This is a genomic window from Pandoraea pnomenusa (assembly GCF_040391475.1).
Lineage (GTDB): Bacteria > Pseudomonadota > Gammaproteobacteria > Burkholderiales > Burkholderiaceae > Pandoraea > Pandoraea pnomenusa_C.
This window is the reverse complement of the sequence record NZ_JBEBXS010000015.1, coordinates 1-115343: the sequence shown is the minus strand read 5'-3', so window position 1 is coordinate 115343 and position 115343 is coordinate 1. Positions and strand designations below refer to the sequence as shown.

The window sequence follows — 115343 nt, the reverse complement described above, 5'->3', positions numbered from 1 at the left end:
TACAGCCAGAACGGCGTGCGCATCGATGTCGAGACGGACGACGACAGCATCGGCGGCCACTTCCTGCACCTGCTGCACGGCCGGAAGCCGTCGGACAAGTGGGTGCGCGCGATGCATACGTCGCTGATCCTGTACGCCGAGCACGAATTCAACGCGTCGACCTTCACGGCGCGCGTAATCGCGGGCACGGGCTCGGACATGCACTCGGCGATCACCGGCGCGATCGGTGCACTGCGCGGTCCGAAGCATGGCGGCGCCAACGAAGTGGCGTTCGAAGTGCAGAAGCGCTACGACTCGCCGGATGAGGCCGAAGCCGATATCCGCAAGCGCGTCGAGAACAAGGAAGTGATCATCGGCTTCGGCCACCCGGTCTACACCGTGAGCGATCCGCGCAACAAGGTCATCAAGGAAGTCGCGCACGAGCTTTCGAAAGACCAGCAGAACACGGCCATGTACGACATTGCCGAGCGTCTCGAATCGGTCATGTGGGACGTCAAGAAGATGTTCCCGAACCTCGACTGGTTCAGCGCCGTGAGCTATCACATGATGGGCGTGCCGACCGCGATGTTCACGCCGCTGTTCGTGATCGCCCGCACTTCGGGCTGGAGCGCGCACATCATCGAACAGCGCATCGACAACAAGATCATCCGTCCGAGTGCGAACTACACCGGTCCGGAAGACCAGAAGTTCGTGCCGATCGAAAAGCGCTAAGCACGTTTGCGCCGGACACGTTGTCCGGACGCCCCGGGGCGGCAGCAGGATCGCCGCCGCCCCGGCATCGAGGCATCGCCACGCCGCAACATCGTGCGATCGCTTGCCGAGAACAGAATCACCGCAACACGCCGGGCCGACACCTCCCTCACATGATGAATACCGAATACCGTAAATCCCTGCCCGGGACATCGCTCGATTACTTCGACGCGCGCGCCGCCGTCGAGGCCATTGCGCCGGGCGCCTACGACACGCTGCCCTATACGTCGCGCGTGCTGGCCGAGAACCTCGTGCGCCGCTGCGATCCGGCGACATTGACCGAGTCGCTCAGGCAACTGATCGAGCGGCGTCGCGACCTCGATTTCCCGTGGTTCCCCGCACGCGTGGTGTGTCACGACATTCTTGGCCAGACCGCGCTGGTCGATCTCGCGGGCTTGCGCGACGCGATCGCGGCGCAGGGCGGCGACCCGGCACTCGTGAATCCGGTGGTGCCGACGCAACTGGTCGTCGATCACTCGCTGGCAGTGGAGTGCGGCGGGTTCGATCCGGACGCGTTCGCGAAGAACCGCGCCATCGAGGACCGTCGTAACGAAGACCGCTTCGATTTCATCAACTGGACGAAGAAGGCGTTTCGCAACGTCGACGTGATTCCGCCGGGTAACGGCATTCTTCACCAGATCAACCTGGAGCGCATGAGCCCGGTGGTTCAGGTGACGGACGGCGTGGCCTATCCCGACACGCTCGTGGGCACCGATTCGCACACGCCGATGGTCGATGCGCTGGGCGTGATCGCCATCGGCGTTGGCGGCCTCGAAGCGGAGAGCGTGATGCTCGGGCGCGCGTCGTGGATGCGCCTGCCCGATATCGTCGGCGTGGAACTCACGGGCAAGCCGCAGCCGGGCATCACGGCGACGGATATCGTCCTGGCGCTGACCGAGTTCCTGCGCAAGGAAAAGGTCGTGTCGGCGTACCTCGAGTTCTATGGAGAAGGCGCCGCGAACCTCACGCTCGGCGACCGGGCCACGATCGCGAACATGGCGCCGGAGTTCGGCGCCACGGCGGCGATGTTCTACATCGACGCGCAAACCATCAAGTACCTGAAGCTCACGGGCCGCGACGACGCGCTCGTCTCCCTGGTCGAGACCTATGCGAAGCAGACCGGCCTGTGGGCCGACAGCCTCGCGCATGCGCAGTACGAACGCGTGCTGACGTTCGACCTCTCGAGCGTGGTGCGCAACATTGCCGGCCCATCGAATCCGCACAAGCGTGTGCCGACGAGCGAGCTGGCCGCGCGCGGCATCAGCGGCAAGGTCGAGAACGAACCGGGCCTGATGCCCGACGGCGCGGTCATCATCGCCGCCATCACCAGCTGCACCAACACCAACAACCCCCGCAACATGATTGCGGCGGGTCTGTTCGCGCGCAACGCCAACCGTGCGGGCCTCGTGCGCAAGCCGTGGGTCAAGAGTTCGCTCGCACCCGGCTCGAAGGCCGTCACGCTCTATCTGGAAGCCGCCGGTCTGCTGCCGGAACTCGAGGCGCTGGGCTTCGGTGTGGTCGCCTACGCCTGCACGTCGTGCAACGGCATGTCGGGCGCGCTCGATCCGGTGATCCAGCAAGAGGTCGTGAGTCGTGACCTGTATGCCACGGCAGTCCTCTCGGGCAACCGCAACTTCGACGGTCGTATTCACCCCTATGCGAAGCAGGCGTTCCTCGCCTCGCCGCCGCTGGTCGTGGCGTATGCCATTGCCGGGACGATCCGCTTCGACATCGAGAAAGACGTGCTGGGCGTGGACGCCGACGGCAAGCCGGTGCGACTGGCAGACCTCTGGCCGAGCGACGAAGAAATCGACACGATCATCGCCAGCAGCGTCAAGCCGGAGCAGTTCCGTCGCGTGTACGAGCCGATGTTTGCCGCGTCGGTCGAGCAGGGAGAACGCGCCGAGCCGTTGTACGACTGGCGCGAGATGAGCACCTACATTCGTCGTCCGCCGTACTGGGAGGGGGCGCTTGCCGGTGAGCGTGCGCTGCGTGGCATGCGTGCGCTGGCGGTGCTGGGCGACAACATCACGACCGATCACCTCTCGCCGTCGAACGCGATCATGGCCGACAGCGCCGCGGGCGAATACCTCGCAAAAATGGGGCTGCCGGAAGAAGACTTCAACTCCTATGCGACGCACCGTGGTGACCATCTGACCGCACAGCGCGCCACGTTCGCCAACCCGACGCTCAAGAACGAGATGGTCGTGGTCGACGGGCAGGTCAAGGCGGGTTCGCTCGCGCGTATCGAGCCGGAAGGCAAGATCACGCGCATGTGGGAAGCGATCGAGACGTACATGGCGCGCAAGCAGCCGCTGATCGTGATCGCCGGCGCCGACTACGGCCAGGGGTCGTCGCGCGACTGGGCGGCCAAGGGCGTGCGTCTGGCGGGCACCGAGGCGATCGTCGCCGAAGGCTTCGAGCGCATCCACCGTACCAACCTCGTGGGCATGGGCGTGTTGCCGCTCGAATTCAAGCCGGGCACCAACCGCAAGACGCTCGGCATCGATGGCAGCGAAACGTTCGATGTGATCGGTGAGCGCACGCCGCGCGCCGAGCTCACGCTGGTCATCCATCGTCGCAATGGCGAACGCGTGGATGTGCCCGTGACCTGCCGTCTCGATACGGCCGAGGAAGTGTCGATCTATGAGGCGGGCGGGGTGCTGCAGCGCTTCGCGCAGGACTTTCTGGAATCGTCGCAAGCGGCGGCCTGAGGAGACACGTGATGGCGCATCAGCCACAGATTCGCATTCCCGCCACGTACATGCGTGGCGGTACCAGCAAGGGCGTTTTCTTCCGCCTGCAGGACCTGCCCGCTGCCGCACAGGTGCCGGGCGCGGCGCGCGACGCGCTGCTCATGCGTGTGATCGGCAGCCCCGACCCGTACGGCAAGCAGATCGACGGCATGGGCGGGGCCACGTCGAGCACGAGCAAGACGGTCATCATCGCCAGGAGCGAGCGACCCGGTCACGATGTGGACTACCTGTTCGGTCAGGTGTCGATTGATTCGAAGTTCGTCGACTGGAGCGGCAACTGCGGCAATCTGTCGGCGGCCGTCGGCCCGTTCGCGATCAGTGGTGGACTGGTGGACCCGGCACGGGTGCCGCGCGACGGCGTGGCCGTCGTGCGCATCTGGCAGGCCAACATCGGCAAGACCATCGTTGCGCACGTGCCGATGACCGACGGTGCCGTGCAGGAGACGGGGGATTTCGAACTCGATGGCGTGACGTTCCCGGCCGCCGAAGTACAACTGGAATTCCTCGATCCGGCCGCCGAAGAAGAGGGTGACGGCGGTGGCGGTGCCATGTTCCCCACGGGCCATCTCATCGATGACCTCGACGTGCCCGGCGTGGGCACGTTCCGGGCGACGATGATCAATGCGGGCATTCCGACCATCTTCCTCAACGCCGAGGACATCGGCTACAAGGGCACGGAATTGCAGGACGCGATCAACGGCGACCCGAAGGCGCTGGCCATGTTCGAGACGATCCGTGCGCACGGGGCGATCCGCATGGGGTTGATCAAGGATGTCTCCGAGGCCGCGACGCGTCAGCACACGCCGAAGGTGGCGTTCGTGGCGAAGCCGGCGAGCTACACGGCGTCGAGCGGCAAGGCCGTGAATGCGGGTGACATCGACCTGCTGGTGCGCGCGCTGTCGATGGGCAAGCTGCATCATGCGATGATGGGCACGGCGGCCGTGTGCATCGGCGCGGCGGCAGCGATCCCGGGCACGCTCGTGAATCTGGCGGCGGGCGGCGGGGCGCGCAATGCCGTACGCTTCGGTCATCCGTCGGGCACGCTGCGCGTGGGCGCCGAGGCGCAGGAAGCGGGGGGTGAGTGGACGGTCACCAAGGCCATCATGAGCCGCAGCGCCCGTGTGCTGATGGAGGGCTGGGTGCGCATTCCGGGCGATGCCTTCTGAGGGTGTGATCGTGTGACGACGTAGTGCCTTTTTGACGGAGGCAGGCAATGAGTTCAGGAATCTCGAATGTGCGTCCCGCGCCCGACAAGGTTCTCGCGGACATTGTCGACTACGTCCTCACCTATGAGATCCGCAGCGATCTCGCCTTCGAAACCGCGCGCAACTGCCTGATCGACACGCTCGGGTGCGGTTTCGAGGCGCTCTCCTATCCCGCATGTACGAAACTGCTCGGCCCCATCGTGCCGGGCACGGTCGTGCCGCACGGTGCCAGGGTGCCCGGCACGCCTTACCAGCTCGATCCGGTGCAGGCGGCGTTCAGCCTCGGGGCGATGATCCGCTGGCTCGACTTCAACGACACGTGGCTCGCGGCGGAGTGGGGGCATCCGTCGGATAACCTCGGCGGCATTCTGATGACCGCCGACTGGTTGTCGCGCACCGCCGTGGCCCAAGGGCAACCGCCGCTGACGATGCGCCACGTGCTGGCGTCCATGATCAAGGCGCACGAGATCCAGGGCTGCCTGGCGCTGGAGAATTCCTTCAATCAGGTGGGGCTCGATCACGTGGTGCTGGTGAAAGTGGCGTCGACGGCGGTCGTGGGCGAAATGCTCGGGCTGTCGCGTGACGAACTCATCAATGCGCTCTCGCTTGCATTTGTCGATGGGCAGAGTCTGCGCACCTACCGTCATGCGCCGAATACCGGCAGCCGCAAATCCTGGGCGGCGGGCGACGCGACCAGTCGCGCGGTGCGTCTCGCGTTGATGGCGCGCACGGGGGAGATGGGCTATCCGTCAGTTCTCAGTGCGAAGACATGGGGCTTCTACGACGTGTTGTTCAAGGGCAAGCCGTTCGCATTCCAGCGCCCGTACGAGTCGTACGTGATGGAGAACGTGCTCTTCAAGATCTCGTTCCCGGCGGAGTTTCACGCGCAGACGGCGGCCGAAGCGGCCATGACGTTGCACGGCAAGTTGCAGGCCATGGGGCGGCGCGCCGAAGACATTCGTTCGGTGAAAATTCGCACGCACGCAGCGGCGATTCGTATCATCGACAAGCAGGGACCGCTCGCCAATCCGGCGGACCGCGACCACTGCATTCAGTACATGGTGGCCGTGCCGCTTCTGTTCGGACGCCTGACCGCGAACGACTACGAAGACTCGGTCGCTGCCGACCCGCGCATCGACGCCTTGCGCGCGAAAATCGTTTGCGAGGAAGCCCCGCAGTTCACGCACGACTATCACGATCCTGACAAGCGTTCGATTGCCAACGGGCTGACCGTCACCCTTGCCGATGGCACGGTGCTCGACGAGGTCCTCGTCGAATACCCCATCGGCCACAAGCGCCGACGTGCGGAAGGGATTCCGTTACTGGTGGAGAAATTCAGGACGAACCTGGCGCGCCGTTTCGCCGCGCGGGCACAGGCACGCATCCTCGATGTCGCGCTCGATCAGCAGCGCCTCGAAGCGATGCCGGTGCATCAGTTCGTCGATCTGATGGTGTGATGGCACGCCGGCGACGCGACAGTCGCGTCGCCGCGCCGCAGGTTCAGCGCTTGTGCGTGTAGCGCAGGCGAGTCATCTGCTCGGCGCTGTCGGTGAGCAGTCCGGCGGCGTCGGCGATGGCCTTTTCCAGCGTGGTCGGACCGAACGTCAGCGAGAAGCATCCCGAGAACACACGCGACAGACTGTCGAGCGCGCTGCGGTCGATGGCGCCAGAGAGCAGCGAGGCCGTTGCCCCCGCCTTGATGGCGACTTGCGCGGCGATCATGGGCGTCTTGCCCGAGAGCGTCTGGCCGTCGCTGCGGCCTTCACCAGTGATGAGCCAGTCTGCACCGTCCACCGCCTGCGGCAGGCCGACGCGCTCGGCGACCACCTCCGCGCCCGAGCGGAACTGGGCCCCCAGCAGATGCAGTGCAAAGCCCAACCCGCCTGCCGCACCCGCACCGGCGCGGCTCGCGGCTTCGTTGGCGTTGAATGCGCGATGCGCATGCCCGGCGAAATGGGCGATGGCGCGGTCGAGCGGTTCGACCTGCGTTTCACCCACCCCCTTCTGCGGTCCGAAGATGGCCGTGGCGCCCTGAGCGCCGTTGAGCGGGTTGTTGACGTCGGACATGGCGATGAGTTCGCAGTCCTTCAGACGTGCATCGAGCCCGTTGAGATCGATCGATGCCACGCGATGCAGCGCCGCAGGCACCGGTTGCACGACTTCGCCGGCTTCGTCGAGCAAGCGGGCGCCGAGCCCGACGAGCAAGCCCGCGCCGCCGTCGTTCGTGCTGCTCCCGCCCAGGCCGATGAGAACGCGGCGCGCACCGGTATCGAGCAGGGCGCGCAGCAACTCGCCGAGACCGACCGTGGAACGCTCGGCCACAGGCGTCTGCATGCCGACCGGATCGGTGATGCTCACCACGTTGGCGCTTTCCAGTACGCCAGTGCCGTCGGGCATGACACCGTACTCGGCCGTGACCGATGCCTGACCGGCGCCGCGCACCGACAGCGGTACGCGGCGTCCGCCGGCGGAGAGCAGGGCGTCGAGCGTGCCTTCGCCGCCGTCGGCCATCGGGCGCAGGCGCAGATCCGCCTGCGGCAGCACGCGGGCGATGCCGGCGGCGATGGCGCGCGCTACTTCCGGCGCACTCAGCGAACCTTTGAACGAATCGGGGGCGATGACGATGATCGGGGCTTGCGCATTGCTGGACATGGAAATCGGGACAGTCGCAAAAAGTTGAAACGGTTGGCAGGATGCACGCGCGCCGCGTGAGCGACATTGGGCCCGCTGTTGTTATCGCTTATGGCGTACCGGCCGGACGTTTTGTCCAGGGCCCGGTGGGCGGGATCGCGCTTCGGCTCGCGGCAGGATGTGCGCGAGGCGGCGCGGCGCAGTGTGACAGAAACCGCCAATATACGCGATTCGGGCTGGCGCGCATTGCGCGAATTGCCATGCTATGAATAACACGAGTAAGATGAGCGCCAACCGGCGGTGCGTGGTACGAAACATTGGCGCACGGTCGGTCCAGGATTCGAACAGTACCAACGACCATAACGGCGCGAGCCGCGGCCTGACACGGATGCATCAAGACATCGTGGCCGCAGCCATCGGGGCGCCGGGACCAGATATCAGGTTGTCGCCGTGACCCGGCCTGTCCACCCGCCCACGAGGGCCGGCGAGGGGCGGGGTGTGCGCGACGACCCTTTGCAAAGCGTGGAGCGGGGCATGAACCGGGGAATGGACAGGATTTCCGGCACGACGCGCATGATGCGGTGCCGGGCCGCCGGGGCAGTCGGCGTAGTGGGCCTGACGCTCGTCGCGCTGCTGGCCGGCTGCGCGCAGACCGAACCGGTCGTGGCGAAGGACGAGCCACCCGTCGGGAGCGTCGCCGACGTTGCACCGGAAAATGTAAAAGTCGAGACGTTGCCGGCCTATCGCGATACCGTGGAAGACGCACGCAACAACGGTGCCGTCTGGCAGGGCGCGTCCCGAAAGACCTTTGCGAGCGTGAGCGCCTGCACGGCGCGGTTGTGGAAGAAGCAATTGCCCTACGCGCGTCTGCAACGCACCAAGGTCGGTGCCGGCCAGACCCTTCAACTGTCGTCGGTCGACGATGGCATTCTCGCGATTCTCGATCTTTCGCCGCACAAGCCGGGCAGCGAAGGCTCGCTCTATCTCGGCTCGACCGGCCCGCAGTCGCTGGCCGACGCCGTGCGCCAGTGCCTCTGAACGCCTGACGCGCGCTCGCTGTCGGGCGACCTGCTGCCGGTCCGCTGACCGGCGCCTCTGTCACAGGGGTGTCACTACAGCGTCATACAACGGCGGGGTATCATGACGGCGAACGTGCGGCCGCTCTGGCCGCACGAAGGCTTCTACTGCGTGCGTGCCGATGTCCCATACCGAATCCGCCGAATCCGTCGACGTCTCCGAAGGGGCTGCCGCCCCGGGCGATGCGGCGCAGACGTCACTGAACCCGCGTCAGCAGGCGCTTTTCGATGCGGTTCGCCGCGACGGCTTCCTGACGGTCGACGAACTGGCGGTGCGCTTCGACGTCACGCCGCAAACGATCCGTCGCGACATCAACTTCCTGGCCGAGCGCAAATGGGTGCGTCGCTATCACGGCGGCGTCGGACTGCCCGGTGGCGCGGAAAACGAAGCCTACGACGCGCGCCAGACGCAACTGGCCGACGAGAAGCGCCGGATCGCCATGCGCCTCGCGGAACAGATCCCCGACCACGCATCGCTGTTCATCAACCTCGGCACCACGACCGAAGCGGTCGCCCGCGCACTGTCGCGCCATCGGGGCCTGCGCGTCATCACCAATAACCTGCACGTGGCGGCCATGATGAGCAGCTACGCCGACGCCGAGGTCATCATCACCGGCGGCGTGGTGCGCGCCCGCGATCAAGGCGTGACCGGCGAAGCCACACTCGACTTCATTCGCCAGTTCAAGGTCGATTTCGGCATCGTGGGGATTTCCGCCATCGACGCCGACGGCACGTTGCGCGACTTCGACTACCGCGAAGTGCGGGTAGCGGAGGCCATCATCGCGCATTCCCGGACGGTTTTTCTGGCTGCCGACCACAGCAAGTTCGGCCGCCCGGCGCTGGTCCGGCTGGGACACCTTTCTCAGGTCGACGCTCTCTTCACTGACCGTCCGGTGCCGCCGGGCATGGCGGATGTCATCGCGGAAGCGGGCACGCTGGTACACGTCGCAGACTGAATCGCCCCGATCTTCCCGTGCGCAAATTCGCACATCGATCGCGTGACATGTGTGAATTCGAAACTCATATGGCGTGTTCTGTTAGAATTCGAAGATCTATGTTCGATAACGAACCTTTTTGGCGTCGAATTCGAACATTTTTGAACATTCGCGAGCTTTCCCTGATTTGACGCCCATCACCGGGAGTGACGACGTGCAGACACCCGTACCATCGCCATCGGACAACCTTCTCGCCCCCTACGACATGTTGGTCGTGGGCGGGGGGATCAACGGCACGGGGATTGCCCGCGACGCCGCCGGCCGAGGACTGCGTGTGCTGCTCGTCGAGCAGGACGATCTTGCTTCGCATACGTCGTCGGCGAGTACGAAGCTGATTCACGGCGGCCTGCGCTATCTCGAGTATTACGAATTCGGTCTGGTGCGCAAGGCGCTGCAAGAGCGCGAGGTGTTGCTGCGTGCGGCACCGCACATCATGTGGCCGCTGCGCTTTGTCATGCCGCACATGCCGAACCTGCGTCCGGCATGGCTGATTCGCGCAGGCCTGTTTCTCTACGATCACCTCGCGCGGCGCGAAATCCTGCCGGGCTCACGCGGCATCGACCTGCGCCAGCATCCCGCCGGCGCGCCGCTGCGGCGCGACCTCACGCGTGGCTTCGTCTATTCCGACGGCTGGGTGCAGGACGCCCGCCTGGTGGTACTCAACGCGCAGGACGCTGCCGAGCGCGGCGCGACAATCCTCACACGCACGCGACTGATCGGCGCCGAGCGTGGCGATCACATGTGGACCGCCCAGCTCGAAACGCCCGAAGGAACGCATCAGACGGTACGCGCGCGTGCCATCGTCAACGCGGCGGGGCCGTGGGTGGGTCATCTGCTCGGTGACGTGCTTCGCCAGAACGCCACGCATCGGGTGCGGATGGTCAAGGGCAGCCACATCGTCACGCGCAAGCTGTTCGATCACGATCACGCGTACATCTTCCAGAACCCCGACAAGCGCATCATCTTCGCGATTCCTTACGAACGCGATTTCACGCTGATCGGCACGACCGATATCGAGTACCACGGCGACCCGGCACAGGTCGCAATCAACGACGACGAAATCAACTACCTGTGCAAGTCCGCGAGCGAATACTTCACCAAAGCGATTGCGCCGGCAGACGTCGTCTGGACTTACGCCGGCGTGCGGCCGTTGATGGAAGAGGAGGTCGAGAATCCGTCGGCCGTCACGCGCGACTACAAGCTCGAACTCGACGCCCCGTCCAGGCGTGCGCCGTTGCTGTCGGTGTTCGGCGGCAAGATCACGACGTACCGCCGTCTCGCGGAAGAAGCCATGTCGATGCTGCATGGCCCGCTGGGTTTTACGCACGGCGACTGGACTGCGGGTGCGCCGCTGCCCGGCGGTGACATGGCCGAGCCGGATGCCGGGGCATACGAGACATCGCTGCGCGCGCAATGTCCGTGGCTGCCGCAAGCGCTTGCGCATCGGTATGCCCGCACGTACGGTACACGCACGCATGTGCTGGTAGGCGATGCCGATTCGATCGACGGTCTGGGACAACGCATCTGCGGCGATCTCTATGAGGCAGAGCTACGGTATCTCGTGCAGTACGAATGGGCGCGCACCGCGCAGGACGTATTGTGGCGCCGTACCAAGCTCGGGCTGCATGTCGGCGCCGACGGCGAGGCGAGCGTGCAGCAATGGTTCGTGCAATACATGGAAATGGCCGCCTGAGTGCCATAGACAAGTCAGGAGACAACTGCAATGTCGGGAGGAGCGTACATCCTCGCGTTCGATCAGGGCACGACCAGCTCGCGAGCGCTGTTGTTCGATGGTGACGGTCGGGTCGTATCGACCGCGCAGAAAGAGTTTCATCAGATCTATCCGCACCCGGGCTGGGTCGAGCACGACCCGCTCGAGATATGGGCAACGCAGGCTGGTGTGGCGGCCGAAGCGCTGACGCATGCGGGCGTGGGTGGCGTCGACATCGCCGCCATCGGCATTACCAATCAGCGCGAGACCACCATCGTGTGGGACCGTCGCACGGGCGAGCCCGTGTACAACGCCATCGTCTGGCAGGATCGCCGCACCGCAGACTTCTGTGACCGGTTGCGTGCCGATGGCCACGAAGGACTCATCGCCAGCCACACCGGCTTGCGCATCGATGCCTACTTCTCCGGCAGCAAGGTTCGCTGGATCCTCGACAATGTCGAGGGCGCGCGGGCTGCCGCAGACGCCGGTCATCTCGCCTTCGGGACCGTCGACAGTTGGCTCGTGTGGCATCTCACGGGCGGCAAGCTGCATGTAACGGACGTGTCGAACGCGTCGCGCACGCTGCTGTTCAACATCCACACCCTCGATTGGGACGACGAACTGCTTGCGCTGTTCGACGTACCTCGCAGCATGCTGCCGGAGGTGCGTTCGTCGAGCGAGATCTACGGCCACACGGCCACGCCGCTGTTCTCGGCTGCCGTCCCCATCGCCGGTATCGCCGGCGATCAGCAGGCGGCGCTCTTCGGGCAGATGTGTCTTTCGCCGGGCATGGTGAAGAACACCTACGGCACCGGCTGTTTCATGGTGATGAACACCGGCGACAAGCCGCAGGTGTCGAGCCACAACCTCCTCACGACCGTGGCATGGAAGATCGGCAATCGGGTCGACTACGCGCTCGAAGGCAGCATCTTCATCGGCGGCGCCGTCGTGCAGTGGCTGCGCGACGGGCTGGGCATCATCCGGCACTCGCGCGATGTCGAAGCCCTGGCCACGAGCGTGCCCGATGCCGATGGCGTGGTACTCGTTCCTGCATTCGCAGGACTTGGCGCACCGCATTGGCAGCCGCACGCACGCGGCACGCTGTTTGGCGCGACGCGCGGTACGACGGCAGCGCACATCGCCCGCGCGGCGCTCGACAGCATCGCCTTCCAGACACTCGATGTGTTGCGTGCCATGGAAGCGGATGCCGGCATGCACGTGTCCGAGTTGCGTGTCGACGGTGGCGCGGCCGCCAACGACTTGCTGATGCAATGGCAGGCCGATCTGCTGGGGGCGGGCGTCGTGCGCCCGGAAGTCATCGAGACGACGGCTGCCGGGGCGGCGTATCTTGCCGGACTCGCGGTGGGCTTCTGGCCGGATATCGACACGTTGCAGCGTCAGTGGCAGTTGCAGCGACGCTTCTCGCGAACGCTGTCGGAAGCCGAAATCGATCGCGCGGTCGGTCGTTGGCAGCGCGCGGTGCGCGCGGCGAAGTTCTGGGCGGACGACGCCTGAGCGGTGTCGGATGCGGCGCGAGGCCCGCGACTGAAGCGACCTGACGAGGGGGGCTTCAGCGCAGGGCCCGGCCGGGCGCGACGTGACGGCGATCGCCGGCGGCGTCGTGGCGACGGTGCCGCCAGCTCGCGCAACGCTCGCGCGGATGCTGTCGGGCCGATTTGGCCGGGCTGGCCGGAGCCAGTGACCGGGCGCAGGGACTCAGGGCGCAAGGCCCGGTGCGGCGCATTTGCATGATGCCCTCCCTGACAGTGATTCCACCTTCCATCGTTTGACCCGAATCCTTCACTGGTGCAATCCGTCCACGCTCAGGGGGCTCCCGGCGAAGGATAGGCATCGGGCGTGCCGGGGCCATGTGGCGTGCATGGCTTGATTCCCGAGACAGTCGGCTCAGCGAAGAGACTTCTCCGAGCGCGGACGGCTTGCCCTCTCACTTATGCGAGAAGCATGCCAATCGATGCAACCCATTGAATCAATTGAAGGATTTATCGTTCGAAACGGGATATTCAGAGAATTGAGAGGAAAAACGTTTCAGGATTGAAAGCGATCGGACGGGGCGGTGGGGAAATGTTGCCGAGCGCGAACGCGCGGGAGGCGACAGAAGATAATACGTACCGGTGACGGCAATTTAGGCAATGGACTTGACAGTCAATCCCGGCGGGCGTTTGCGCCGTCGGGCATCGACTTATGCAAAGGGTTATCAACAGTTGCTGTGGATATCCTTGCCCGTGCACCGGTGTACGGCCTCCGCGATCCGATGGCGGAGGCCGCACAGGGAAAGGGATCTCAGGCGGCCGGCTTCTTGCCGATGGTGAAGGCGATCTCGCCGACACCTGCCACACCCGCGCTCACCTTGTCGCCCGGTTCGAGCGGGCCGACGCCGGCAGGCGTGCCGGTGAAAATCAGATCGCCTGCGGCCAGCTTCACGCTGCGCGAGATTTCGGCGATGAGATCGGGCACCGACCAGATCAGTTCATTGAGGTCGCCGGTCTGGCGATTCTCGCCGTTCACATCCAGCCACACGCGGCCTTCCTTCGGATGCCCGATGTCCGCCACGGCGTGCAGCGGGCCGCAGGGCGCCGACGCGTCGAACGCCTTGCCCCAGTCCCACGGACGGCGCGTGTCCTTGGCTTGCTGCTGCAAGTCGCGGCGCGTCAGGTCGACACCGACGCCGTAACCCCAGACCAGCGAGAGCGCCTGACTGGCGTCGACATTCTCACCGTCGGCGCCAATCGCCACGACCAGCTCGATCTCGTGATGCAGCTCGCTCGTGAGCGGCGGGTAGGGCAGCGTGCCTTCGGCGGGGACAACGGCGTCTGCGGGCTTCATGAAGAAAAACGGCGGCTCGCGATCCGGATTGCTGCCCATTTCGCGGGCGTGGGCGGCGTAGTTGCGGCCCACGCAGAACACGCGACGTACAGGGAAACGGGCATCGCTGCCTGCCACGGCGACCGACGCCTGGGGCGGCGCCGAAATAACGAATTGGCTCATGAGAAGACTCTCGGCGGGTAAGACAAAAAAGCGCACAAAAACGAACAAAGCGCCGGTGCCGCCATCGGGCGACACCGCGATAAGACGCGATTACTTGGCAAAGACCTGCGACATGTCCGCGAACGCCTTGAACTCCAGCGCGTTGCCGGCCGGATCGTAGAAGAACAGCGTGGCTTGCTCGCCGACTTGTCCGGCAAAGCGAATGTGCGGTTCGATCACGAAGCGGGTGCCCGCCGCGCGCAGCCGGTCGGCGAGCGCGTGCCATGCGGGCATGTCAAGGATAACGCCGAAATGCGGGACAGGGACTTCGTCGCCGTCGACGGGGTTGGTCATGCGTTTGCCCGCTTCGTCAGGCGCGAGGTGCGCAACCAGTTGGTGGCCGAAGAAATCGAAATCGATCCAGTGATCCGAGCTGCGGCCTTCGGCGCAGCCCATGACACCGCCATAGAAGCGGCGCGCGGCCTCGAGGTCGTCGACGGGGAAGGCCAGATGAAAGAGTGGCGTTGCCATGAATAACTCCAATGCCATGTGGGGTTGAGAGGACTCGAATACGCCGCATGCTCGGCATGACGGCGTCCGCGATGGTTTTGGGGTAAATTCTATCCATCGATAAAAATAATCAAAAACGAATAATTCGGCGGCTCAGGCACAAAATTTTTGATAGATGATCCGATACCTCAAAACCTTCGTCACGGCAGCCGAAACCGCTTCGTTCTCGGCGGCGGGGGCGCGCCTCGGGCTGACGCAGTCGGCCGTCAGCGCGCAGATCCAGCGTCTGGAAGACGACCTCGGTGTACAACTGTTCGAACGCACGGGACGCGCCGTGTCGCTTTCCGACGATGGCCGCCGCCTCCTCGCGCAGGCGCAGGGCGTGATCGCGGGCTATCAGGCCATGCGCGGCGAAGCGGGCGCACGCGACGCGCAGGCGGCGCTGGCCCCGATTCATGTCGGGGCGATTCTCACGGTGCAACTGGGGTTGCTGCCGGGCGCCGTGCAGCGCTGGACGGCGCTCGGCCCGATGCCGCACCTGAATATCGTGCCTGGCATGTCGGTGCAGTTGCTTGCCCAGCTCGACGCCAAGGAACTCGATCTGGCGGTCATGATCCGGCCACGCATCGGCGTGCCGGCCGACATGAAGTGGCTCACGTTGATGCAGGAGCCGTACGTGGCAATTGCGCCCAAGGGCACGCGCGGGACAGTGGCCGAGTGGGCGGCTTCGCTGCCGTTCGTGCGCTACAACCGCCGCTCGTATGGCGGCGATCTCGTCGAGCGCTATCTGCGACGTCACCGGCTGTGGGTGCGCGAAGGTGTCGAGCTGGACGAACCGGAAGTCATCCTTCGCATGGTGCGCGCACGGCTCGGCTGGTCGATTGTGCCCGCCACGCTCATCGGTCTTCCCCTTGAGGCGAACGCATCGAAGACGGCGAAGAGCGGCGTGCAGGTGCTGCCGCTCGGCGGCGCGCCGCTCGTGCGTGAGCTGGGCGTGCTTGTGCGTCAGTCGGCGCTCAAGCGGGCACCGGTCGCCACGTTGATGAAGTGTCTTAGCGAGGCGGCGGACGCTGCACGCTCGCAGGCGTCGCCGGGATAGGGCGTGGCGTCGCAGACGTTGCAGGCGCACTGTCGCCATCGCCCGGCAACGTTTCCGTGGCCGGGATCGCTGCGCCGCCCAGCGCTTGCCACAGCGCAGCGGTGTCCGCGAGGCGGGCACCTTGCGCGTCGAGCCGGGCGCGGGTGGCGTCGAGGGCTTGGCGTTGCGCGTCGAGCAGCGCGAGGTGGCTGATGCCGCCTGCGCGATACCGATCGCTTGCAATCCGGTAGGCGGCCTCGGCGCGTTGTGCGGCGTCGGCGCGTGCGGCGAGGGTACCGGCGTCGGCATCGAGCGCGCGCATGGCATCGGCGACCTGTGCGAGGCCGAGCAACACCGTGTCCTGATACGACGCCAGCGCGGCGTCGTAGGCCGCGACCGCCGAGCGGCGTTGCGCGCGCAACTCGCCGCCGCGAAAGAGCGGCTGCAGCAGGTTCATGCCGATATTCCAGATATTGATGCCGTTGCCGAGATCCGCGGTGCGCATGCGCTGCGTGCCGAAGCTGCCGGAAAGCGTGAACTGCGGATAGAGATTGGCGGTGGCCACGCCGACGTCGGCGCTGGCCTTGTGCAGCAGCGCTTCCGACGCGCGAATGTCGGGGCGCCGCTGGGCCAGCGTCGAAGGCAGCGAGACGGGCACCGATTGCGGCAACTGGAGCGTCGACAGATCGATGACGGGCGATGTGAACGCGCCGGGGGGCTGTCCGATCCACCGGGCGAGTTGATGGTCGTACTGGGCGATCTGCAAGCGCAGCGCCGGCAACTGCGCCTCGGTCTGGGCCACGAGCGCGGCCTGGTTCTGCACGTCGAGCACGGCCACACCGCCCGCGCGTTCGCGGGCTTGCGTGATGTCGAGCTGGGCGCGTTGTGCGGCGAGCATGCCTTCGAGCGCGGCGCGTTGGGCGCGGGCGCTGGCCTGACGCAATGCCGCAGTCACCACGTTGCCCGCAAGCGACAGCCGGGCGGCCTCGAGTTCGAAGCGCTGGTAGTCGACTTGTGCGGCAAGACCTTCCAGTGCGCGACGATTGCCGCCGAACACGTCGAGCGTGTACGAGATATCCACGCTGGCGTTGTACAGCGTGAATGGCCCGGGACTCGGCACGCTGGTAATGCCGAACGACGCCAGATCGACCTGCTCGCGCGTGCCCGAAAGCTTCAGGTCCGCCGACGGCAGCAGACGCGCCCCCGCCTGCGCGCGATAGTCTTCCTGGGCTTGTCGCAGCTTCGCTTCGGCTTGCCGCAATGTCGGGCTGTCCGCGAGCGCCTGGGCGACGAGCGCGTCCAGCGCGGGTGAACCGAAGCGTGTCCACCATTGGGCGGGGACATCGACATCGGGCACAAAGGTTTGCGCGGCGCCTTGCGGCGTGCCCACGTCCCCCGCTGCAACGGTGTCCGACGGCTGGCCGCCACTCGTGTATTGGCCGACTGTCGGTGCGGTCGGTGTCTGGAAGTCGGGGCCGACTGCGCAGGCGGCCAGCGTCGCACTCAATGCCATGAGGCACGCCCGGGCGAACGGGCGGCGCAGAGAGTGCAATGACGGACGAGGTTCGACGCGCATGATGGCCTCAGTCGAGCGTTCGTTTGTAGAACTTCACGGCCACGGCCATCAGCACGGCGGAGAACACGAGCAGCGGCCACAGGTCGTGCCAGGCGTCGCCCCAGCCGTTGCCCTTGAGCAGAATGCCGCGAATGAGCCGGTTGAAGTACGTGAGCGGCAGCAGGTTGCCGATCGCCTGCGCCCAGGCGGGCATGCCGCCGAACGGGAACATGAACCCCGAGAGCAGCATGTTCGGCAGGAAGTAGAACACCGTGAGTTGCATGGCCTGCAACTGGTTCTGCGCGAACGACGAGAGCGCGATACCGACGGTCAGGTTCGCTGCGATAAAGACCAGCGCCGAGAGGTAGATGGCGATCACGCTGCCTTCGAAGGGCACGTGAAATACGAAGCGTGCGGCGATCAGGATGATCGTCGCCTGAATCAATCCGATGGCGATGTACGGCACGATCTTGCCGGTCATGACTTCGATCGGCAGTACCGGCGTGGCGAGCAGGTTTTCCATCGTGCCGCGTTCGCGCTCTCGCACGATGGCCAGCCCCGTCATCATGGCGAGCGTCATGGTCAGGATCACGCCCATGAGGCCCGGAATGATGTTGTATTGCGTAATGCCTTCGGCGTTGTACATGCGGTGCACCTGCACGTCGAACGCACTTTGTCCGCCGGCCAGCGAGGCGAGCGGCCCGGTCAGGTCCTTCTGTTCGACCGACTGCGCAATGGCCGGCAGCGCACCCAGCGCCGAGGCCATCGCCATCGGGTCGGTGGCGTCGGCTTCGATGAGCACCGCCGGGCGCTCGCCGCGCAGCAGACGGCGCGTGAAGTCGGCCGGAATGTTGAGCACGAACAGCACGCGGCCTTGCGCGAGTGCGGTGCGTCCGGCGTCTTCGCTATCGAGTGTCTCCGTGAAGCGGAAGTACTCGGAATGCTCCATCGCGGCCACGAAGCTGCGCGTGAACTCGCTGTGATCCTGAATGAGCGCGGCGGTGGGCATGTGCTTCGGATCGGTGTTGATGGCGAAGCCGAAGAGGGTGAGTTGCACGAGCGGCACGCCCACGATCATCGCAAACGTCACGCGATCGCGTCGCAGTTGCAGGAACTCCTTGCACACGATGCTCCACCATCGGGCGATGGAGAACCCCAGTGGCGCACTCATGCGCCCTCTCCGAAGTTGTCCTTGGCGTGGCTCATCAGATAGATGAAGACGTCTTCGAGACTCGTATCGATGGGCGCAACCGTCAGCCGGCGCTCGTCGGCGATGCGATGCAGCAGTTGTCCCAACGCCTCGCCGTCCTGTCCGCTCACGTGCAGCGCGCTGCCGAACGCCACCGTCTGGGCGACGGCGGGTTGTTCGCGCAACTCGCGGGCGAGATCGACGAGATTCTCGCCGTGTACCGTCCACGTCGACAGATGCTGGCTCTCGATGACTTCGGCGGCGGTGCCTTGCGCGAGCAATTCGCCGTAGGAGATGTAGGCGAGCTTGTGGCAGCGCTCGGCTTCGTCCATGTAATGGGTGCTGACGAGCACCGAGATGCCGCGTGCGGCGAGTTCGTGCAGTTCTTCCCAGAAGTCGCGCCGGGCGGTCGGGTCGACGCCGGCCGTCGGTTCGTCGAGCAGCAGCACCTGTGGCTCGTGCAGCATGCAGGCGGCGAGCGCGAGACGCTGCTTCCACCCGCCCGAGAGCGAACCGGTCAGCTGTTTGGCCCGCGCCTTGAGACCCAGCCCTTCGATGGCACGATCGACCGCCTCGCGACGGTTCTGCATGCCGTACACGCGGGCCACGAAATCGAGATTCTCGCGAATCGTCAGATCTTCCCAGTACGAAAAGCGCTGCGTCATGTAGCCGACATGCCGCTTGATCTGCGCGCTCTCGCGCACGATGTCGAAGCCGAGGCACGTGCCACTGCCCGCGTCCGGGGTGAGCAGGCCGCACATCATCCGGATGCAGGTCGTCTTGCCGCTGCCGTTCGGGCCGAGAAAGCCGAAGATCTCGCCGCGCCGCACCTGAAGCGACACGTCCTTCACGACGTGCTTGTCGCCGAAATGCTTGTTCAGGCCGCTCACGTCGATGGCCAGCGCGCTATCTCCCGAACTATCTCCCGAGCTATCTCCCGAGCCACCGCCGTCCCGGCGATTGGCCGACGGTGCGACGCCGGATGTCGTCTGGCCGCTCATCGACGACTCACCTGGACCGGCTGCCCCGGGTTGAGTTTCGCGGCGTCTGCCGGCGCGGGGTGGGCTTCGATCATGAACACGAGCTTGTCGCGCGTGTCGTTGCTGTAGATGACCGGGGGCGTGTACTCGGCCTGATTGGAGACGAACGTGATGCGGGCGTCGACACCGGCACCGCACCCGTCGCACGCGATGTGCACCGCTTGTCCGGCCTGCAGTTCGCCCAACGTCGACTGCGACACGAAGAATCGCACCTTGATGTTGCCGGGCGGTAGCAGCCGCACGACGGGGCTGCCCGCAGGTACCCATTCGCCGACGCGGAACATCGTGTCGAAGACGCGTCCGGCGGCGCCCGCCACGGGGTGCTTCTGCGCGAGTTGCCAGTCGGCTTGCGCGAGCGACGCGCGTGCGACATCGACTTGTGCGGCCTGCGCCTGACGTTGCGCATCCCGGCCGGGCAGACGCGCCACGGCAAGACTGCTTTGCAACTCCTGCACGTGTGCGGTGGTACTTCGGGCGTCGGCGCGGCTGGCCTCGAGCTGCTCGCGCGAAATGCCCCCGGCCGCGTATTGCGCCTGGTCGCGGTCGAACTGGGCGACCGACTTGTCGCGTGCGGCGATGGCTTGCTTCAGTTGCGCGTCGGAGACGGCAATCTCGTCCGGGCGCTTGCCTGTCTGGAGGTCACGCAATTGGGCCTGCGCGCTGGCGAGCGATTCGCGCGCGTGCGCCTGATTGGCCAGTTCGTAGGTCGATTCGAGGTCGAAGAGGGCATCGCCGGTCTTCACCTGCTGGCCGCGCGTGACGGACAGCGTTTGCAAGGTGCCGGCCTGCGACGAGGCGACGTTGACGAACTCGCCTTCGACGTAGCCTTGCCACGGCTTGGGGCCACGGTCGCCGCAGCCCGCAAGCAGTGCAAGCGCGGCGAGCGTGATGAGTGCCTTCAGGGTCGTGAGGGCCCGGTGAGGGATCGGGGGAATCGCGTTGGGGCTCGGGTTAGTGCACATGCGGGGTATGGCCGGCATGACGCGCCTCGTGCGTAGCGGTTGTCCGCTGCCACCTTAGCGCAAAAGCGTCGGGTGCGGCAATCGGCGGCGTTGGCCTGCGGCGACACGTCACAGCCGGCCGCGTCCTTGCCACAGGCGTGGCTCGGGCCTCCAGGCACCTTCCGCCCCGTGGGGGCATCCATGCGCACTGGGGGACTCTCTGCTATTGTGCGCACATGTCCGGCGGCGCACGGGGCGCGCGAGCGGTAGCGGCGCAGCGTACCGGACCTCATGCAAGGAGCTTGATTGATATGTCTCACGACACGTTCGACGAACACGACTGGAAGCGATTCCTCAAACACATCGGCGAAGATCCGGACCGCCCCGGCCTTCACGAAACGCCGGCCCGCGTGCAGAAAGCATGGCGTCAATGGACCGCTGGCTACGATCAGGACCCGGCCGAGGTCCTCAAGGTCTTCGAAGACGGTGCCGAGCAATACAACGAACTGATCGTCGTGCGCGGTATCCCTGTCTACAGCCATTGCGAGCATCACCTCGCGCCGTTCTTCGGCAAGGCGACCATCGGCTATCTGCCCAACGGCAAGATCGTCGGGTTGTCCAAGCTCACGCGTCTGGTCGACTGCTTCGCGCGCCGCCTGCAAGTGCAGGAGCGTCTGACGACCCAGGTTGCCGAGGCGCTCATGACGCACCTCCAGCCCAAGGCCGTGGGCGTGGTCGTGTCGTGCCGTCACATGTGCATGGAAAGCCGCGGCATTCGCACCGCCGGCGAAGAGACGGTGACGTCGGCCATGCTCGGCGAGCTGCAGCCGAATCTGGCCCTGCGCACGGAGTTTCTCGCGCTCGCCCGCGACAAGTAATCGCACCTTCGCGCGGCGCCGCTTGCTGGCGAGCCGCAACAAAAAAGCGCCGACGGGAATCTCCCGCCGGCGCTTTTTTCATGAGGGGACGCAGCCGTCGCGCGAACCCCGTCGGACTTGCCGCCCGCATTACCGCCCGTATTACCGCCCGTAGCGGGCCACGATAGTCGAGCCGTTGAGCGTGTGACCGGCGAGGGCGACGGCCAGCCCGGCAGCATCGAGTCCCGGCGGCAGGCGGCCCGGTTCGAGATCGGTCGCCGTCACGGTAATGATGTAGTGATGCGGCGAATCGCCGACCGGCGGACAGGCACCGCGATAGGCCATGGCGCCACTCACGTTCTTGCCGACGGTGATGCCGTCGCCGGTTTCATTGCCTGCACCTGCAGCCAGCGACGTGACGCTTGCCGGAATGTTGTACGCCACCCAGTGCACGACGCCGCCACCCTTGGCCCCGTCAGGGTCCTTCATGGTGATGACCACGCTGCGCGTGGCTTGCGGCAGGTTCTTCCACGCAATGGGCGGGCTCTCGTTCTTGCCGCCGCAATCGCCCAACCCGGCATGGACAGCGGGCAGCAGGCCGTTGTCGGCGAACGCGCTCGACGACACGCTCATGCCCTCGGCGTGCGCGACGCTTGCCGCAAAGGTCATGGCGAGGGCCGCCAATGCAGAAGATGAAAGCCGATTCATGAGCATGCCTCCTATTTGGCAGATGCAATGATGAGTTTGAATGGTAGTGCAAGCAGCGCCGTGCCCGCCACACCCGCGCACCACAGTGCGACGAACCAACCCCAGCGCACCATCGTCAACCGCCAGCCGACGCGCGGTGCGAGCCGCTCGCGTTGACGGCGAACGCCGGGACGTACCAGATCAGTGATAGTGCGCATCGTGAGCCACCTTGCCGCGAAAGACCCAGTACGCCAGCATCGTGTAGGCGAGGATCACAGGAATGATGAAGGCCGCGCCCCACATCGTGAACGACAGGCTCGAGTGCGGTGCGGCGGCGTCCCACAGCGTGATGCCCGGCAGAATCGCATACGGGTACGCGCTGACGAGCAGCCCGCTGTAGCCGAGGAATACAAGACCGATGGCGAGCCAGAATGGCGTGGCGTCGTGCGCGCGGTGCAGCACGCGACGCATGACGAATGCGACGCCTGCCACGAGGAACGGCACCGGCAGACAACGCCAGAACCATTCGCCGCCGAACCAGCGCTCCGCGACCAGCGGCACGCGCAGCGGGGTCCACAGCGAGACGATGGCCATGGTTGCCACCAGTGCGAGCGTCAGCGGCCAGGCGAGCACGCGCAGCCGACGTTGCAGATCGCCCTCCGTCTTGCCGATCAGCCAGCATGTGCCGAGCAACGCATAGGTCACGAGCAGGCCCAGCCCGGTGAACAGGTTGAACGCGGTGACCCACGCGAAAGCATCGCCCGCGAACTGCCCGTTCTCCACCGGAATGCCGGAGAGATAAGCGCCGAGCGCCACGCCCTGGAAGAACGTTGCGCCGGCGGAGCCGCCAATGAACGCGAGATCCCACCACTGACGCGTACGGCGTGACTTGCCGCGAATCTCGAAAGCGACGCCGCGGAAAATCAGACACACGAGCATGAGCACGAGCGGCAGATACAGTGCGGAGAGCAGCACCGAATAGACCATCGGGAACGCTGCCAGCAGGCCCGCGCCGCCAAGCACGAGCCATGTTTCGTTGCCGTCCCACACGGGGGCGACGGAGTTCATCATCGTGTCGCGCTCGCGCGCGTCGGGGAAGAACGGGAAGAGGATGCCGATGCCGAGGTCGAAGCCGTCGAGCACCACGTAGAGAAACAGGCCGAGCGCGATGATGGCGGCCCAGGCGATGGTCAGGTCCATGAGTAAGTCTCGCTAAGGTCGATGTCAGTCGATGGGGGCGCGCGGCGATCAGCGCGCATGCGCCGTGTCGGTGTCCAGTCGCCCCGACAATCCGGAGAGTGCGGGTGCCGCCGGTACGGCCTGCGGCAGATGCGCGCCGTCTCCGGGCAACACCGGGCCGCCGCGCAGAATCTTCAGCAGGTAATAGACGCCGGTGCCGAACACGAGGAAGTACGCGATCACCAGCACGAACAGCGAGACCTGGACTTGCTGTGCGCTCACCGGCGACATTGCGTGCGCGGTGCGCATCACGCCGTACACGATCCAGGGCTGGCGTCCGGCTTCGGTGGTGACCCAGCCCGCGAGCAACGCGATGAATCCGGTCGGCGAGAGCAGGAGCATCGTGCGGGCGAAGCCGCGCGAGGTGAACAGCGTGCCGCGGCGGCGCATCCACAAGGCCGCAATGGCGGCGGCGATCATCGCCATGCCGAGACCGACCATTACGCGGAAACTCCAGAACACGAGCGGCACGTTGGGGCGTTGGTCTTTCGGAAATTCCTTCAGGCCACGAATTTCGCCGTCCCAGCTGTGCGTGAGGATCAGGCTGCCCAGATGCGGGATTTCGAGCGCGTAGCGCGTGGTCTCGGCGTCCATGTCGGGCCAGCCGAAGAGATTCAGCGGCGTGCCGCCGGACTTCGTCTCCCAGAGTCCCTCCATCGCGGCGAGCTTCGCGGGTTGATGTTCGCGCGTGTTCAACCCGTGCAAATCGCCGACGAAGGCCTGCAGCGGTGCGAAGATCAGCAACAGCCACATCGCCATCGAGAACATGGTCTTGACGGCCGGGTCGCGGCGTCCGCGCAACAGATGCCATGCCCCGGTGCCGGCCACCACGAGCGCCGCGACCACGAACGCGGCAATGCTCATATGGGCGAGACGATAGGGGAAGGACGGGTTGAAGATTACATCCCACCACGAGAGCACGACCACGCGGCCATCGACGATCTCGAAGCCCTGCGGCGTTTGCATCCAGCTATTCGAGGCAAGAATCCAGAACGTCGAGATCAGCGTGCCGATGGCGACACAGAGCGTGGCGGCGAAGTGCGCACGAGGGCTCACGCGATTCCAGCCGAACAGCATGATCCCGAGGAAGCCGGCTTCGAGGAAGAATGCCGTCATCACTTCGTAGGTCAGCAGCGGTCCGGTGACTGCGCCGGCGAAGCTCGAGAAGCCCGACCAGTTCGTGCCGAACTGATACGCCATCACAACGCCCGAGACCACGCCCATGCCGAAACACACGGCGAACGCCTTCGACCAGAAGCGGCAAAGGTCGAGATAGTGTTGCTGGCGGGTCTTCAGCCAAAGGCCTTCGAGAACGGCAATGAAACTCGCCAAGCCGATGGAGAGTGCGGGAAAGATGATGTGGAACGAGATCGTGAACGCGAATTGCAGGCGGGCGAGGTCGAGAGCATCCGGAAAGGAAGGCATGGCAGTCATGTTGTGCCCTATGTATGGAAATAAACCCTGTTTTGTATGTTATTCATAATCGAAAAACACCACGTGTTTGTGTGCATATTAGGGAATTGTGTAATGCAATACGCGTGACAAGTCGTCGCACGCGGCGCATTGACGCGCCGTTGCTCCAGATGCTGCTCTGTATTACTTGTATGTTTTTTAAGGAGTTTATGTCCGTAGCTGGTGCGACGTCATGTCACGCACGGGCAGGGGCACGGTGCGGCCTGTCAACTGAGCAGACCGGCGCCGATGTTGATCGACAGGCCCAGCACGGCCAGATTGAAGAAGAACGAGAGGATCGCTTGCGCGAGGGTGGCGCGTCGCATGCGGCGCGATTTCAGCGAGACGTCGGCGGTTTGCGAGGCCACCGCGATGGTGAACGAGAAGTACAGGAAATCCCAGTAGTCCGGATCGCAATCGCGGTCGGGCCAGCCGAGCGCGTAGGGCGTTTCGGTGTCGGTGAAGTACAGGCGCGCGTAATGCAGCGTGTAGATCGTCGGCACCAGGAACCAGCCGGCGATGAGTGTGGCGGCGGCGAACAGTACGTGTTCGGAGGTGTGATGCGAGCCGCCGGACTTGGCGCTCGCGAGAATGTGAATGATCGCCACCACGCTGGCGATGGCCGACAGACTGACCACGGTAAGCACAAGGGCGCCGCTCTGATCCTCCTGCTCGGCGAAGCGCTCGATGCTGCGCTTGGGCGAGGTCACCATCATCGTCCAGATCATCGCGAGATACGACCACGCGAGTGCGTTCCAGCCGATCAACATACGCGTCACCGGGCTGAATTCGCCGCTCACCGCCACCTGGACGAAGAGCCCGACGATGATGCCGATGGCAATGGCGATCAGCAAACGCGGGTGGAAGCGCACCAGATGCGGAAAGAGCTTGGCGTTCATGGAGGCGAGTGGGAAGCGAGCCGTGGACGTTTCGATTATCCACGATCGCCGGGCGCGGTTGGCATTCCGGCGCACGTTAATGGTGCGCCGCCGCATCGCGATGCGGCACGGTGCCCGTTGCCGAATCACGACGTCGGCCGGAATCGGCCCTTCCGTCACTTGGCGAGGTAAGGGCGGCGCCCGCGCGACTTGCCGCCGAAAGACGCCAAACCCACGTGTGCTGGACATGCGGTGTGTTTTTGCCCGATGCGTGCGCGTGCATGGCACGCCAATTGCTAACGATTGCATAAGGCCAAAGGCGGCCGAGTGAAGACAAGCGAACTTTCTGCACCGCATGCATGACCCGTGCAAGACACGGGGAATTCGGGGCAACGGCGTCCCGAAGCCATAGACCTGTTCACAGGCTTACGGCTTCGGGACGCTTTTTTTCGGCAAACGAACACGAGGGTATCCATGAGCACGCTCACGCAATCGTTGAAAAGTGGCAACTGGCGCGCGCTGGTTGCGTGTTTTCTCTACTTCGACACCGGCTTCACCGTCTGGGTGATGCTCGGTCCGCTGGCGCCGTTCATCGGCCGCGACATCGCCATGACGCCTGCGCAAACGGGCTTCCTGGTGGCGGTGCCGGTGCTCGGCGCTGCGATTCTGCGCGTCACGCTGGGCAATCTGTATCAGGCCTACGATGGACGGAAGATTGCGTTGATGGGACTCGTGCTCTCCGCGATTCCGTCGGTGGTGCTGCTGCTCGTGCCGGGCACGCCGTCGTACACGCTGCTGCTCGTGCTGGGGGTGTTCCTCGGCATCGGAGGCGCCAGCTTCGCCGTGGCCCTGCCGATGGCGGGCAGCAACTATCCGCCCAAGGTGCAGGGGCTGGTGCTCGGGCTGGCCGCCGCCGGTAACGTCGGTGCGGTGCTCGACGGCTTCATGTTTCCGGGCCTGGCGGAGCACTTCGGCTGGGCGCGTGCCGCAGGCGCCGCACTGCCGCTGCTCGCCCTGGCGGCGCTCGCGCTGGTGTTCTGGGCGAAGGATCAGGGGGTGAAGTCGGGTAGCGCCCCGCGTGCGTTCACGAGCTTCGTCATCACGGTGTTCGGTCTGATTGCACTCGTGCTGTGCGTGCACGCCGGGGCGTTCGGCGAGGGCAAGGCCGGTGTGTTGCTGTTGCCGGTGCTTGGCGCGCTGCTTGCCATCGCCGTGCTGCCGCGCCACTACCGTGGCGTGCTGGCCGAGCGCGATACGTGGGTCATCATGCTGGTCTACAGCATCACGTTCGGCGGGTTCGTCGGCATGTCCTCCTACGTCACCACGCTGCTCATCTCGCTGTATGGCATGCCGCGTATCGAGGCGGGTCTCTTCATGTCGCTGCTCGCATTCCTCGGCGCGCTGGTGCGCCCCATCGGCGGCCTCGTTGCCGACCGGATTTCGGGCGTGCGCGCGCTCGTACTGCTGCTCGCGGCCATTTCCGTCATCGACTTCGTGTTCGCCGCGTGGATGCCGCCGCAAGGGGCCGGTATCGCACTGCTGGTGCTCGTCTATCTGTGCTTCGGCCTTGGCAACGGCGCGACCTTCCAGCTGGTGCCGCAACGCTGGCAAGGCAAGACGGGCCTCATGTCGGGCATCATCGGCGCGGCGGGTGGCATCGGCGGCTTCTATCTGCCGGTGATCATGGGCATCGCGAAGGAATCGACGGGCAGCTATCAGATGGGCTTCGCCACGTTTGGCGGCCTGGCGGCGCTGGCGTTCGTGCTGGTCGTGGCGCTGCGCACCCACTGGATGTCGTGGGCGTTGCCGAAGGAAGTGGCCGGCGGTGCCGTGCTCGCGGGCGGTGTGGCGCACGTCGAGTAAGTGCGTTGCCGTGCGGCGGTGATTTGAATTGCCGGGGACGCATCGCATAGACTGTCGGGCAAGATCGAATTCCCGCAGGAGCCAACATGCGACTGGGCGTCCCCAGCCTCTCGGCGTTGCAGGCCTTTGAGGCCAGCGCCCGTCACCAGAACTTCGCGCAGGCTGCACAAGAGCTGGCGCTCACCCACGGCGCGGTGTGCAAACGTGTGGGTGAGCTGGAAAAGCATTTGGGTGTGGCACTGTTCGAGCGCGTGAAGCAGCGGCTCGTCCTGACGTCGGCCGGCGCGGAGTACGCCAAGCGGATTCGCGTGCACCTCGACCAGATTCGCCGCGACACGCTCGACGTGGTGCAGCAGGGCCGGGAGACGGAGCTTGAGATTGCTGTCGGCGTGACGTTTGCCGCGCAGTGGCTGATCCCCCGGCTCGATGATTTCTACGCCAGCACGCGCGACGTTCGGCTGCATATTCTCGGTCGCGACCAGCCGGTGTTCTTCGACGACTCCGCGTTCGACGCCACGATCTACTTCAGCACCCGCCTGTGGCCCGGCATGCCCGGTACCGCACTCATTACCGACGACACGCTGACGCTGGTCGCGGCCCCCCGTCTGCTCGACGGCGAGCCTTCGCTGTCACTGGACCGGATCGCCGCATTGTCCTGGATTTGCCCGCGCGATCTGCCGCGCGTGTGGGACGACTGGCTTGCTTCGCTGGGCACGACGCAAGCGTCCGAGATCCGCCCGCAGCGCAGTCCGCAACGCTACGACATGTTCATCATGGCGATCAACGCGGCCGTCGCGGGGCTCGGTGTGGCCGTGTTGCCGCGCGTGTTGATCGAGCGCGAACTCGCCAGCGGTGCGTTGGTGCAGGCTCATGCGCACACGCTCGCCAATCCGCAGACGATCTACTTCTCCTACCCGGCGCAACGCGCTGACTGGGCGCCGTTGCGTCAGTTCGATGCGTGGCTGCGTCAGGCCGTCGAGCGCTATCGTGCCGAGCGCGCCGAGGGCGCCGAGGGCGCCATCAACTCGGGGCACTCGCGCAGTACCTGCTCGTAAAGGCCCTGATAACCGAGCCACGCGACGTAGTCCGAACCCAGCAGGCGGAACACTTCGCGGGCTTCGGCGTCGGAGAGCACTTCGAGCGGTCCCGCCGCTTCGGCAAGCAACTGGACTTGCGCGCAGCGTTCCATCGCGAGGAAGCGATACGCTGCCGCATCGACCGACGAGCCGACCGTCAGCAATCCGTGATTCAGCAACACGGCGGCGCGCTTGTGGCCCAGCGCCTGGGCGATGCGGCGCCCTTCGTCGGCGCCGAGGACGAGCACGTCGCCGCGAAACAGCACGTGGTCGTCGTAGAAGAGGCACGCTTCCTGATTGATCGGTGCGAGCGCGCGCGTGCGGGCCGAGAAGGCGCGTCCGTGGGTCGTGTGGGTGTGGGCGGCCGCCGTCACATGGGGCAGGGTGGCGTGGATGCCGGCATGGATGGCCATTGCGGCGGCGTTGACCGGGCCGTCGCCATGATGCAGGCCGCCCGCCTCGTCGACCAGAATCAGGTCGTCCGGATGAATCGACGAGAAGTGCTGCGCGTAACGATTGACCCAGAAACGGTCATGGAACTCGGGATCGCGCACGGTGATGTGACCGGCGATGCCTTCGGCCAGCCCGAAGCGCGCGAAGATCCGGAAGGCGACGGCAAGGCGAAGCTTGCGGTCGGCGCGTTCGTCCTCGACGTTCACGAAAACGGTTGGCTTGGGCAACGGTGCGCCCAGTGGCGTGGGAATGGCAAAGGCGTCGTGCGGCTGGGTCATGGGGCGCTCCGTCGTGGGGGGACGCCGTGCTCTCGCTGCCCCGGCAGGGCGGGGCGCGGTGCATCGGCAGGCAGCGCATTGTCCCCGGACGGGGCGGTACCGTCCATCGACGAAAAGTCACTGGTCATGCACTGGCGGCACCGCGAGGGGCGGGGGGGCGAGGGGCGCCGCCCGCCTGCCCCATGCCGCGATCACTCACCCTGACGGAACAATCCGTTGAGTGTCGCGCCGCTCGCGGCGCCATCGAAACCGTCGAAGCGGCCTTCGGCAAGCGCCTGCGCGGCGTGCATGAAGCCCCCCCAGGCCGAGCGCGCCAGCGCGCCACCCACACTTACGCGGCGCACGCCCAGCTCGGCGAGGTCCTGCAACGTGAGCGGCGACGTTGCGCCCACGAGCACGTTGACCGGTTTCGGCGCGACCGCAGCCACGACCATGCGAATCTGCTCGGCCGACACGATGCCGGGCGCGTACAGGCAATCGGCACCGGCCTCGGCATAGGCTTGCAGGCGCGCGATGGTGTCGTCGAGATCGGGCACGCCTGCGAAGAAATTCTCGGCACGCCCGATGAGCAATGTGTCGCCGCCGGTCTCGTCGATCGCGCGCCGCGCGGCCTTCATGCGCGCCACGGCTTCGTCGATCGGGAACAGCGGCGCGTTGACGTCGCCCGTCGAGTCCTCGATGGACAGCCCGGCCACGCCTGTCGTCACGGCCATCTTGACGCTTTGCGCCACTTCGTCGAGCGTGCGTCCGAAACCGCTCTCGAAGTCGGCGTTCACGGGCAGGTCGGTCGCCTCGACGAGCGAGCGCAGATGCGTGAGCACGATGTCGCGCGTCACGCCGTTATCGGGACGGCCCGTCGACCACGCAAACCCCGAGCTGGTCGACGCAATCGCCTTGAAGCCGGCGTGCTCGAGATAACGGGCGCTGCCGGCGTCCCAGGGATTGGGAATGACAAAGCAGCCGGCAAGATGGAGTTCGCGGAACGCGGCGCGTTTTTCGGCAGTGCTGCGTGGCATGGTTCGTCTCCTTTGGATCGGCGCAGCCAGCGTTGTGCTGCACACGAGATGCACGATCATCGCGGTTTTGCGGCGGGCTCGCAAGGCAGGCGGTTGGCACGCCACGGCAAACACCGACCAGTGGCCGGTTTTCGTAAATTGCCCCGAAACCGGGCACTCCGGTGTGTCTTGTAATTTGCGGTAACACCTTTTTACGGCAACGGGGGAATAAGCGCGCTTCAATTGACGTTATGCCATCATCAGCCCAGGCGTTTTCAGGATCTTCGAAGTGAACTCACTGCCCCCTTCCGTTGCTTCCGTGTCCGCGCGCAAATCCGGTGTCGGCCTGTACGAAGACGAGAAGTACACGCGTGTCGCCATGCTGCTGCATTGGGCGGTGGCGTTACTCATGCTTGGCAACGTGGCCATCGGTCAGACGATCGCGTTGCTCTCCGACGCCACGCTCGAAAAGATCGACGTGCGCTTCTGGATCGATCTGCACAAGTCCATCGGCATCACCGTGTTGGGTCTGGCGATCCTGCGCATTCTCTGGCGCGCGACGCACCGGCCGCCGCCGCTTTCGCAAGTCTTTGCGTCGTGGGAGCGGACTGCGGCGCATGTCGTGCATTGGCTGCTCTACGTACTGATCTTTGCGTTGCCGCTGTCGGGTTGGGCGCATGACTCGGCGTGGGTGGCGGCGTCGACGCATCCGCTAACGCTGTTCGGCGTCGTGCCGTTTCCGCGCATGGGGTTCCTGATGGCGATGACCGACGCGAGCAAGGATTACTGGCACGACGTGCTCGGCAACGTGCATACCTACTGCGCCTACGCGCTGTATGCGCTGCTGGCGCTGCACATCGGCGGCGCGCTCAAGCATCAGTGGATCGACCGCCATTCCGTCATTGGCAGGATGCTGCCGTGAGCGCGCGCGTGCCGATCGATCTGGCGGCCGACACGACGACGGATACGACAGATACGACGGATACGACGCGTCTCGACGCGGCCCGCGCGCAGCATTCGCCGCGTATTACCCGGCCGCCCACGCCGCTCGCCAGTTGGCTCGTGCACGCCGGGGTCGCCACGTTGTGGTGCGTGCTGTTTGCGCAGGCGTTCTTTCTCAAGGGGGTGTTCGCCTGGGGAACGGGGGTGGCTTACGTGGTGTACGACACGTTGCTGCTGGCGTTCGTGTTCTGTCAGGCGTGGCGACTGATGCGACCGGAACCGGAGGCCGTCGGCAGCGATCAGGATGCCGCCACCTTGCCGTTGACGCTGGGCGTCGTCGTGGCGTCACACAACGAAGCGGCGGCGCTGCCCGTCACGCTGCGTGCGCTCATGGGCGGGCGCCGGGTGCCCGATGCCATCGTCATTGCCGACGACGGCTCGCGCGACGGCACGGCCGCATTGCTCACCGGCCATTACGGGCTGATGGACCCGGGCGTCGGCGGCCTCAGTGCGCCGAGTCCGACATATCCGAACCTGCGCTGGCTGCGCGTGCCGCATGGCGGCAAGGCGCGTGCGCTGAACGCCGCGCTGGTCGGCATGACGACCGACATCGTGATGACCGTTGATGCCGACACGTTGCTCGACGTCGGCGCATGCGCGGCCATGCACGACGCGTTTGCGCGACGCCCGCAACTGGTTGCGGCGACCGGCGTGCTCACGCCGGTGTGCGGCACCACGGCGAGCGGGCGTGTCCTGCAGTTCTTCCAGACCTACGAATACATTCGCAACTTCATCTCGCGCTTTGCGTGGATGCGCGCCGACGGGTTGCTGCTGATCTCCGGCGCTTTCGCGTGTTTCCGGCGTGACGCGGTACTCGCCGTGGGCGGCTTCGATCCGGCGTGTCTGGTCGAAGACTATGAGTTGATCCATCGACTGCGCCGGTACTCGGCCACGCACGCGCTGGACTGGGATGTGCGCGTGATCGGCGGCGCACAGGCGGTGACCGATGCGCCCGGCACACTGACCAGCTTCCTGCGTCAGCGTCGCCGCTGGTTCGCCGGCTTCCTCCAAACGCAGTACTGGTATCGCGACATGGTCGGCAATGGACGCTATGGCAATTTGGGGCGGCTGATGTTGCCGGTGAAGGCATTCGACACGCTCCAGCCGATCTACGGACTCACGGCGTTCGCGCTGCTCGTGACGTTCGTCTGCGAGGGCCATTACGGCGTGGTGCTGCCGGTCTCGGGCATCATTCTCGGCAAGATCGCCATCGATCTCGGCTTTCATCTCTGGTCGGTGCAGGCTTACCGCCGCTGGACAGGGCAGCGTACCGGCACGAGCTTCGGGCTGGCGTTCGTGGCGGCGGTGCTGGAGCCGTTTTCGTTCCAGTTGATGCGGCATACGGGGGCGGCGCTCGGGTGGGGGCACTTCCTCACCGGACGCCAACGTTGGGGCGTTCAGGTGCGACGCGGTATCCTGTCGGGCGAACGCGGGTCGGATGTGTCCCGCGACAGGTAATTACCGGCAGTTTTTTCCGTGCTTTTCCCGATGACTGGATCTTTCAAACGATGGGACCGCCTGGCCGCGATGGCCGCGCTGGGTGCCATGCTCTGTACCGTGTTGGGCGTGACGGGGTGTACGACGCCCGTGCGCAAGCCGTCCGGTCCCGATTACGCTGCGATGGGCGGTGCGGCCGAGGTGCGCGGCGACTGGGACACCGCGCGGCGCGACTTCGGACAGGCCGTGCTGGTGGCCGATCAATCGGGCTGGCCGGCGTCGCAACGCGCGGCCATGCACTACGACTACGGTCGAGCGTTGGGCGTGACGTGTTTCTACGCCGAAGCCGAACGCGAATTGAGCCTGGCGTATGACCTCGATATCCTGACGAACCGCTACCGGTATCCCGCGCTCATCGAACTGGCGCGGCTCGCGCTGGCGCAACGGCAGTTCGTGCAATCGGCCAAATACTTCAATCGCGCCCTGGGTTCGCTCGATCGCATGGACGCCGCGCGCAAGGCGCCGTTCGCCTACGTGGAACTGCTCGAAGATTACGCGCTGGCGCTGGGCGGGGCGGACGATGCAAAGAGCGCGACACGCATCATCGATCGCGCGGCGAAGGTGCGAGCGAGCCTGGACGCTGCGGACCAGCGACAGGCCACATCGCGTACCCCTTACGGCACGCATTGCGGACAACTGGCTGCAGAGGTGTCGCAATGAACCATCTGCGTGTCGGTCTGCCGAGCGCGGGCGAATTCGACGAAATCATCGACGTGCGCACGCCGCTCGAATTCGATGACGACCATATTCCGGGCGCCATCAACGTACCGGTCTTGAGTAACGAAGAGCGCGTCATCGTCGGCACGATGTACAAGCAGGTCTCGCCGTTCGATGCCTCTCGCGTGGGCGCTGCGATGGTCTCGCGCAACATCGCCCAGGCGCTCGATACCACGTTCGCCGAGCGGCCGCGCAACTGGCGTCCGCTCATCTATTGCTGGCGTGGCGGCACGCGCTCGGCCTCGATGACGCTCATGATGAACATGATTGGCTGGCGGGCGCGACAACTCGAAGGCGGGTACAAGACTTATCGGCGCGATGTCGTGGCGTCGCTCGAGGCGCTGCCGCCGACGCTCGACTACGTTGTGCTTTCGGGCCACACCGGCAGCGGCAAGACACGCCTGCTGCACGCGCTGGCCGACGTCGGGGCGCAGACGCTCGATCTCGAGGGACTGGCGAGCCATCGCGGCTCGCTGCTGGGCGCCGTGCCCGACCGGCCGCAGCCGTCGCAGAAGTCGTTCGACACGGCGCTGATCGGCGCGCTGCGCAGCTTCGACCCGAAGCGGCCTGTATTCGTGGAGGCGGAGAGCCGCAGGATCGGGCTGATCTCGCTGCCCGAATCGCTGATGACCTCGCTGCGAGGTACCGCGACGTGTGTCGAGGTGAAAGTCTCGCGCGACGAGCGCGTGGATCTGTTGATGCAGGAGTACGGGCATCTGCTTGCGCAGCCGGACTACTTCCGAGGCCAATTGCTGCGTCTGGTACCGCTGCACGGGCGCGCCGTCATCGATCAATGGCTTTCGCTGCTCGACGACGGGCAACAGCGCGCGCTCTCGGAAGCGCTCATCACGAAGCACTACGACCCGGCGTATTCGCGCAGCTCGCGCAAGATGCTGCAGGGGATGGCGAAGGCCGTGCCGTTCGAATTCCATCCCGGTGCGCAAGACCTGCGCGCACAGGCGCAGGCCTTGCTGACACTTACTTCACCGGCAGGCAGATCCGGGTCTGCAGTTGCGCCGGCGGCGTCGAGCGCGGATCGTTGAGGTACTGCTCGAACATCGGGAAGTCGGCAGGTTCCAGCCCGCTGTTCGGCAGCCATTCCGAGAAGAGCCATTGATACGGCTGGCTCATCTCGTTGTACGGCCCGGTGTAGGTCAGCACGGCGCAACGCCCGGCCGGAATCTCGAAACGCTCCAGATCGTCGCTCACCTTGGCGTCGGCGGGCACAGAGACGCCCGCCATCGAGCGTAACCGGTCGGTCGGCACCTGTTCCGGGTCGTCGAAGTACACGCCGTAGCCGATGGCGTCCGGTTGTGCCAGCCCGTGGGCGGCGGCCAGCATGAAAGCGCGCACGAACACCGGGCCGATGCCCTGATAGTCGCCGCTGTGGCGCAGCACGGCGAGCGTGGTGGCGGGGAAAGACTCGACAGCAATCGGATACATGGTCAGCTCCTGAGGATCGATGGGTCCGGAGCGGGTGTCGCGGTAGCGTCCCGGCGGCATGCCGAAAAACGCCCCGAAAGCCCGGTTGAACGTGGCGTCCGACGCATAGCCGGCCCGCGACGCCACAACACGCATCGAATCCTCCGAATCCGCCAACGCAATCGCCGCACGATGCATGCGAATACGCTGCACCGTGTTATTCACCGTCTCACCGAGGAGGGCACGGTAGATCCGGTGAAAGTGATACGGCGACAGGCACGCCAGTTCGGCCAGATGGTAGAGATCGGGCGTGCTGTCCGGATGGCCGGCGAGCCAGCGCAGCACGGGCTCCATCCGTTGGGCGTAGCGAAGTCGGGTCTCGGGTTTCATTTGCGCTCCTTGGCCGCCAATGTATCGGCGCACGCTTTGCCGATTTTGCGATGTTGGGCTGACACCGAGCGCGTAGCATACCTAATTGCCGAACATTCCCTTGCGAATGATGGCGTGAACGCCCCAGTTGCCGTTCACGACCTGCGTGACGCCGAAATCCACCGAGATCGACAGGATGGCCGTGGCTTCGTCTTCGGTCAGGCGCTTGACCTGCATGAGGAAGCGGCGCGCCTTGAGGAAGGCGTCGCGCAGCGCGCTGTCCAGCGTCGACTTCATGTAGATCTGGCTCTGCGCCTTCTGGCCCAGCTCGGCGAGATGGTTGGGTGAGCTGAAGCCGTGGATGATCCACTCCGTGGGCGTTTCGACCAGCGGATAGGTCAGATCGGCATAGGGGGCCGTGACGTCGATGGCTGCCTTCTTGTGAAGTATCAACTGGATGTTGCCCGTGAGCGAGCATTCGATCGCGGTACCGCCGAGTTCTGCGTCGCCTTGCGAGGCGTGCGGATCGCCGATGGAGAGCAGGGCACCCGGCACGGCGACCTTGAGGAACACGCTGGCGCCGCGCGTGACGCGCCAGTTGTCGAGATTGCCCGCGTAACTCGACGGCGGGATCGAGTCGATCAGGCCGTCCTGCGCGGGCGCCACGGCCAGCACGCCGAAATGGGGGCGCAGCGGGATTTCGACGTTTTTCAGCGTCCGGAAATTCTTGGTGATGCGCGAGTGATCCACGGGCACGCCCGGGTAGTCGATGGTCGGATGAACCACGCCGAACGGATCCTGTTGCGGTGTCCAGCGGAAGCTGTAGAGGGCGCGCGCCACGTCGGCACCGTCATGACAATCGATCTCGAAGACGGTCACGACCTCGCGCTCACGCGGGAGCGTGAGCATGTCCTGATAGTGAAAGCCCCACCACGTCGAGGCATGGCTGCCGAACGCCTTGCCCGCGTGATCAGGATTCGCGCTGGGCCTCGGCTGCAGATCCAGAATCCGGATTTCCAGCACATCGCCGGGCATGGCGTCTTCGACGGCGATGGGACCGGTGCAGATGTGCACGCCGAAGCCTTCGCCCGCACCGCGTCCGTACACCGACGCATCCATCGGCCCGGCGCCGCGGCGGTCAATGTTCTTCTGCGTCGGCGTCCAGTGAAACACGCTCTCCGCACCCGGGTCGCCTTGCACCATGCGCGCCCAGTCGTCGGTGGCGTGTTGCGTGAGCGTCTCGATGGTCACCGTATCGCCGGAGGCGACCGTCAGCACGGGCGGCAGGTCGTGGCTGAGATAGCCCCAATGCACCGTGTCGCAGGTGGCGCGCAGGTAGTGATGCTGCCCGCCGTCGTGGGGCAGGGCGCGGTACGGATCGACGTCACCGGGCGACGCGACAGCGGCGCCGTCGTGCTCGTCGTGATGCTCGTGCGGTAGCCGTAGCCCGACATGGGCGGCAGCCCGTCCGGTGAGACCGGCGGGCACGTCGGGGTGTCCGCGCGAGATACGCGAGCGCTCCGGCAGGGCTCGCGCGCGCATCGCCTGATCGCGGCTGGCCTTCGGCGAGAGACCGAAGCGCTCGCGAAACGCCTGACTGAAATAGGACGGATCGTTGAAGCCCCACCGGTAGCAGATGTCGGACACCGACAACTGGTCGTAGGCGGGATTCTGCAAATCGGCATGGCAGCGCTGCAAACGGCTTTGCCGCAAATACGACGAGAAACTGTGCCCCGAGCCTTCGAAGAGCTTGCGTAGATATCGATCCGACACATGCTCGTCCCTGGCGATGGCGCACAGCGAGAGATCGGGCTCGGCGAGTCGCGCCTGAATCCGATGGCAAATGCGTGCGAAGGCGATGGCGCGTGAGGTCGAGACGCCCGACGCCGCCGGTGGTTTCGCGGCGGCCAGCGCCGATGCAAGGCATTCGAGAATCACGTTTTCGACGGGCTCGAGCGCGTGCGGATCGGCGTCCTGCATCGAGTCGAGTTGCGCGGCGAGCGCGCCGAGCAGACTGCCGAACAACGGGGCAACACTCGCCGGCAGCTTGCATGTGCGCACCGGTGGTGCACTGCCCAGCCGCGGCGCGATCAACGCGTGTCGCACATGCACCGACACCAGACGAAACGGTGTCGTGGCGACGAGTTCGGCACTGTCGTTGCCCGGAATGCAGGCAATGTCGCCTGCCACGAGCCGTTCGCCTTCCGGGGTGCCGGGGCCCGATAGCCCGGCTTCCCCGTCGAGCAGCATGAGCAGCAGGAAGCCCCGCTCACCGCCCGCCTTGGCGCAGACGACTTGCGGCGTCGACGAAATCACGGAGAGTTCGATGCCGCCCGGCGTGCGATGCGTGAGCAACGTGCCGTGCAGCGGTTGCCCGGGCGTTGGCGAGCGGAAGTGCAGGCGTGCGTCGAGCAGCCTTGCCTGCCAGGCCGGCCCGCGCTGGTCGTGGGCATAGGACTCGGTGGAGAAGTGCGCGCGATCCAAAACCCGGCCTCCTTCGAAATGACGGCAACGCCACCCGGCGGTGCGCCGGGCGGCGTCTCAAGGCGTCAATAGTGCGGTGGTGTCAGCCGATGTGCAACTGCCCTCGCATGGCGGCGACGAAAACGAAACCGACGAAAGTGCCCACGATGGCAAAGATGCCGCCGAGCACGTTCGGCGCCGGAATCGGGGCGCGCACGCTCGTGTAGAGCACACCCGTCACCAGCCCGACAGCCGCGGCCTGCAACTCGGTCGCGCCCAGAGTGAGTTCGATCATGGCAGTCTCCTCACGACGATCTGACGGAACCGGCGCCGAGCGACCGCTCCGAGGGCGGGCGTCCGAACGTCACCGAACGTCGCCACGCGTTCACGATCAGGTAGCCCGCATACGTGAAGATGATGGCGAAGATGCCGCCGAGCACGTTCGGCGCGGGAATGGGCAGGTTGAGCCAGGAGTAGAGCGTTCCCGTCACCAACCCGACGATCAGGGCGACAAGCTCGTTGCGCCCGATATAGACGTATTGCATGGAAGGTCTCCAGTAGACGCGTGCGGCACGGTGGCGACGTTAGCGGGCGACAGCGCGACAGCGCAATGCAACGCCCCCCGCACCGCCCGCGAACTCACGACTTCGACGATTTGGGCGGGAACATGCTGCGTGGCATGGTGCAGTGCACCCCCTGCGTGCCGTCGACCACTTGCGTCACGCCGAAGTCGGCAGCCACGCTCATGAGCGAATAGGCGTCGTCACGCGACAGTCCCTGCTGCTCGGTGAGCAGGTGGATCATGTCGCGCGCGGCGTTCTTGCCCGCTTCGTCGAGGTCCTGGTGGAAACCGTGAACGATCCAGACGTCGGGCGTTTCGAGTAGCGGCGACGGGAACTCGAAGTCCTTGCGCAGCACGACCTGGAACAGCACGTTGAGCGAGGCTTCGATGGCCGTGCCGCTGATTTCGCCGTCGCCCTGCGAGATGTGCGGGTCGCCGATGGAGAACAGGCCGCCGTCCACCTGCACCTTGTAGTACATGGTCGCTCCGGCACCGATGCGCCAGTTGTCGATGTTGCCGCCATGCAGACCGGGTTCGACCGTCGACACGCGACCTTGCGCGTCGGGGGCGACGCCTGCGGTACCGAGGTGCGGCCGCACGGGCACGCGCACGCCGGCCAGCGCCGGCTCCTTGCAGCACTCGCGGTGATCGACGAGCTTGCCGGGCGTGGTCAGCTTGCCCGGATAGTCGAAGGCGAAGAGCGCGTGAGCCGTGTTCGAGCTGTTGTCCAGCTCGTAGATCGTCACGCGCTCCTTCTTGAAGTCCTCGTAGAGTTGCCCCCAGTGCGCGGCCACGTTCGCGCCGAAGCGAAAGCGGGGAATCATCTGGAGGTAGCGCACTTCGAGCATGTCGCCCGGCTTTGCGCCTTCCACGTAGATCGGCCCGGTCATGATGTGCACGCCGGGGTTGCGGTCCTCGTGGGGAATCTTGTCGTAGATGGCGCGAACGGCGTCGTCCATCATCAGATCGGGGGCGTCACCCGCGTGATGGGTGACCGCTTCGGCGCGAATGAAATCGCCGCTCTTGACGGTGAGCGCGGGTGTCTGGGTCGCGTTGAAATAGCCCCAATGAACGGTCTCGGGCGTTGCGCGAAGGTCGTGAAGCATGCCATGTCTCCTAGAATTTTTTGTCCGACTGCCCGCAAACTCGGTTCACGGTGAAGTCATGGTAGTGCTCGACAAAAACTCACAATTAGGAGCGTTTGACACCTTCTCTATTGCTGGGAGGAACTAACGTTTACCCCGTTCTCCCTTCGCGCATGCCGCCCGGTTCTCTTCGTGCCGGACCCTCAGTCCTGCCCGATATGCGTCGGCGCATCGGGGTCGTAGACAGCGTACAGCTTCGTGTAGCCCTTCGACTCGAAGACGCCGGTCCAGCCCTTGGGCAGGGTGACGGCGTCGCCCGGGCCGGCCTCGAGCACATTGCCGTCGGTCGAGACGAACCTCGCGCCCCCCGTCAGGAACACCAGCAATTCGGTGTAGGGATAACCCGGGCCGCGCACTTCCTCGCGGGTCGGTCCGGACTGGAACACGCCGGTCTGGAAGGCCTTGTCGCCGGACGTGAACGACGTCACGTCCACGGTGTCGTTACCGTCCTCGTTGTCATGCACGGCCTCGGGACTCTCGAACACGGGGCCGGACAAGGCGTGCTTGCTCAGTTTGACGGGGTGGGGCGTCTCGGCGCCGGCGCCCGCGGCGGGCAGGGCGAACAGGGCGAACGTCGTGAGGGCGGCGGCCGCGAGGCGCGCCGGCAGGCGGGTACTGCATTGCAGCATATTGTTGTCTCTCTTATCTGTCGTCGGCCCGAACGCGCCGGGCCGGGCGAGAGCTTAACAATCGTGCTGCGCGTCAGGCAAGGTCTGTTTCACGGCGTGTGCCCATCCTGTTGTTGGCGCGACGAATCGACTCACCGGGCCGCCGACCCAGGCTCGCCGGTCACTCGCCGAACTGCGCGATCATGCACTGCTTCGTGTAGTCGACGAAGGCCTTCGCGAGCTTCGACGGCGGATGCTGGTTCGACGTCACGAGCGAGAAACCGGAGAACACCGTCGGCTCAAATGGTTTGACGACGACGCGCCCCGCCGCGTATCGCGCCGTGATCTGATCGATGATCGCCACCCCGGCGCCGTGCTCGACGAGCACGCAAATCGCCGCCGACAGTTGCGACTCTGCGGTCATCACGCGGTCGATCTGACGCTCCGCGAAGATCCGGTCGATGTACATGCGCCCGTCGAACTCTTTCGGATATGACACGAACGACTCGTCACGAAGGTCTTCCGGGTAAATGACGTCGCGCCCGGCCAGCCGATGCCCGCGCGGGAGGATGCAGCGCATGGGCGCGCGGTGCAGCGTTTCGACGTCGACACCGGCGTGCGTGAGCGGATGCGCGATGAAGCCGACGTCGCAGCGGCGCCCGACCACCATGTCGACCACGATGCTCGACGCGTGAATCAGCAGCGTCGTGCTGATGCCCGGGTGATCGCGCATGAAACCGGTGAGCGTGCTCGGCAAAAACTCCAGCGCGAGCGCGGGCGCACCCGCGATGTGCAGCGAGCCGCGGCGCAGCGACTTGATCTGCTCGGCGGTCTGCGCAATGCGATCGATGCCTGCGAACGAACGCTCCACTTCCTCGAACAACACCATCGCTTCGGGGGTCGGGTTCAACCGTCCGTTGATGCGATCGAATAAGGAAAACCCTACGTCGGCTTCCAGATCGTTGATCAGGCGCGTGACCGCCGGTTGCGAGATATGGAGCATGTCGGCCGCGCGGGTCACCGTCTGGCGCAGGATCAACGCGCGAAATGCCTCCAACTGCCGGATCTTCATCGAAGCCTCGTAATCCTTGTGTCGATCGCCCCCATAACATTTATGTATAGGTGGGCAAAAAAATGTGATTTGACGGTGGGTGTGTCGAAAATGACCCTACGAAAACAACGCAATAGTTTGAGTTTTTCTCGTAATGCCGGGCCATAACATCATATAAAACCGCTTCACGCAAGGAGCTTCTCGATGAAGACTGTCGTCCCCCAAACGCTTCGCAAGCTGGGTCGCACCGCCACTCTGTCGGCGGGCGCGGCTGCATTCGTCCTCGGTGCGTCGCTGGCGCACGCCGACACCACGTTGTACGTCGGCGCCTATGGCGGTTCCTTCGAGCAGATGCTCAAGAAGGACGTCATTCCGGGCTTCGAAAAGGCCAACCCCGGCACGAAGGTCGTGATCGTGCCCGGTGATTCGACGACGACGCTCGCGAAACTCCAGGCGCAAAAAGGCAAGGCCGGCATGGACGTCGTGTTCCTCGACGACGGTCCGATGTATCAGGCCATTCAGATGGGCTTCTGCGGCAAGCTCGCCGACGCACCGGTCTATCAGGATCTGTACGACATTGCGAAGTTCAAGAGCGGTAACGCCGTGTCCGCCGGGCTGATCGCAACGGGCATCGCCTACAACACGCGCCTGTTCCAGGCGAAGGGCTGGCCCGCGCCGACGTCGTGGAAGGAACTGTCCGACCCGAAGTTCAAGGGCAAGCTCGTGATGCCGAGCATCAAGAACACCTACGGCCTGCATGCACTGCTCGTCGAGTCGAAGCTTAACGGCGGCAGCGACACCAACATCGATCCGGGCTTCCGCGAGATGGAGAAGATCGCACCGAACGTGCTGTCGTTCGACCCGTCGCCGGGCAAGATTGCCGAACTGTTCCAGGCCGACGAAGTGGCCATCTCCGTGTGGGGCAACGGTCGCGTGCAGGCGCTGCGCCAGCAGGGCATTCCCGTCGAGTTCGTCTATCCGAAGGAAGGCGCGGTGGCGCTGGGCATGGGCATGTGCGTGGTGGACAAGTCCGCCAACGACGCGCTCGCACAGAAGTTCGTCCAGATGATCCTCACGCCGCAGACGCAGTCGATTCTGGCCGAGAGCCAGGGCGTGGCCCCGGCCAACAAGAAGACGCAACTCTCGATGGCCGTGGCCTCGCGTGTGCCGTCGCCCGCGCAGATCGACAAGCTTGTGCGTGTCGACTGGGATGTCGTGAACGCCAAGCGTGCGGAATGGACGCAGCGCTGGAATCGTCAGATCGAGCGTTAAGTCGTCGGGAGAACACAAGCGTCATGAGCACCAGCACCCCCTATCTGCGTCTCGAGCAACTCGGCAAGCGCTACGGCGAAACCACGGCGGTCGAAGGCGTCGACCTGTCGATTGCGCAGGGCGAGTTCATCTCCCTGCTGGGTCCGTCCGGCTGCGGCAAGACCACCACGCTGCAGATGATCGCGGGATTCGTCGCGCCGAGCACTGGCCGTATCCTGCTCGAAGGTCGCGATCTCACGCCGGTGCCGCCGGAAAAGCGCGGGCTCGGTATCGTGTTTCAGAGCTACGCGCTGTTTCCGCATATGACCGTGGCGCAGAACGTGGCGTTCGGTCTGGACATGCGCCGCGTGGATGCGGGGCGCAAGCAACGCCGTGTGCAGGAGGCGCTGGAGCTGGTGCATCTCGGCCAGCATGCGCAGCGATATCCGCGTGAGCTGTCGGGCGGTCAGCGTCAGCGCGTGGCGCTCGCCCGCGCGCTGGTGATCGCACCGCCCGTGCTGTTGCTCGACGAGCCGCTCTCAAACCTCGACGCCAAGCTGCGCGAGCAGATGCAGGACGAATTGCGCGCGATTCAGCGTCAGGTCGGCACGACCACCATCATGGTCACGCACGATCAGGCCGAGGCGCTGGCCATCAGCGATCGCGTGGTACTGCTCAATGCCGGGCGCGTGGTGCGCATCGATACGCCGCACGACGTTTATGAAGACCCGCGTGCCACGTTCGCGGCGCATTTCATCGGGCAGACCAATCTCATCACCGGTCAGCTGGACGTGCGCGGCAGCGTGGCGGTGCTCGACGCGCAGGGGCACCGTTTGTCCGTGTCGCCGTTGCACGCGGGGACTTCTGCGGGTGGATCGGCCAGTGGGCCGGCGACGTTCAGCCTGCGTCCCGAGCGCATCCGTCTGACGTCGGCGACGGCCGGGCGGGTCGCGGGCCGGGTGGGGCAGCGCAGCTTCCACGGCAATCACTGGGTACTGACGGTGTCGACCGCGCTGGGCGAACTTCGCGTGCTTGTCTCGAACGATGGTGTGACGGCGGCCAACGACGGCGATGCCGTCGGTCTCGACTGGGCGGACGACGCGCTGCGTCTCGTGCAGGAGGGCGCATGAACGCCGCAACGTCGACGCCACCGGGCGATTCCAGCGTGCCCGCCGTGCGCTCTGCGAAGGCGTCGGGAGACCTCTCGCCCGAGGTCGCCGCCCAACGGCGCGCGGCCTGGGCGCTGGTCACGCCAGCCACGCTGTACTTCCTCGTGCTGCTGGCGGTGCCGCTGGTGCTGACGTTCGTATTGAGCCTGCACGGCTTCGATCCGAACAGTGGCGGCATTTTGCCGACGGTGTCGATGCAGCATTACGTCGACATTCTCACGGACAGCTATTTCTACGAAATTTTCCTGCGCACGTTGCTGCTCTCGGTCGGCGTGACGCTGCTGTGCGTGCTGGTCGGCGTGCCTGAGGCGTACATCCTCTTTCGCATGCGCGACCCGTGGCGCTCGCTGTGCCTGGTGCTCGTGCTCGGGCCGTTGCTCATCTCGGTGGTGGTGCGCACGCTGGGCTGGTCGATCCTGCTGGGCCGGGAAGGGCTGGTGAACGTGATGCTCACGAAGCTGGGGCTGATCGACCACCCGATGCAGATGCTCTTTACGATGGGGGCGGTCACCGTGGCGCTGGTCCACGTGCTCGTGCCGCTCATGGTGCTCTCGGTGTGGACATCGCTCACACGCCTCGATCCGGCGGTCTCGCACGCCGCGCGCTCGCTGGGGGCAGGACGCGCGACCGTCATGTGGCGTGTCGTGTTGCCGCAGATCACGCCGGGCATTCTCTCCGGCAGCCTGATCGTGTTCGCGCTGACGGCGAGCGCCTTCGCCACGCCTGCGCTGATCGGCGGACGCCGCCTGAAGGTCGTGGCAACGACCGCCTACGACGAATTCCTCGGCACGTTGAACTGGCCGCTCGGCGCGGCAATTGCCATCGTGCTGCTGATCGTCAATGTGGCCATCATCAGCGGCTACAACCGCGCACTCGAGAAGCGCTTCACGCGCCGGCTCGGTTGAGGGGAGGGCACATGAACGCATCCGATCGATATGACCGTAACGGCCTCGGGGCCACGGTGTTCCACGTGCTGTTTCTCGTTTTCATTCTGGCGCCGCTGGTGGTGGTGTGTCTGGTGGCGTTCACGCCGGACAATTTCCTGTCGATTCCGACGCAGCACTTCTCGTTGCGCTGGTTCGCGTCGCTCATGGACGACGAAGACTTTCAGTCGGCGCTGCGCACGAGTCTTTGGCTCGGCGTGACGTCGGCCAGCGTGTCGACGGCGCTGGCGGTGCCCACGGCGATGGGGCTCGCGCGCTACCGCTTCCCGGGACGCGACGCGATCAATTCGTTCCTGCTGTCGCCGCTGATGATTCCTCCTGTGGTGCTGGGCATTGCGTTTCTGCGGCTGTTCACGCTGCTCGACATGGGCGGCTCGTTCGTGAGCCTCGTGGCTTGCCACGCGTTGCTGATCTTTCCGTATGCGCTGCGCCTGATCATGGCGGCGCTGGTCGGGCAGGCCGACGAAGCCGAACGCGCGGCGCGCTCGCTCGGGGCGGGGCGCTGGACCACCTTCCGTCGCATCACGCTCCCGGCGATTCTGCCGGGCGTGGCGGGCGGCTGGGTGCTGGCCTTCATCAACAGTTTCGACGAACTCACGGCCACGATCTTCGTGACGTCGCCCACGACGATCACGCTGCCCGTGCGCATCTACATGAACATGAGCGAGACGGTCGACCCGAGCGTGGCGGCGATCTCGACGCTGCTCATCGGGCTGACGCTGGCGGTCATGCTGTTGCTCGACCGCATCTACGGACTGAACAAGGTTCTGGTTGGAAATCACTAAAACATGCAAAAGACATACGATATCGCCGTGATCGGCGGTGGCCTCGTCGGCATGGCGATTGCCTACGGGCTCGCCAAGCGCGGGCAGCGCGTCGTCGTGTGCGATGGCGAGGACAACTCGCTGCGTGCCGCGCGAGGCAACTTCGGTCTGGTCTGGGTGCAGGGCAAGGGCGTGACATGCACGAACTACGCCCGCTGGTCGCTGCATTCGGCCAACACCTGGCAAGGCTTTGCCGACGAATTGCTGGCCCGCACCGGTGTGTCCGTCGGGTTTCAGCGCCCCGGCGGGTTCAACATCGCGCAGACAGCCGAGGAGCTGGCCGTCAAGGTCGAGAGCATGCGCAAGCTCAAGGAGGCAGAGCCGGCGCTCGTGTACGGCGTGCTCGATCACGACGCGCTTGCCGAGCGTTTGCCGGCTATCGGCCCCGATGTGGCGGGCGCCATCTATTCCCCGAACGACGGACACGTGAGCCCGCTGTACACGCTGCGCGCCTTGTTCGATGCGTTCGAGCAGGCCGGCGGCGAGTACGCGCCGAATGTGCGCGTCACCGACATTCGTCAGGTGGGCAGCGCGTTTCGCGTGCACATGGGCGACACGTCGCTCGAGGCTGGACGCGTGGTGCTTGCCGCCGGTCTGGGCAATCGCGACCTTGCGCCGATGGTCGGCCTGTCGGCCCCGGTCAAGCCGTTGCGCGGCCAGATCCTGGTCACGGAGCGCGTCAAACCGTTTCTCGACTATCCGACGATCTATGTGCGGCAAACGGTCGAAGGCTCGGTCATGCTGGGCGACTCGGCCGAAGACGTGGGATTCAACGACGGTGTAACACCCGACGTGCTCGCCGACATCGCCCGTCGCGGCATCGCGCCATTCCCGTTGCTCAAGAACGTGCGCGTGGTGCGCGCGTGGGGCGCATTGCGGGTGATGACGGCAGACGGCCTGCCCATCTACGAGGCGTCCGAGGCGTGCCCCGGCGCGTTCCTCGCGACCTGTCACAGCGGCGTGACGCTTGCCGCCGCCCACTGCGAAACCATCGCACCGTGGATTCTCGGCGCCGAGCGCCCCCAGCTTCTGGATCACTTCTATGCCAAACGTTTCGCTGCTTAAGTCGCTGGCGCGCAAGGACAGCGCGACGGTGCGGATGTTTATCGATGCGTCGCCGGTCGATGTGCCGGCCGACATGAATGTGGCCGCCGCGTTGCTCTTCGCAGGCGTGAGCGCGTGCCGCACCACGCCGGTGAGCGGCAGCGAACGCGCACCGTTCTGCATGATGGGCGTGTGCTTCGACTGTCTCGTCGAGATCGACGGCGTGCCGAATCGCCAGGGGTGCATGACGCCCGTGCGCGAAGGCATGCAGGTGCGCCGCATGGATGGCGCGAGGAGTGTGGCATGAGCGTGAAGCCGGTGGACTTGTTGATTGTCGGCGCGGGACCGGCCGGATTGGCCGCAGCGCTCGAAGCAAAGCGTCACGGGCTGGCGCCGCTCGTCGTTGATGAAAACGCATTGCCGGGCGGTCAGATCTATCGCAGCGTGAGCCGCTCGCCGCTGGCGGACCCGGGCGTGCTCGGGCCGGACTATCTGCGCGGGCGCGAACTGGTCGACGCATTTACGTCGGCGGGTATCGACTACTGGCCGCAGACGCTGGCGTGGCAGATCGGCGCGGACAAGCGGGTGTCGGTGACGCGCCAGGGCGCGGGCGGCGGTACGTTGCAGATCCAGGCGGGTGCCATCGTGCTGGCGGGCGGCGCGCAGGAGCGTCCGTTCCCGATCCCGGGCTGGACGTTGCCCGGCGTGATGGGCGTGGGCGCGGCGCAAACCTTGCTCAAGGCGTCGGCGCTGGTGCCGGACACCCCCGCGGTGCTGGCCGGGTGCGGGCCGCTGCTGTATCTGTTCGCGTGGCAGTTGATCAACGCAGGCGTACCGGTGCGCGCGATTCTCGATACGGCACCGGCGGATGGACGTCGTGAGGCGCTGCGTCATGCCGGTGGGGCGCTGCGGGCGCCGTCGTACCTGATGAAGGGCTTCCGGCTGCTGCGCGCGATTCGTGCGGCGGGCGTGCAGCATGTGAAGCATGTCGATGCCTTGCGGGTGATCGGCGAGACGCGGGCGGAAGGTATCGAATATGTCGTGGACGGTCAGACACGACGTATCGACACGGCGCTGGTGCTGTTGCATCAGGGGGTGATCCCGAACACGCAGGTGACACGCTCGATCGGTTGCGAGCACGTGTGGGACACGGCGCAGTTGTGCTGGCGTCCGGCGACAGACGCGTGGGGCGAGACCAGCCTGCCGGGCATCTTCGTGGCAGGCGACGGCGCGGGCATCGGCGGGGCGCTTGCGGCGGAGCCGTCGGGGCGGCTGGCGGCGGTGCAAGCCGCGGTGAAGCTGGGCAAGCTCGACGGCGCGAAGCGCGATTCGCGCGCGCTGACGCTGCGTCGTGAGCTTGCGACGCACACGGCGATCCGGCCGTTCCTCGACGCGTTGTATCGCCCGTCGGACGCCTTCCGTGCGCCTGCCGACGACAGCACGGTGGTGTGCCGTTGCGAGGAGGTCACGGCGGGTGATGTGCGCCGCATGGCCAGGCTCGGCTGCGTCGGCCCGAATCAGACGAAGACGTTTTCGCGCTGCGGCATGGGGCCGTGCCAGGGGCGCTTCTGTGGCCTGACCGTGGCCGAGTTGCTGGCGGAGTCGCAAGGTTGCGCGGTGCCGGATGTCGGGTACTACCGCATTCGTCCGCCGATCAAGCCGGTAACGCTGGGCGAGTTGGCCGTGGCGGTCGACGCGCCCGAGTTCCTGAGCGAGCGCGCAGGTTTCCCCAAGTAGACGAAGTGGCCGGCGAGCTGGCCGGCCGTTCGTCTGCTGCTTTTTATTCCTTTTGGAGATGTGGTCAATGAGCGATATCCAGCGCCATCATACGAATGCACGGATGAGCCGTGTCGTGGTGCATAACGGTACGGTGTACATCGGGGGCCAGACGGCGGACGACCGCAGTCAGGACATCGACGGACAGACGCGGCAAGTGCTGGCGAAGATCGACGGGTATCTGAAAGACGCCGGGATCGACAAGTCGCGCCTGCTCTCTGCGCAAGTGTGGCTCAAGGACATCGAGTCGGACTTCGCAGGCATGAACGCCGTCTGGGACGCGTGGACGAGCCCGGGCAACACGCCGACGCGCGCCACGGTGGAGTCGCGCCTTGCGGCGCCGGACCTGCTCGTCGAGATCGCAGTGATCGCCGCGGCCGCCTGATTCCTTCGGGAAACTCGCTAGCAGGAAAAAAGGCTCGCAGTCTGCTGCGAGCCTTTTTCTTTGGTCTCGTCCGCCCGTGTCTACGGGGCGACGACGCGGACACTACATCCCGAATTCCCGAAGCCCTTCCAGATCGAGAATCGTCAGGACGCCGTAGTCCACCTTCACGAGTCCTGCCTGTTCCAGCACCTTGAGCGCGAGGTTGACGCGCTGTCGGGAGACCCCGGCCAGATAGCTCAGTTCTTCCTGTGAAATCTGCACGGTGTTGTCGTCGGACGGATAGAGGTTCGGGTTGAACATCGACGACAGCGACCGGGCGACGCGAGCGTCCGTATCGAGCAGGCGTTCGTGCTCGACCGCAGCGATGAATTGTCCGAGACGCTCGTTGAGCTGAAGCGTGAGAAACCGGTTGAAGGGAATGCTCGTATCGAGCAACCAGTCGAACGTGGCGATCGGCATGTGAGCGAGTACCGAATCGCGCAGCGCCATCACGTCGTACTTGCGGTGCTCGCGCTTGAGCACCGAACCTTCCCCGAACCATGCGCCCGCCGGCACGCCGGTAAACGTCACCGACTTGCCGCTGGCCGACGCCGTCGCAATTTTCACCAGTCCTTCGATCACACCGAACCACGCGTGCGACGGGTCGCCCTTGCGGCACACGTAGGTGCCCGCGTCGACCGGTCGCACCTGAATCTCGGCCACCACGCGCTGACGTTGTTCCGGCGTCAGGCCCTGGGCCCAGGCGCTGCGTTGCAGCAGGGTTTCGAGAGACATATAGGGACTTTCCCTTGATTGTCGTCCTGGTGACAAATCCGCCGTGGGTCATGAGGTATCTTCGCCTTGCCTGACGACGGCGAGACAAGCACTCATGGCGCTGCAGCACGGCGCCGAAGCACAAGTATAGAAGCTGCCCGCAGCCGGGCATAGTCGTCGCCGAACCGCAGTCTGCTTCAGATCAAATCAAAAAATAGCGATGTCGCTTGCCGACGTCCACAGCAGTAGGGAGCGTGCCGGAAGCCACACCTGCACGCGCGCCGACCGAGCCACGCCACTCCCCCTCGACAAGCGTCGAAACGTGGCGAGACACAGGAGACAGGCATGCAGGAGCGGACCACCTTTCCGCGTTTGTTGCTGGCCCATGCGGCAACGCGCGGCGCTCGCACGGCGTATCGGGAAAAAGATCTGGGGATCTGGCAAAGCTGGAGCTGGGCGCAAGCCGCGCAGGAAGTCCGCATGCTCGCATGCGCGCTGGCCGCCGCCGGGTTCAAGCGCGGCGACAACCTCGCCATTGTCGGCAACAATCGTGTGCGCCTTTACTGGGCGATGACGGCGGCCCAGGCCCTCGGCGGTGTCGCGGTGCCGCTGTATCAGGACGCCGTGGCCGCCGAGATGATCCACGTGCTCGAAGACGCCGAGATCGACTTCGCCATCGTCGAAGATCAGGAGCAGGTCGACAAGATGCTGGAGTTGCGCACGCAGGTGCCGCGACTGTCGAACATCATCTTCGAAGACCCGCGAGGCCTGCGCAATTACGATGCCCCAGGCCTGCGCAGCTACGACGCGGCGATGGAGGCGGGCCGTGACTTCAACGCCAGGCATCCGCGCTTCTTCGATGAAGCCGTGGCCGCCGGCGACCCCGGCGACACCGCGACCATCCTCTATACGTCGGGCACCACGGGCAAACCCAAAGGCGTTTGCCATTCGCATGCCGGACTGATCGGCGCGGCCTATCACGGCAGCACGTTCGACCGGCTCGGCCCGGGCGACGAAGTGCTGTCGTACCTGCCGATGGCATGGGTTGGCGACCATTTGTTCTCGTATGCGCAAGCGCTGGTCGCCGGCTTCACGGTCAACTGTCCCGAATCGCCCGACACGATCGCCACCGACATGCGCGAGATCGGCCCTACGTATTACTTCGCCCCGCCGCGCGTGTACGAAAACGTGCTCACGCAGGTGATGATCCGCATGGAAGACGCGAACCGCCTCAAGCGCAAGATGTTCGCCCATTTCATGGATGTGGCGAACCGGTGCGGTGCGGCGGTGCTCGACGGCCGTCCGGTGGGGCTCTTCGACCGGTTGCAGTACGCCGTCGGCAGCTTCTGCGTGTACGGCCCGCTGCGCAATACGCTCGGCATGAGCCGCATTCGTACCGCCTATACCGCCGGGGAAGCCATCGGTCCGGATCTGTTCCGGTTCTATCGCGCCATCGGCGTCAATCTGAAGCAGTTTTACGGGCAGACGGAGACCTGCGCCTACGTGTGTCTGCAACCTGACCGTCAGGTCCGCTTCGACAGCGTGGGACCGGTCGCCCCGGGCATGGAAATCAAGATCGGCGAGAGCGGCGAAGTGCTGGTGCGCGGTGTCGGCCTGCTCAAGGAATATCACAAGCGCCCCGACGCCACGCGCGAGGCGCTCGACGAAGCGGGCTACTTCCGCACGGGCGACGCGGGCATCATCGACGACGACGGCCATCTGCGCATCATCGATCGTGCCAAGGACGTGGGCAAGCTCGCCTGCGGCTCGCTGTTCGCGCCGAAGTACATCGAGAACAAGCTCAAGTTCTTCTCGTACATCAAGGAGGCGGTGGCGTTCGGCGACGGCCGCGACGGTGTCTGCGCGTTCATCAACATCGACTTCGACGCCGTGGGCAACTGGGCGGAGCGGCAAAACCTCGCCTACGCCGGCTACCTCGACCTGGCCGGCAACCCGCGCGTGGCCGAGCTGATTCTGGGATGTGTCGACGCCGTGAATGCCGACCTCGCCAAGGAGTCGGCCTTCGCCGCCGCGCAGGTTCGGCGCTTCGTGATCCTGCACAAGGAACTCGATCCGGACGACGACGAACTCACGCGCACGCGCAAGGTGCGGCGCGCATTCATCGCGCAGAAATACGAGCCGCTGGTCGACGCGTTCTATTCGGGCAAGTCGGCACAGTTCATCGAAACCCGCGTGAAGTTCGAAGACGGTCGAGAGGGGAGTGTGAGCGCCACGCTCACGATTCATCCGGCCCGCGTGATCGGTGCGCGCTCGCCTGTCGACGATCCTGCGCCTGTGAAGATGCGCTGCGCGGCCTGACCGTCCCCAACGCTCGCTTTTTCTGAACCCAGCCCGGCAATTTGCAGGAGATGGCATGAACGACAACCGCAAGACCGGCGACGTACTGCTCGATCTGCAGCACATCAGCCTGTCGTTTGGTGGCGTCAAGGCGCTCACGGACATTTCGTTCGACGTTCGCGAACACGAGATCCGCGCGATCATCGGCCCGAACGGCGCCGGCAAGAGCTCCATGCTCAATGTGATCAACGGCGTGTATCACCCGCAGCAGGGCACCATCGTGTTTCGCGGCAAGGTGCGCCAGCGCATGCATCCGACCTCGGCGGCGCGTCAGGGCGTGGCGCGCACGTTCCAGAACATCGCGCTGTTCAAGGGCATGACCGTGCTCGACAACATCATGACCGGACGCAACACCCGCATGCGCTCGGGGCTGCTTGCCAGCGCGATCTGGTGGGGCAAGGCGCGCGACGAGGAGATGGCCAATCGCGCCAAGGTCGAGGAGATCATCGACTTCCTCGAAATCCAGCACATTCGCAAGACCCCGGTGGGGCGCCTGCCGTACGGCCTGCAAAAGCGCGTGGAACTGGCGCGCGCGCTGGCGGCAGAGCCCGAGTTGCTGCTGCTCGACGAGCCGATGGCCGGCATGAACCTCGAAGAGAAGCGCGACATGTGCCGCTTCATTCTCGAAGTCAACGAAGAGTTCGGCACGACCATCGTGCTGATCGAGCACGACATGGGCGTGGTGATGGACATCTCCGACCGTGTGGTGGTGCTCGATTACGGCAAGAAGATCGGCGACGGCGCCCCGGCGGATGTCCGCTCGGATCCGGAAGTCATTCGCGCTTATCTCGGCGCTGCGCACGGCGTGCCGGCAGCGGCCTGACTGGGCCGGGCGGCCCGAACGAATCGAAGCGACGTTGGCAACAGGGAGACATCGATGCAGTTCTTTATGGAAATCCTGATCGGCGGGTTGCTCTCGGGGGTGATGTACTCCCTCGTGGCGCTCGGCTTCGTGCTGATCTTCAAGGCGTCGGGCGTGTTCAACTTCGCGCAGGGCGCGATGGTGTACTTCGCCGCACTGTCCGTGGTCGGCCTGATGGAGCACGGGTTGCCGCTGTGGGCGGCGGCCATCGGGGCGTTCTTCGTGATGGTGGTGATGAGCATGGCCACCGAGCGCTTCGTCCTGCGCAAGCTGGTGAACCAGTCGCCCATCACGCTGTTCATGGCGACCATCGGCCTGTCGTTCTTCCTCGAAGGTCTTGCGCCGCTGCTGTGGGGCAACGAAGTGCGCCCGCTGTCGCTCGGCATCGTCGACGAGCCGATCGCATCGATCATGGACTCGACGGGCATTCTCGTGAGCAGCTTCGATCTGGCGGCCGCCGGCATTGCGGCGGTGCTCGTGGCGCTGCTCGCCCTCTTCTTCAAGGCGACGAGCATCGGCCGTGCGTTGCGCGCCGTGGCCGACGATCACCAGGCGGCGCTCTCGCTGGGCATTCCCTTGCAACGCATCTGGGTCGTGGTGTGGAGCGTGTCGGGGTTCGTGGCGCTCGTGGCCGGCATGCTGTGGGGATCGCGCAACGGCGTGCAGTTCGCACTCACGATGACGGCGCTCAAGGCCCTGCCGGTCCTGATTCTGGGCGGCTTTACCTCGATCCCGGGGGCGATTGTCGGCGGGCTGATCATCGGTGCGGCCGAAAAGCTTGCCGAGATCTATGTGCCGCAACTGCTGCAAAGCCAGTTCGGCGGCAACTTCGGGGGCATCGAAGGCTGGTTCCCGTATGTCTTCGCCCTGCTGTTCCTGCTGGTCCGCCCGGAAGGGCTGTTCGGCGAACGTCACATCGATCGCGTCTGACGGTCTACGTCCGAAGCACCCGTCATCATCGCAGAGGCCATTCATGTTCTATCGCGAAGCAGGGCAGTTCAAGACCTCGTACGAAGCCGACAGCCAGATCTTCCCGATCCGTCAGGACCGGGTGAGCGTGGGCGTCGTGCTGGCCGTGGCGTTCGGCGTATTGCCGTGGGTCGCCTCGGAATACTGGCTCACGGCGATTCTCGTGCCGTTTCTCGTGTTCTCGCTGGCCGCTCTCGGCCTGAACATCCTGACGGGCTACGCCGGGCAACTGTCGCTCGGCACGGCGGCGTTCATGGCGGTGGGCGCGTACGCGTCGTACAACTTCCAGTTGCGCATCGAGGGGATGCCGATTCTCGCGTCGTTCGCGCTGGGCGGCGTGTGCGCCGCGCTCGTGGGCATTGCGTTCGGTCTGCCGTCGCTGCGCATCAAGGGCTTCTATCTGGCCGTCGCCACGCTTGCGGCGCAGTTCTTCGTGCTCTGGGTGCTGACGAAATTTCCGTGGCTCTCGAACAATAGCTCGTCGGGCGTCATCACCGCGCAGAAGATCTCGCTGTTCGGTGTGGACGTCGACACCCCCGTGCGCAAGTACCTGTTCGTGCTCGGCGTGGTGACGCTCATGGCGCTAGTGGCGAAGAACCTCGTGCGCTCGCACATCGGCCGCGCCTGGATGGCGGTGCGCGACATGGACGTGGCCGCTGAAGTCATCGGCATTCCGCTCATGCGCGTGAAGCTGCTGGCCTTCGCCGTGAGTTCCTTCTATTGCGGCGTGGCGGGCGCGCTGTACGCGTACTGCTATCTCGGCTCGGTGGAGCCTGACGGTTTCTCGCTCGACCTGTCGTTTCGCATTCTGTTCATGATCATCATCGGCGGCGTGGGCAGCATTCTGGGCAGCTTCCTCGGCGCCGCCTTCATTCTGCTGCTGCCGATTCTGCTCGACAGCACGCTCCCGGCGGTCGCGTCGTTCCTGCATCTGCCATTTACCAACGCCACCGTCTCGCACATCCAGTTGATGGTGTTCGGCGGTCTCATCATCTTTTTCCTGATTGTCGAACCGCATGGGCTGGCGCGGCTTTGGCAAATTGCCAAGGAGAAGCTGCGCATCTGGCCCTTCCCGCATTGAGGTTTCCCCGTGCCGCACGCGTTGTCGCGTGGGGCCGGCGCATGTTTTGCCTTAGATAAAACCACAGACGGAGACACAGCATGAACACGAAACAGTTGACGGCATCGCTGGGCATGGCGCTAGTGCTCGGCATGGGGGCCGCAGGCACGGGGTTCGCGCAGTCGAACGACCAGTTCATTGCGCTGGCCGACTATCGCGTCGGACCGTATGGCGCGAACGGCCAGTCGTTCTACGGCGGCTTCATCGATTATCTGCAATACGTGAACATGAAGAACGGCGGCGTGAACGGCGTGAAGCTCACGTGGGAGGAGTGCGAGACCGAGTACAACAACGCCAAGGGTGTGGAGTGCTACGAGCGTCTCAAGGGCAAGAACCCCGTGACCAAGGGCACGGCGTATCACACGATGGCGACCGGCATTTCCTACGCGCTGATCGACAAGACGGCGACCGATCAGGTGCCGCTCGTGATGATGGGGTACGGGCGCACCGACGCCGTGGACGGCTCGGTATTCCCGTGGGCCTTCCCGCTGGTCACGACCTATCAGATGCAGGCGTCGGCCATCATCAAGTTCCTCGCGGACAAGAACGGCGGCTCGCTCAACGGCAAGAAGATCGTCTTCCTGTATCACGACTCGGCTTACGGCAAGGAGCCGATCGTCGCCATGCAGGCGGAATCGAAGATTCACAAGTTCAACCTGGTGGAGATCCCGGTCGCGCACCCGGGCAACGAGCAGGGCGCGCAGTGGCTGCGTATTCGTCAGGAGAACCCGGACTACGTGGTCTTCTGGGGCTGGGGCGTGATGAACCAGACCGCGCTCAAGGCCGCGCAGAAAGTGGGCTATCCGCGCGAGAAGATCATCGGCAGCTGGTGGGCGGGGTCTGAAGAGGACACCATTCCTGCCGGTCCGGCCGCCAAGGGCTACATGAGCGCGACGTGGAACGTGGCGGGCAAGCAGGTGCCGCTGATCGCCGACATCGAGAAGGTGGTCTACGGCGCAGGCAAGGGCAACATGCAAGATCCGTCGAAGGTCGGCTCGGTGCTCTACAACCGCGGCGTGTCGGCGGCGGTCGCGACGGTCGAGGCGCTCAACACCGCGCAGAACAAGTTCGGCAAGGGCAAGGTCATGACGCCGGTGCAGGTGCGTTGGGCGTTCGAGAACCTGAACATCGACGGGGCGCGACTCAAGGCCATTGGCGCCACCGGCCTGCTGCCTGACATCAAGACGAGCTGTGAAGACCACGAAGGCTCGGGCAAGGTGCGTATTCAGCAGTGGGACGGCGCCAAGTGGGTGATGGTGTCCGACTGGATCGAAGGCAACCGTCGACTGATTCACCCGCTGTTCGAAGCGTCGGCCAAGCAGTACGCGAAGGAAAAGGGCATTACGCCCGCCTGCTACAAGATGTGATCGACGCTGTCGCCGCCTGTACGCGAAAGCGTGGACGGCGGGCGGCGACGGCGCTCACAGACGACTCACGGCCGGTGACGGACCCGGCGGCATCGATTTCGGAGTGATGCATGGAAGCGAGTTTGCGCGTCAACAATATCGAAGTCATTTACGACCACGTCATTCTGGTGCTCAAGGGCGTGTCGCTGATCGTGCCGGATGGCAAGATCGTGGCACTGCTCGGCGCCAACGGTGCGGGCAAGAGTACGACGCTCAAGGCGATATCGAACCTGCTGCACGCCGAGCGCGGCGAGGTGACGAAGGGCACCATCGACTATCGCGGCGAGCGCGTCGAGAAGCTTTCGCCCAACGGGCTGGTCAAGCGCGGGGTGATTCAGGTGATGGAAGGGCGTCATTGCTTCGGGCATCTGACGATCGAAGAGAACCTGCTCACCGGTGCTTACGTGCGTCACGCCTCGCGCAGTGCCCAGCAGCACGCGCTGGAGCGCATCTACGCGTACTTCCCGCGTTTGAAGACGCGGCGCAAGTCGCAGGCCGGCTACACCTCGGGTGGCGAGCAGCAGATGTGCGCGATCGGCCGCGCCATGATGGCGCAGCCGTCGATGATTCTGCTCGACGAACCGTCGATGGGCCTCGCGCCGCAGATCGTCGAAGAGATCTTCACGATCGTGCGCGACCTGAACCAGCGCGAGAACGTCAGCTTCCTGCTGGCCGAGCAGAACACGATGGCCGCGCTGCGTTATGCGGACTACGGCTACATCCTCGAGAACGGTCGCGTGGTGATGGACGGCGACGCCGCGTCCCTACGGGATAACGAGGACGTGAAAGAGTTCTATCTCGGCATTGCCAAAGACGGGGCGAGCAGCGCGGGAAGCTTCCGCAACGTCAAGAGCTACCGCCGGCGCAAGCGCTGGATCGCGTAAGCGACACCGGGGTGCAGGCGCCCCCTTGCAGACCGATCATCCTCTACGTATTCCCGTCTATATGAACGATTACTTCGACACGCTGGAAACCCGTGCGCCGGAGGTTCGCGAGAAGGCACTGCTGGCGGCGCTGCCCGCGCAGGTGTCGCATGCCCGCACGCACGCGGCGTATTTTTCGCAATTGCTCGGGGACATCGACGCGAGCCGGATCGGCACGCGCGATGCGCTTGCCGGTCTGCCCGTCACGCGCAAGTCGGATCTGACGGCATATCAATCGAAGCATCCGCCGCTGGGCGGTCTGAACGCCACGCCCGTCGGCGCGCTGGCGCATGTCTATCAATCGCCCGGCCCGATCTACGAGCCGGACGGACGCGGGAGCGACTGGTGGCGTTTCGCCCGCGCGATGTTCGCGGCCGGTTTGCGCCCGGGGGATCTGGTCTACAACACCTACTCGTATCACTTCACGCCGGCCGGGATGATGATCGAGACGGGGGCAACGCGGCTCGGTTGCTGCGTGTTTCCGGCGGGTGTCGGGCAGACCGAGTTGCAACTCGAGGCGATTCGTCACCTGAAGCCGGTGGCCTACGCTGGCACGCCTTCGTTCCTGAAGATTCTCATCGAGAAGAGCGAAGCGGCCGGGGCGGACATCAGCAGTATCCGTCGCGCGACGCTCTCCGGCGAGGCGCTGCCGCCGTCGCTGCGCGAGTGGTTCAACGGTCGGGGCATCACCGCACGCCAGTTATATGGCACGGCGGACCTCGGATTGATCGCGTTCGAGAGCGATGCCCAGGCGGGGCTGATCGTCGACGAGAATGTGCTGGTGGAACTGGTCGAGCCGGGCGGTACCCGCCCCGTGGCCGACGGTGAAATCGGCGAGGTGGTCGTGACGAACTTCAATCCCGATTACCCGCTGATCCGGTTCGCCACGGGCGACCTGTCGGCAGTGCAGCCCGGCATCAGTCCGTGCGGACGTACCAACGTTCGGCTCAAGGGATGGCTCGGTCGTGCCGATCAGACGGTCAAGGTGCGCGGCATGTTCGTGCATCCGGGGCAGATCGGCGAGATTGGCCGGCGTTATCCGGAACTCGTTCGCGTGCGTCTGCGCGTGGAGGGCAGGGTGGGCGACGACCGCATGCGCCTGCTGTGCGAGACGAACGAGGCGCCGCCCGAGGGGCTGGCGGCACGGGTGCAGGAAACGCTGCGCGATGTGACGCGGCTGCGCGGCGAGGTCGATTTCGTCGCCAGCGGCACGTTGCCGTCCGACGGCAAGCTGGTGGAAGATGCGCGGGCCTACGATTGATCGGCCGCTAACGGGCGACGCAGGGTAGCGGTCCTGCGTCGGCCCAGCCCGTCCCTGTCAACCCGTCGCGACGGGTGCGACCCGGCGATGGCGCAGCGACGTCAGGTGCGCGCCCATCGCGTTTGCGGCGGCCAATGCATCGCGCGATTCGATCGCCTTGAGTACCGCCGTGTGTTCGTCCTGCGTGTGCACGAGGTCGCCCGGTGCCAGCAAGCGAAGTTTCCAGAGTCTCGCCGAGCGTTCGTGCAGCGAGCGCATGATCTCCGTGAGCGCCGCGTTGCCGGCGGCCTCGGCGATGACGGCGTGGAAGTCATGATCGATCTGCATGAAGCGGTCGCGATCCCCTTCACCAATCAACGCGCGCGACGCCTCGATCAGCGCGCGCATGCGATCCAGATGAGCGTCGGTGCGGCGCTGCGCCGCGAGCGCGGCAACATTCGCCTCGACGGCCCAACGCGCTTCGAGCAGATCCAGGATTTCGTCCATCGACTCACGGCGGATCTGAAGCCCCTTGCGCGGAATGATGTCGATCAGTCCCTCCAGCTTCAGTCGCTGGATCGCGTGGTGCACGGGCGAACGGCTGAAGCCGATCAACTCGCAGATCATCAACTCGTTGAAGAACTGACCCGGGCCAAATTCCAGCGACAGAATGCGCCGTTTGATTTCTTCGTACGCCTGCTCGGCGAGCGAGGGGGCCTTGACGAGTCGCCGCAGCGAAGGCGTGGCGCGAGGCGTGTCCGAGGTATCCGGCGTGCGGAAATCGACGGGACTGGACTTGAGCATTTCTGAAAGCATCTCCTTACGCATGGTCATGCATCGTCCCCGGCGCGTTCGTTCGACGCGGCTGCGGACGGCGATTCACGCCGCAGCCATGCCAGCGGCGCCACACAAGCCAGAAAATTCGCGCGCGCGATAGCGCTTCGCGTGCTGTGTGTGGTTACCAGCAAGCGGGCGCACGCCGCAAACGATCGCGAGATCGGCGAAGGGGGCTGCCCAGCCTGATGAGGCTGGCATTCTACCCGAGCGCTTTCGCCGATCCGCTCACATGCCAGCCCGTAGATCGCTGCACCGAGACAACGTCGTTCGATTCGATCGACGAGCACCTGCCGCCAAAACGCCAAAAACCCCATTCGCATCCCGGGACCCCCGTTGGAATAATTTTCCGCTTGCGTGTCAGTAACATATCACACAACATGTCACAAACTATATTACGTCTTGTGGTCCGCCACAATCAGGGAAAAGCAGACGTGGGCATGGGAAAACGCGGCACACGCGGTGAAGGTTTGGCTTGAAGTGTCATCAATGGATTTCTTTACAGGGGTCGGGAATGGCAACGAACAGCAAGCGTCGACAGGTCGTGAAAACGCTCGGTGCCGTGGCAGCGGGATGGGCAACGGGGGCGTGGCATAACGCCGGTGCGCAGGGACAGGCGGACGGCGAAATCACACTGTCGCTGGACTTCACGGCGCTCGGGCGTCACACCCCCTGGTACGTCGCACTGGGCAAGGGGTACTTCAAGCAGGCCGGCCTGAACGTCAAGATCGTGCCGGGCCAAGGCACCGCACAAGCCATTCAGGCACTCGAATCCGGCATTGCACAGTTCGCGTTCTCGGACGTGGTTTCGGTCGCGCTGGCCCGAGCGCGAGGCGCGAGCAGCGCCCGGTTCGTGGCGATGAACTATCAGAGCGCGCCCTATGCCATCTTCTCGCTCACGCAAGGGGCGAACGTCACCAGGCCCGAACAACTGAGCGGACTGGAAGTCGCCAGCGGCGCCGGGAGCTTTTCGCCCAAGGTGATTCAGGGCTTCATGAAGCAGCACAAGCTGGACCCGTCGTCGATCAAGTTCGTGAATGTCGACGGTGCCGCGCGCGTGGGCATGCTGCTCAGCAAGAAAGTCCCCGCCATCGAGAATTTCATCTTCAGTCAGGTCGGCATGGAGAAGGCGCTGCCCAATGGTCAATTGAGCACGCTGTTGCTGGCCTCGCACGGTCTGGAGTTGTACGCCAACGGCCTGCTGGTGAAGGACGACATGATCAAGTCGCGTCCCGACACGGTGCGCGCGTTCGTCAAGGCGGCAATGCAGGGCTGGCGCGACACGCTCGCCGATCCGGAAGGGGCGAGCGCGGTCATGGCCAATTACGTGCCGGGCATCAATCGCGACGTCGTGATCGGCGAAATCAAGTTGTTGAGCACGCTGGCGCAGAGTCCGGCAACGCGCCAGCACGGACTGGGCTGGATCGACGAAGGGCAGATGCAGCGCAGCCTCGACTTCATCACCCAGAACATTGGTGTCACGGGCAAGCCGCCGGTGGCATCGGAACTGTTCACGACCGCGTTTCTGCCCAAGGGGGCGGCATGAACGCACGTCTGGATATGGCGGGCTCACCTCGCACGACTGAGGGGGCGTCTTCGGGGCATGCCTTCGCGTGCATCGAGGGCGTCAGCAAGGTGTACCCGCCGCGCGGCAAGAGTGGACAGACCGTGGCGCTCGAACGGGTGGACTGTTCGTTCGAAACCGGGCAACTGGTGTCGTTGCTCGGGCCTAGCGGCTGCGGCAAGACCACGCTGCTTCGCATCGTCGCCGGGCTGACCAAACCGACGACCGGCGTCGTGCGGATTCGCGGCGAAGCGATCAGCGGGGCGCAGCGCGATTTCGGGTTCGTGTTCCAGAGTGCCAACCTGATGCCGTGGCGCAACGTGTTGGCCAACGTGCTGTTTCCGATGGAGATCCTGGGCCGCGCCGACAAGGCCGCCAAGGCCCGCGCGCAGGAGTTGCTCGCGCTGGTCGGACTCGAGACGTTTGCCGGTGCGCGTCCGCATGAGCTCTCCGGCGGCATGCAGCAGCGCGTGGCGTTGTGCCGTGCGCTGATCCATGCACCCAAGCTGTTGCTGATGGATGAGCCGTTCGGCGCGCTCGACGATTTCACCCGCATGGAGATGCACGATTTGCTGCTGTCGGTGCGCGAGCATACCGGCGCGGCGGTGATGTTCGTCACGCACAGCATTTCCGAAGCGGTCTATCTCTCCGACGAGGTGCTCGTCTTCAGCCGACGACCGGCGAAGATTGCCGAGCGCATCGCCATCGATCTGCCATATCCGCGCACCCAGGAGCTTCGCTTCACACCGCAATTCACTGCCTACGAGCATCAGGCCAGTGCCGCCCTGGGAGTCGTGAAATGCAAAAACTGAATCTTCGGGCCATCGCCTATCCGGCCCTCGGCGTGGTGCTGTTCGTGGCGCTCTGGCAGGCCTACGTGATGCTCTTCAACGTGTCGATTGCCGTGCTGCCGACGCCGGTGCAGATCGCGGAGTCCTTCGTGACCGACCGCGCGGCACTGCTCTCGCAAGGATGGGTGACCTTGCAGGAATGCGTGTACGGCTTTGCGCTGGCGTTCGTCGTCGGCGTGCCGATCGCGTTCGCCATCGCGAATTCGCCGGTGCTGAGCCGCATGTTCTATCCGTTGCTCATCGCGATGCAGTCGGTGCCGAAGGTGGCGCTTGCGCCGATCATTCTGGTCTGGCTGGGAACGGGCATCGAGTCCAAGCTGGCGCTGGTCTGGCTGGTGGCCTTCTTCCCGATTGTCGTGGACACGGCCACGGGGCTGCGCACCACGCCCGTCAATCTGATCGAACTGGCGACATCGCTGCGCGCCACGCGCATGCAGATCTTCACCAAGATCCAGATGCCCGCGGCGCTGCCGCATGTGCTCTCCGGTGCCAAGATTGCCGTGACGCTCGCGGTCATTGGTGCGGTCATCGGCGAGTTCGTCGGCAGCAATGAGGGGTTGGGCAATCTGCTGCTGGTCGCGAATTCACAACTCAACACGCCGCTCGCGTTCGCGGCGCTGATTTCCCTGGCGCTGCTCGGGCTGCTGCTCTATCTGGCAGTCGCGCTCATCGAGGTGGCGCTGCGTCCCTGGTTGCCGCATACCGCGGAAATGGCCGCGGCGGGTTGAGCGCGGCGCACTGTGTGATGTCGATTCTGATATTGGGAGACCGTTCCATGAGCCGTAACGATACGCAGTCCGCAAGCGCTGGTGCACCGATGCCGTCCCTGTCCGAAATCCTGCTGCATAGCGAGTCGATGCCGTGGCGCGAGAAGTCGCTGGCCGGTATCTCGGAAAAGATGTTCTGGCGCGACGAGGAGACCGGCGCATCGATTGCGCTGATCAAGTTCGCGAAGGGGGCGGGCATTCCCGCGCCGCACTCGCACGCGTCGAATCAGTTCATGTACTGCCTGAGCGGCAAGTACGAGTACACCTCCACGGGCGTCACCCTGCTGCCGGGCAGCTTCTACTGCAATCCCAAAGGCAACGTGCACGGGCCGACGATGGCGCACGAAGAGACGGTCGTGGTGGAAATCTACGACGGCCCGCACTATCCGCAGAAGCCCGACTGGTACACGGACGAACGCGATGCCCACTGAGCGCACCTCCGCCGCCCTGGCGCCGCAGGCCTTGCGGTCGCTGGTCGCGAGCCTTCTCGTCGCCGAAGGCGTTCCGTTGGATGTGGCCGAGCAGGTCGCCGGACCGCTGGTGGCCGCCGATATGGGAGGGAAGGCGTCGCATGGCGTGATGCTGCTGCCCATGTACCTCGCGCGCGTGCGTGCGGGTTCGGTCAGCACAGCCGCGTTCGCCGCTGTCGCCCACGACGGCAAGGCGACGGTCGTGCTCGACGCACAAAATGTCTTCGGTCAGGTCAGCGCAAAACAGGCGAGCACGCTGGCTGTCGAGCGCGCTCGTCGCTACGGGCTGGCGATGGTCACGGTTCGCAATGCCTTCCACCTCGGTGAGGCGGGCTACTGGGCACGGCAGATGGCGGACGCCGGTTGCGTGGGCATCGTCATGGCCAATACGCGTCCGCTCATGCCCGCACCGGGCGGCGCGCAGCGCGTGGTGGGCAACAATCCGATGGCGATCGCCATGCCGCACACCGGCGAGATTCCCGTGGAACTCGACATGGCTATGAGCGCCAGCGCGATGGGCAAGATTCGTCTCGCGCAGGGCGCGGGCGAAGCCATTCCCGACGGCTGGGCGACGGACGCCGAGGGCACACCGACGCGTGACGCGGGCAAGGCCATCGCGGGCATGTTGCTACCTGCGGCCGGGCCGAAGGGCTTCGGTCTGGCATTCATGATCGATCTGCTGTGCGGCGGTTTGTCTGACGGTGCGGTTGGCGACGAAGTGCAGCCGCTCTACGGCGCCGACGCGTCGCCGTACAACAGCGCACAGGCATTCATCGCCATCGATGCATCGCAGTTCGGCTTGCAGCGTCCGCTAGATCAACGTGCGACGGCACAGGCAACACGCGTTCGCTCGTCGAAAGCGGCTGCCGGGATCGAGCGACTTTACAGCCCGGGCGAGATTGCCTGGCAGGCCTCGCAAGACCATCAGGACGCGTGCCCCGTATCGCACGACGTCGCCCGGCAACTGACCGAATTGGCGCGTGCGGCGCATGTTGCGATACCGCCCGCGTGGCAGTCCCTTTGATTCGCTGCTTCCTTCCGACATTTCGACACCTTCAGGAATCACATCATGGCAAAAGAGCAGATCAGTACCGACGCACTGCGCACGCCGAACGGGCATTTCTCGCAGGCAACGACCATCGAGGCGCGCGGCAAGCTGGTGTTCATCTCCGGCATGACGGCGCGTCGCCCGGACGGCACGATTGCCGGCGTAGGCGACATCGATGCGCAGACGCGTCAGGTGTGCGAGAACATCAAGAACGCCGTGGAAGCCGCGGGTGGCACGCTCGACGACGTGTGTCGCGTCGATGTCTACGTGCGCAACATGGAGCACTTCGACGCGATCCACAAGGTGCGACGCGAGTACTTCCGTCCGCCGCTGCCGGCGTCCACGATGGTCGAAGTCACCAAGATGGTCTCGCCCGACTATCTCATCGAAATCAACGCCATCGCCGTTCTGCCGAACGCATAACGAGTGACGCGGGCGGTGTGCGTCAGGCGCATCGATTGCGCTGTGCGCCACGTCATTACGAATCGAGGAGCATCATGGCAATTGCAACGCTGATGTACCAGAACGAACCGCGCATCGCGATTCGTCAGGCCGACGACTGGGTCGTGTTGCCGGCGTCGATGGGCGATATGGTGTCGCTGATCGCGGCGGGACAGGAGGGGCTGGCCGCCGCGCGGCGGCACGCGGATTCGCGCGAGGCATCGCGTGTGCCGGTCGGCGAGGCGCACCTGCTGGCGCCGATTCGGCGCTTCCATCGCGACGTGCTGTGCACCGGTTGGAATTACTGGGATCACTTCGAAGAGGGCAAAGGCAAGCGCGAAGGGCAGGATGTGCCCGCGCCGATTGCGCCGACGTTCTTCACGAAGGGCCCGGACACCGTGATCGGCCCCTACGACGATATCGCCTACGACGCCTCGTTGTCCGCCAAATGGGACTACGAAGCCGAGATGGTCGTGATCATCGGCAAGGAGGGGCGGAGCATTCCCGCCGAGCGGGCGATGGAGCATGTGTGGGGTTACTGTCTCGCCAACGACATTTCCCAGCGAGATCTCCAGCGCCGGCATGGCGGGCAGTGGCTCAAGGGCAAGAGCATCGACGCCACGATGCCGCTCGGGCCGTGGCTCGTTCCCGCCGACGAGATCGACCCGACCAACGTGCATCTCGAATGTGTCGTGAACGGCACCGTGCTTCAGTCGGCCAGCACCCGGCTCATGGCGTTCTCCATCCCCGAGTTGATTGCCGAATTGTCGTATGGCATGACGATTCGTCCGGGCGACGTGCTGCTGACCGGCACGCCCAGCGGTGTGGGCAACGCGCGCGAGCCGCAGATCTTTCTGCATGAGGGCGACGAAGTGGTCGTGCGCGGCAGCGGCCTCGGTGAATTGCGCAATCGCATGGCGACGGTGGATCTGCGCGGCGCATCGGGCATTCGACTGGCTGCGTGACAGGACCCATCTCAATCGAGGAGTGTCATGGAAAAGGTGTCAGTGGACGGTCTCAACGGCTTCGGTATGACAGTGCCGGATCTCGATGTAGCCGAGAAGTTCTACGGTACGTTCGGGCTGGACGTGCGCCGCTCGGACGACGGCCGCGCGCTGTTGTGCAACTCGCCGGGACGATCCGGCGACGAGATCGTGCTGGTGCAGGGCGACCAGAAGCGTTTGCATCATCTGTCGTTTCGCGCGGCGCCAGCGTCGGTCGAGGCGTTTGCCCGGCAGATCGAGGCGAGCGGGGCGAAAGTGAGCCGTCAGGCCCCGCACGGATGGCAGCGCGAGGGCCTTTGGTTCGAAGACCCCTGGGGCACCTGGATTCACCTTCGCCCGGTCGGGCCGGAAGCGCTGCCACGTGTCGAAGTGCCTACGCACAATTTCGGCGGTGCGGCGGACCGTGTCGACGTCAATCTGTGGCAAGCCCTCGAGAAGGATCGCAAGCCGTTGCGCATCGGCCATCTGCTGATGTTCACGTCGGAGTGGGAGCGCGCCGAACGTTTCTACTCGGACGTGCTCGGCCTGCGCACGACCGATCGCGCGGCAGGAAAGGTGGCCTTTATGGCTGCCGGCTCGGGTGTCATCGACCACCATTGCTTCGGGCTCATCAACAGCTCGCATCGCGGCTTTCAGCACGCGAGTTTTCAGGTGCCGGGTTTCGACGACATCGGGTACGGCGCGTGGCGCATGCGCGATGCCGGTTATGGCGACGGCTTCGGCCCGGGGCGGCATGCGATTGCGTCGAACCTGTTCCACTACGTGCGCGATCCGTGGGGCAGTTGGGTGGAGTTTTACGCGGACATGGACAAGATCACGGAGCGCTGGACCTGCCGGGACTGGAACGACTTGCCGTACACCTGGGGGCCGCGCTGGTCGCCGGAGTTCTGGGGCAAGGAGATGAACGCCAATCTCGAACCGCGCTGATGCGCGCTCATGGGCGCTGCGGTCGCTTCGACCACTTTGACCGCTTTGACCGTTGGCAAGACAACAGGAGACGGTATGCAAACGCCGCGTAACCCCCGTATCGCACTCGACGTTCACGCGCATCTTGCGCCGATCGACGAGGCGCAGTTGTCGTCGCTGCCGGGCGTGCAATGGGACCGGGCCAACCGTCGCCTGACGCTCGACGGCCACACCATTGGCGTGAGCGCCTTGTTCTCGCCGGAATCGCTGATCGCGTGGATGGACGAGCAGGGCGTGGCGCAGGCGTGGGTGTCGATCCCGCCGCCGATGTACCGCGAGACGCTCGATCCGGAGGCGTCGCGTGCGTGGTGCGCCTATGTCAACCGGGGGCTCGACGACATCGGCTACCGGTTCGCCTCGCGACTGTCGCCGCTCTGGCATCTTCCGCTGGAGCATCCGGAACTGGCGCTGCGTATCGTGCAGGAGACCCGCGGCGAAGCACGCTATGCCGCAGCGGCGGGCGGGTACGACGGCACGCTCTCCGACACGGTGTACGAACCGCTGTGGGACGCGCTCAACCTGAAATCCGCGTTCCTGTTCCTGCATCCGGGGCACTGTTGCGACACGCGGCTCGGCAAGTTCTATCTGGAGAACCTCATGGGGAACCCGGTGGAGACGGCGGTGGCCGCGTCGCATCTGACGTTCGGCGGCGTGGCGACGCGATTCCCGAATATCCGCTTTTGCCTCGCCCACGGCGGCGGGGCGACGGCCATGCTGGCCGGGCGGTACGAACGCGGCTACCGGACGTCGCGTCCGGGCGTCGATACGTCGTTGCCGTCGCCGCGCGGCATCTTCTCGCGGTTCTATGTGGACTGCATCACGCACGACGCGGCGGCGCTGTCGCTCAGCGCTTCCGTGTTCGGCGAGTCGCACGTGGTGTTCGGCTCCGACTGGCCGTTCCCCATGGGGCTGATGAATCCGCATGAACAACTGGCGGATGTCGACGCTCCGCAACTGAACCGGATCCTGCGCGAGAACGTGGCTTCGTGGGGGGCTGCGCCGGAGTAGGCGCAGCGCTGCGTCATCCGGTCGCACCTCGAGAAGGCCGTCGACAGGTCGTGGCATAGTGTTCGCAGTGCCGTAACCTGTCGGACCCCCCATGCCCCTGATCGACGAAATTCTCCCGCGGTACGACTTCCGCGAGCGCCATACGACCACGGCGCGCGCGCCCTCCGGCCTCCTGCTCGACTGTGTTGCACATCTGCGCGCGCACGCCGATCCTCTCATTCGCACCGCCGTTCGCTTGCGCGAGATGCCGGCGAAATGGATGGGCCACACCCGCGCGCGTCCGTTCGATCTCAATGACTTCACGTTCCTCGGTCGCGATGGCGACAAGAGCATGGCGTTCGGGCTGACAGGGGCGTTCTGGCAGGCGAACTACGGATTGCTCGACGTCCGGACACTTGAAGCCTTCAAGGCCGTCGACAGAACCGACGTCTGCCAACTGGTGATGGGGTTCGCGGCGACGCCCACGGCGTCGGGCGACACGCTGTTGAGTACCGAGACGCGCGTGTTCTGTCCCACGCCCGAGATATGGCGAAAGTTTGCGCCTTACTGGTATCTCATTCGCCCGGTGAGCGGTTTGATCCGGCGACGCATGCTTGCCCGCGTCCGCCGCGAGGCCGAAGCGACGGCGGCCCTGGCGTAAGGTTTCGGAGCGGCTACGGCAGCCGAGGAATTCGTTAGAATCACTGTTCTAACGCTTTACTCGTCTTTCTTCGTCCTTACTCGTCTTAAATCGGAGGCGAACGTGCCAGGCCTACTCCCCGACGTCGACCGCGACGGTCTTCTCGAATATTCCGTCGTCTACACCGACCGCTCCATCAATCACATGTCGCAGCGCTTTCAAGGCGTCATGCGCGACATCTCCGCTTCCCTGAAGAAGGTCTACAACGCGGCGTCGGTCGTCGTGGTGCCGGGCAGCGGCACGTTTGGCATGGAAGCGGTTGCCCGCCAATTCGCGACGAACAAGAAGTGTCTGGTCATTCGCAACGGCTGGTTCAGTTTCCGCTGGTCGCAGATTTTCGACATGGGCAACATTCCGTCGGAAACGATCGTGCTCAAGGCGCGCCCGGTCGAACAAGGACGTCAGGCGGCTTTTGCCCCGGCCCCGATCGACGAAGTCGTGGCGGCGATCAAGGAGCACAAGCCCGACCTCGTGTTCGCGCCGCATGTGGAAACGGCCTCCGGCATGATGCTGCCCGACAGCTATCTGCGCGCGGTGGCCGACGCGGTTCACTCGGTCGGCGGCATGTTCGTGCTGGACTGCATTGCGTCCGGTACGGTCTGGGTCGACATGAAGGCTTGTGGCGTGGACATCTTGATCAGCGCACCGCAAAAGGGCTGGAGTGCGTCGCCGTGCTGCGCGCTGGTCATGCTTGGCGCGTTGGCTCGGGAACGCATCGACGCGACCACGAGCACCAGCTTCGCGTGCGATCTCAAGCAATGGCTGCAGATCATGGAAGCCTATGAGAAGGGCGGTTTCGCGTACCACGCGACGATGCCGACCGACAGCCTCACGACGTTGCGCGACGTCATCAAGGAAACCGAGGCCTACGGCTTCGACAAGGTGCAGGCCGAACAAATCGAACTCGGCAAGCGGGTTCGCGAACTCCTGAAGTCGAAGGGCTTCAAGAGCGTGGCGGCCGAGGGGTTCGAAGCGCCGGGCGTGGTTGTCAGCTATACGGACGATGACGGCATTCGTTCCGGTAAGAAGTTCGCCGACGCCGGGCTGCAGATCGCGGCGGGTGTGCCGCTGCGCGTGGATGAACCTGAAGACTTCAAGACCTTCCGCATCGGCCTGTTCGGTCTTGAGAAGCTGCACGACGTCGACAGTGCGGTGAATCGTCTCGCCAAGGCGCTGGACGGTATCGTGTAACCGTCTCGCCTGCGGGGCGCCTGCGGCGTCCCGGTTTCCAGCATGCAATGCCCGCCACTCGGCGGGCATTTTTCATTTGGGCGGCAACTTTATTTTTTTCTCTTTGACACTTTATTTTCGTTTACATAGTTTACTGAAACATAAGTTCCAAAAAGCGATGGCCACTGAAACTTGCGATGCAAACGGCGCAGACGGTGGCAGCATGCTGGAACCCGCAACTTTGCGCTCGCCGGGGGAACCGTCGGGCCGATTGGAAAACACCATGAACGGCACGCTTCAAGACCGCATCCTGCAACTGCAAAACGACTTCACGCCCAGCGAGAAGCGTCTGGCGGACGTGACGCTGGCGCACTTGTCGCAATTGGCCTCGTACTCCGCCACCGAGCTCGCGGAGATGGCGGAAGTCTCCAAGGCATCGGCGGCGCGCTTCTTCAAGCGTCTGGGATACGAGACCTTCAACGACCTGCGCACCCGCATGCGTGACGACGCCGACCACGGCTCGCCGCTGTTCGCGCTGGCCGGCATTGCCGCCCCTGAAGCCACGGAAGACGCCCCGGAAGGGGCGCTGGGCGCGCATCTCGCCACCGATCTTCAGAATCTGGCGCACACGTTCGAACGCATCGACGCGGCGGATCTCGAGCGCGCCACGGAGATCGGCGCGAGCGCCCGGCGCGTTTTCATCGCGGGCTTCCGCAACGGCCGCGTGCTCGCCCAGTACATGTGGGCATTGCTCACGCAGGTACGCGACGGCGTGCTGCTCGTGCCCGGCGCCGGCCTGAACCTCGCGGAAGACCTTGCCGACATGAGCGCCGACGACGTGCTCATCGTCATGGACTTCCGCCGCCGCGTGACGTTGCTGCGGCCGATGGTCGAGCACGCCAACCGCGTGGGCGCCCGCGTGGTGATCCTGACCGATCCGACGGCGACCGAACTGCCCGCGCGCAGCGACATCGTGCTGCGCTGCGTGAACCGCACGACCGGCATGTTCGATTCGTATGTCGCCGCCATGAGCGTCATCAACCACCTTTGCACCCGCCTGGGCCTGGCCCTTGGCGACGCGGCGCGCGAGCGGCTTGCCCACATCGAGCGTCTGCACGACGACTATGGCGACTTGCGCCGATAGCCGGTAACGATACCGACAGATCCACCCAGAAACCGAGGAGTTTGTATGACCCACCCCCTTCCCAATCTGCGCCTGCAGCGCTTCGTGAACCCGGCCGTCGAACCCGAAGCCGCGTATGGCGAAGCGCGTCGCGCGATCCTGGGCGGCGACGCATTTGCCACGGCCGCGCGAGAAATCACGCGCTGGCCCGGCTACGCCGAGACGCCGCTCGTCGCGCTCGACGGGCTGGCACGCGCCGCCGGCGTCGCGCAGATCCGCTACAAGGACGAAGCGGGCCGCTTCGGATTGGGAAGCTTCAAGGCGCTGGGCGGGGCCTATGCGGTGAGCCGTTTGCTTATTCGTGAAATCGAAGCCCGTACCGGCGAGAAGGGCGTGAGCGTGGCCGACCTGCTCTCGGGACGCTTTGCCGACCTGACCCGTACGTTGTGCGTGACGTGCGCGACCGACGGGAATCACGGCCGCTCGGTGGCCTGGGGCGCCCAGCGCTTCGGCTGCCAATGCGTGATCTACGTGCATGCGACCGTCAGTCAGGGCCGCGTCGACGCCATCGCGCATTACGGCGCCGAGGTCGTGCGCACGGCGGGCAACTATGACGACGCCGTGCGTCAGGCCGCCGAAGACGCTGCACGCCTGGGCCGCTTCGTAGTGTCGGATACGTCGTACCCCGGTTACATGGATGTGCCCAAGGACGTGATGCAGGGCTACGCCGTGATGGCCGACGAAGCGCTGCGGCAGTTCCGCGACGAATCGGGTCAACTCCCGACACACGTTTTCCTGCAGGGCGGCGTGGGCGGTCTTGCTGCCGCGGTGCTCGCGCATTTCTGGGAGACGCTCGAAGCGCGCGGCGAAGCGCGTCCGCGCTTCATCGTGGTCGAGCCGGACAAGGCTGCCTGCCTGTATGAGAGTGCGCGCGCTGGTGAACCGGTGGCGGTGCACGGCGACCTCGATACGGTGATGGCCGGGTTGGCGTGCGGCGAAGTCTCGCTGCTCGCGTGGGAAATCCTGCGTCCGGGGGCACAGGCGTTCCTGACCATCGACGACGCGTCGGCGCTGGAGACGATGCGCATTCTCGCGGACGGCCGCTTCGGCGACGCCCCGATGGTCGCAGGCGAATCGGCCGTCGCCGGACTTGCCGGGTGTCTCGGCGCCGCAGCCGATGCGCAGGCCCGCGCGGAACTGGGACTCGACGCGTCGAGCCGCGTGCTGGTCTTCGGCAGCGAAGGCGCGACCGATCCGGTGCTGTTCGAGCAGATCGTCGGCAAGCCCGCGCAAGCCGTGACGGCTGACGCAGCGGGTGGCCAAAAAGCGCGCGCCGCCTGAGAGACGAGACGCCTCATGAGCACGCTTCTCAATCCCGTATCTCCGGACAACGAGATCTCCGGTCTGCGCATCGACCTGCCGCGACTGCTGGCCCGCATTGCGGCGCTGGCCGAAGTGGGTGCCATCGACGGCGGCGGCTGTTGCCGTCTGGCGCTGACCGATGCCGACGGTGAAGGCCGCAAGCTCGTCGCGGGCTGGATGCGCGAGCTCGGGCTGTCGGTGAGCGTGGATGCCATCGGCAATGTCGTCGGCGTGCGCGCCGGTCTGGAAGACGGCCCGCCGGTGATGACCGGCTCGCATATCGACACCGTGCGCACGGGTGGCCGCTACGACGGCAACCTCGGCGTGCTCGCGGGGCTGGAAGTCATCGCCTCGCTCAACGATGCGGGCATCGTCACGCGTCGGCCGCTCGCCGTCGGGTTCTTCACGAACGAGGAAGGCGCGCGTTTCTCGCCGGACATGATGGGCAGCCTCGTCTACGTCGGTGGCATGCCGCTCGACGACGCACTCGAGACGGTGGGCATCGACGGCACCACCGTGCGCGAGAACCTCACGCGTATCGGCTTTACCGGCCCGCAACCGGTCGGCCGTCCCGACGTGCATGCGTTCGTGGAGCTTCATGTCGAGCAAGGGCCGGTGCTGGAGCATGAGGGCATCACGATCGGCGCGGTGACGGGCGTGCAAGGCATTCACTGGACCGAGTTCACGGTCGAGGGCGTGTCGAACCACGCGGGTACGACGCCGATGGGCATGCGTCACGACGCGGGCTATGTCGCCTATGCGATTGCCAGCTTTGCGCGGGACGTCGCTCGTGAGCTTGGCGGAGGCCAATTGGCAACGGTCGGGCATGTCACGGTGTCGCCGAACCTCATCAATGTGATTCCGAATCGTGCGGTCTTCACTGTGGATTTGCGCAATACCGATGCTGATGTGCTTTCGGAAGCCGTGCGTCGTGTTTTCGCGAAGGCCGAGGCGCTCGCGCAAGCCGAGGGCGTGCGCGTCTCGCATCGCTCGCTCGCAGACTTCGCGCCGGTGCAATTCGACGAGTGCATCGTCGCGCGGGTCGAGTCGCTGGCGCGTGAGCGTGGTCATTCGGTCAGGCGCATGCCGAGCGGGGCCGGGCACGATGCCCAGATGCTCGCTCGCGTGTGTCCGGCGGGCATGATTTTCGTGCCGAGCGTGAAGGGGCTCTCGCACAACGTGGCGGAGTACACCCACGACGCCGACATCGGTGCCGGGGCTAACCTGCTGCTGGCGCTGATGACCGAATTGGCCGGCTGAGGCCCACCGAAGATCGAAACACGTACCCGATATTTGTCAGGCAGTACCCCTGGAGGAGGCGTCCGGCACACCGGACGCGCAGGGATTCGAGGATTCATCAAGGAGATAACGTAATGTCCCGTATCGTCAACGTCGCCGCCGCGCAGCTCGGGCCGATCCAGCGCGCCGATTCCCGTGCCGACGTGATGGAGCGTCTGCTCGCACATCTGCATAACGCCCACGCGATGGGCTGCAACCTGGTTGTCTTCCCCGAGCTGGCGCTCACGACGTTCTTCCCGCGCTGGTACATGGAAGACCCGGTGGAAATCGACGCCTTCTACGAGCGCGAAATGCCCGGACCGCAAACGCAGGTGCTGTTCGACACGGCCAAACGTCTGGGCATCGGTTTCTACCTCGGGTATGCGGAAATCGCGCTCGACGACGCGGGCCGGCCGCACCGCTTCAACACGTCGATTCTGGTGGGCGCCGACGGCAACATCATCGGCAAGTACCGCAAGGTGCACTTGCCGGGTCACGCCGAGAACGAGCCGTGGCGCGCGTTCCAGCATCTGGAGAAGTACTACTTCGAGCCGGGCGATTCGTTCGACGTGTGGCGTGGCTTCGGCGGCGTGATGGGCATGGCGCTGTGCAACGATCGCCGCTGGTCGGAGACCTACCGCGTGATGGGCCTGCAGGGCGTCGAAATGATCCTGCTCGGCTACAACACGCCGGTCCACAACCCGCCCGCACCGGAGCACGACGATCTGTCGATGTTCCACAACCAGCTGGTGATGCAGGCGGGTGCCTATCAGAACGGCACGTGGGTCGTCGGCGTGGCCAAGGCGGGCAAGGAAGAGGGCTGCGAGATGATCGGCGGCAGCTGCATCATCGCGCCGTCGGGCGAAGTCGTGGCCGCGTGCTCGACCAAGGGCGACGAACTCGCCATCGCGCGTTGCGACCTCGATCTGTGCCACTCGTACAAGAGCACCACTTTCAATTTTGCAAAGCACCGTCGTCCGGAGGCGTATCGCATGATCGTCGAACGGCGCGGCGCGGTGGCACCGGAGGCTTGATGCCGGTTCGCCACAACGTGTGAGACGCGCAGGCGTCTGACGGAGGCACGCGGCAGGCAACGCGACGCCTCCCGGTTTTTCCCAACCCCATAACAGGCATGCAGGCCGCGAGGCCCGCAGGGGAACGTGTTGCCCGAAGCTTATGCCGAAGTCTTCGTGCGCATCACGCCTGGCCAACAGTTCGTCACGATATATATTCGCGCTGGAGCCTATGATGAAAAACGCACCGTCCCCTGCATCCCTTGCGGGCAACCCGCCTGGCCATCCCATGCATGCCGACCCTGGCGCGCTCGCTGCCGCCGCCGACAATGAACTTTACCGGCGCGTGGCGTGGCGGCTCGTGCCGTTCCTGATGCTGTGCTACGTGGCCGCGTTCCTCGACCGCGTGAACGTCGGTTTCGCCAAGCTGCAGATGCTCGACGACCTCGGCTTTTCCGAGACCGTGTATGGCCTTGGCGCCGGCATCTTCTTCATTGGCTACTTCCTGTTCGAAGTGCCCAGCAACGTGCTGATGCACCGCATCGGCGCCAAGAAGACGCTGGCGCGCATCATGGTCCTGTGGGGGTTCATCTCCGCGGCCATGGCTTTCGCGCAGACGCCGACCCAGTTCTATGTGCTGCGTTTCCTGCTGGGCGCCGCAGAGGCGGGCTTCTACCCGGGCATCATCCTGTACCTGACGTACTGGTTCCCGTCGGCACGTCGCGGACAGATCGTCGCCATCTTCATGACGGCCGTGCCGTTCGCGGGGATTCTCGGGGGACCGCTCTCCGGCTGGATCATGCAGACGTTCCACATGGGGCATGGCTTTGCCGGCTGGCAATGGATGTTCATCATCGAAGCCGTGCCGTCGCTGGTGCTGGGTGTCGCGGTGCTGGCGTATCTCGACGACCGTATCACCGATGCCCGTTGGCTCAACGACGCCGAAAAGGCGCGCCTCGCCCACAACGTGGCGGCGGAAACGCGCGAGAAGGTCGAGCACGTGTCGCTCTGGAAATTGCTGCAGGACCGCCGTGTGCTGCACATGGCGCTGATCTGCTACTGCACGGTGTCGAGCCTGTCGGGCCTGGCGTTCTGGATTCCGTCGGTGATCAAGTCCACCGGTGTGACGTCGCTGCTGCAAATCGGCTTGCTCACGGCGATCCCCAATGCATGTGCGGTCGTGTCGATGGTGCTGGTGTGCCGTCATTCGGACAAGACCCGCGAGCGCCGTTGGCACATGGTGATTCCGTTCATCGTGGGTGGCGTCGGCCTCATCCTCTCGACACTGTTTGGTCATAACCCGCCGGTGGCCGTTGCCATGCTCTCGGTGGCCGCTGCCGGATGCATGGTGTGCTCGCCGCTGTTCTGGAGCCTGCCGACGGCCTTCCTCGAAGGACGCAGTGCGGCCGCCGGTATCGCCGGTATCAACGCCTTCGCCGGACTGGCGGCGTTCGTCAGCCCTTACGCGATCGGCTGGATCAAGGACACGACCGGCTCGACCGACTGGGGCATGTACTTCCTCGCGAGCTTCGCGTTCATCGGCGCCATCCTGGTACTGCGTGTCCCGGCGCGGCTGGTCAATCGCTAAGCCTCGGGAGACATGACGACATGACGATCGATGTCATTGCCCTGACGCAGGAAATGGTGCGCACGCCGAGCCTCTCGGGCGAAGAGGGGAGCATGGCGGCGCTGGTCGAACAGCGCATGCGCGATCTCGGCTTCAACGAGATTCATCGCGACGAGAACGGTTCGGTGCTGGGGCTCATCGGACCGGCGGATACGGATGTGGCCGTACTGTTCGACGGCCACATGGATGTCGTGCCCGTGGTCGGGGAGTGGTCGGTCGAGCCGTTCGGCGGCGAGATTCGCGACGGGCGGCTCTACGGGCGCGGCAGCACCGACATGAAGGGCGGCATCGCGGCGGCCATGTGTGGCGTGGCGCAGGCGGCGGCGACGGGGCGTCTGACGCAGCGCGTCGCGGTCTCGGCCAGCGTGATGGAGGAGGTCATCGAAGGCTTCGCGCTGGCGCCGGTGCTGGACCGGTGCTCGCCCGCAGCGGTGGTGATTTGCGAGCCGTCGAAGCTTCAGATCAAGTCGGGGCAGAAGGGCCGGATGGAGATTCTGCTGACGTTCGAGGGCACGCCTGCGCACGCGGCGTCGCCCGAGTGCGGCGTGAACCCGCTGCACGCTGCGGCGCAGGCGCTGATCGCCTTGCAGGATCTCCGGTTGCCGACGCACGCCTCGTTGGGCGACGCGCTGCTGGTGCCGACGGACATCGTCTCGACACCGTATCCGTCGATTTCGATGATTCCGACGGCAACGACGATCCGCTTCGACCGGCGCACGCTCCCGGGGGAGACGTCGCAGGATGTGCTCTCGGAGATCGAGGTGCGATTGCGTGCTGCGGGTCTGGAACGCTTCACGCTGAGTGTGACCGGCGACAAGGTGCGGACCTTCACCGGTTGCTGCGCACGGCCTTTCCGATGGCTGCCCGCGTGGCAGATTGCAGACGATCACGCGCTGGTGTCTGCGGCGGGGCGCGCCGTGCAATCGGCGGGCCGTGTGGCGAGTCTGGGGACGTGGCGCTTTTGCACCAACGGATCGGAATCGGCGGGGCGCCGCGGAATTCCGACCATCGGTCTGGGACCGGGGAACGAGGAAGACGCGCACACCATCGACGAGTCGATCGCGCTCGATCAACTGGAAGGCGCGCGCGATATCTATCGTGCGCTCGTACTCGAGTTGGCGGGGGCGTGACCTGCTAGGCCGACGTAGCCTGCCCCGGCAACTGCGCCATCTGCTCGCTGAGAAAGTCGATCAGCACACGCACCCGCAGCGGCTGGTGGCGGCGTGGTGCGTACAGCAGATGCGCTTGTTGTTCGGGGCCGGTATACGCCGGCAGCACGCGTACCAGTTCGCCGCGCGTCAGCGCGTCGGCGACCATCCACGTAGGCTGCAGTGACATCCCTGCACCGCCGACCACACTGTCGAACATGGCCACAGCGTTGTTCACGCGGTAGCGGCTTTTCACGGGGACAGTGATCAGGCCGTCCGGTCCGTCGAGCAACAGGCCATCGTCGCCGGACGCATAGCGCACGTAATTGTGTTCCAGCAATTGCTCGGGAGTGTCCGGCGTGCCCCGCGCCGCGAGGTAGGCCGGCGATGCCACGAGCACGCGTGGCCAGGTGCCCAGGTGACGCGCCACCAGATTCTGGGGCAGTACACCGCCCAGGCGAAGTGACACGTCGATGCGCGCTTCCAGCGGATCGACGAAGCGATCGTCGAGCAGCAAGTCGAGTTCGATGTCCGGGTACCGATCGAGAAACGCCATCGTCATGGCGTTCAGATGCCGCTGCCCCAACGTCACCGGCGCGCTGACCCTCAACAGGCCGCGCGGCTGCTGGGTTCCCTCGCGCACGTCGGCCACCGCCTCTTCATAGTCCTCCAGCATGCGTCGGGCGCGCTCGAAGAAGCGTTGACCCTCTTCGGTCGGACTCAATCCTGCCGCGTTGCGACGTAGCAGGCGCACCCCCAGTGCCTGTTCCAACTGCATCACCAGTTTGCTGACCGTGGGCTGGGTGGTGCCCAGCGCGCGTGCCGCTGCCGACAGACTTCCCAATTCAACGCTGTGCGAAAAGGCTTCGATGGCACGCAAGGTATCCATTTGAGTATTCGAATTCAGAATGATGTGAATGCAATTTTGCCATCTGTTAAAGGAAATTGGAAAGAAGGAGACTGAATCCCTCAACACACTTTTTGAAGGAGTCAGACATGGCATCGACCCAATCCCTTTCGACCATTCGCCAGGGCGTGGCGGCATTGACGATGGCGGGCGCCGCTGCACTTGCGAGCGCCGCGCCGACGTCGCCGGTTTATTGGAGTCCGAGCTGGATGGCGAGCACGCAGCCCATCTGGAGCGGAGACTTCGTGTTGCCTGCGGGCCTGCCGTTCCAGTTCAATCGACAGACCGTGCGACAAGTGGCGCGTCTGAGCCTGGGCGGCGAGCAAGTCCGGGTCGTCATCAGCAACGAAGGCGGGACCTCGCCGTTGCATGTTGGCGCCGCCACCATCGCACGGCACGCCGAAGGCTCGGCCGTCGACGCAGACACTGTCAGGCCCTTGCGATTCGCCGGGAAGACGGAAGTCACGCTGGCGCCCGGCGCGCGCCTCGTCAGCGACCCTGTGCCGCTTGCGCTGCCTGCACTGTCGGAGGTCGCCGTGTCGCTCTATTTGCCGCGTCCCAGTCAGCCGGCCGGTTTTCACTTCGATGCCCGCCAGATTGCCTACGTTGCCGACGGCGACCTGACGGCCGCTCGACAGTTGCCGGCGGTGGCAACGCAATGGAGTACCCGCGTCTACGTCAGCGGGGTCATGGTGGAGACCGCGCAGGCGCCTCGCACCGTCGTCGCGTTCGGCGACTCGCTGACCGACGGCAATGGCTCCACCCCGGGTGCGAACACACGCTGGCCGGACGCCTTGGCCGAACGCCTCGTGAGTCGCAACATCGCCGTGCTCAACGCCGGCAATTCCGGGGGGCGCTTGCTGAGTGACGGCATGGGCCGTGCAGGTCTCGAACGGGTAGGGCGCGACGTGTTCTCGCAACCCGGCATCCGCGCGATGATCGTGCTGCTCGGCACCAACGACATCGGCTGGCCCGGTGGCCCGTTTTCGCCCGACGAACCCGCGATGCGCGCCGACACGCTGATCCAGGGATTCCGTCAGCTCATCGCGATGGCTCATGCGCACAATGTCCGCATCGTCGCCGGCACGATTGCGCCGACCGAACACGGGCTGCAAGGCACGCCGCTCGAGGGACACTACTCGCCCGAAAAAGACGTGGTGCGTCGGGAAGTGAACCGCTGGATTCGCGAGAGCGGGGAGTTCGACGCCGTCGTGGACTTCGATGCCGTGCTGCGCGATCCGGATCACCCGTCGCAGCTGAAGCGGGAAATGGATTCCGGCGATCACCTCCACCCGGGAGATGTCGGCTACAAGGCCATGGCCGTCGCCATCGATCTCGATGCGCTGCTGGGCGAACCTGCCGCCGCGATGCGCTAAGGAGACCGAAGCACTGCGATCTGTCACGCGTCTGTCACGAACGAACGGTAACTTTCAAGCCGACTTACGTTCCGTTTTCACCCGAGGGCGACGCGCGACAACGCAGATTCAGCCTTCCCAGCCAACGCCACTCTCGACGACATGACAGGCAGCTTCGCGCCGCTGCGCGCGTTCGCGCTCGCCGGCTTCGTCTTCTGCGGTGGCACCCATGCCGCCGCGCAGCCGGCGCTTCGCGGCGATGACGCTATCCTGTCATTCGACATTCCCGCGCAACCGCTGTCCGATGCCTTGCGAGAGTTTGCCCGCGTGACTCGTCTCCCGACGCTGTACCGCAGTGAACTCGTGGCGGGGCTCGAATCGTCGCCCGTTCACGGCATCCTCTCCGCGCAAACCGCGCTCACACAACTGCTGGAAAACACCGGGCTCGTTGCGCAACGCATCGCCAGCGACACCGGTCCTGCGTTTGTGCTGCGTGCGGCAGAGGGGGGCGTTTCCGGCGCGGGTGAGCGCAGCGGCCTTGGAAGCCTCGCCGGGTATCCGGCATTCGTCCAGGCGAGCGTGATGGCCGCCTTGTGTGCCCGCCCGGACAGCGCGCCCGGCGTGTATCGCGCCTTGCTGCGTTTTCGCGTGGCGCCGCACGGCGGCCTCGATAACGTCGAGCTCCTCAGCAGCACGGGCGACACAAGACGCGATCGCGCCATTGTTGCCGCCTTGCAGCAGGTGACGCTGGACATCGCGCCGCCTGCCGACCTTCGTCAACCGTTCACCTTGCTGATCGCGCCGAACGTGCGCCAGGGCACTCGTGGTGTGACGGCGACGCCTTGCACCACCGAGCGTCGGGACCACTGAACATGGCGCACGACTCGCAACCGGCCCTGTCCGAGTATCTGATTCGTCACTACGGTGCGCTCAAGCGTCGCGTGACCCATCTGCTCGGCAGCAGCGATCTGGCGAGCGACGCCCTGCACGACACCTGGCTGCGCGTGAACGCCGAGCCGACGCCGTCGACATCCGCCGACGAGGCGGAAGCGGCGCATGGCGAACATGACGCCCTCGAAGCCTCGTCGGCGTCCGTGCGCAGCCCCGGCAGCTATCTGGTGCGCATGGCGCTGAACATTGCGGTCGACGCCTTGCGGCGCAACAGCCGGGCGCTGCCGCTCGACGAAATCGACACGCTCATCGAAATGGCCGATCCGGCCCCGGGCCCGGCGCAAACGGCGCAAGCGCGCATCGAGATGCAGACGATGATGCAGTGGCTGGAGCGCATGCCGGAACGGCGGCGCGAAGTCTTTGTGCTCGTTCACTTCGAGAACCTCGTCCAGTCGGAAGTCGCACAGCGGCTCGGATGTTCGAAACGCACGGTGGAATACGAGCTCAAGCACGCGCACGACTATCTGGCGCGCAAGATGGGGCGCGACGCGTCATGCGAGTAATGCGCCGTAAGAATTCAATTTGCGAAAACTTTGCGGTTTTCGTTGCTGCCAACCGTCTGTTAACCGGCGGCATTGGCGAGACTCGGTTCCCTTGCCGGAACCCGGCCACGGATGCGACTGCGCGGGCCGCCGTGCCTGCGCGCTTTGCCGCCGTGCATGGCCAAATAACAAGACTGACATGACTTCCATTCCTGACGACCACGCCAACACCCCCGACGAGCTGCATCGGCAAGCCTGGGTCTGGTTGCGCCTGCTCAAGTCCGATACGGTCAGGCAATGGGATGCCGAGCGATTCAAACACTGGCTAGACGCCAGCCCTGCCCACAAGGCGGCTTTCCACGCGGCGCGTGCGCAATGGGACAGCTACACCCCGGCGGCGGCGGCCCTCGGTCAGACGCTGGTTCGTCGTCCGCCCGCACGTGTGCGCACGGCCGGCCGCCGCGCCTTTCTCGGCACGATGGTTGCAGGCGGGGCGGCGCTGGCCGTGGCTGCCATCGTCCGGCCGCCCGCCGGGCTCTGGCCATCGCCCGGTGAATGGGGCGCGGACTACACCACGGCCACCGGCGAGCAGCGCGCGATCACGCTCGCCGGACGTGTCGACGTCACGCTCAACACGCAAACCCGCATTCGCACCGACAACGCGTCCGGCATCGAGCTGCTGAGCGGCGAGGCCGCCGTGGATTTGCCCGCCGGCGCGGGGAATGGTGCTGCGACAGCGTTTGTGGTGGCGGCTGCCGGCGGCACGAGCGCCTCGACGTCGGGCCGCTTCGAAGTGCGCCATCTCGACGGGCGTGTCTGCGTCACCTGCGTGGCGGGCTCGGTGCGAGTCGATCACCCGACGGGGCATCGCGTGCTGCGCGGCGGCCAGCAGACCGTGTACGACCGTCGCCAACTGGCCGGTGTGACGATGGTCGATGCGACCAACGTGTCGGCATGGCGCAACGGCGAACTGGTGTTCCGCCAGACGCGTCTGGCCGTCGTGCTCGACGAGATCAATCGCTATCGTCCCGGGCGCATCGTGCTGATGAACGATCAGGTGCGCAACCAGCCGGTCAGCGGCAGCTTCTACATTGCGTCGCTAGATCGCGCCATCTCGCAGCTGCAATACAGCTTCGACCTCCAGGCCCGCCATCTGCCGGGCGGTTTGCTGCTCCTTAGCTGATTACCTGACGGATCTGCAGCGCAATCCACGCAGATTTCGCCTGCGTCGCGCGGCATCCGAGCGCCGAGCGGCGGCGCGCATCGTCATCCCCGAAATCGTCTTGCCATGTGTGTCTGCTAAAAAATTTGCGGACTCGCTCCTCCGGGTTCGTCTTAGCTCGTCACGACGTTTCTGCGACACCGAATTGGGTCGTAGTACGCACGAATCTACGGGAATAGCCGAATCACCCCGGGGGGTGGACGCCGCAAGACGGCATCGGCGCAGAATGAGGCGAGAGTTCCAGATGGTCACACGCGGACATACGGGCAAGACGGTTCAGTCACGACTTTCGGCGGCAAGCGCTCAGCGTTTGCGCATTTCGCCAATGACGCGCGCAGTGGCGCTGGTGCTCGCCACAGGCGGCCTCTGGAGTCATGCCCATGCCCAGCAAGCGTTCAGCAGCGCGTGGTTCGCGGCGCGTGGCGCGGCCCAGTCCACGGCAGCGCAAACCGGACGCTTGCCGAACGGCATGCCCGTCACGTCGCTGCAAAACCCGTCCGAACAACAGCAACGCGCGGCGCAGGCGCTGCAGAACTCCGTCGCGAATCTGGCCACGGCCGCGCAAGGCATCGCTGCGATGCAGGCAGCCCAGAATGCCGCACGTCAGGTCGCGGCCGCGTCCGGCGAAACGATTCCGGACGGCCTCGCCGAAGGCGGTCTGAAGGTCGACACCAACAGCCTCACGGCAGGCTGGATCAACGCGAAGAAGGACATTGCGCAGACGCGCGACGCGGCAGGCAACACGCGGGTCGCCATCGAGCAGACCGGTGAGAAGGCGATCCTGAACTGGGAGACCTTCAACGTCGGACGCCGCACGAGCGTGGAATTCGCGCAGCAGCCGGGCTGGGCGGTGCTCAACCGGGTCAACGATCCGCAGGCGCGACCGAGCCAGATCCAGGGGCAGATCAAGGCCGACGGGACGGTGATGATCGTCAACCGCAACGGCATCCAGTTCACGGGGACGGCACAGGTCGACACGCGCAATCTCGTGGCCGCCGCCGTTGGCATGACGAACGATCAATTCAATCAGGGCATCTACGGCACAGCGCTCGCGGGGGGCACGGTGCCGACCTTCGCCAACGATCTGAACGTCACCGGCTCGGGGTTCAGCCACACGGGCGCGACCGGCAGTGTGGTGGTCGATGCGGGCGCGCGCATCAACACGCAGCGTCCGAAGTCTGTCACCGAGGGCGGCGGCTATGTGCTGCTGCTCGGCCGCGAGGCGCATAACCGGGGCACCATCGTCACGCCCTCGGGCCAGACGGTGATCGCCGGGGGCGATGCCTTCGTGATCCGTCGCGGCATGGGCACCGACGGCAATCCGAATTCCAGTACGCGTGGCAACGAGGTCGAAGCCATGCTGCTCGCCGGTTCGACGGCCGGGCGCGTGAGCAACAGCGGTCTGATTCAGGCGGAATTGGGCGACATCACATTGACGGCTCGCAACGTCGAGCAAAGCGGTGTGCTGGTCTCGACCACATCGGTCAACACGCGCGGCACGATTCACCTGACGGCTACCGGCGATGCCAATGCGCTGGTGCATGTCGCACCCGGGGCGGTCAATGCGATCGTGCTCGACACGTCGGGCGATACCGCACTCGACGTTCAGCGCGCGACGTTGATGGCCGACGCGGCGAAGGTCGCCGAGTCGGGCTTGTACAACCGTCGCGATCAATCGCTGGTGCAGCTCGTCTCGTCCGGCGATGTCCTGCTCGACAGCGACACGCTCACGCTCGCCACGGGCGGGCAGATCAATGTGGCGGCCACGCGTCGCATGCTGGCGATGGCGCGTGCGAAGCTCGACGTGTCGGGCGCCGTCGGCGTGCAGGTCTCGATGGCATCGAACAATCTCGAGATCAGCGTGCAGGGCAACGAACAACGCGACGCGCCGGTCAACCGCGACTCGGCGTTGCTCAACAACCAGACGCTGTACATCGATCGTCGCTATCTGGTGCGCGTGCCGGCAGGCACGCAGGGCTTCTCCACCGATCGTTGGTACACGTCGGGCGGCTTGCTGGAAGTGAGCGGCTATCTGAACACGGCGAAGCACGGCATCGGCGAATGGGCCGCACAGGGCGGCACGGTCCAGTTGGGCGGGGCGGAGGTCGTCACGCGTGCCGGTTCGCTCATCAACCTAGCGGGCGGCACGCTAGACGTGCAGACAGGCATGATCCGGCAGAGCTGGCTGCGCGCAAACGACGGCTCGCTCTATCGTGCCGACAACGCGCCGGGCGACTTGCGCTATCTCGGCGTGTATCGCGGCTTCGAAGTCGCGCACGCGCGCTGGGGCAAGAACACTACCGAGACCTACGCCTCGCTGTTCATCGCGCCGGGTCAACGGCTGGAGAACGGCTACACCGTGGGGCGCGACGCCGGGCGACTCATCATCTCGGGGCAGTCTGCCGTGCTCGAGGGGGATGTGGACACCACGGTCTATCAAGGCCCGCGTCAGAGTCAGGCGGCCGACCGGGGGCTGTACGACGGCTACCTGCAATCCCAACTCGCCGCCCCGCGTGGCGGGCAGTTGATCGTCGGCAAGCTCACGCCGTACTACGACGACACCACGCTCGCGCTGCGCGACAGTCCGGGGGCGATGGTGCGTGCCATCGACATCGGCGACGTGCAGGCGCTGGCGGCGTCGATTGCGCTCGGCACACCGCTCGATGCTGCGCGCGCCGGAAAGATCTCGCTCGACGCCGGTTGGCTCAATCGTCAGAACTTCGGCGGTGCGAAGCTGTTCGCCACCGAAGACGTGAATGTCACGCGCGATCTGCGCGTGGCCGACGGTGGGGAGATCGGCCTGCACGCCACGCGCGTCAATATCGCGGCCAATGTCACGGCACGCGGCGGTGCGATTACCGCGGGCAACATCCTGCGCCGCGTGAACGAGAGCCAGGGCGGCAATCCATGGCAGGACCTCCCGATCGTCGATACCGCGCGTGTTGCCGGTGACCAGTACGTGAAGGTGGCCAACGGTGCGGCGCTCGATGTGCGCGGCCTGTGGTATCGCGCCGACGACGGCGAACCGGGCATTCACGGCATGCCGTATGCCGACGGCGGCACGGTCATGCTCTCCAGCACGGGCGACATCCTGCTGTCGAAGGGCAGCGTCATCGATGCCTCGTCGGGCGCGGGAATGCTCTCGAACGGTACGGTGCGCGGCGGCAAGGGGGGCAGTGTGTCGTTGCTCGCGAGCCAGTACGACACGTCGGGCAGGCGCACCGGTGCCTTGCAGGTCGACGGCGAACTGCGCGCGTTCGGCGTGAACGGCGGCGGTACGCTCAAGCTCGACACGGGCAACGGCATCATCATCGGCGCGCCCGGGCTGAACAAGGACGGTTGGCTTCAGACCGGCGAATCGTCGCCGGTTGCGCTCACGCTGTTGCAGGACTACACCATCAAAGCCGGGACCGTCATGTCGGTCGACTTTGTGCAGACCGTCTCGACCGTGCGCGGCGGCGATGTACTGAAGACGCAACCGCTCTTCACCACGGCGACACCGGGCGCGCTGTCGTCGCCGTGGACCGTGCCCGCAGGCGCGAACGGCACGACCTACACGGTGTATGACCAGTCGGGCAACGCATTCCGGTCGGGCGATGTCGTACCGATCGATCGAAAGATCGTGCGCGCGGACGGGCTGATCGCCAGTGGCTACATCGTGCCCGCCAACGTGTTCCCCAACGGTTTGCCGATCGTGGCCTACGACATCGTGGCGAAGGCCGGGCAGGCGCTGCCGGCCGACGTGCGTCTGCAGACAGGGGCGACGATTCCTGCGGGGCTCACGCTGGCCGACGCAGTCCGTGTCGCGTCGCCGACATCCCTGCGAACCGATCTCTTCTCCACAGGCTTTTCGCGGTACGACGTCACGGGGCAACTGGGTGCGGTCGTTGCCGACAACGCCCGGCTCGAAGTCACGATGCCGGTCCTCTACGTCGACCTGCAGGCGGCCCGCACGGCGGTGAGTGGCACCGACCCGGCGCGACTCATGTCGGTCTGGTTGCCGCCGACATGGCAGAGCGACCCTGTCAAGGGCACCGTGTCGCAACGTGGCGGCGCCGATATCTCGCTGACGGCGGGCGCGCCATTCAAGCGCGGCGATCTTCGTCTCGGGAACGGTTCGGACATCACGGTAGATGCGGGGCGCAGCATCACGCTTACCGGTAACCGTCAGATGACGCTGCTGGGTGGTTTGCATGCAGCGTCCGGCACGATCAGCGTGCTGCCGGGGGGCTTCACGACCGAGGACGGCGATGTGCCGGAAGGGCGCCTCACACCGACCTCGATGTGGATCGGCGAGCAGGCCATGCTCGACGTGTCGGCGCGGCCGTTCGTGGCGGCGTCGGCCTCGGGCTTGCTGACCGGCAAGATCGCGGGCGGCGGCACGATTCAGATCGGTGCGAAGTATGTGCCGGAGGCGGCGAAGACGGTGGGTGCCGACGCGTTTGTCGTGGTGCGTCCGGGCGCGAAGCTCGATGCGTCGGGCACGTCGGGCGACATCGATGTGGCGGGGCAGGGGCGCACGCATGTCGCGAGCAACGGCGGTGTGATTTCGCTCGCCTCCGGACGCGGTCTTTATCTCGACGGCGACATGAAGGCCGAAGCCGGTGGCGCGGGTGCGGCGGGCGGCACGCTCAATGTGGTGATGGATACGCCGATCTACGGGCGGGTCGATCGCTCGACGCTCAAGGGCGCCAACGTCGACGATGCGGTGCGCGTGGCGCGCGAGCTGATCGTGGCGCAGATGCAAGGCGCGAGCCAGTTGTCCGGCGATTTGCTGCCGGGGCAGATGGGGGACCCCGCCAATGGCGGGCTCGTGCTGGGCAATGCGCGCATCGGTGTCGATCGCATCAAGGCGGGCGGCTTCGACAACCTCGGGCTGACGGCTAACGGCATGCTCGACTTCGAGGGCGACGTGAGCCTGTCGATGGGCCAGAGCCTGCGAGTGGCGGCGAGTTCGCTGGGTCTTGCGACGGGCGCACCGGTAACGACACATGTGAAGCTCTCGGCGCCGCAGGTGCAACTGCTCCCCGCCGGCGGCGGTCAGGACGACAACTTCCTGCTGCCGAACCCGGTGAATGGCTCGAAGAACTCGGGCCGGGGCCAGGGGCAACTCGGTTTCCCGCAGATCGCGCAAGACGCGCGCTTCGAGATCGATGCCGCGTTGCTCGACCTGACGGGCGTTGTGCAATTCGGTACGGCGGGCACCATCGAGACGAACAGCGGCGCGCCGGTCCGCGTGGAGCGACGGGCGTTCGGTGACGTGGCGCTTCGCAGCACGGGCGACATGCGTCTGCTCGGCCGCCAGGAGCTTTACGTGCCCGGCGATCTGACGCTGGCCGCGGCGCAGATTTATCCGGCGGCGAACGCGAGCGGCAAGTTCGTGGTGGGGCAATACCAGGCAGCGAGCGGCTACACCCAACTCGATCCGAAACGGAAGCTGAGCATCGAACGCGTGGGTGATGCGTTGCCCGCGCAGCCGTACTCGTTGTTCGGCAGCCTCACGCTCGTTGCGCCGACGATCATGCAAGGTGGGGTACTGCGTGCCCCGATGGGCACCATCACGATCGGCGGTGTGCTGGATTCCGAACTCGTCGGCGTGCTGCATCTGCTGCCCGGCAGCGTAACGTCGGTCAGTGCCAACGGGCTCGCGATGCCTTACGGCGGATCGCTTGACGGTCTGAGCTACATGTACGGGGGGAATGACGCGCCGACGTCCTGGGCCGGCGGTGGTCCGTCGGTGGTGGTGAACAGTCATTCGGTCGGCGTGGACAAGGGCGCGATCATCGACCTGTCGGGCGGCGGCGAGATTCGCGGTGCGGCTTTCCTGGTGGGGCGCGGCGGGTCGGTCGATGCACGTCTGTCGCCGCTCATGCAGGTGGTGCAGACGGGTAACAAGGCGAGCTTCCGCTTGCCGAGCCTGTCGACCAATCCCGTCTATGCGATCGTGCCCGGCGCGCAGCCGGCGTACGCGCCGGTGCTTGGCGAGAATGGCGCGGGCGCCCCGCTCGCGGGCCAGCAGATCACCGTCGGCGCGGGCGTGCCCGGATTGCCGCCGGGCACCTACACGTTGCTGCCGTCGACATTCGCCCTGATGCCCGGCGCGTTCCGTGTCGAATTGCAAACGCAAGCCGGTGTGGATGCGTCGCTTGGCCCGGTCGCGATGCGCAATGGTTCGCTCAACACCTCGGTGACCCTGAGTGTGAGCAACACCGGTATCCGCAATGCCGTTCCGACGCAGGCGGTGCTGACGCCCGCAGACGTCTTGCGCACCTATTCGCAATACAACGAAATGCGCTATGCGGACTTCGCCCGCGCCAGCGCAACGCGCGATGGCGTGTCGCGCAGGCTCATCGAAGCGGATGCAAAGCGTCTCGATCTGAATTTCATATCGGACCAGCAGACGGGGAAGATTGGCAACGCCCCGGCGTTTCGCTTCGAAGGATCGCTTGCCGGGAATGCCGCGCCGGGCGGTTACGGCAGCAGTCTGCTGGTGTCGGCGTCCGGCAATCGTCTGGAGATTATCGGGCCCCAAGCTACGCCGACGGCAGGCCAGCGCGATCTCGTGTCGCTGTACGCCACGGATCTGAACGCCATTGGTGCCGCCCGCGTCGGGATCGGCGGCCTGCCCGAGGTCACCGGCAGTACATCGGGCTCGCTGGTCGACGGACTGAAGGCCGGCCTGCGCAGCCGGCTCACGGAAGTGGTGCTGCGCGGCGGTGCCATGCTCCGTGCGAGCGACGTGTTCATCTCGACAGCATCGCCGGCGGGCGGGATTCGCATCGAGCAAGGCAGCGGTATCAATACGCTTGGCTACGGCAAGTCGATGTGGGACTCCACCCTCGGGTATGTCTTCGTGCCGGGGGCGAGAAGTGTCCTGGCCGTCTCAAACGGCCGATTGACGCTGATGGCGCCCGACATCGGTAGCGCGACGGATGGCGCCGGGGCCATTGACCTCGGAGTGTGCGCGCCCGGTGCCGCCTGCACGGGCGAAACGCTGCTGCTCTCCGAAGGCAGCATTGCGGTGTCGACAGACAAGCGATTCACGATCACCGACACCGTGCGCTATGGCACGCGTCAGTTGTCGCTGTCCGTGGGCCGTGTGAATGTGGGCAATCAGGCCTCGCTCGATGGACTGGCCGCAGCAGGACGCCTCGCCGACGGGCTGGCACTGAATCAATCGGTACTCAGCCGCTTGCTGAACGGCGACACGACCTATGGCGCGCCGGCGCTCGAGAGTTTGTCTTTGGTCGCCCGCGATTCGATCAACTTCTTCGATTCGGTGGAACTCTCGACCATCGATGCCGCGACCGGCAAGTCGCGGATCGACACGCTCGTGCTCGGCACACCGGCGATCTTCGGCTACGGCGCGAGCGATGCGCTGGCACGTATTCGTACCGATCGCCTCGTGTGGAGCGGTTCGATGTATCCGGCAGGCGCGGTGACCGCCGGTGGCGCTGGCACGGGTAGCGGACAGTTTGTCGTCGATGCCAAGGAGATCCTGCTCGGCTTCGGGCCCGCCACGCAGGTCGACTCCAATCACGACATGAATCGCCTGGCGCTTGGTTTCTCTACCGTGCGACTGAACGCCAGCGAGCGCATGAGCGCCAACTACAAGGGCGGCTTGTCCGTCTACCGGTCGCAGGACGGCTGGAACGCGCAGAAGCAGGACTACGACTACAGCGGCGGCGATATCGTCATCAATACGCCGTTGCTTACGGGGGCCGCAGGTTCGACGATCCGGTACGCGGCAGGCAACAATCTCTCGGTGACGAGTGCCGGCGCCAAACCGGTGTTGAGCAACGCCGACCTCGTCGGCAGTCTCGGCGCAGAGGTCAGTCTGAAAGCGGGCGGTATGGCGAGCGTCGACACGAACGTGTTGCTGCCGAGCGGACGACTCAGCGTGGCCGCACAGGGCGACGTGGTACTCGGTGACAACGCGCAACTGGATCTGGCCGGACGCAAGCTCGACTTCTTCGATGTGAGCAAGTACAGCTGGGGCGGCGACGTGATCGTCTCCAGTACGGACGGCAATGTGCGTCAGGCCGGCGGATCGCGCATCGATCTGTCGGCGATGGAGAATCGTGCGGGCAAGCTGACGGTGACGGCACTGGGGGCGTCGGGCGGCAACGTGTCGTTGCTGGGCAAGCTGCTGGGCGGTGCCAGCGGGAAGTACGACGCCGGCGGCACGTGGGTACCGTTTGCGGCGGGTGGCATGGACGTGCGGGCGCAAAGCGTCGACGACTTCGCGGCACTCAATGCACGCCTGAACGAGGGCGGTGTCTTTGGCAGCCGCAGTTTCCAGATCAAGCGTGGCGATCTCGTCATCGGCGACGAACTCAAGGCGCGTGAGATCACGCTGTCGGTCGACGGCGGACGTCTCGACGTGCTGGGCCGGGTGGACGCCAGCGGCGATCAGGCGGGCACGATCCGGCTGTCGGCGCGTGATGGCGTTGGCGTGGGCGGCAACGCCGTGCTCGACGCGCACGGCAAGGTGGCGCGCCGTGACAGCTATGGGCAAATCATCGAAGCGGCGAATCGCGCCGTTATCGAGATCAACGGTAATGACGGGCGCGTGGTGCTCGCCGACGGTGCGCGTCTCGATGTGCGCGGCGGCACGAACGGTACGCCGCTCAATGTCGGCACCGTCGAGATCAACGCTCGCCGCCTGGGCGGTGCAACGGGTAACGACATCGCCATCGACGCGGGCGGTAATGTCGTGATCGACGGTGCTCGCGCGATTACCGTCAACGGCATGCACCGCGACCCGAATGCGCCGGTCGGCACGGATACGGCAGTGGACGGCCGTCCGTACCAGATCGTCAATCAGGCGTACCTGGATACGCTGCACGGCCAGAACGAGACCTTCATGACGAACGCGCTGGCCAACGGCGATTTGCTCGCCCGGCTTGCGGGGCTGCGTCGTTACACGGATGCGTTCCACGTACGTCCCGGTGTCGAGATCGTCAGCAAGACGCCGGACGGCGACATTCATCTCGACGGCGACATCGACATGTCGCGCTATCGCTATGCGAGTCTCAACCCTCACACACAGAAGACCGGCGTGTACGGCAGCGGCGAGGCCGGTGCGCTGACGATCCGCGCGGGCGGCAATCTGAACGTGTTCGGCAGTCTGAGCGACGGATTCGACACGACGAAGCTCACGCCGGGTTCCGACAATCGGGGATGGGTGCTCACGAGCGGCGTCGCGGGGTGGGGCAACGACGCGGTCGTGCCTGTCGGCGGGCTCGTCACGCTTGCAAGCGGTACCTCGTTCGTGGCCGGTCGCAAGCTCAACTTCGACGCACCCGTACAGGGCGCGACACTGCCTGCGGGGGTGCGTCTGCCGGCGCGCGTCACGCTCGCGGGCGACCTGACGTTGCCCGCAGGCACGGTGCTGGGCGGCGCGGTGCGCGACGCGTCCGGCAACGTGATTCATGCGGCGGGCGCGGTGCTGTCGTCGGCGCTCACGCTGCACAGCGGCACGCAACTCGACGCGGGCGTCGTGCTTCCTGCCGCCGCGGCCGTTGGCGCGATGACCTGGCCGGCGGGCGCGGTGTTGCCGGTGAATCTGGTGCTCGCGAGCAATCTGGCGTTGCGCAAGGGCGCGATCATTCCGGCCGAAACCGACGTGAAGCTGCCGGGCGGTGCGAAGTCCGTCAATCTGCGTCCGGCGGATGCCGACGGTGTGCAGGGCAGCGTGCTGGCGCTTGCACCGATGCTCGCGCCGGGCTCGGCATCGTGGTCGCTGCGGCTCGTGGCCGGCGCCGACACGGCTGCGGCCGATCCGCGCGCACTTCGACCCGATGGTGCCAACGGGCATCTGGTGCTCTCGGATACGCACTACGGCATGGGCGAAGAGCGACTGCGGATTCCGGGCACGGGGTCGTTGGGCGTGATTCGCTGGGGCGCCGATGCCGAGTTGTACGGGAGCATTCCGGGGGAGATCGTGACGGAGTTCGAGGCGGAAATGTACGGCCTGACGGTCGATTCCGATATCGACATGTACAACACGGACGGATACGACATCTTCCGTCTGGTGACGCCGGGTAGCCCGCCGCAATATCAGGTCAACATTTTGCCGGTGCGCGAAACATTGTTCAGCGTGCTGCGCACGGGCACCGGCGACCTCGACATGCTCGCGGCGGGTAACTTCACGATGAACTCGCCGTTCGGTGTCTATACGGCCGGTACGCAGGCGCGCGATGTGACGAGCGCCTACAACCTGGCCCGTTCCAAGGTGAAAGGCGCCAACGTGCTCGGCGCCGAGGGTGGCACGTTCGAGAAGTATGTCGATGGCGGAGCGCAGAGCCTTTACGCCGCGTGGTACCCGGAGCACGGCGGCAATCTGTTTGTTCGCGCCGGCGGGGATATCCGTGGCGATACCGTGTCCGAGGGGGCGGGATTCCGTCGTACGACGAGTTTCGGTACGCCGCGCGACGCGGCCGACATGTCGAACGTCGGCAACTGGATCTGGCGTCAGGGTTCCGGCTCGGCGATTGCCGATGGCGGCGTGCCGGGGGCCTGGTGGATCAATTTCGGGTCGTACACCGCGGGACCGACGGAAGGCTACAACGCGTTTGCGACGACGCCGTATCTGGTTGGCTTCACGGGGCTGGGTACGCTTGGCGGCGGCAATGTCGTGGTCGAGGCCGGCGGCAACGCCGGCATGCTCGAATCGCGCATGGGCCCGGGCAATTCCGACGCCACGAAAGTGTTTGCCCGCAGTCAGGGGGTGAATGTTGCGGTGGGCAGCACGGGCCGTGTGTCGGCAGACGGCTCGCAGATTCTGCTGACCGGTGGCGGCGATCTCGACATCCGTATCGGCGGCGGACTCAACCCCGTGCGTGAAATTCGGGGGGTGGCGCCGACCAACAGCCTGATCACCGACGCCACCGCGTGGCGCAACGCGAGTCTCTCGTTGTACGGCACCTTTACGAACCTGCGCGGCGCCACGCGTGTCGAGGCGGGCGCATTAGGGGGCGTAGACGTGAAGGGCGGTGGTCAGGATCTGCGCGATTCGCGCGCCGGTGATCCGTTCGGCATCATGTCGGGGACGGCCTCGGGCGGCCCGACGCTCGTGCTCGGCGATTCGACGGCGCGCGTCGAGGCGCGTGGGGATCTGGTCATCGGCGGGTATGGCGATGCCACGCGCACCAAGCTGCGCACCAATGGCACGCCGTTCAGCGTGGCCGGTGTGGATTACAGCGGTGAAGGCTTCAGCTGGTTTACGCTGTGGACGCCGTCGACGGCGATCGATCTCACCAGCGCGGGCGGCAATGTGGCGCCCCTCACCGCGATCGCATCCGCCGCGCGCGACGGTGCGAACTATTCCCCGACCGACGGGCGCTTCGTGTTGCCCGCCACACTGCGTGTGACGGCGGCAGCGGGCAATATCCTGAACGGCTCGTCGGCCACCGATAGTTACGACAGCACTGGCGCGAAAGCGAAAGCCGACACACCGATGCTGATGGCGCCTGAGCCTGTCAGCACGTTGTTCAAGGTTGCGAGCGATGGCGGTGCGCTCGAGATGCTCGCCGGCCGGTCGATGTTCGGCGGTGGCTTCCCGATGAGCCGCTCGGCGGCGGACCCGACGGCGTTGCCGACGCCGCAGTCGCCAGCGTTTGCGGGCGGCACGGTCAACATCCCGGGCAATCGTTCCTATCTGACCAACGTGCGACGCGACGCGCTCGCGCCGGATCTCTTCTACTACTACGGTCCGTCGGGCGCCACCACTTTCCCGATGTTCAGCCTGACACCCGCGACCGTCTCGGGATACGACGTCGGCTACGTGTCACCCGCGCGCTTCTACGCGGTCACGGGCGACATCGTTGGCTTGCAGACCGGGGGCATCAACTACCGGGGCACGGTGGCAGGCGCGCAGACGGGACGCTTGCCGACGTGGTACGAGGGCAATGGCGCGGTGGCGATTCGCGCCGGACGCGATATCGTCGGTGCCGGAACGCCGCTCGGCACCTACCTGATCTCCAACAACGATTTCGCCGGGTGGTCGCTGACGCCGGATCCGTTCGATCCGGTCAACAAGCCGGGCAAGCCGGAGAGACAGACGGGCGTTATCACGCAGGGCAATCTGATCGTTCACAACCGTGCCGACGACGTCTCGGTGGTCTCGGCGGGACGCGACATCCGGTACAGCACGTTCTACGTGGCGGGGCCCGGGGCGCTCGAGGTGACGGCCGGGCGCGACGTGTTCATGGGCGACAAGGCGGAGCTGCGCAGCCTCGGTGCGCTCGTCAACGTCAGACCGGGCGACCGGAGCAACGGTGCGGCGATTGCGGTCGCGGCGGGCGTCGGCCCGAAGGGGCTCGATGGCGTCGACTTCAAGGCGTTCGCTGCGCGCTACCTCGACACCGCCAATCTGGCGGATGGCGGGCGGCCGCTCGCAGATCAGCCGGGCAAGGCCGTAGTCGTCTATGGCGGCGCGCTGACGCTCGAGGGATGGTTGAATCACGAGTTCGGCTACACGGGTGACGCAGCGGGTGCCGACGCGTTCCTGGCGAGCAAGCAGGCAGAACTCAACGCCGCCAGTCTGGCGGCTGGGACGGCGGGTGGCGCGGCCAAGCGCGATTTGCGCAACGAATACGCGCAGCAAAGCCAGTTGTACCTGGTGAACTGGCTGACTACGCGCTACGGAGGACGCAACAACGCGGGACTGCACTTCGATGCGGCATCGTCAGACGCGCGTCAGTTCTTCGATGCGCTGCCGCCGGAGCAACAGCGCGTGTATCTGCGCGACGTCTACTTCGCCGAGCTGCGGGCGTCGGGACGCGAGTACAACGATGCTGCCGGTCCGCGCGCGGGAAGCTACGTGCGCGGACGCGAAGCCATCGCCACGCTGTTCCCGACGCAGGACGCGTCCGGCACGCCGCTCAAGTACGACGGCAGCCTCACGATGTACAGCAGTGCGATGTATTACCTGCAGAACATTAACCGCGAGTCGACGGTGCGCCCGCTGCCCGGGGTGAACTATCTGACGAAGGAACAATGGATCGCGCGCGGCAGCCCGGCCTATGACGTACCGCATTACGAAGTCCAGGATGCCGGTATTCACACGGACTTCGGCGGCGGCATCAGCATCCTTACGCCTGGTGGGCGCACGCTCGTGGGCGTGGACGGCGGGTTCGTGCCGGGCGAAGGCTCCGGTGTGCTGACGCAGGGGCGTGGCAACGTCGATCTGTACTCGCGCGACAGTATCCTGCTGGGGCAAAGCCGTATCTTCACGACCTTCGGCGGCAATGTGCTGGCATGGTCGGCGCAGGGGGACATCAACGCCGGGCGGGGCTCGAAGTCGACCGTGGTCTACACGCCGCAGCGTCGCGTGTACGACGATCTGGGCCTGGTATCGCTTTCGCCGAGCACGCCGAACACCGGGGCGGGCATCGCCACACTCAATCCGATTGCGGAGGTGCCGCCGGGCGATATCGATCTGATCGCGCCGCTGGGCACGATCGACGCCGGCGAGGCGGGGATTCGCGTGTCCGGTAACGTCAACATTGCGGCGCTGCACGTGTTGAACGCCGACAACATTCAGGTGCAAGGCAAGTCGGTGGGTATTCCGACCATCGCCGCGGTGAACGTCGGGGCGCTGACGAACGCCAGTGCCACGGCGGCGCAAGCGGCTGCGGCGGCACAGGACGCCGTGTCGCGCGACCGGGCCGGCCAGCGCGCAGGGCAGTCGTCGATCTTCACGATTCGCATGCTCGGCGCGTCGGCAGACGGTGGCCATGGTGCGGCAGACGGGAAACCTTCCGCTGCGAACGGGGACGCTGGACGCTACGGCTCGGGGTATCGCTACGACGCCGCGAGTCCGGTGCAGATTCTGGGCATGGGCGGCAACGTCGACCCGAAACTGTGGAGCAGCCTGAGCGACGCAGAGCGCAAGCGGATGCAGGGGCCGGTGGGGCAGGGGCACTGACGCCGGGTCATTGGCGGATGTAAAAAAGCGCCGCGAACGAATCGTTCGCGGCGCTTTTCATTTCGCGGGTGGACGGCGCAAACCTCGCGCCGTCAGCCCACTGCACACTTACATCTGCACCGTGTCGGCGACTTCCTTGAAGTCTTCGATCTGGTCGAAGTTCATGTACTTGTAGATCTTGTCGCCATTGCTGGCGAGCACACCCATGTCGGCCATGTACTCTTCCTTGGTCGGGATCTTGCCCAGACGCGAGCAGATCGCTGCCAGTTCGGCCGAGCCAAGGTACACGTTCGTGTTCTTGCCCAGACGGTTCGGGAAGTTACGGGTCGACGTCGACATGACCGTGGCGCCTTCGCGCACTTGTGCCTGGTTACCCATGCACAGCGAGCAACCCGGCATTTCCGTACGGGCACCGGCCGTGCCGAACACGCCGTAGTGACCTTCTTCCGTCAGTTGCTTCTGGTCCATCTTGGTCGGCGGGGCAACCCACAGCTTGACCGGAATGTCTCGCTTGCCTTCGAGCAGCTTCGACGCGGCACGGAAGTGACCGATGTTGGTCATGCACGAACCGATGAACACTTCGTCGATGGTGGCGCCGGCAACGTCGGACAGCGTCTTCACGTCGTCCGGGTCGTTCGGGCAGGCGACGATCGGCTCATGGATGTCGGCCAGATCGATTTCGATGACGGCAGCGTATTCGGCGTCGGCATCCGGCGAGAGCAGCTTCGGATCGGCCAGCCACTGTTCCATGGCCGTGATACGGCGTTGGAGGCTGCGCGGGTCCTGGTAGCCCTGGGCGATCATCCACTTGAGCAGCGTAACGTTGCTGTTCAGGTATTCGATGATCGGTTCCTTGTTCAGGTGCACCGTGCAACCGGCGGCCGAACGTTCTGCCGAGGCGTCCGACAGTTCGAACGCTTGCTCGACCTTCAGATCGGGCAGGCCTTCGATTTCGAGGATACGGCCCGAGAAGATGTTCTTCTTGCCTTGCTTGGCGACCGTCAGCATGTCTTGCTTGATGGCATACAGCGGGATGGCGTTGACGAGGTCACGCAGCGTGACGCCCGGCTGCATCTTGCCCTTGAAGCGCACGAGCACCGATTCCGGCATGTCCAGCGGCATCGTGCCGGTGGCGGCCGCGAAGGCGACCAGACCCGAGCCTGCCGGGAAGCTGATGCCGATCGGGAAACGCGTGTGCGAGTCGCCGCCGGTGCCCACGGTGTCGGGCAGCAGCATGCGGTTGAGCCACGAGTGGATCACGCCGTCGCCCGGACGCAGCGAGACGCCGCCGCGGGTGCTGATGAATTCGGGCAGCGTGTGGTGCGTCTTGACGTCCACGGGCTTCGGGTAGGCGGCGGTGTGGCAGAACGACTGCATCACCAGGTCGGCCGAGAAGCCCAGGCAGGCCAGGTCCTTCAGCTCGTCGCGGGTCATCGGGCCGGTGGTGTCCTGCGAGCCGACCGAGGTCATCTTCGGTTCGCAGTAGGTGCCCGGGCGCATGCCCTGGCCTTCCGGCAGGCCACAGGCGCGGCCGACCATCTTCTGCGCCAGCGAGAAGCCCTTGCCGGTATCCGGCGGGTCCATCGGCAGGCGGAACAGATCGGTCGGGGCCAGGCCCAGCGCTTCACGCGCCTTGGCGGTCAGGCCGCGGCCGATGATCAGCGGAATGCGGCCGCCGGCGCGCACTTCGTCGAACAGCACGTCGGACTTGACCTGGAACTCGGCGATCACTTCGCCGTTCTTGATGGCCTTGCCTTCGTACGGACGCAGTTCGACCACGTCGCCCATTTCCATCTTCGAGACATCGAGTTCGATCGGCAGGGCGCCGGCGTCTTCCATCGTGTTGTAGAAGATCGGAGCAATCTTGCTGCCCAGGCACACGCCGCCGAAGCGCTTGTTCGGGATGAACGGGATGTCTTCGCCCGTGAACCACAGCACCGAGTTGGTGGCCGACTTGCGCGAGGAGCCCGTGCCGACGACGTCGCCCACGTAGGCGACGAGGTGACCCTTTTCCTTGAGCGATTCGATGAACTTGATCGGGCCGCGCTTGCCGTCTTCTTCCGGGGTGATACCCGGGCGAGCGTTCTTGAGCATCGCCAGGGCGTGCATCGGGATGTCCGGGCGGGTCGTGGCGTCCGGCGCCGGCGACAGGTCGTCGGTGTTGGTTTCGCCCGTGACCTTGAAGACCGTGATGGTCAGGCTTTCCGGCACTTCCGGACGGCTCGTGAACCATTCGGCGTCGGCCCAGCTCTTGAGCACGGCTTGTGCGTTGGCGTTGCCCTTGTCGGCCAGTTCCTTGACGTCATGGAACTGATCGAACATCAGCAGGGTTTTCTTCAGCGCGTCGGCAGCGACGGCGCCGACTTCGGCGTCGCCGAGCAGTTCGATGAGCGGCTGGATGTTGTAACCACCCAGCATCGTGCCGAGCAGTTCGGTCGCACGGGCGCGCGAGATCAGGGCGCAGGCGGTTTCACCCTTGGCAACGGCGGCCAGGAAACCGGCCTTCACACGGGCGGCTTCATCCACACCGGCGGGGACGCGGTTGGTGATGAGGTCGACCAGCGTTTGTGCTTCGCCGGCGGGCGGATTGGTCAACAGCTCGACCAGTTCAGCGGTCTGCTGCGCCGTCAGCGGCAGGGGAGGAATACCAAGCGCGGCGCGGGCGGCCACGTGAGCACGATAGTTTTCGAGCATGAGAAGACCTGCTGGTGGTGCGTTTCGGGGGAGGGGGTTAGACCTCCAAGGCTTTTTCCAGTACTGCTTTTGCCCCCGATTTTAGTCCCTATGGCAGGCAAGGTCAAATGTCTTATGTCTTATATAAGAGTTGGCGCGACAAGCCGACGCCAATTCGGCGGGGAACGGCGGCGATGGCCGTGTCGGGCAAGGGCCGGTGGCGCCGTCGTAGTGACGGGGCGTGAACGTCTCAGGGCTGAGGGAAGTAATCGACTTCGCGGGCAAATGCCGGGCGATTCGTTTCAAAAACGCTGCGATGAACGAACGCGTTTTCGCCGACGGCGCGATCGAACGACAATTTTCCGTCGAGGTGGTCGATTTCGTGCTGCATCAGCTCGGATTCCGCGCGCCCGAGGGCTTCCTTGAGATGAGGCTTGCCCGTCATGTCGGTAAAGCGCACGGAGATGGAGGCATGGCGTTCCACGCGTACCAGCATTTCGGGGAAGCACATGCAGTCATCCCAAAGCGTCATGCGTTCGTCGCTGGTCCAGACGATTTCCGGATTGACGATCACTTCGGGCCATCCCGGCATGGCGAGTCCGATCATGCGTTTGGCGATGCTGATCTGCGGGGCGGCGATGGCGCGGCCGAAGCCGTGTTCCGCCCGGAAGGCCCGAATGGCCTCGCCGAGTGCGGCGGCTTCTTGCACGACGACGGGGTCGGCAAGGTCCGTGACTTCCACGGCGATCTCGCGCAGCGCCGGTGAGCCAACGCGCAGGATGCTGACGGTCATGTGGGGTGCTCTCCAGGGCATCGATGAACGGCGAATGTCACGATTCTAAGCAATTCGTGGACGGTGCGAGTGCCTCGCGAGTCGCGCCGATGCAGGTGTCTGATTGTCCGTTCGTCACGTTGAGCGGAGACGATGTGAACGGAATTAGCACGATTCCCTGGATTATCTATCCAGATTTCGGTCGTTTATGCGAAAGCGTGTCGTGTCTACATTGGAGGCTCCCTCGTTCAGAAAGGAGCACTTCATGGCAGACCACTCCATTAAAGGCAAGGTCGTAGTGATCGCTGGCGGCGCCAAGAATCTCGGCGGACTCATTGCGCGTGATCTGGCGCGGCAGGGTGCCAGGGCGATTGCGATCCACTACAACAGTGCCGCCAGCAAAGCCGCTGCCGATGCCACGGTAGCAGCCCTCGAGGCGTTAGGCACCAAGGCCGTCGCGTTTCAGGCGGATCTGACTGGCGCAGCGGCGGTTGAAAAGCTGTTCTCGGACACCGTCGACGCCATCGGACGCCCCGATATCGCGATCAATACGGTTGGCAAGGTGTTGAAGAAGCCGCTCGTGGAGATCAGTGAAGCCGAATATGACGAGATGAGTGCCGTCAATGCGAAGACGGCGTTTTTCTTCTTGAAGGAAGCGGGCAAGCATGTCAACGACAACGGCAAGATCGTGACGTTGGTGACGTCGTTGCTCGGGGCGTTCACGCCGTTCTACGCGTCCTATGCGGGCACGAAGGCGCCGGTCGAGCACTTCACCCGCGCGGCGGCCAAGGAGTTTGGCGCGCGCGGCATTTCGGTCACGGCGGTCGGCCCGGGCCCGATGGACACCCCGTTCTTTTATCCGGCGGAGGGCGCAGATGCCGTTGAGTATCACAAGACGGCTGCCGCGCTGTCACCGTTCAGCAAGACGGGACTGACCGACATCGAGGACGTGGTGCCGTTCATTCGTCACCTGGTGAGCGACGGGTGGTGGATTACCGGTCAGACGATTCTGATCAACGGTGGCTACACGACGAAATGAGCGTTGCGGTACGCGCTCGGGCGTCCGAATCGGCGCTCGGGTGCGCTGCCGGTAAGCGCAAGCCGTCGTCCGCCACGACGGCGGCATTTCCGGGTAATGTCGAAGCGAGGCGAGTGCCGGCCCATTGAACAACGACAGAACAGGCGGACATGGACAGAGTCGACCAGTACCGGATTTTCGTGAAGGTGGCGGAGATGGGGAGCTTCATCAAGGCGGCGCATGCGCTGGAAGTGCCGCGTGCCTCGGTGTCCGCCGCCGTCCAGCAACTTGAGGCGCAGGTGGGCGTGCGCCTGCTCCATCGCACCACGCGCCAGGTCAGTTTGACTGCCGATGGCGAGCAATTGCTCGAACGGGTTCGGACGTTGCTGGCAGACGTGGAAGAGATCGACCTGATGTTTCACGCGAGTCAGCGTCAGGTCTCCGGGCAGCTTCAGATTGATGTCCCCAGCCGTATTGCGCGCCGGTGGATCGCGCCGGCGTTACCGGCGTTGCTGCGACGACATCCGCGATTGCGGCTGCTGCTGAGGTCGAGCGATCGGGCGGTCGATCTTGTGCAGGAGGGGGTGGACTGCGCGGTGCGTTTCGGCACGTTGCGCGACAGCAGTCTGGTCGTGCGTTCGCTGGGCACGATCACCTTGATCAATTGCGCGAGTCCCGACTATCTCAAGGCGTTTGGCGAGCCGGAACGCCCGGACGATCTGTCCGCAGGACACTGGGCGGTGGGGTATGCCTCACCGACGACAGGACGCGAGATGCCCTGGGCGTATCTGGGCGAGGATGGGCGTGAGCAATCGGTCGACGTGCCGAGCCAGGTGGTGACGAATAACGCGGAAGGGTATATCGCTTGTTGTCGCGCCGGTCTCGGCCTGATCCAGATTCCTCGGTTCGACGTGCAATACCTGCTTGATTCAGGCGAGCTGGTGGAAGTCATGCCCGATTACCGCGCGGCCCCGATGCCCGTGTCGCTTTTATATCCCCATCGCCGTCAGCGCTCACGGCGACTGACGGTGTTTCTCGAATGGTTCGAGGAGCTGATGGGCAAGCATCTGGATTGATGAGCTGTTTGGCGGGGGGGCATTAACCAGGCGTGGCTATGGTTTGTGCCGCCAAACCGAGTTCGCGTGTGTTTGAATGCTTTTGGATTTAATCGACCATGCGCCTGCGATATTCGTGATTATTTATCGCGCCATCGTCGTGAATTCATTCTGGATACCAATGATATTTGATATCGTTGCAAATATATAAGTACTTACAAGTTTTATCTGGGACTGTCCTGCGGCAGTTTTCAGTTCGATCAAATCCCGAAAGAGGAGTCCACACGATTGCGTGCTCACCGCGTGAAGACGTCATTTGCCGTTTCCAGCCCCAGTTCACGGGGCGGCGGCTTGCGGAAGAAAGGGTTATTGACTTCCCTGGTTCGCCATCGGGCCGTTTTAACTACCGCAGTTTCGGCGTTGCTGCCGTCGACGCAGGTGTTCGCGCAATGCGCTGCCGCGCCGGCGGCGCTCAGCGTCGCGTCCGGCAGTTGCTCCGATGCGGCAGCTACCGCGCGAGAAAGCGCGGGGCCTGCGCCCGTGGTCGAGGCTTCGGGTACCGGAACCTATAGCGGCGTTTCCGTCAGCTTGACGGCAAACGGTAGCGGATACGGCATGCATGCCACCGGCGGCGGGACGATTAACCTGACCGGAACCTCGCTGGACGGCAGTTCGATCACTACCTATGGCACGGGCGGCCACGGTCTGTACGCCGACGGCGGGGGCGTGATCACCGGCAGCTATACGTCCGTCTACACGAACGATGTCGGTGCTTACGGCATAGGCGCGGCAGGCGCAGGCAGTCAGGTCTCATTGACCGATGGTGAGGTGAGCACATCGCTCGACAACGCCCACGGCGCCTACGCGGCCAGTGGCGGGTCGATCCAGCTGACCCGGATCGGTGTCACGACTTGGGGCGTGGGCGCTTCAGCCGTCTTCGTGGATGCCGGAGGGACAATCACCCTAAACGACTTGAGTACGTTCAGCTTCGGGGACAATGCCCCGGGCGCCGTTGCTTCGGGGGCAGGCAGCAGCCTGACCCTGAACAACACCTACGTGAACATCCTCGGCAACGGCAGTGCCGGGCTGTCCGCCGCCGGGGGAGGCCAGATCATCGTCAATGGTGGGGCCATCGCGTCAGGGGACTACTACGGCGCCACCGTCATCGCGAACTCGCCCGGCATGCTCGCCGTGGGCGTTGGCAGCAGCATTCAGGTTGGCAATGGCGCAACGTCGGCAACCTACGGGGCAAACAGTCCTGGCCTGTGGGCCGACGCGGGCGGCAGGATTGACTTCTCGGGCTACGGCGTTTTTACCTATCAACCCAATTCCCCCGGCGCAGTGGCAAGTGGCGCGAGCAGCGCGGTCTCTCTGTCCGACACCATAGTTCGCACGTCCGGTCCTTCCAGTGCCGGCGTGCAGGTGACTGGCGCGGGTACGGTCACCGTGACGGACACCGAGATCACTACCGGGTTCAAGGTGGCCGGAAGTAGCCCGCCAGTCCTGCAATTTCCGGATTCGGAGATCGGCTTGCAGGCAAACGGTGTGGACGTCGTAGGGGCAGGGACTCGACTGCAGGCCGAGAGGGCGAACATCACCACGAACGGCGACGGTGCCATCGGCATCAACGTCAGCCAGGGTGCGTCAGCCGCGATCATTGGCGGCACCATCACGACCAACGGCGTCGACACCGCCACAGTGGGCGGCGCCGATGGCGCTCGGGCAACGGACATCGGCAGCAGTATCACGTTATCCGGCACCTCGGTCGCCACCACGAACACGAACGCCGTGGGTTTGCACGCGATGACGGGCGGCACGATCGCGGCCACGGACGCCACAGTCGCCACGCAAGGACAAAGCGCCTACGGCGCAGCTGCGCAGGGCGTGAGCGGCACTGTCAACCTGACCCGCACTGCCATTTCCACCACCGGCAACGCTGCGCATGGTCTCGCCGCCATCAATGGCGGTGCGCTCTCCGCTTCCGGCAGCACGGTCGCGGTGAGTGGGGTCGGATCGGCGGCGCTCTACGTTGCCGGTAGTGTGCCGAGCACGTTGTCGTTGATTGGCGGCAGCCTGAGCGCCGCTAACGGCGTGATCGTGCTGGCCGAAGGCGGGACCGGTGCTGTGTCGATCAGCGGCGGCACCGTGATCACTCCGGCCATCGTCAACGGTCGACGCTTGCTGGCACAAGCGACAGAGGACGCGACGGGCACGCCGAGCCATCTGACGCTGAACATTGCCGGCATCCCGTCGCTCGCCGGCGACATCGTCGTCGACCCGTCGACACTCACGTATAACCTCGGCAACAGCAATTGGACCGGCAACCTCGCGCTGATCGGGCCGGGAAACACGGCCAGCGCCACCCTGAGTGCGTCGCAATGGACGGGTGACCTGCTGGCCGACGCGGGCAACACGGCAGACGTGGCCTTAACCCAGAGCAGTGTCTGGACGGGGCTGGCGCGCAACGCCAGCAACGTCGCGATCGATTCCCTCAGTGTCTGGAACGTCACCGGAGATTCGAACGCCACGCAAACGGTGACCAATGCCGGCCTGATCCAGTTCGTCGCCCGGCCGGCAGGCTACAGCACGCTGACGGTTGGCAACTACACGGGCAATGCCGGCAGCCGCATCGGTTTCAACACCTATCTTGGCGCCGACAACTCGCCGACCAACTTGCTGGTGATCAATGGCGGACGGGCCAGTGGCACGACATCCGTGTACGTCAACAACGTTGGTGGTGCGGGTGCACAAACCGTCGCGGATGGCATTCGGCTGGTGCAGGTGAGTGGTGGCGGCACGACGGCGACCGGCGCCTTCACGCTCGGTCAGCGCGTCGCTGCTGGTGCGTATGAGTACCAGCTCTTTCGCGGCGGCAGCACGGACCCGAACGACTGGTTCCTCCGGTCTCAGCTTATCGATGCACCGGCAGACCCTGCGACGCCGGGAAGTGCAGGCGTCCCGCTCTATCGCCCGGAAGTGGCGCTTTACGCGCCGATCCCTGATGTCGCACGACAGATGGGACTATCGACGTTGGGAACCCTCCATGAGCGTGTCGGCGACGAGGAGAATCTGCGTGGCGTGACAGCGCCGCGTGCCTATGCGAACGGCGTCTGGGGACGGGTGTTCGGGGAGCGTGTGCGCAACCAATGGGGCGGGACGGTTGATGCGAGTGCGACAGGGAATCTGATCGGATTCCAGACGGGCTTCGACATTTTCCGGCGGACCACGGAAAGCGGCCACAGGGACCACGCCGGCGTGTATGTGGCCTACTCCGACTACGACTCACCGTCGGTGCGTGGCTTTGCGCTGGGAATGCAAGACCTGACGGTGGGCAAATTACAGATGAACGGGCCTTCGGTCGGGGGCTACTGGACGCATTTCGGGCCGAGCGGCTGGTATCTCGACGCGGTGATGCAGGGAAGTTGGTACGACGCGAAGGCAACGTCGCTCTATGGCGCCGGAATGTCGACCCATGCGACGGGATACGCGGCGTCGCTCGAGGCGGGTTATCCGGTGCATTTTGGCGAGGGCAATGATTGGCTGATCGAGCCGCAAGCGCAGATCGTCTACCAGGGGGTGTCGGTGGACGGCGCGCGCGACCAGTATTCGAGTGTGGATTGGCGTACGGGGGCGGCCTGGGCCGCGCGCCTGGGGGCTCGACTGCAATACACGAGGCAGGATGAGCGTGGAACGCTGTGGCAACCCTACGCGCGAATCAATCTTTGGCAGACCTTCTCTGGGACGGACAGTGCGCGCTTCGGGCAGTCATCGCCTACTGTTGACACTCGCTATGGCGACACCGCACTTGAGGTCGGTGGCGGCGTTACCGCACGAGTGAATCAGCGACTGAGCTTTTACGGGCAGGCGAGCTACCGCTGGTCGGTCGGCGGCGGCAGCAACCGCCGGACGGCAACTACGGGAACGGTTGGTATTCGCTATCACTGGTGACGGATGGCATGTGTCGCGGGTATCGCTAACGTGGGACAGCGGCGACGATCGCGGTAGGCAAAGAATCCTGGCGGAGGCGGTGAGATTCGAACTCACGGAAGGGTTACCCCTTCGCTGGTTTTCAAGTCTTACTGGGAAATCGTTGTGGGGGAAGGGGTTAGGGGAGGTTTTGCTTCGAAAACGGGGAAGAGTGAAACGCCGGAAACCCGCGTGTTTACTGGGGGTGGAAAACGGGTTGCGGAGCACGGCTTGGATGGGGCGCAAGACTGAAAGCCCCGGATCTTGTTGGCACAACACAATATCTTGTGAGTCGAACAAGTGCCCATGGATATCCGTTTGGCCCCGGCGAAGTGTGAACGGGACATGCGGGAGCCGGGCCTGCCGTTCACTATGGCCCGAAGTTTGACGCGAAGTGACGCGGTGGACGACGCGGATGTTCGTACGACCGTGGCGGACGCAGGTATGGCGCCTTCTGGGGCACCGTGTCCATGGTTGCTTGTGGTGATGGTTAAGTGCGCTTGCTGCTCAGGATGAAAGTGCGTCGATCACCGTTTCTGCGACCTCTCTGGATATGCGATACAGCGATTCATCGACAATGATTCGCTCGCTGACTTGCTTTCTTGGATGAACAAAATTTCTTGTGTCACGAAGTTCGTGCGAGTGCTTTTCCACACTCTTGGGAACGAAACCTAAATCGGTAGAGACCACTATTAGGTCTGAAAGAGTCCACTCGTCTAGTGACTTGGTTGTTCCTGCCCTATTCTTCGGAGATTTTGCGGACGACATTGCGACTCCAATGTTCTCCTTTATTTTTGCCAACAAAGCACCTTCCAAAATGCTGCCAAGCATTATTGTGGCGGCGAGATAAGCCTCCCCATGGGCGCAGGCCTCCATTTCGAACCAGCGATGCTCTAGATTTCTCTGTAAATCCTTATCAAAACCTAGTCTGTCGAATCGAGCGTCATTTTGGGGGGCTTCGACCAACCTAAGTATCCCTTCATTGGGGCCGAGGTTGAGCCTCTTGCGAATGTCGGTTTTGTAGGCATGAAGTCCTCTGCCGGTAATTTGAATTGCTTTTTTGAAACTAAAATTATCCTCGCTCGCTAATCCATCGATTTCCAATTCTAGTTTTGTTTCGTTGAGTTCTTTATCTGAAAATTCATGAAAATATATCGATAAAGCCTCAAGGGAAATGGAATCGCTGCCGGAGAAGGGGGAAACGCTATTGCTAGCAAGAGCGGCCAAAATTAGATCATGTAGAGCGTAAGACTTCTGTTTTTCTAGCGGCTTTGATAAAACGCCAATTTGCGAAAAATGAATTTGACAGGCAATTCTTCCGCTGCGCGTCGACCAATAATAGGGTTTTCCGTCCTCTTTCCTCAAGTGGCCGCATTTTAGTAAATCATCTAACGCGCGCTCTAGCGCGTCAGGAGAATATTCCGTCAGATCATCTGAGTAATGATAGAACGTGTCGAGGGAATAACCACTGTTATTTTGCGGTTTGAAAAGGTCGGTCTTGTAGATGGCGGTCTTTATGCTTTTAGGCATGGGGTTGGATAAAAATTTTTTTGGGTGGCGTGCCTAGCAATGTTTGTGCTGCGCTCTGAAATGTGGTAAATGCTTCGTAAAAAGATGGTCTGTCACTGCCGTAGATCAACGGGATTAGCTTCGCACCATATTCGTCGATGGTTTGCTGATCGTGACTAACGACGTGCAATGCCTGACTCAGGCATTTGGAAGGATTGGTGCAAAATTCGGCGTGACGAGTGAATTCGCGTTGGTCAAAGGCGACCAGGTCATTAAAGTGCTTTGCCGCTCTGTCAACAGCGGTTTGATCCACTCTGACGATACACCACACGTCGTAGATATGGCGGACCAACGCATCGTCCCAATCGTTTCGCTTGCCAGCGCGATGCTCGGCAAATCGACGGAGGAACGAAAGTACCTTTTCTGCTAGCGTTTCTTCCACAGCTACGCACGACATCGTGAACTCAGATGCGTCTCTGTTCGCCAACTGGTAGGCGAGATATCCGAGGGACTGCTCGGACATGGCGAAGTTAGGCGTTCGAGTCGTGAACTCAAGTTTCAGGTGGGGGCGTAGGCTGGTGTTAGTAGCGTACTGCTCTTTGTACAACCAGCCGCTCGCGAAGTACCTGTTCGCATTTCGCGCAGCGGTCTCGCCTGGGATTTCGGCAAAACCTAACCCTTTCATGCAGGCAACGACCTGCTGCTTAAGCGCTGAGAGATGCGTCTTCAGTTGTTTCTGGGAGAGGGCGTGGTCCTGTGCGAGCACGACCTTCAGGTCGATGTCTTCGGACATTCGATGGATAAGACGATGTGCCTTCGAAAGGCTAGTGCCGCCGCAGAACACCAACCGGGTGTTCTTATGCTGCAGCGATGCCAGAGCGCGCAGCGTATCAGTGACGTGAATGTCTTTCTCGAGGATTGCAGCAGAGATGCCGCCGAGATCTTCTTCCGCGACTAACGCGTCGATAAGTTCAAGTTGCGCTTTCGAAATTGTTCTCATACTGAATGAATTGCCGGCCGAACCCAAGTTTGCGGGCAATTCGGCGGTTACCGGTATTGATGACAACGTTTGCGGGCAACTGCGTGGTGGTGCCTGCGTTGTAAGCAGCGACTAATCGACTCGGATACGTCTTCACTCCGAGCCGCCTGAAGACCTGCTGCGCGAGGACTTCGACCGGACGCACGGGGATTGGTTTGCCTGACAGGGCGCTGGGTTTTGCCTTGGCGTACACCCCGACTCCCAGCTTGACTATCGTTCCCGCGTCAACAAGCTCCCGTAACGCACGGCTGAGTTGTGCCTCGCTTCCCAATGTCGCGAAGTCGGCGCGCAAAAAGACGTCCGCTCGTCGCTTGCGGAGCGAGGATGTCAGTTTGTCTTTCAGATTCATTGCGCTCTCCGTTATGCCGCACTTGTTTATGTAAGTCATTGATTTATATTTGAAAATCAAGCGCGTGATGCTCATTTTGTAAGTGTAGCACAGGCAGTGCGACCGAAGTTGGAAGGGGGCGTCAACCTGTCCGTGCTGTTGGGCTGTTCGGACATCGGCATCAAGTTACGTATGTCCGACGGTTGGAGGGAGGGGCGAAGTATCGGGAATCGCGTCGTCAAACGTCGCTCGGGTTCGATCATCACGCGTTTCGTCAGATCATTCCCAAGTGTTCTCTAAGGACGAGTCCGAATAACATGCGGTGCTGTACAGTTCGGCCTTTCAGGCGTTGTCATGCCGTTCCCGGCCCAATATTCTCTAGTCGTCACGCCCCAAACGTGACCGGGATTTGCAGCCCGACAATGAGTTCACGGGCACACGGCCGCGATGTTTGCGGCTATCGTGTGCATGACCCTGTACGTCTTCCTTATGGGTGGGCTTGGATCGGGACACCGTAAGGTGTGCCGTTGAGCCATGTTCATTGCGGTCTGCAAACCTAGTCCAATGCCCGCCCACCCTCCACTAAGTGGACATGTGAGCGGGATTCAAACGGTTAGCAAGAGGACACCGCATGACATCCCCTGTATCGACTTCCCCTGTCGTTCGTGACTCTCTCGACAAGCTGCACAGTCTGTCCGAACGCCTCGTAGCACTCTGCATGGTCGCGGCAAACCAAGAAAACACCGAATCCATCCCGCACGAATTCGCAAACGCGTACTTCGAGCAAATGGGAGACCTCGCAGACGAAGTTCTCGATCTGACTCAACGATTGGATGACGATCTGAGTCTCGCGAAGAACCCCGCTCACGCCCCCATTTGAGTTCGTCGTGGTGTCGCCGTGGCTTCTTGCCTCACGTCGCGAGAGACGTGTTCACTTTTGATGTCTGGGTGGGGTGCGGCGACTTGAGCGGAGACTCTTCTTGGAGCCGCCGGGCCGTTGATGGGCGAGAGCGAGGGGGGACGTGGGGTCAGCGCTTTGCCAAGACCCCATAGTGATTGGTGCCTATTCTGGACATAGCTGTCTTACAAAGGAGAGCGTCGCCTTGGCTACCCGGCTTTCCGGATCTTGTTTGCGGCGCGAGCGGCTTGCTCCAGTGCGGGCGAGATATGTCCACTGGCTTCGTCGGTACGCCCGGTGACCAACCAGAAAGCGAACTGGGGCCAGACTTGACCAATCGCCTCGATCATCTCGGATGTCGGGCGCTGAAGACCTCGGGATACGTTCTGCCACCGCTTCGACGGAATGCCCGTGAAGTTCTCCATCTCCCGCCAACATCGGTCGGCGTCGGCGACATGCTGAATGAGTTCGCGGATGCGCTCACGCATATCGGAATATCCCCAAATACGTTCCAGACATGGAAACCTATACTTTAGGCACGCCTAATTTATAGGCGTAAGTGGCTCGGCATCCATTGGCACCGCATGCGCGTAACCGGAGGCGTATTAGCAGCGAACAAAAGATCATCTTCATCCATGTCACGCGACTGGAGGGTGTCTCGAACAGGACCGGCCGTCCATGCGACACACGCACCGCACAATGCGTGCGCGAACAATCGACGAGCGAAGGCGATCAACCCGTCGTCGGCCGAGTCATGTTGCTTAGGGTCCCTATGAAACGACCAAAGGCGAATACCTTGCGGAATTCGCCCTTACGCAGTCAATGGATGGTCACTTGGTTTCGCACATTGTAGCGTTGCACGCCTACGCAACTAACGCGAGTCCCTAAGTTTCAGGCAAATCCGCCGAGTGACTTTGTCCGCTTCGTGACGTGTCTTCAAATTGACGAGCGGTCTTCGCTTTCCACATCCGGCCCCCCCGCCAGATTTCTTTCGCCGTCACCGCTGAATAGTTGTGACGGAAATTGGAGGTTGCGATGTTTCAACAGTTATCACTCAGCTTGCCCGGCGGCTTTTGTCCGGCGCGTTCTATTCAGGAGCCTTCGCCGTGTCCTTGTTCGGCTCCGTATTCTCGGTGGCGTCAAATTCGTCGCGAGTGGCGAGTGTATACACACTCTCCCAATGAAACGAAGACGGGCGTCTAGCGTCGGGAGTGTCGGCGCCGTTGTCGGAGCCAGGGGTTCGCAGGGGCGTATCTGCAACGTCCGGGCCGTAGCCGCGCGACTCAGCGCGACTCGCGCGACCGAGCAGCGGGTAGCACTACGGACGTTGGCCGAAGCTGCGCCATTGAGTTCACCAACCTGTTCTGGAAACCGACTTTTGGGACTAGGCGGCGAAGTGAAGCGGATCGCTTTGAGGCAGAAGCTTCGTGCGACCGCCGCCGCCCGCAGGGGCGAGGACGGCGGGGGGCGCGCGAAGCGCGCCCTAAATTTATATCCGTAACACTTAACGAGAATGAACCGGGGCGGACCGTTCAGAGTAGCTAAGAACGGATTAGTGCTCAGATGGACACCCGAAGCGACGACCCTGGCTGTGGCCGGTGTTGTTGCTGACGAAGTGTTGAAGTATTTGCTCGGGAGTTTGAACGCTTCTGGACAGCAACGCGGGAGAAATGAGTATGGAGACCTTTTTAACCCGAGAAGAGGTTGTGTACTTGACCGGTAGGCAGGTCAAGACCAAGCAGGCCGAGATGCTGCGTCGCATGGGCGTCCCGTTCTTCCTGAATGCAGGCGGACGGCCCATCGTGACGAGAGTTGCGGTCGAGGGGCGAGGCGATGCTTTGGATGTGAGGAAGCCCGGATGGAACCCTCGTGTATTGGAGGGCGATCATGGGACGTAAGCCGAGCGTGAATCTGAACCTGCCGAAGGGAATGCGGGCGAGAACGCAGAGAAGCGGCCGAATTTTCTACTACTACGATGCCGGTGGTGTGCCTCGCCGAGAGGTTCCACTAGGTCCGGATTTCGTGCAGGCGGTGCGAAAGTGGACGGAGCTGGAAGCAGATGTGAAACCGATTCACCGGAAAATGATTACGTTCCGCTATGTGTCGGAGCGATATGTTCGCGAGGTGCTACCGACGAAAGCGCTAAGTACCCGAGAGGGAGACCGGTTAATGCTCGCGAAGCTCTACGCCTTCTTCGACGACCCGCCAGCGCCACTTGACGAGATCAAGCCGATCAACGTCCGTCAGTATCTGGATTGGCGTGTGCGAAGCACGGTGGATGCCCTACGGGCCGAAGGAAAGGTGGTTAAAGGTACGGAGGGGCAGGTGCGAGCGAACCGAGAGAAGGCCCTGTTCTCGCACATCTGGAACAAGGCACGGGAGTGGGGCTATACGGATCAACCGAATCCATGCGCCGGCATCAAGGGGTACCGCGAACGTCCACGAGATGTGTACATCGAGGACGATGAATATCTTCTCATCTATAAGCGCACTCGTCAGCCGCTACGCGACGCGATGGATTTTGCGTATCTAACCGGTCAACGTCCGTCGGACGTCCTCAAGATGAGTGAGCGTGATATATCGGATGGCTGTTTATTAATCCAACAGGGAAAGACCAACGCTAAGCTTCGAATTCGCGTAACGGGGAGGCTCAAGGAAACGCTAGATCGAATTGCTAAGCAGAAAATTTTCCATAATCCGCGCAGCTTCCTTCTGGTGGTGAACGAGCGTGGTCGGCGGGTTGGGCTTAAGTCAATCCAATCTATGTTTGTGGAAGCCCGATTGGCTGCCGGGTTTCCTGATCCAAAGAAGTTTCAATTCCGCGACTTGAGGGCAAAGGCGGGAACGGACAAGGCCGATGATGTTGGCGATATACGAGCGGCGCAGAAGCAACTCGGGCATACAAATATCGCGACTACCGAACGTTATATGCGAAATCGTCGGGGGGTGAAGGTTGAACCTACGCGATGATTCTGCTTCGCACGGCTCGTGAAGGAGCGATGTCGACCCTAAGCCTGCTTTCGGGTAAGTGCTGAAAGCCGACTTTTTTGAGTGGGATATACTATATGCATTCGAGTGCTAACAAATTATGGAAAATAACGGCACTTCGTGATGCGGCTTAATTCTGGCGGTTGATAAGAATTTTTCGGGGGTGCGTATCCTTGGAACCAATATATGATCGGTCCCGCCGAGTTGTTGCTTGGCTTCGTGGAAGTGGCATATATCATCTCAGTAGCGTTCATGCCGGTGTTGTGAGTGGCGCGAATGTTTATGGGCATCGCGGACAACAGCTCGGTGTATTCGGTCATGGCCTATTTCTAGACCACAGAGGTGGAGTTGTAGCGTTCATGCGAGGTGCAAGGGGGCAACTTCCTTTGCCATCGCTCCCTCCCGTTCCTCCAATCCCTTCGATTGCCCCCGTAGTGTGCCTCTGCCCCTCGTGTGCCAGGGGTACCATCACTAGGCTGGGATGCAGCATGGTCACAGTCATTGATTGGACTAGCGATACCTAACAAGCTAGCGACACGGATCTACCAAGGCGAGCCGCTTAACTACGTTGCGCTTGGCGTTAGGGCTGGAATGAGCTGGCGGTACTTAATGCCAACGGCTCCTTAGCCTTCTACTTGAAAAGGCGATTACAAAAGGAGGAGTTACGAAATGGCGAGATGCACGGCACCGGTACAAGGCCATCGCTCGGCGAGCGGGGCAGCAGCCTGCCCCGCATGTAGTAGTCGCTATGGCGGCTATCGATCATACTCATATTCATCCTCGCCCTACTCCCCATCGTACCCGTCGTCGGGGAGTGGCGGTGGCAGCCGGAGCAGTGCCGGTGGCGGCAGTAGTAGTGCAAGGCCACGCTGGTCGCGGGCCGGGTCGTCAGTGGTATACACGCCTGCCGAGGTGCGGACGCTCACGCCAGTGCGCGAGAACGTAGAGAAGCGAATGCCCCTGTCCGACCTTCGGGACGTGTTTCTTTGCCATGCGTGGGATGACCGGAAAGGGGCCGCCAAGGAGCTTCATGATCTGCTCGAGTCGCTCGGTGTCTCAGTTTGGTTCAGCGAGAAGGATGTCCTCCTGGGGTCTTCTTTGCTGCGCGAAATCGATAAGGGACTGGCGAAGTCGCGAGTCGGGATCGTGCTGGTAACGCCTGCTCTATTGCGTCGCGTTGCAGGAGAGGGTATCGCCGACAAAGAGCTTTCGGCTCTCCTGGCGCGTGATCTGCTCGTTCCTATCGTACACGACACAACGTATGAAGCTCTCCGCGAAGTCAGTCCTTTGCTTGGCTCAAGAAGCGGCCTGAATACAGCAGAAGATTCGATGGAAAATGTCGCGGCCAAGCTTGCAGAGCTAGTTGCCCCCTAGATGAGCTGCGTTGAATGTCCGCTCCAGAGCGACGGGGGCAGTCTGCTTAGGGTCGAAAGCTGCCTTGAGTGTGCGACCTTCCCGCTGTTCGACGCTGGTCGTCTCGACATGTTCGAGTCGTGCGCACGCGCTCCCTGCTGTAGAAAAATCCGAATGACGCAGGGAGTCGCCGTCGCACTCGAGTGTGATACACCCCTCCACCTCACGAAAGATAAATGCCTCAACGTCCAAAGCCAATTTCGGACCTATTTGCGTTCCTGCGCTGCTATCACAACATCAATCTTGACGTGCAGCATGGTTTCATTGCCGAGGCACTATCGCCATCCCGAGTCGAAGAGCGAGCGATATTGTTGATGCACAAGGTATTGCAGACTCAATCGCAACCAAAGCTCGACCCTATCTGCAAGTTTTTTAAGAGGATCACCTCGGTCGGCGCGCACAGCAGCTTCACGGCTTTTCGCAGTTTCGTCACGGAAAATGGTAAGTTTGAACTCATCGATGGTCTTCGTCGGCAGGACGGGTGGGGCCCAAAGACTGCCGCCCTGTTTGTCAAGAATCTCGCGTACATTGAGCTTGAGCCACGCCTGAAGAATAGGTTCTGGCGGGACACGAGAGTTCTCGCAGGGGACAACCTGCGCCTTCCTGTGGACAAAGTGATTGCCGCCGTGTTCCAGTCGCTAGCGCTGCGTCTTCCGGAAGCTCCGGCGGCGACTATCACTGGCATCAATGGATATCTTCACGACCAGCTTGGTTACCGCGATCACGATCTGCTGGTATGGGACGACCTCTGGCTGTGGGGTTTTATCACGCAGAAGAACGTTAAGGGTGGCCCGCGCGAGCATGGGTGGAACGAGGCAAAGTACTGGGCCGTGCCTCACGCCCGCAAGGATGCACTCTCGATAGGCAGAATTAAGGCAACGAGCGACCGGTTTTTGGACTTGGTCTGCGGCTAAGATCAGTCGGCCGGAACCGGACGCTGCTCCAGCGCCTCCTGCCATGCCGGTCTCGGACGGCTGTCCCGCTCGGCATTCGGCCATTATGGGGCGTTCAGCCGAGCGTTGACTGAGTCGTTCGAATGACATCAGCCCCCCGGAAGCCGAAGACAAAATGCCTCTGTCAACCGCCAGTTTTCCAGTCTTTCCGATCTTTAGTTGCTGTCTTCTCGCGTGCCAGTCGGCACGCGCAGCGCGCGGAGCGCCGGCTACACGGTGACCGAGAGCCGTTTTCATTGACCTGGGGGACAATCACAGTCGAGGCTAAAATCGCTCTGCTGTGTAGCAGGCAATTGTTGCTCTTCGCTCCACGCTAGTTAGGGGTGGTATGACTTCCGTGATGAACTGATTTCGAATGTGCTTTCAACTCACTATCCTGGAGATGATAGGTTCTTTGAAGAGCTGGAAGAGAAATCTCGTCAAGTCCTACGCAGCGACGCCATGCGACGAAAACTACAGTCGAAAGGTGAGGGAAGTTTAGTGGAGCTACAGATTTGCACGCCAACTTTCATATTGAATCATGCTGACTGACGAATCTCTCGACTTCGCTAAAGCCCACATAACCTCGTTCTACGATACGGATTTTTACCCCAAGCCGTTCGAGTATGGCGCAATCTGGTACTTTTGGGACGAGGTTAAAGCGTACCTACTGAAGGCGCAGTCAAACGAACTTTTTGCGGGTCTTCCTCGCGCCATTGCTTGGCCAAAGGCACGGGGAGGCTATAGAGTTGTTCATCAGCTCGAGCCACTTGATGCAATTGTTTATATCGCTCTAACACATGCTGTCACCGATCACATTTCGGACGCACGTATGGGGCCTGAGGTGGCGTGTTCGTACCGCATAAATCTGAACTATTCGAGTTTCTTCTCCGAAGGCTCCGGATTTGACCTTTACCGCGCCAGATGTGAGCAGCTGTCGCAAGAATACCGCTTCGTCCTATCGACAGACATTGCAGACTTTTACAACCAGATTTACCTGCATCGAGTCGGCAATGCCATAGAGTCAGCAACAGGGGATGCAAAAGCAGGGCTCCAACTGGAGCACTTCATCACTCGCTTGAACAACAAGGCTTCCCAGGGTATCCCGATTGGCCCTGCTCCTTCGGTCGTACTCGCTGAAGCGGTGATGATTGACGTGGACCAACTCATCATTAGCATGGGATTGGATCACGTTCGATATGTTGACGATATTCGAATTTTCGGCAACTCAAGGGAGAAGCTCGAGAGCAGCCTCGAAGAATTGGTCATTTATCTTCATGAAAATCATCGCCTGAATGTGGTCGGTGAAAAGACAAGTATCAGGCTCACTTCTGAATTCCTACATCAGGAATTACAAAATCAGTATCAGTTGGAAAAGCTCGAAATACTAAAGGAAATTGAGATCGCAAACCCCTATTCAACGCATTCTTACGGCGAGGAAGAGGAAGAGGAAGAGGAAGAGGAAGAGGAAGAGGAAGAGGAAGAGGAA

93 protein-coding genes (1 of these 93 running past the window's edge) are annotated in these 115343 nt (G+C 64.2%); 63 read left to right on the top strand and 30 right to left on the bottom strand.

Translation table 11 applies throughout. The annotated features are described in order from the left end of the window. The 4 genes from prpC to ABWO90_RS16960 form a co-directional block, all read left to right on the top strand. On the top strand, positions 1–711 hold the 3' portion of the coding sequence (gene prpC / locus ABWO90_RS16975) for a bifunctional 2-methylcitrate synthase/citrate synthase (protein ID WP_353192398.1). It extends 441 nt beyond the left edge of the window; the window shows 711 of its 1152 coding nt (coding positions 442–1152); the start codon falls outside the window, past its left edge; it ends in the stop codon at positions 709–711. Positions 712–866: 155 nt separating this feature from the next. Continuing rightward, a complete protein-coding gene (gene acnD, locus ABWO90_RS16970; RefSeq protein ID WP_353192406.1) occupies positions 867–3464 on the top strand; it encodes a Fe/S-dependent 2-methylisocitrate dehydratase AcnD in 2598 nt (865 codons plus the stop codon). A gap of 11 nt (positions 3465–3475) precedes the next feature. Further along, positions 3476–4672 (top strand): 2-methylaconitate cis-trans isomerase PrpF, encoded by a 1197-nt coding sequence (prpF, locus tag ABWO90_RS16965; RefSeq protein ID WP_353192397.1) that lies wholly within the window; start codon positions 3476–3478, stop codon positions 4670–4672. A 47-nt stretch (positions 4673–4719) separates the two neighbouring features. After that, complete coding sequence (locus tag ABWO90_RS16960) at positions 4720–6168, top strand: bifunctional 2-methylcitrate dehydratase/aconitate hydratase (RefSeq protein WP_353192396.1); 1449 nt, start codon at positions 4720–4722, stop codon at positions 6166–6168. 43 nt (positions 6169–6211) lie between these two features. Here ABWO90_RS16960 and ABWO90_RS16955 read toward each other — a convergent pair whose 3' ends face one another. After that, positions 6212–7363 carry a glycerate kinase gene (locus ABWO90_RS16955; RefSeq protein ID WP_353192395.1) on the bottom strand — a complete coding sequence of 384 codons (1152 nt, stop codon included), beginning with the start codon at positions 7361–7363 and terminating at the stop codon, positions 6212–6214. A 513-nt stretch (positions 7364–7876) separates the two neighbouring features. Here ABWO90_RS16955 and ABWO90_RS16950 point away from each other — a divergent pair. From ABWO90_RS16950 to glpK, 4 genes are all read left to right on the top strand, one after another. Then, positions 7877–8380, top strand: a complete 504-nt coding sequence (locus ABWO90_RS16950) for a hypothetical protein (protein WP_353192394.1) — start codon at positions 7877–7879, stop codon at positions 8378–8380. A gap of 160 nt (positions 8381–8540) precedes the next feature. Beyond that, positions 8541–9374: a DeoR/GlpR family DNA-binding transcription regulator gene (locus ABWO90_RS16945; protein ID WP_353192393.1), complete on the top strand. Its 834-nt coding sequence runs from the start codon at positions 8541–8543 to the stop codon at positions 9372–9374. A gap of 244 nt (positions 9375–9618) precedes the next feature. Beyond that, positions 9619–11106 (top strand): glycerol-3-phosphate dehydrogenase, encoded by a 1488-nt coding sequence (gene glpD, locus ABWO90_RS16940; RefSeq protein ID WP_353192405.1) that lies wholly within the window; start codon positions 9619–9621, stop codon positions 11104–11106. Positions 11107–11136: 30 nt separating this feature from the next. After that, entirely contained in the window at positions 11137–12639 is a 1503-nt protein-coding gene (glpK, locus tag ABWO90_RS16935; RefSeq protein ID WP_353192392.1) for a glycerol kinase GlpK, read from the top strand. Between the two features lie 786 nt (positions 12640–13425). Here the strand turns inward: glpK and ABWO90_RS16930 are convergent. Then, complete coding sequence (locus ABWO90_RS16930) at positions 13426–14130, bottom strand: fumarylacetoacetate hydrolase family protein (RefSeq protein ID WP_353192391.1); 705 nt, start codon at positions 14128–14130, stop codon at positions 13426–13428. A 90-nt stretch (positions 14131–14220) separates the two neighbouring features. Continuing rightward, complete coding sequence (locus tag ABWO90_RS16925) at positions 14221–14640, bottom strand: VOC family protein (protein ID WP_353192390.1); 420 nt, start codon at positions 14638–14640, stop codon at positions 14221–14223. A 154-nt stretch (positions 14641–14794) separates the two neighbouring features. Between ABWO90_RS16925 and ABWO90_RS16920 the strand changes: the two genes are divergently transcribed. Next, complete coding sequence (locus ABWO90_RS16920) at positions 14795–15718, top strand: LysR family transcriptional regulator (protein WP_353192389.1); 924 nt, start codon at positions 14795–14797, stop codon at positions 15716–15718. Here ABWO90_RS16920 and ABWO90_RS16915 read toward each other — a convergent pair. The 4 genes from ABWO90_RS16915 to ABWO90_RS16900 form a co-directional block, all read right to left on the bottom strand. After that, on the bottom strand, positions 15672–17210 hold the full coding sequence (locus ABWO90_RS16915) for an efflux transporter outer membrane subunit (protein WP_353192388.1): 1539 nt from the start codon (positions 17208–17210) through the stop codon (positions 15672–15674). The two genes, ABWO90_RS16920 and ABWO90_RS16915, sit on opposite strands and share 47 nt — an antisense overlap. Before the next feature lie 70 nt (positions 17211–17280). Further along, positions 17281–18423 carry an ABC transporter permease gene (locus ABWO90_RS16910; protein ID WP_353192387.1) on the bottom strand — a complete coding sequence of 381 codons (1143 nt, stop codon included), beginning with the start codon at positions 18421–18423 and terminating at the stop codon, positions 17281–17283. Beyond that, complete coding sequence (locus ABWO90_RS16905; RefSeq protein WP_353192386.1) at positions 18420–19442, bottom strand: ABC transporter ATP-binding protein; 1023 nt, start codon at positions 19440–19442, stop codon at positions 18420–18422. Before ABWO90_RS16905 ends, ABWO90_RS16910 begins: the two co-directional genes overlap by 4 nt. Beyond that, entirely contained in the window at positions 19439–20443 is a 1005-nt protein-coding gene (locus ABWO90_RS16900) for an HlyD family secretion protein (RefSeq protein WP_353192385.1), read from the bottom strand. The genes ABWO90_RS16905 and ABWO90_RS16900 overlap by 4 nt, the downstream gene beginning before the upstream one ends. Positions 20444–20733: 290 nt before the next feature. Here ABWO90_RS16900 and folE point away from each other — a divergent pair, with 290 nt between their 5' ends. Continuing rightward, a complete protein-coding gene (folE, locus tag ABWO90_RS16895; RefSeq protein WP_353192384.1) occupies positions 20734–21300 on the top strand; it encodes a GTP cyclohydrolase I FolE in 567 nt (188 codons plus the stop codon). Positions 21301–21441: 141 nt separating this feature from the next. Here the strand turns inward: folE and ABWO90_RS16890 are convergent, their stop codons facing one another. The 5 genes from ABWO90_RS16890 to ABWO90_RS16870 all read right to left on the bottom strand — a co-directional run bounded on the left by ABWO90_RS16890 (position 21442) and on the right by ABWO90_RS16870 (position 25556). Then, on the bottom strand, positions 21442–21987 hold the full coding sequence (locus tag ABWO90_RS16890; RefSeq protein WP_353192383.1) for a YbhB/YbcL family Raf kinase inhibitor-like protein: 546 nt from the start codon (positions 21985–21987) through the stop codon (positions 21442–21444). Between the two features lie 11 nt (positions 21988–21998). Then, positions 21999–22184 carry a hypothetical protein gene (locus ABWO90_RS16885; RefSeq protein WP_353192382.1) on the bottom strand — a complete coding sequence of 62 codons (186 nt, stop codon included), beginning with the start codon at positions 22182–22184 and terminating at the stop codon, positions 21999–22001. Beyond that, entirely contained in the window at positions 22168–23166 is a 999-nt protein-coding gene (gene cydB / locus ABWO90_RS16880; protein WP_353192381.1) for a cytochrome d ubiquinol oxidase subunit II, read from the bottom strand. Before cydB ends, ABWO90_RS16885 begins: the two co-directional genes overlap by 17 nt. Before the next feature lie 48 nt (positions 23167–23214). Then, positions 23215–24630, bottom strand: a complete 1416-nt coding sequence (locus ABWO90_RS16875; protein ID WP_353192380.1) for a cytochrome ubiquinol oxidase subunit I — start codon at positions 24628–24630, stop codon at positions 23215–23217. A gap of 254 nt (positions 24631–24884) precedes the next feature. Further along, a complete protein-coding gene (locus ABWO90_RS16870; protein WP_353192379.1) occupies positions 24885–25556 on the bottom strand; it encodes a DUF1345 domain-containing protein in 672 nt (223 codons plus the stop codon). Between the two features lie 453 nt (positions 25557–26009). On the opposite strand from ABWO90_RS16870, the gene ABWO90_RS16865 reads away from it, so the two are divergent. Together ABWO90_RS16865 and ABWO90_RS16860 are read left to right on the top strand one after the other, a co-directional pair. Continuing rightward, positions 26010–27398: an MFS transporter gene (locus ABWO90_RS16865; protein WP_353192378.1), complete on the top strand. Its 1389-nt coding sequence runs from the start codon at positions 26010–26012 to the stop codon at positions 27396–27398. An 86-nt stretch (positions 27399–27484) separates the two neighbouring features. After that, positions 27485–28453, top strand: coding sequence for a LysR substrate-binding domain-containing protein (locus ABWO90_RS16860; protein ID WP_353192377.1), 969 nt, complete (start codon positions 27485–27487; stop codon positions 28451–28453). Here ABWO90_RS16860 and ABWO90_RS16855 read toward each other — a convergent pair. Beyond that, a complete protein-coding gene (locus ABWO90_RS16855; protein WP_353192376.1) occupies positions 28381–29205 on the bottom strand; it encodes a class II aldolase/adducin family protein in 825 nt (274 codons plus the stop codon). The two genes, ABWO90_RS16860 and ABWO90_RS16855, sit on opposite strands and share 73 nt — an antisense overlap. Positions 29206–29396: 191 nt before the next feature. Continuing rightward, positions 29397–30221: an isocitrate lyase/PEP mutase family protein gene (locus ABWO90_RS16850; RefSeq protein ID WP_353192375.1), complete on the bottom strand. Its 825-nt coding sequence runs from the start codon at positions 30219–30221 to the stop codon at positions 29397–29399. 358 nt (positions 30222–30579) lie between these two features. Between ABWO90_RS16850 and ABWO90_RS16845 the strand changes: the two genes are divergently transcribed. Genes ABWO90_RS16845 through mnmH form a run of 4 tightly spaced genes read left to right on the top strand, consistent with a single transcriptional unit; the run spans position 30580 to position 34459 of the window. Next, positions 30580–31122: a cytochrome b gene (locus tag ABWO90_RS16845; protein ID WP_353192404.1), complete on the top strand. Its 543-nt coding sequence runs from the start codon at positions 30580–30582 to the stop codon at positions 31120–31122. Positions 31123–31142: 20 nt separating this feature from the next. Then, complete coding sequence (locus ABWO90_RS16840; protein WP_502922641.1) at positions 31143–32660, top strand: glycosyltransferase family 2 protein; 1518 nt, start codon at positions 31143–31145, stop codon at positions 32658–32660. 30 nt (positions 32661–32690) lie between these two features. Next, entirely contained in the window at positions 32691–33359 is a 669-nt protein-coding gene (locus tag ABWO90_RS16835) for a hypothetical protein (protein WP_353192374.1), read from the top strand. Then, complete coding sequence (gene mnmH / locus ABWO90_RS16830) at positions 33356–34459, top strand: tRNA 2-selenouridine(34) synthase MnmH (protein WP_353192373.1); 1104 nt, start codon at positions 33356–33358, stop codon at positions 34457–34459. Before ABWO90_RS16835 ends, mnmH begins: the two co-directional genes overlap by 4 nt. Here mnmH and ABWO90_RS16825 read toward each other — a convergent pair. From ABWO90_RS16825 to ABWO90_RS16795, 7 genes are all read right to left on the bottom strand, one after another. Further along, a complete protein-coding gene (locus tag ABWO90_RS16825) occupies positions 34395–35228 on the bottom strand; it encodes an AraC family transcriptional regulator (RefSeq protein WP_353192372.1) in 834 nt (277 codons plus the stop codon). The genes mnmH and ABWO90_RS16825 overlap by 65 nt on opposite strands. 81 nt (positions 35229–35309) lie before the next feature. After that, positions 35310–37691, bottom strand: coding sequence for an acetamidase/formamidase family protein (locus ABWO90_RS16820; protein WP_353192371.1), 2382 nt, complete (start codon positions 37689–37691; stop codon positions 35310–35312). 82 nt (positions 37692–37773) lie between these two features. Continuing rightward, the gene (locus ABWO90_RS16815) at positions 37774–37965 is read right to left on the bottom strand and encodes a XapX domain-containing protein (RefSeq protein ID WP_353192370.1); all 192 of its coding nucleotides are present in this window, start codon (positions 37963–37965) and stop codon (positions 37774–37776) included. Positions 37966–37975: 10 nt separating this feature from the next. Beyond that, positions 37976–38215 carry a XapX domain-containing protein gene (locus ABWO90_RS16810; RefSeq protein ID WP_353192369.1) on the bottom strand — a complete coding sequence of 80 codons (240 nt, stop codon included), beginning with the start codon at positions 38213–38215 and terminating at the stop codon, positions 37976–37978. 94 nt (positions 38216–38309) lie between these two features. Continuing rightward, the gene (locus tag ABWO90_RS16805) at positions 38310–39338 is read right to left on the bottom strand and encodes an acetamidase/formamidase family protein (RefSeq protein ID WP_353192368.1); all 1029 of its coding nucleotides are present in this window, start codon (positions 39336–39338) and stop codon (positions 38310–38312) included. A 182-nt stretch (positions 39339–39520) separates the two neighbouring features. Then, positions 39521–40006 (bottom strand): cupin domain-containing protein, encoded by a 486-nt coding sequence (locus ABWO90_RS16800; RefSeq protein WP_353192367.1) that lies wholly within the window; start codon positions 40004–40006, stop codon positions 39521–39523. 160 nt (positions 40007–40166) lie between these two features. Then, positions 40167–41057 carry a LysR substrate-binding domain-containing protein gene (locus tag ABWO90_RS16795; protein WP_353192366.1) on the bottom strand — a complete coding sequence of 297 codons (891 nt, stop codon included), beginning with the start codon at positions 41055–41057 and terminating at the stop codon, positions 40167–40169. Between the two features lie 183 nt (positions 41058–41240). On the opposite strand from ABWO90_RS16795, the gene ABWO90_RS16790 reads away from it, so the two are divergent. The 8 genes from ABWO90_RS16790 (at position 41241) to ABWO90_RS16755 (ending at position 48429) form a co-directional block, all read left to right on the top strand. Next, positions 41241–42308, top strand: coding sequence for an ABC transporter substrate-binding protein (locus ABWO90_RS16790; RefSeq protein ID WP_353192365.1), 1068 nt, complete (start codon positions 41241–41243; stop codon positions 42306–42308). Between the two features lie 23 nt (positions 42309–42331). After that, on the top strand, positions 42332–43417 hold the full coding sequence (locus tag ABWO90_RS16785; RefSeq protein ID WP_353192364.1) for an ABC transporter ATP-binding protein: 1086 nt from the start codon (positions 42332–42334) through the stop codon (positions 43415–43417). After that, on the top strand, positions 43414–44361 hold the full coding sequence (locus ABWO90_RS16780) for an ABC transporter permease (RefSeq protein WP_353192363.1): 948 nt from the start codon (positions 43414–43416) through the stop codon (positions 44359–44361). Before ABWO90_RS16785 ends, ABWO90_RS16780 begins: the two co-directional genes overlap by 4 nt. A gap of 11 nt (positions 44362–44372) precedes the next feature. After that, entirely contained in the window at positions 44373–45185 is an 813-nt protein-coding gene (locus ABWO90_RS16775; protein ID WP_353192362.1) for an ABC transporter permease, read from the top strand. A 3-nt stretch (positions 45186–45188) separates the two neighbouring features. Further along, positions 45189–46289, top strand: a complete 1101-nt coding sequence (locus ABWO90_RS16770; protein ID WP_353192361.1) for an NAD(P)/FAD-dependent oxidoreductase — start codon at positions 45189–45191, stop codon at positions 46287–46289. Continuing rightward, the gene (locus ABWO90_RS16765) at positions 46267–46575 is read left to right on the top strand and encodes a (2Fe-2S)-binding protein (protein ID WP_353192360.1); all 309 of its coding nucleotides are present in this window, start codon (positions 46267–46269) and stop codon (positions 46573–46575) included. The genes ABWO90_RS16770 and ABWO90_RS16765 overlap by 23 nt, the downstream gene beginning before the upstream one ends. After that, the gene (locus ABWO90_RS16760) at positions 46572–48005 is read left to right on the top strand and encodes an FAD/NAD(P)-dependent oxidoreductase (RefSeq protein ID WP_353192359.1); all 1434 of its coding nucleotides are present in this window, start codon (positions 46572–46574) and stop codon (positions 48003–48005) included. The genes ABWO90_RS16765 and ABWO90_RS16760 overlap by 4 nt, the downstream gene beginning before the upstream one ends. Before the next feature lie 67 nt (positions 48006–48072). Beyond that, the gene (locus ABWO90_RS16755; protein ID WP_353192358.1) at positions 48073–48429 is read left to right on the top strand and encodes a RidA family protein; all 357 of its coding nucleotides are present in this window, start codon (positions 48073–48075) and stop codon (positions 48427–48429) included. Positions 48430–48531: 102 nt separating this feature from the next. On the opposite strand, the gene panV is transcribed toward ABWO90_RS16755, so the two are convergent. Then, complete coding sequence (gene panV / locus ABWO90_RS16750; RefSeq protein ID WP_353192357.1) at positions 48532–49203, bottom strand: pandorabactin biosynthesis transcriptional regulator PanV; 672 nt, start codon at positions 49201–49203, stop codon at positions 48532–48534. A gap of 324 nt (positions 49204–49527) precedes the next feature. On the opposite strand from panV, the gene ABWO90_RS16745 reads away from it, so the two are divergent. The 7 genes from ABWO90_RS16745 to ABWO90_RS16715 all read left to right on the top strand — a co-directional run bounded on the left by ABWO90_RS16745 (position 49528) and on the right by ABWO90_RS16715 (position 58081). After that, the gene (locus ABWO90_RS16745; RefSeq protein ID WP_353192356.1) at positions 49528–51501 is read left to right on the top strand and encodes an AMP-dependent synthetase/ligase; all 1974 of its coding nucleotides are present in this window, start codon (positions 49528–49530) and stop codon (positions 51499–51501) included. Between the two features lie 55 nt (positions 51502–51556). Then, positions 51557–52363, top strand: a complete 807-nt coding sequence (locus ABWO90_RS16740; RefSeq protein ID WP_353192355.1) for an ABC transporter ATP-binding protein — start codon at positions 51557–51559, stop codon at positions 52361–52363. Between the two features lie 54 nt (positions 52364–52417). After that, entirely contained in the window at positions 52418–53332 is a 915-nt protein-coding gene (locus ABWO90_RS16735; protein WP_353192354.1) for a branched-chain amino acid ABC transporter permease, read from the top strand. A 43-nt stretch (positions 53333–53375) separates the two neighbouring features. Beyond that, positions 53376–54452 (top strand): branched-chain amino acid ABC transporter permease, encoded by a 1077-nt coding sequence (locus ABWO90_RS16730; RefSeq protein WP_353192353.1) that lies wholly within the window; start codon positions 53376–53378, stop codon positions 54450–54452. A gap of 113 nt (positions 54453–54565) precedes the next feature. Continuing rightward, a complete protein-coding gene (locus tag ABWO90_RS16725) occupies positions 54566–55858 on the top strand; it encodes an ABC transporter substrate-binding protein (protein WP_353192402.1) in 1293 nt (430 codons plus the stop codon). A gap of 110 nt (positions 55859–55968) precedes the next feature. Then, entirely contained in the window at positions 55969–56781 is an 813-nt protein-coding gene (locus ABWO90_RS16720; RefSeq protein WP_353192352.1) for an ABC transporter ATP-binding protein, read from the top strand. A gap of 61 nt (positions 56782–56842) precedes the next feature. Beyond that, entirely contained in the window at positions 56843–58081 is a 1239-nt protein-coding gene (locus tag ABWO90_RS16715; RefSeq protein ID WP_353192351.1) for a phenylacetate--CoA ligase family protein, read from the top strand. 57 nt (positions 58082–58138) lie between these two features. Here ABWO90_RS16715 and ABWO90_RS16710 read toward each other — a convergent pair whose 3' ends face one another. After that, positions 58139–58864 (bottom strand): GntR family transcriptional regulator, encoded by a 726-nt coding sequence (locus ABWO90_RS16710; protein WP_353192350.1) that lies wholly within the window; start codon positions 58862–58864, stop codon positions 58139–58141. A gap of 544 nt (positions 58865–59408) precedes the next feature. On the opposite strand from ABWO90_RS16710, the gene ABWO90_RS16705 reads away from it, so the two are divergent. The 17 genes from ABWO90_RS16705 to ABWO90_RS16625 all read left to right on the top strand — a co-directional run bounded on the left by ABWO90_RS16705 (position 59409) and on the right by ABWO90_RS16625 (position 76395). Continuing rightward, positions 59409–60440, top strand: a complete 1032-nt coding sequence (locus tag ABWO90_RS16705) for an ABC transporter substrate-binding protein (protein WP_353192349.1) — start codon at positions 59409–59411, stop codon at positions 60438–60440. Continuing rightward, complete coding sequence (locus tag ABWO90_RS16700; RefSeq protein WP_353192348.1) at positions 60437–61270, top strand: ABC transporter ATP-binding protein; 834 nt, start codon at positions 60437–60439, stop codon at positions 61268–61270. The genes ABWO90_RS16705 and ABWO90_RS16700 overlap by 4 nt, the downstream gene beginning before the upstream one ends. Beyond that, positions 61258–62037: an ABC transporter permease gene (locus ABWO90_RS16695; protein ID WP_353192347.1), complete on the top strand. Its 780-nt coding sequence runs from the start codon at positions 61258–61260 to the stop codon at positions 62035–62037. Before ABWO90_RS16700 ends, ABWO90_RS16695 begins: the two co-directional genes overlap by 13 nt. A gap of 47 nt (positions 62038–62084) precedes the next feature. Beyond that, positions 62085–62507, top strand: coding sequence for a cupin domain-containing protein (locus tag ABWO90_RS16690; RefSeq protein WP_353192346.1), 423 nt, complete (start codon positions 62085–62087; stop codon positions 62505–62507). Beyond that, positions 62497–63570 carry an Ldh family oxidoreductase gene (locus ABWO90_RS16685; protein WP_353192345.1) on the top strand — a complete coding sequence of 358 codons (1074 nt, stop codon included), beginning with the start codon at positions 62497–62499 and terminating at the stop codon, positions 63568–63570. The genes ABWO90_RS16690 and ABWO90_RS16685 overlap by 11 nt, the downstream gene beginning before the upstream one ends. A gap of 45 nt (positions 63571–63615) precedes the next feature. Continuing rightward, positions 63616–64017 carry a RidA family protein gene (locus ABWO90_RS16680; protein WP_353192344.1) on the top strand — a complete coding sequence of 134 codons (402 nt, stop codon included), beginning with the start codon at positions 63616–63618 and terminating at the stop codon, positions 64015–64017. Positions 64018–64091: 74 nt separating this feature from the next. Next, complete coding sequence (locus tag ABWO90_RS16675) at positions 64092–65000, top strand: fumarylacetoacetate hydrolase family protein (protein WP_353192343.1); 909 nt, start codon at positions 64092–64094, stop codon at positions 64998–65000. A 27-nt stretch (positions 65001–65027) separates the two neighbouring features. Next, entirely contained in the window at positions 65028–65966 is a 939-nt protein-coding gene (locus ABWO90_RS16670; protein ID WP_353192342.1) for a VOC family protein, read from the top strand. A gap of 75 nt (positions 65967–66041) precedes the next feature. Then, a complete protein-coding gene (locus tag ABWO90_RS16665; protein WP_353192341.1) occupies positions 66042–67013 on the top strand; it encodes an amidohydrolase family protein in 972 nt (323 codons plus the stop codon). Between the two features lie 91 nt (positions 67014–67104). Beyond that, positions 67105–67653, top strand: a complete 549-nt coding sequence (locus ABWO90_RS16660; RefSeq protein ID WP_353192340.1) for a hypothetical protein — start codon at positions 67105–67107, stop codon at positions 67651–67653. Positions 67654–67755: 102 nt separating this feature from the next. Next, positions 67756–68883 (top strand): aminotransferase class V-fold PLP-dependent enzyme, encoded by a 1128-nt coding sequence (locus ABWO90_RS16655; RefSeq protein WP_353192339.1) that lies wholly within the window; start codon positions 67756–67758, stop codon positions 68881–68883. A 262-nt stretch (positions 68884–69145) separates the two neighbouring features. Continuing rightward, on the top strand, positions 69146–70006 hold the full coding sequence (locus tag ABWO90_RS16650; RefSeq protein WP_353192338.1) for a MurR/RpiR family transcriptional regulator: 861 nt from the start codon (positions 69146–69148) through the stop codon (positions 70004–70006). Between the two features lie 45 nt (positions 70007–70051). After that, the gene (locus tag ABWO90_RS16645) at positions 70052–71326 is read left to right on the top strand and encodes a diaminopropionate ammonia-lyase (protein ID WP_353192337.1); all 1275 of its coding nucleotides are present in this window, start codon (positions 70052–70054) and stop codon (positions 71324–71326) included. Between the two features lie 15 nt (positions 71327–71341). Then, positions 71342–72607 (top strand): Zn-dependent hydrolase, encoded by a 1266-nt coding sequence (locus tag ABWO90_RS16640; protein ID WP_353192336.1) that lies wholly within the window; start codon positions 71342–71344, stop codon positions 72605–72607. A gap of 113 nt (positions 72608–72720) precedes the next feature. Next, entirely contained in the window at positions 72721–73659 is a 939-nt protein-coding gene (locus tag ABWO90_RS16635; protein WP_150659354.1) for an N-carbamoyl-D-amino-acid hydrolase, read from the top strand. Positions 73660–73927: 268 nt separating this feature from the next. After that, the gene (locus ABWO90_RS16630; RefSeq protein WP_224796503.1) at positions 73928–75226 is read left to right on the top strand and encodes an MFS transporter; all 1299 of its coding nucleotides are present in this window, start codon (positions 73928–73930) and stop codon (positions 75224–75226) included. A gap of 20 nt (positions 75227–75246) precedes the next feature. Beyond that, positions 75247–76395 (top strand): YgeY family selenium metabolism-linked hydrolase, encoded by a 1149-nt coding sequence (locus tag ABWO90_RS16625; RefSeq protein WP_353192335.1) that lies wholly within the window; start codon positions 75247–75249, stop codon positions 76393–76395. Between the two features lie 4 nt (positions 76396–76399). Here the strand turns inward: ABWO90_RS16625 and ABWO90_RS16620 are convergent, their stop codons facing one another. Continuing rightward, positions 76400–77302, bottom strand: coding sequence for a LysR family transcriptional regulator (locus ABWO90_RS16620; RefSeq protein ID WP_353192334.1), 903 nt, complete (start codon positions 77300–77302; stop codon positions 76400–76402). A 107-nt stretch (positions 77303–77409) separates the two neighbouring features. Here ABWO90_RS16620 and ABWO90_RS16615 point away from each other — a divergent pair, with 107 nt between their 5' ends. From ABWO90_RS16615 to ABWO90_RS16595, 5 genes are all read left to right on the top strand, one after another. After that, on the top strand, positions 77410–78696 hold the full coding sequence (locus ABWO90_RS16615; protein ID WP_353192333.1) for an SGNH/GDSL hydrolase family protein: 1287 nt from the start codon (positions 77410–77412) through the stop codon (positions 78694–78696). Positions 78697–78837: 141 nt separating this feature from the next. Then, positions 78838–79545: a TonB C-terminal domain-containing protein gene (locus tag ABWO90_RS16610; protein WP_353192332.1), complete on the top strand. Its 708-nt coding sequence runs from the start codon at positions 78838–78840 to the stop codon at positions 79543–79545. Between the two features lie 2 nt (positions 79546–79547). Beyond that, positions 79548–80129: an RNA polymerase sigma factor gene (locus tag ABWO90_RS16605; RefSeq protein ID WP_353192331.1), complete on the top strand. Its 582-nt coding sequence runs from the start codon at positions 79548–79550 to the stop codon at positions 80127–80129. Positions 80130–80307: 178 nt separating this feature from the next. After that, on the top strand, positions 80308–81291 hold the full coding sequence (locus ABWO90_RS16600) for a FecR family protein (RefSeq protein ID WP_353192330.1): 984 nt from the start codon (positions 80308–80310) through the stop codon (positions 81289–81291). A gap of 364 nt (positions 81292–81655) precedes the next feature. Continuing rightward, on the top strand, positions 81656–95263 hold the full coding sequence (locus ABWO90_RS16595; protein ID WP_353192329.1) for a filamentous hemagglutinin family protein: 13608 nt from the start codon (positions 81656–81658) through the stop codon (positions 95261–95263). Between the two features lie 108 nt (positions 95264–95371). Here the strand turns inward: ABWO90_RS16595 and acnB are convergent, their stop codons facing one another. Continuing rightward, positions 95372–97957, bottom strand: coding sequence for a bifunctional aconitate hydratase 2/2-methylisocitrate dehydratase (acnB, locus tag ABWO90_RS16590; RefSeq protein WP_353192328.1), 2586 nt, complete (start codon positions 97955–97957; stop codon positions 95372–95374). Positions 97958–98186: 229 nt separating this feature from the next. Next, entirely contained in the window at positions 98187–98729 is a 543-nt protein-coding gene (locus tag ABWO90_RS16585) for a peptide deformylase (protein ID WP_353192327.1), read from the bottom strand. Positions 98730–98973: 244 nt separating this feature from the next. Here ABWO90_RS16585 and ABWO90_RS16580 point away from each other — a divergent pair, with 244 nt between their 5' ends. From ABWO90_RS16580 to ABWO90_RS16570, 3 genes are all read left to right on the top strand, one after another. Then, positions 98974–99747 carry an SDR family oxidoreductase gene (locus ABWO90_RS16580; protein WP_353192326.1) on the top strand — a complete coding sequence of 258 codons (774 nt, stop codon included), beginning with the start codon at positions 98974–98976 and terminating at the stop codon, positions 99745–99747. 149 nt (positions 99748–99896) lie between these two features. Next, positions 99897–100802, top strand: a complete 906-nt coding sequence (locus ABWO90_RS16575) for a LysR family transcriptional regulator (protein WP_353192325.1) — start codon at positions 99897–99899, stop codon at positions 100800–100802. A 594-nt stretch (positions 100803–101396) separates the two neighbouring features. Next, the gene (locus ABWO90_RS16570) at positions 101397–104729 is read left to right on the top strand and encodes an autotransporter outer membrane beta-barrel domain-containing protein (RefSeq protein ID WP_353192324.1); all 3333 of its coding nucleotides are present in this window, start codon (positions 101397–101399) and stop codon (positions 104727–104729) included. Positions 104730–105254: 525 nt separating this feature from the next. Here ABWO90_RS16570 and ABWO90_RS16565 read toward each other — a convergent pair. From ABWO90_RS16565 to ABWO90_RS16555, 3 genes are read right to left on the bottom strand one after another with little or no spacing between them, the layout of a single operon-like run. Continuing rightward, on the bottom strand, positions 105255–106277 hold the full coding sequence (locus ABWO90_RS16565) for a hypothetical protein (protein ID WP_353192323.1): 1023 nt from the start codon (positions 106275–106277) through the stop codon (positions 105255–105257). Further along, entirely contained in the window at positions 106270–107256 is a 987-nt protein-coding gene (locus ABWO90_RS16560; protein WP_353192322.1) for a nucleotidyl transferase AbiEii/AbiGii toxin family protein, read from the bottom strand. The genes ABWO90_RS16565 and ABWO90_RS16560 overlap by 8 nt, the downstream gene beginning before the upstream one ends. Continuing rightward, positions 107228–107644, bottom strand: a complete 417-nt coding sequence (locus tag ABWO90_RS16555; RefSeq protein ID WP_353192321.1) for a DUF6088 family protein — start codon at positions 107642–107644, stop codon at positions 107228–107230. The genes ABWO90_RS16560 and ABWO90_RS16555 overlap by 29 nt, the downstream gene beginning before the upstream one ends. A gap of 610 nt (positions 107645–108254) precedes the next feature. Between ABWO90_RS16555 and ABWO90_RS16550 the strand changes: the two genes are divergently transcribed. Then, on the top strand, positions 108255–108503 hold the full coding sequence (locus tag ABWO90_RS16550) for a hypothetical protein (protein ID WP_353192320.1): 249 nt from the start codon (positions 108255–108257) through the stop codon (positions 108501–108503). Between the two features lie 227 nt (positions 108504–108730). Here the strand turns inward: ABWO90_RS16550 and ABWO90_RS16545 are convergent, their stop codons facing one another. Next, positions 108731–109009, bottom strand: a complete 279-nt coding sequence (locus ABWO90_RS16545; protein WP_353192319.1) for a hypothetical protein — start codon at positions 109007–109009, stop codon at positions 108731–108733. A 1182-nt stretch (positions 109010–110191) separates the two neighbouring features. On the opposite strand from ABWO90_RS16545, the gene ABWO90_RS16540 reads away from it, so the two are divergent. The 6 genes from ABWO90_RS16540 to ABWO90_RS16520 form a co-directional block, all read left to right on the top strand. Beyond that, the gene (locus ABWO90_RS16540; protein WP_353192318.1) at positions 110192–110419 is read left to right on the top strand and encodes a DUF4224 domain-containing protein; all 228 of its coding nucleotides are present in this window, start codon (positions 110192–110194) and stop codon (positions 110417–110419) included. Beyond that, a complete protein-coding gene (locus ABWO90_RS16535; protein WP_353192317.1) occupies positions 110409–111491 on the top strand; it encodes a tyrosine-type recombinase/integrase in 1083 nt (360 codons plus the stop codon). Before ABWO90_RS16540 ends, ABWO90_RS16535 begins: the two co-directional genes overlap by 11 nt. A gap of 161 nt (positions 111492–111652) precedes the next feature. Further along, positions 111653–112033, top strand: coding sequence for a 4-fold beta flower protein (locus ABWO90_RS25055; RefSeq protein WP_502922639.1), 381 nt, complete (start codon positions 111653–111655; stop codon positions 112031–112033). A gap of 430 nt (positions 112034–112463) precedes the next feature. After that, positions 112464–112883: a toll/interleukin-1 receptor domain-containing protein gene (locus ABWO90_RS16530; protein ID WP_353192316.1), complete on the top strand. Its 420-nt coding sequence runs from the start codon at positions 112464–112466 to the stop codon at positions 112881–112883. 215 nt (positions 112884–113098) lie between these two features. Then, complete coding sequence (locus ABWO90_RS16525; protein ID WP_353192315.1) at positions 113099–113836, top strand: hypothetical protein; 738 nt, start codon at positions 113099–113101, stop codon at positions 113834–113836. A gap of 559 nt (positions 113837–114395) precedes the next feature. Further along, a partial coding sequence (locus ABWO90_RS16520) for an RNA-directed DNA polymerase (protein ID WP_353192314.1) occupies positions 114396–115343 on the top strand: 948 nt, incomplete at its 3' end.

Bases quoted from the DNA above. Each gene is read 5' to 3' on its own strand.
- acnD (WP_353192406.1), top strand. From the start codon at position 867: ATGAATACCGAATACCGTAAATCCCTGCCCGGGACATCGCTCGATTAC.
- prpF (WP_353192397.1), top strand. From the start codon at position 3,476: ATGGCGCATCAGCCACAGATTCGCATTCCCGCCACGTACATGCGTGGC.
- ABWO90_RS16960 (WP_353192396.1), top strand. From the start codon at position 4,720: ATGAGTTCAGGAATCTCGAATGTGCGTCCCGCGCCCGACAAGGTTCTC.
- ABWO90_RS16955 (WP_353192395.1), bottom strand. From the start codon at position 7,363: ATGTCCAGCAATGCGCAAGCCCCGATCATCGTCATCGCCCCCGATTCG.
- ABWO90_RS16950 (WP_353192394.1), top strand. From the start codon at position 7,877: ATGAACCGGGGAATGGACAGGATTTCCGGCACGACGCGCATGATGCGG.
- ABWO90_RS16945 (WP_353192393.1), top strand. From the start codon at position 8,541: ATGTCCCATACCGAATCCGCCGAATCCGTCGACGTCTCCGAAGGGGCT.
- glpD (WP_353192405.1), top strand. From the start codon at position 9,619: ATGTTGGTCGTGGGCGGGGGGATCAACGGCACGGGGATTGCCCGCGAC.
- glpK (WP_353192392.1), top strand. From the start codon at position 11,137: ATGTCGGGAGGAGCGTACATCCTCGCGTTCGATCAGGGCACGACCAGC.
- ABWO90_RS16930 (WP_353192391.1), bottom strand. From the start codon at position 14,130: ATGAGCCAATTCGTTATTTCGGCGCCGCCCCAGGCGTCGGTCGCCGTG.
- ABWO90_RS16925 (WP_353192390.1), bottom strand. From the start codon at position 14,640: ATGGCAACGCCACTCTTTCATCTGGCCTTCCCCGTCGACGACCTCGAG.
- ABWO90_RS16920 (WP_353192389.1), top strand. From the start codon at position 14,795: ATGATCCGATACCTCAAAACCTTCGTCACGGCAGCCGAAACCGCTTCG.
- ABWO90_RS16915 (WP_353192388.1), bottom strand. From the start codon at position 17,210: ATGGCATTGAGTGCGACGCTGGCCGCCTGCGCAGTCGGCCCCGACTTC.
- ABWO90_RS16910 (WP_353192387.1), bottom strand. From the start codon at position 18,423: ATGAGTGCGCCACTGGGGTTCTCCATCGCCCGATGGTGGAGCATCGTG.
- ABWO90_RS16905 (WP_353192386.1), bottom strand. From the start codon at position 19,442: ATGAGCGGCCAGACGACATCCGGCGTCGCACCGTCGGCCAATCGCCGG.
- ABWO90_RS16900 (WP_353192385.1), bottom strand. From the start codon at position 20,443: ATGTGCACTAACCCGAGCCCCAACGCGATTCCCCCGATCCCTCACCGG.
- folE (WP_353192384.1), top strand. From the start codon at position 20,734: ATGTCTCACGACACGTTCGACGAACACGACTGGAAGCGATTCCTCAAA.
- ABWO90_RS16890 (WP_353192383.1), bottom strand. From the start codon at position 21,987: ATGAATCGGCTTTCATCTTCTGCATTGGCGGCCCTCGCCATGACCTTT.
- ABWO90_RS16885 (WP_353192382.1), bottom strand. From the start codon at position 22,184: ATGCGCACTATCACTGATCTGGTACGTCCCGGCGTTCGCCGTCAACGC.
- cydB (WP_353192381.1), bottom strand. From the start codon at position 23,166: ATGGACCTGACCATCGCCTGGGCCGCCATCATCGCGCTCGGCCTGTTT.
- ABWO90_RS16875 (WP_353192380.1), bottom strand. From the start codon at position 24,630: ATGCCTTCCTTTCCGGATGCTCTCGACCTCGCCCGCCTGCAATTCGCG.
- ABWO90_RS16870 (WP_353192379.1), bottom strand. From the start codon at position 25,556: ATGAACGCCAAGCTCTTTCCGCATCTGGTGCGCTTCCACCCGCGTTTG.
- ABWO90_RS16865 (WP_353192378.1), top strand. From the start codon at position 26,010: ATGAGCACGCTCACGCAATCGTTGAAAAGTGGCAACTGGCGCGCGCTG.
- ABWO90_RS16860 (WP_353192377.1), top strand. From the start codon at position 27,485: ATGCGACTGGGCGTCCCCAGCCTCTCGGCGTTGCAGGCCTTTGAGGCC.
- ABWO90_RS16855 (WP_353192376.1), bottom strand. From the start codon at position 29,205: ATGACCCAGCCGCACGACGCCTTTGCCATTCCCACGCCACTGGGCGCA.
- ABWO90_RS16850 (WP_353192375.1), bottom strand. From the start codon at position 30,221: ATGCCACGCAGCACTGCCGAAAAACGCGCCGCGTTCCGCGAACTCCAT.
- ABWO90_RS16845 (WP_353192404.1), top strand. From the start codon at position 30,580: ATGCTGCTGCATTGGGCGGTGGCGTTACTCATGCTTGGCAACGTGGCC.
- ABWO90_RS16835 (WP_353192374.1), top strand. From the start codon at position 32,691: ATGACTGGATCTTTCAAACGATGGGACCGCCTGGCCGCGATGGCCGCG.
- mnmH (WP_353192373.1), top strand. From the start codon at position 33,356: ATGAACCATCTGCGTGTCGGTCTGCCGAGCGCGGGCGAATTCGACGAA.
- ABWO90_RS16825 (WP_353192372.1), bottom strand. From the start codon at position 35,228: ATGAAACCCGAGACCCGACTTCGCTACGCCCAACGGATGGAGCCCGTG.
- ABWO90_RS16815 (WP_353192370.1), bottom strand. From the start codon at position 37,965: ATGATCGAACTCACTCTGGGCGCGACCGAGTTGCAGGCCGCGGCTGTC.
- ABWO90_RS16810 (WP_353192369.1), bottom strand. From the start codon at position 38,215: ATGCAATACGTCTATATCGGGCGCAACGAGCTTGTCGCCCTGATCGTC.
- ABWO90_RS16805 (WP_353192368.1), bottom strand. From the start codon at position 39,338: ATGCTTCACGACCTTCGCGCAACGCCCGAGACCGTTCATTGGGGCTAT.
- ABWO90_RS16800 (WP_353192367.1), bottom strand. From the start codon at position 40,006: ATGCTGCAATGCAGTACCCGCCTGCCGGCGCGCCTCGCGGCCGCCGCC.
- ABWO90_RS16795 (WP_353192366.1), bottom strand. From the start codon at position 41,057: ATGAAGATCCGGCAGTTGGAGGCATTTCGCGCGTTGATCCTGCGCCAG.
- ABWO90_RS16790 (WP_353192365.1), top strand. From the start codon at position 41,241: ATGAAGACTGTCGTCCCCCAAACGCTTCGCAAGCTGGGTCGCACCGCC.
- ABWO90_RS16785 (WP_353192364.1), top strand. From the start codon at position 42,332: ATGAGCACCAGCACCCCCTATCTGCGTCTCGAGCAACTCGGCAAGCGC.
- ABWO90_RS16780 (WP_353192363.1), top strand. From the start codon at position 43,414: ATGAACGCCGCAACGTCGACGCCACCGGGCGATTCCAGCGTGCCCGCC.
- ABWO90_RS16775 (WP_353192362.1), top strand. From the start codon at position 44,373: ATGAACGCATCCGATCGATATGACCGTAACGGCCTCGGGGCCACGGTG.
- ABWO90_RS16770 (WP_353192361.1), top strand. From the start codon at position 45,189: ATGCAAAAGACATACGATATCGCCGTGATCGGCGGTGGCCTCGTCGGC.
- ABWO90_RS16765 (WP_353192360.1), top strand. From the start codon at position 46,267: ATGCCAAACGTTTCGCTGCTTAAGTCGCTGGCGCGCAAGGACAGCGCG.
- ABWO90_RS16760 (WP_353192359.1), top strand. From the start codon at position 46,572: ATGAGCGTGAAGCCGGTGGACTTGTTGATTGTCGGCGCGGGACCGGCC.
- ABWO90_RS16755 (WP_353192358.1), top strand. From the start codon at position 48,073: ATGAGCGATATCCAGCGCCATCATACGAATGCACGGATGAGCCGTGTC.
- panV (WP_353192357.1), bottom strand. From the start codon at position 49,203: ATGTCTCTCGAAACCCTGCTGCAACGCAGCGCCTGGGCCCAGGGCCTG.
- ABWO90_RS16745 (WP_353192356.1), top strand. From the start codon at position 49,528: ATGCAGGAGCGGACCACCTTTCCGCGTTTGTTGCTGGCCCATGCGGCA.
- ABWO90_RS16740 (WP_353192355.1), top strand. From the start codon at position 51,557: ATGAACGACAACCGCAAGACCGGCGACGTACTGCTCGATCTGCAGCAC.
- ABWO90_RS16735 (WP_353192354.1), top strand. From the start codon at position 52,418: ATGCAGTTCTTTATGGAAATCCTGATCGGCGGGTTGCTCTCGGGGGTG.
- ABWO90_RS16730 (WP_353192353.1), top strand. From the start codon at position 53,376: ATGTTCTATCGCGAAGCAGGGCAGTTCAAGACCTCGTACGAAGCCGAC.
- ABWO90_RS16725 (WP_353192402.1), top strand. From the start codon at position 54,566: ATGGCGCTAGTGCTCGGCATGGGGGCCGCAGGCACGGGGTTCGCGCAG.
- ABWO90_RS16720 (WP_353192352.1), top strand. From the start codon at position 55,969: ATGGAAGCGAGTTTGCGCGTCAACAATATCGAAGTCATTTACGACCAC.
- ABWO90_RS16715 (WP_353192351.1), top strand. From the start codon at position 56,843: ATGAACGATTACTTCGACACGCTGGAAACCCGTGCGCCGGAGGTTCGC.
- ABWO90_RS16710 (WP_353192350.1), bottom strand. From the start codon at position 58,864: ATGCTCAAGTCCAGTCCCGTCGATTTCCGCACGCCGGATACCTCGGAC.
- ABWO90_RS16705 (WP_353192349.1), top strand. From the start codon at position 59,409: ATGGCAACGAACAGCAAGCGTCGACAGGTCGTGAAAACGCTCGGTGCC.
- ABWO90_RS16700 (WP_353192348.1), top strand. From the start codon at position 60,437: ATGAACGCACGTCTGGATATGGCGGGCTCACCTCGCACGACTGAGGGG.
- ABWO90_RS16695 (WP_353192347.1), top strand. From the start codon at position 61,258: ATGCAAAAACTGAATCTTCGGGCCATCGCCTATCCGGCCCTCGGCGTG.
- ABWO90_RS16690 (WP_353192346.1), top strand. From the start codon at position 62,085: ATGAGCCGTAACGATACGCAGTCCGCAAGCGCTGGTGCACCGATGCCG.
- ABWO90_RS16685 (WP_353192345.1), top strand. From the start codon at position 62,497: ATGCCCACTGAGCGCACCTCCGCCGCCCTGGCGCCGCAGGCCTTGCGG.
- ABWO90_RS16680 (WP_353192344.1), top strand. From the start codon at position 63,616: ATGGCAAAAGAGCAGATCAGTACCGACGCACTGCGCACGCCGAACGGG.
- ABWO90_RS16675 (WP_353192343.1), top strand. From the start codon at position 64,092: ATGGCAATTGCAACGCTGATGTACCAGAACGAACCGCGCATCGCGATT.
- ABWO90_RS16670 (WP_353192342.1), top strand. From the start codon at position 65,028: ATGGAAAAGGTGTCAGTGGACGGTCTCAACGGCTTCGGTATGACAGTG.
- ABWO90_RS16665 (WP_353192341.1), top strand. From the start codon at position 66,042: ATGCAAACGCCGCGTAACCCCCGTATCGCACTCGACGTTCACGCGCAT.
- ABWO90_RS16660 (WP_353192340.1), top strand. From the start codon at position 67,105: ATGCCCCTGATCGACGAAATTCTCCCGCGGTACGACTTCCGCGAGCGC.
- ABWO90_RS16650 (WP_353192338.1), top strand. From the start codon at position 69,146: ATGAACGGCACGCTTCAAGACCGCATCCTGCAACTGCAAAACGACTTC.
- ABWO90_RS16645 (WP_353192337.1), top strand. From the start codon at position 70,052: ATGACCCACCCCCTTCCCAATCTGCGCCTGCAGCGCTTCGTGAACCCG.
- ABWO90_RS16640 (WP_353192336.1), top strand. From the start codon at position 71,342: ATGAGCACGCTTCTCAATCCCGTATCTCCGGACAACGAGATCTCCGGT.
- ABWO90_RS16635 (WP_150659354.1), top strand. From the start codon at position 72,721: ATGTCCCGTATCGTCAACGTCGCCGCCGCGCAGCTCGGGCCGATCCAG.
- ABWO90_RS16630 (WP_224796503.1), top strand. From the start codon at position 73,928: ATGCATGCCGACCCTGGCGCGCTCGCTGCCGCCGCCGACAATGAACTT.
- ABWO90_RS16625 (WP_353192335.1), top strand. From the start codon at position 75,247: ATGACGATCGATGTCATTGCCCTGACGCAGGAAATGGTGCGCACGCCG.
- ABWO90_RS16620 (WP_353192334.1), bottom strand. From the start codon at position 77,302: ATGGATACCTTGCGTGCCATCGAAGCCTTTTCGCACAGCGTTGAATTG.
- ABWO90_RS16615 (WP_353192333.1), top strand. From the start codon at position 77,410: ATGGCATCGACCCAATCCCTTTCGACCATTCGCCAGGGCGTGGCGGCA.
- ABWO90_RS16610 (WP_353192332.1), top strand. From the start codon at position 78,838: ATGACAGGCAGCTTCGCGCCGCTGCGCGCGTTCGCGCTCGCCGGCTTC.
- ABWO90_RS16605 (WP_353192331.1), top strand. From the start codon at position 79,548: ATGGCGCACGACTCGCAACCGGCCCTGTCCGAGTATCTGATTCGTCAC.
- ABWO90_RS16600 (WP_353192330.1), top strand. From the start codon at position 80,308: ATGACTTCCATTCCTGACGACCACGCCAACACCCCCGACGAGCTGCAT.
- ABWO90_RS16595 (WP_353192329.1), top strand. From the start codon at position 81,656: ATGACGCGCGCAGTGGCGCTGGTGCTCGCCACAGGCGGCCTCTGGAGT.
- acnB (WP_353192328.1), bottom strand. From the start codon at position 97,957: ATGCTCGAAAACTATCGTGCTCACGTGGCCGCCCGCGCCGCGCTTGGT.
- ABWO90_RS16585 (WP_353192327.1), bottom strand. From the start codon at position 98,729: ATGACCGTCAGCATCCTGCGCGTTGGCTCACCGGCGCTGCGCGAGATC.
- ABWO90_RS16580 (WP_353192326.1), top strand. From the start codon at position 98,974: ATGGCAGACCACTCCATTAAAGGCAAGGTCGTAGTGATCGCTGGCGGC.
- ABWO90_RS16575 (WP_353192325.1), top strand. From the start codon at position 99,897: ATGGACAGAGTCGACCAGTACCGGATTTTCGTGAAGGTGGCGGAGATG.
- ABWO90_RS16570 (WP_353192324.1), top strand. From the start codon at position 101,397: ATGCATGCCACCGGCGGCGGGACGATTAACCTGACCGGAACCTCGCTG.
- ABWO90_RS16565 (WP_353192323.1), bottom strand. From the start codon at position 106,277: ATGCCTAAAAGCATAAAGACCGCCATCTACAAGACCGACCTTTTCAAA.
- ABWO90_RS16560 (WP_353192322.1), bottom strand. From the start codon at position 107,256: ATGAGAACAATTTCGAAAGCGCAACTTGAACTTATCGACGCGTTAGTC.
- ABWO90_RS16555 (WP_353192321.1), bottom strand. From the start codon at position 107,644: ATGAATCTGAAAGACAAACTGACATCCTCGCTCCGCAAGCGACGAGCG.
- ABWO90_RS16550 (WP_353192320.1), top strand. From the start codon at position 108,255: ATGACATCCCCTGTATCGACTTCCCCTGTCGTTCGTGACTCTCTCGAC.
- ABWO90_RS16545 (WP_353192319.1), bottom strand. From the start codon at position 109,009: ATGCGTGAGCGCATCCGCGAACTCATTCAGCATGTCGCCGACGCCGAC.
- ABWO90_RS16540 (WP_353192318.1), top strand. From the start codon at position 110,192: ATGAGTATGGAGACCTTTTTAACCCGAGAAGAGGTTGTGTACTTGACC.
- ABWO90_RS16535 (WP_353192317.1), top strand. From the start codon at position 110,409: ATGGGACGTAAGCCGAGCGTGAATCTGAACCTGCCGAAGGGAATGCGG.
- ABWO90_RS16530 (WP_353192316.1), top strand. From the start codon at position 112,464: ATGCCCCTGTCCGACCTTCGGGACGTGTTTCTTTGCCATGCGTGGGAT.
- ABWO90_RS16525 (WP_353192315.1), top strand. From the start codon at position 113,099: ATGCCTCAACGTCCAAAGCCAATTTCGGACCTATTTGCGTTCCTGCGC.